The following is a 113,922-nucleotide window of genomic DNA, read 5'->3' as shown; positions in this document are numbered from 1 at the left end:
GCGATCCGCGTTGGTTTGCTGAAAATCAGAGATTCCCAAACCCCGCTGAACTCTTTGTAGTGCCGGACCATTATGCGTTTCGAATGCTCGTTAGCCGCGGCGTCACAATGGAAGATCTCAGCATTCCACGGAACGATGGCGCAGAGGGTATTGTCGACCCTAAAGAGGTTTGGCGAAGCCTTGCCAAAAACTTTCACCTGTTTCGCGGGACTCCGACCTCAATGTGGTTGGAACATTCATTTGAGCAGGTGTTTGGAATTGATGTTGCTTTGTCCGCAGAAACGGCTGATTTCTATTACGAAACTATTGACAAGAAACTCGCAAGTCCGGACTTCCTGCCGCGCGCTTTGTTTGAGCGATTCAATATTGAAGTTCTCTCAACAACTGAATCTGCGCTTGACGATTTGAAATGGCATAAGCAAATTTCTGCAAGTGGATGGGACGGTCGAATTGTTACGACTTATCGGCCCGATGCCGTTGTCGACCCAGAATTCGAAGGCTTTACGCAAAATGTCAGCGCGCTTGGCGACCTGACAGGTGAAGATGTTAGTAGCTGGATAGGCTATCTTCGTGCGCATCGTGTGCGTCGAGAGTTTTTTAAACAACATGGCGCAACCGCGAGCGATCACGGGCATCTAACGGCAAACACTGCCGACCTTTCAAAGGTCGATGCCGAGGAGCTTTATTCGAAAGTTGTTTCTGGGAAAGCGTCAGCAACTGAAGCGGACCTTTTCCGCGGTCAAATGCTTACAGAAATGGCACGGATGAGCCTTGATGATGGGCTAACATTACAAATTCACGCAGGATCACGCCGAAACCACCATGCGGGCGTTCTGAGTGTCTATGGGCGAGATAAGGGTTTCGATATTCCCGGGCGTACCGACTATGTGGAAGCCTTGCAGCCCTTATTGAACACTGTGGGTTTTGAACCTGGTCTCAAAATAATTCTGTTCACGCTTGATGAGACCACTTATAGCCGCGAATTGGCTCCGCTGGCTGGCGCTTATCCTTGTCTTTTACTTGGTCCACCTTGGTGGTTTTTCGACAGCTATGAAGGCATTAAGCGATTTAGAGAAACAACCACTGAAACCTGCGGTTTCTACAACACTGCAGGATTTAATGACGATACACGAGCGTTTTGCTCGATACCCGCTCGCCATGATGTAGCACGGCGCTCGGATTGTGCTTATCTCGCGAATTTGGTGGCTACTGGTCGCCTTCGTGAAGATGAGGCTTATCAGGTAGCCTACGACCTGACCTACAAATTGGCCAAAGACGCCTACAATCTTTGACCAGCTTTTCACAATATTTCTTTTGGGAGGAAAGAATGAAATACATCAAATCAACTGCGCTTGCAGTGCTCGCATCGGCTACTTTTGCGACTGCCGCTACAGCATGTGAAATTACACTACGTTCGTCTGACACGCACCCAGACGGCTACCCAACAGTGGAAGCCGTAAAACATATGGGCAGCTTGCTTGAAGAGCGCTCCGGCGGACGCATTTGCGTCGAAGTTTTCCATTCAGCACAGCTTGGCCAGGAAAAGGACACCATTGAGCAAACTCAGCTTGGTGTTATTGACCTAAACCGTGTGAGTTTGGGGCCGTTCAACAACATTATCGAAGAAACCAAAGTGTTCTCATTGCCATATATCTTCCGTGGCACGGACCATATGCATAATGTTGTCGATGGTGAAGTCGGTGAAGCAATATTGGCCGAGTTTTCCAACCATAACTTGGTTGGCTTGGCTTACTATGATGGCGGTTCACGCAGCTTTTATAACAGTCAAAAACCGATCAACTCAATTGCAGATATTGAGGGCTTGAAGTTCCGCGTTATGCAATCAGATGTGTTCGTCGACATGGTGGATGCCTTGGGCGGGAATGCCACGCCTTTGCCATATGGGGAAGTTTACTCTTCAATTCAGACTGGCGTGATTGATGGAGCGGAAAACAACTGGCCGTCATTTGAATCATCAGGTCACTTTGAAGTTGCTGGATACTATACACTCGATCAACACTTGATCGTTCCTGAAGTGCTTGTGATGAGCAAAGCGTCATGGGAAAAACTTTCAGCCGACGATCAGGCGTTAGTTCGTCAAGCAGCTAAAGACGCTGTTCCAGTTATGCGAGAGCTTTGGGCAGCGCGCGAAAAGGCATCTGAAGAAAAAGTGCGTGCCGCTGGGGTGCAAATTGTCGAGGACATCGATAAGGCGCCATTCATTGCAGCGATGGACCCCGTTTATGAAAAACACGTGAAATCTGACAAGTTGAAAATGCTTGTTGAGCAAATTCGCGCGGTTCAATAGTCAATCCTATGCAGGTCGCCCCTTGGCGACCTGCATCTTTTGTTGAGATAACCTCATGATAGATTTCGTGAAAAGACTGTCGAGCGTGCTCGCCATTGTGTCGCACTTTATCCTTTGGATTGCGGGCGCTGGCTTGGTTGCGATGACGGCGTTTATTGGGTTTCAGGTTTGGGGTCGATTTGTGATGAACGACACTCCAACTTGGACTGAAACCTCGTCTATCCTTTTGATGGGCTGGTTCATATTCTTAGGCGCTGCGGTCGGTATTCGTGAGGGCAATCATCTCAGTTTTGATGTTCTTTTGTATGTGTTGCCCCAACGTGTGGTGAAAATCTGTCACTCAATTTCCGATTTTATAGTGATCGCTTTTGGTGCCGGCATGATTGGCTATGGCGGGCAACTTGCGGCGACAACTTGGGCCACAACAATTCCAAACTTAGGCTTTTCGGGGGCGGTTAGCTTTTTCTCTCTGATCTTTGGTGGAGTTTTGATGATCCTGTTTTCAATCGAGAGGTTGCTCCGTCGAGCGGTTGGTTTGCATACAGCGCGGTTCGGCGACGAAGCCGAGGAAGAGTAAATAATGGAACTCCTAGTCCTTTTCGGCACATTTGCTGTCCTCTTGCTAATCGGCGCGCCCGTTGCGCTATGCCTTGGCATGGCAAGTTTTGCAACAATTGCCTTTATTGGTTTACCGCCGGTGGTTGTTTTTCAACGACTTAACTCTGGCATTTCCGTGTTTGCCCTATTGGCAATTCCATTCTTTATCTATGCAGGCGAATTGATGGTGCGTGGCGATATTGCGCGACGTCTTGTAGCGCTCGCTGGGGCCGCAGTTGGTCATCTTCGCGGTGGCCTTGGGCAGGTCAATATCACCGCATCTGTGCTCTTTGGCGGCATTTCCGGTTCTGCCGCTGCGGACGCGTCGGCAATTGGTGGGTTGATGATCCCGCAAATGGAGAAGCGGGGATATGGCCGCGACTACGCTGTCAATATCACCGTGACTTCGTCGATAATTGCACTGATGCTGCCACCTTCGCATAACCTTATCATTTATTCGATCTCAGCTGGCGGTCGCATTTCAATCGCCGACTTATTCACCGCAGGGATTGTTCCGGGACTTTTGTTGGCACTTGCATTGATGGTCGTTGCCTGGTTCGTCGCTAAAAAACGTGGCTACACGACAGAGCCCTTCCCAGGCGCTCGCGCAGTTGTTGGACTTTTGTTTAGCGCTTTGCCGGGGCTGATTCTGGTTGCAATCATATTTGGCGGCGTACGTTCGGGTGTTTTTACGGCATCAGAAAGCTCATGTATCGCAGTCATCTATGCGATTGCAGTGACAATTTTCGTCTATCGTTCGCTGCCGTGGAGTGAGTTTGTCGCCGCGACAAAGTCGGCTGTTCGTACCTCATCAATGGTCCTTTTGGTTATTGGGTCGGCGGCGGCATTTGGTTGGTTGTTGGCCTATTTGAAAGTGCCAGCTGAGCTTGTTCAATGGATGAAGGGCATCTCGCAAAATCCGCTGGTCATTTTACTGCTTCTCAATGTGCTGTTGCTTCTGCTTGGTACCTTTATGGACATGTCACCATTGATTGTCATCACCACGCCGATCTTCCTGCCCGTCGCTATGGCATATGGCATCGACCCTGTGCAGTTTGGCATCATCTTGATCCTGAATTTGGGCATTGGGCTATGCACGCCACCCGTAGGGGCGGTGCTGTTTGTCGGTTGTGCTGTCGGCAAGGTGAAGATTTCCGAGGTAATCAAGACCATTTGGCCTTTCTATCTCGCCGCGATCGCCGTGCTGTTGCTCGTCACCTATGTACCCGCACTTTCCCTATGGCTCCCTTCAGTTTTCAAGTGAGAACTCTAATGCAGAACAAATATCCAATTGTAGAAGCTAGTGATGGCGTAACGCGCCAGGTTCTCAGCGAAAACAAAGAACTGATGGTCGTTTCATTTTGCTTTGAAAAAGGCGGCGAAGGTGCGCTGCACAATCATCGACATACGCAATCGACTTTTGTTCGAAGTGGTCGGTTCAAATTCACTGTCGGATCAAATGAGTTCGAGGTTTCCGGAGGCGACAGCTTTGTCATTCCTTCGGGCGAAACGCATGGCTGTGTGTGTTTGGAAGAAGGTGAACTTATCGACGGTTTTACGCCACGTCGCGACGATTTTCTATAAGATAGAAGGGGCAAAAAATGCCAAATGCAGAAACAAGATATGCCGTCGACCCAGCAACGGCAAAGGGATTTGACACAGAAACCCTTCGTGCACATTTCCATGTCGGTGGGCTGTTCGCCGTGGGGGAGTTGAAGCTGGTTTACTCGCACTATGATCGACTGATTGTTGGGTCTGCAGTGCCTTCTTCGCAGGACTTGGTTTTAGACAACGTCCCGGAAACGGGCACAGAGTCTATTTTGGATCGCCGTGAAATGGGCATATTGAACATCGGAGAAGAAGGGGCGGTGACGGTTGGCGGCCAAACCTACCATGTTGGAAATGGTGAGGTGCTATATATTGGCAAGGGCGCGGGAAAGATTACTTTTTCAGCACCTGGCCGATATTATGTTTTGAGCGCGCCAGCCCATCAAACTTATCCGACAAAGCTCATCAAAATAGAAGATGCAAAACGGGTAGAACTTGGCTCACAAGAAGCAGCAAATGAACGCGTAATCATTCAGCTTCTTCATCCTGATGTGTGTGAAAGCTGTCAATTGTTGATGGGCTATACCCAATTTGCACCAGGTTCTGTTTGGAACACGATGCCTGCGCATGTGCATGATCGCCGCATGGAGGCATATCTTTACTTTGATATGTCCCAAGATCAGCGTGTTTTTCACTTCATGGGCAAACCTGACGAAACAAGACATATCGTTGTAGCAAACGAAGAGGCGGTAATCTCGCCACCTTGGTCAATCCACAGTGGGGCAGGTACTGGATCCTATACCTTCTGCTGGGCAATGGCTGGCGACAATGTTGATTTCACAGATATGGACATGGTGCCAATGGAGGCATTGCGATGAATGAAGCGTTTGACCTAACCGGCAAACGCGCCCTCGTGACGGGTGCAAATACTGGTATTGGACAAGCAATCGCAATCGGCCTCGCAGACGCAGGCGCAAATGTCGTTGCAGCGGGCAGGTCATCTTGCGATGAGACCGTTCAATTGATTGCTGCACGTGGAAAATCAGCGGAAACTGCGAGCTTGGACCTTTCTGACGGCAGTTTTGGCGTTGATGCGCTGGAAAAGTTGGGTGAGCTCGACATATTGGTGAACAATGCGGGCATCATTCGTCGGGCCGATTCAGTTGAATATAGTGAGCAGGACTGGGACGACGTCATAGACGTCAATCAAAAGGCAGTTTTCCTTTTGTCTCAGGCTTTCGCAAAATCTGTTTTTGAGCGGGATGGCACAGGGCGTATCGTCAATATTGCCTCGCTTTTGAGCTTTCAAGGCGGCATTCGCGTGCCTGCTTACACAGCCTCAAAACACGCTGTTGCGGGGCTGACTAAGATTTTGGCCAATGAGTGGGCGGCAAAAGGCATCAATGTAAATGCCGTTGCGCCAGGCTATATCGAGACAAACAACACCGCAGCCTTGCGGGCCGATGCTAAGCGGAATGGTGAAATCCTTTCGCGTATTCCGGCTCAGCGCTGGGGCGACCCGGCTGATATCGCTGGCGCTGTTACGTTTTTGTGCATGCCTGCTTCTGCGTATATCCACGGGGCGATCCTTAATGTCGATGGAGGATGGCTTGCACGGTAAAAACAGATTAAGCCGATCTGAAAGCCCTGCCAAAATTGGCATTGTTCATTTCGGACCAGGCGCATTTTTTCGAGCGTTTAGTGCAATTTATACCGATGATGTTCTGCAAGAACATGGCGGTGATTGGGGGATTGCGGCTGTCAGTTTGAAAAGCCCGACAACGCGTGATCAGCTTGCAGAACAAGATAATTTATATACAGCTGTTGAGCTGGCTGAAAGTGGCAAAAAAGAGCGTGTTGTCAGGTCGATCTCAAGCGTATTCGTTGCGCCAGAAGATCCTGGGGCAATTGTTGATCTGTTGAGCGTTGACAATGTGAAATTGGTGACGCTGACGATCACGGAGAAAGGCTATTGTCACAGTCCGGCAACGGGAGATTTGAATGGGGATCATGAAGACATCATTCATGATTTAAAAAACCTATCAGAACCCAAATCGGCTATTGGCTTCTTGGTTGCCGGACTTGCTCGGCGCTGGCGCGCTGGTCAAGCGCCATTCACAATTGTTTCTTGCGACAATCTACCTTCGAACGGGCAAGTGTTGCGTAAATTGGTTCTGCAATTTGCGAAACTGGTCGACAAAGAATTGGCCAAATGGATTGATCGAAACGCCAAGTTCCCGTCGACGATGGTTGATCGGATTACACCCGCCACCACTGCGCAGGATGTTGAGGAACTTGAAAACAGCACCGGATTTTATGATCCGGCATGTGTTGTGCATGAGCCATTTCGCCAATGGGTGATCGAGGACGATTTTGTCGCTGAGCGCCCCGCGTGGGAAATGGCCGGCGCACAGTTTGTCACCTCAGTCGATGCACATGAATTGATGAAGTTGCGCTGTTTGAATGGTACTCATTCTAGCCTTGCCTATCTTGGCTATTTAGCTGGGTATGTGACAATTGCCGAAGTTTCAAACAACTCTTCATTTGCTGCATTTTGCCTAGGCCTTTGGCGTGACGAAATTCTACCAACATTGCCGCAACCGGAAGGCGAAGATTTAAACGCCTATTGCAAGGGCTTGTTGGCGCGGTATCAGAATGCTGCAATTCGTCATAAGACATGGCAAATCGCAATGGATGGCAGTCAAAAATTGCCGCAGCGAATTCTTGGTACAATCTCTGATAATTTGGCAAATGGCATTGTTCCTAAAGGCCTTTGTCTCGCCGTAGCTGCATGGATCAGATATGTGGGCGGTATTGATGAGCAGGGCAAGGAGATCGATGTGCGCGATCCTTTAGCTTTCACGTTAAAACAACTTCTTGACGCTGCCGGATCGGCGCAAGAAAAAGTTCAATCTATCCTGGAAGTCAGTGAAATTTTCGACTCGCGACTCGCAAATAACCCTGTCTTTTTGCGTGAGCTGGTTGATGCTTATCAACGTATTGAAGCACTGGGCGTTGAGGCAACTATTGAGGCACATATCAATGCGTGAGACATGGCGATGGTTTGGACCACTGGACAAAATTTCACTTAATCAGGTGCGTCAAACAGGTGCTTCTGGCATCGTCACGGCCTTGCATGAGGTGCCTTATGGCGATGTGTGGCAAACAAAAGACATTGAAACCCGCAAAAGTGAAATTGAGTGCGCGGGGTTGACTTGGGATGTGGTTGAAAGCGTTCCAGTGCACGAAAGCATCAAACGTGGTGATGGCAATCTTGATGCTTTGTTCAGCAACTATCGACAGACGCTGAAGAACCTGGCTGAGGTTGGCATCACAACAATATGCTACAATTTTATGCCTGTGCTGGACTGGACTCGAACAACCCTAAACGCGCCGGTGGCAAATGGCGGCGCAGCGTTGCGGTTTGAGATGGCGGAATATGCCGCATTTGACATTTTTATGCTCGGGCGTGAAAGCGACGAACACACTGCAGAAATAATTGCTGCGGCGACAAAATGGTGGGAGAGCTCGACCGAGGCGCAACAGGAAAAGCTGACAATTTCAATTATGTCCGGACTGCCTGGTGAGTATAAGCGATATGACGCGTCCGGGCTTGCTGATGAGCTTAAAAAATGGTCCGATTTTACAGCGGATGATTTGCGCGCCTCGCTTTCGCGTTTTGTTGCTGAAATTATGCCAACAGCGGCTGAATTGGGCGTGAAAATGTGTGTCCATCCTGATGATCCGCCGCGCCATCTGTTCGGTCTGCCGCGGATTTTTTCAAGCCAGGAAGACTTCGACTACCTTGTTGGACTTGATCCGCATTTGTCGAACGGCATTACATTGTGCACCGGATCGCTCGGCGCGAACCCAAAGAACGATGTTCCCGCGTTTGCCGCAAGATTTGCAGATCGAATTCACTTTGCGCATCTGCGAAATGTTGCGGGTGAGTCAGATGGTTCGTTTCAAGAATCTGAGCATCTTGATGGCGATGTGGATTTGGTCGCCGTGGTGCGCCATTTGTTGGATGAGGAAGCGCGCCGTTGCGAAACAAGTCGTGATGATTTGATCATCCCGTTCCGACCGGATCACGGCCATGAGTTGCTTGATGATAGTGAGCTTGATGCTCATCCCGGATATCCCTTGATCGGGCGCCTTCGAGGATTAGCCGAAATTCGTGGAACGATTGCTGGATTGGGCTACGCTGGCGCACGCGCATGACCAATCTCATAAGGTTACATTCAAGTGATAATGTCTTGATTGCCACCGCAAGCTTTGCTCAAGGCGCAGATCCGCTTGCGATTGGTCGGTCGTTGGGTGTGGCAATTGGCGCTGGCCATAAGATTGCTTCAACTGATATCGCAAAAGGATCCGAGGTCATCAAGTTTGGGGCTTCAATTGGCTTCGCCAGCCAGCATATTGAAGCGGGTAGCCATGTGCATTCACATAATTGCGTGTTTGCTCTTCACTCAAACAATATGCCAATTGGATCAGCGCTAAACGAAGCATCGACGGCAATTCCTGAGATGAAACCGCGGCAATTTCAAGGCTTTGAACGGGCGGATGGCAGCGTTGGAACGCGGAACATGATCGCCCTTATCGCAACGGTCAACTGCTCGGCCACGGTAATTCGTCGTGCTGTATCGATTGTTGAAGCTTCGGGCCTGTTGGACCAATATCCAAATGTAGATGGTATTATGGCGTGCACGCATATGAGCGGTTGTGGCATGTCCACCAAAGGGGCGGGTTGGGATAATCTTCAACGGGTTTTGTGGGGCTACGCAACCCATCCTAATGTTGGCGCAGCGGTGTTTGTTGGCCTTGGTTGTGAAGTTATGCAGATCGCCCGGTTGCGCCAGATTTATGGTGGCGCTGAAACCGAGGAACGTTTTTTTGGACTGACTATTCAGGACATTGGCGGAACGGCCAAAACAATTGAGCGGTTGGTCGCGTACATCAAGGAGATATTGCCGCAAGTCAACAAACATGAACGATCAAGCTGTGACGTTTCGAAACTGAAAGTTGCGCTGCAATGTGGCGGCTCAGATGGCTATTCGGGTATAACAGCAAACCCTGCGCTGGGGCGCGCAAGCGATATGCTTGTTGGGTTCGGGGGCACGGTTGTGCTGTCGGAAACGCCAGAGATTTATGGCGCGGAACAACTGCTTCTGGCGCGAGCCAGCAGCAAGGCGGTTGGCGAGCGTTTGCTGGAAAAGCTTGCGTGGTGGCGGGGCTATGCAGAACAGAATAATGCGAGTTTGGACAACAACCCTTCCCCGGGCAACAAAGCGGGCGGGTTGACCACGATCCTTGAGAAATCGTTGGGTGCTGTGGCAAAGTCTGGGGCGACACCTCTGATGGCAGTTTTGGACTATGCTGAAAAGATTGATGGCCCGGGTTTGGTTTTCATGGATACGCCAGGGTTTGATCCTGTTTCAGCAACTGGTCAAATCGCAGGTGGCGCGCAACTGGTCGTATTCACCACAGGCCGGGGGTCCGCCTTTGGCTCTAAGCCTGCCCCCACGATTAAGCTTGCGACCAATGATCGTCTATGGCGACATATGCAAGACGATATGGACCTCAATTGTGGCGACATTGTTTCTCAGGGTGTAACCATTGAGGATAAAGGCGAAGAGCTTCTTGAACTGATAATCGAGGTGGCGAGCGGAGCGCGCACAAAAAGTGAGAGTTTGGGTTTTGGCGACTATGAATTTGTTCCTTGGCAGGTTGGTGCCGTCATGTGAATGTCCGCCTTCTTGGTGGTCTGCTTTGGCTGGGACGTTCAATAAAGGTGGACGGGCTCGCACCCAAATATCTTTTAAACAATCGGCTGAAGAAATATGGGTCTGTATATCCAAGCTCTGCAGCAACAGACTTCACAGTCATACCGGTGGCTAAACGATTTGCTGCAAACTCCATTCGCTTCAATTCTCTGAATTTTTGTGGGGTGTAACCAATTCTTTCTTTGAAGGCGCGTCGGAAATAGTCTGCGTTATAAGGCACATCGTCTAGCGCCTCTTGCGAACCGCTGCCCAAAGGATCCGCGGACAGCCGAGATGCAATCAACATGATTTGCATTGAAAGGTGATCCTGGCTTTCTGGTTGATTTTCTTCTGTCTTCCAGCCTTCAAATGCTGCATCAAAATATGCGAGCAAAAAGACCATAAATTGATGGTGTTGTGACAGCGTTGTGTGAACAGCAGGTGCTTGCTCGCGATATAGCTGAACCATTGGTTCCAAAGCGTCCCAATTTTTGAGCCAGACGGGGTCTTTTAGCTTCATTTGGCGGATGAGATCGCCGCGCTCGAAGAGATCGAGGGTGAAGTGCTGGGCGACGCCTGTCATGATTTCACCATCGCCTGCATACCGGCCCCTAAACCTCTTATAAGCAGGGATGAGCATAGCTTGTCCCGGTTCAAAGCTAACGGTTCCCGGACGCCCCTCAATTTCATATTCGCCACGTCCGGTCAGGCATATGACGAGGTCATGGGTCGGGTTTAGTTTTTCAACGCGCCATTTCGGGTCGTGGTTCATTTTGATCGTTGAGCGCACAAGCCAGAGTGAAAGTGACTTCATCGGGATTAGCCCGAGTGATTCATGTTCGATTTCATCCATCTTTTTGTCCATTTTTCACCATTTTGAAAATGCTTGCGCGGCACTAAAACTGACATATCAGAGGAATAACAGCAAGAAATCTGTGATTTTCTCTACATATGGGAGGGAGTGTGCCGTTAAGCCAATTGTATGGTTAATGGTTCATAATCAAGAAATGCGCCGTAACGATCAACATATACCCGTCAAAATCGCATATATAGGTGGAGGCTCAACAAATTGGGCCATTAAGCTTATGGCGGATTTAGCTGTCGATGATCGATTGGCGGCAGAGGTGCGGTTGTTTGACATCGATAAGTCAGCCGCTGATAGGAACGCGGCAATTGGCAATCGATTTGCTGATTGTTCAAACGGCGCGGCGGCGCGCTATAAATCTTATTCTTCGCTCGAGGAAGCGCTTAACGGTGCAGAAATTGTCGTTATCTCCATTTTGCCAGGTTCGCTTGATGATATGGCTGCGGATATCGAGATACCGGCACGCTATGGGGTTTCTCAATCCGTAGGTGATACTGTAGGCCCTGGCGGATTTATGCGCGCAATGCGTGCTATACCGATGATTGCGGACATAGGTTTAGCGATAAAGAGATGTTCTCCCGACGCCTATGTCTGCAATCTCACGAACCCAATGAGTGTCCTCACCGGCGCGCTTCATAAGGTGTTTCCAGGCATTCGCGCCTGGGGTGAGTGCCACGAGGTTACCAAGATACGAAAACTTGTGGCGGCACTTGCCAACAAGAATGCTGATAGTGCCTCTTTCACGCATCGCGACGTTGAGGTCAACGTCCTCGGAATCAATCATTTCACCTTTGTTGATAAGATTAGCGTGCGGGGCAAGGACATGTTGCCGCAATATCGCGAGTTTTCAAATGAGAACAGGCAAAGCGGATGGACGGATCCATCTGAGATAAGCTCCGATGCTGAGCATGATCGCTTCTTTGGTAGTCGTAACCTAGTTTCTTTTGATTTGTTGCAAAGGTTTGGCATGCCGGCCGCTGCTGGCGATCGCCATTTGGCCGAGTTCCTGCCCGGGCGGTATTATCTTGAAGATCCAGAAAGTTGGGGCTTTGCGCTAACGCCAATTGAATATCGCAAAAAGGATCGGGCAATTAAGATTGCCCGTCTTGAGCAAGCCGCACGCGGCGAGGCACCACTATTCGGCAAAAAATCGGATGAGGCTTTGACCGATCAAATCGTTGCGCTGATGAGCGGACAGCCCTTCATCAGCAACGTGAACTTGCCAAACGTTGGTCAGATTGCAGGTTTGGCTGATGGGACAATTGTTGAAACCAATGCGGTCTTTTCGGGGCGCGGTATTCAGCCAATATTCTCTGGTTCGTTGCCGCCAGCTTTGCTCGAAATCATAAAGGATCACGCCCAGCGACAGACAAATTTGCTGGATGCCGTTCTAACCAGCGATGTTGCACCGCTGGTTGAGCTTTTTGCGTCTGACCCGCTCGTTAGGCACCTGCCAAAGGCGCAAGCACGAGCACTGTACACGCAAATGGTTGCTGCGACTTCACACCTGTTGCCAAAAGAAATCGCGAGGGCTGCTTAGATGGGTGGTGATAGCAAGTTTTTGGGCCTCTGGTATGTTGCGCCTTATATTATTGGACTTTTGCTTTTCACAGCATTTCCATTTGCAGCCTCATTCCTACTTAGCTTCACTGACTATAACTTGTTGTCCGCACCTGAATGGGTGGGGCTTGAGAATTATGAGAAGCTGTTTACGCGCGACAGGACTTTCAAAAAATCGCTCACTGTTACGTTGACATATGTTTTCACCACTGTGCCGCTGAAGCTGATTTTTGCGCTGTTTATTGCCGTGGTGCTCAATTATCGATTGAAGGGCATCAACTTCTTCCGCACGGCTTATTATGTGCCATCAATTTTGGGTGGATCGATCGCTATTGCAGTTTTGTGGCGTTACATTTTTGCCGATACGGGCTTGATGAATATGATCATCGCGTTGTTTGGCGGCGAACCGGTCAATTGGTTTGGCGAGCCCGCTAATGCGCTGTTTACCATCACGCTTTTGCGGATCTGGCAATTTGGCTCTGCAATGGTGATTTTCCTCGCAGCGCTCCAGTCCGTTGATAAGTCACTTTACGAGGCGGCGGCTATTGATGGTGCAGGCCCTTGGCACACGTTCAAAAGCATCACATTGCCCCTTATCACGCCGGTAATTTTCTTCAATCTGATCATGCAAACCGTGCAGGCATTCCAAGAGTTTAATGGCCCCTACATTATCACTGAAGGCGGCCCGCTTAAGTCGACCTATTTGTTGTCTCTTTATATCTACGACGAAGCCTTCAAAAGTTTCGACATGGGCAACGCATCGGCCATAGCTTGGGTGTTATTTGTCATCATTATGTCGCTAACGCTCGTGGCGTTCTGGTCATCCAAAAAGTGGGTGTACTACGCCGGCGACAAGAGGAGTTAAGCCATGAGCATTTCCTCACAAAACACTCAAGACCTAACCGCAAACACTACAGAAGCGTCGTTGACTGAGCGTCGTCGACGTCGACGTGAGCGCATCAGCGTATCTTTGCGATACTGCTTGTTGATCATTTTTGGCTTGATCATGATCTATCCGCTCGTATGGCTAATTGGTGCTTCGTTCAAAAGCAACAACGAGATCTTCTCCAGTCCGTGGTTTTGGCCAAAAGAGCCAACAACGCAAGGGTATGTGGATGGTTGGAAAACCTCAACGCCATATACATTTGGGCACTTTTTCCTCAATTCAATGAAAATCGCGATTCCCAAGGTTATAGGCACAGCTATATCTTCGACATTGGTTGCCTATGGGTTTGCAAGGTTTGAATTCCCCGGCAAGAAGGTCCTTTTTGCCATTCTCATCGCCACGCTTTTGCTGCCTGATGTTGTAACGCGAATTCCACAATATTTGTTGTTCCGCGAACTGGGTTGGCTTGACACTTATCTGCCGCTTTTTGTTCCGCAATGGTTCGCGTGGGAAGCCTTCTTTGTGTTCATGTTGGTGCAGTTCTTGCGGGCCATTCCGCGAGAAATGGAAGAGGCTTCACGCGTTGACGGTGCGAATAGTCTGCAGACGTTGATCTTTATCGTGGTGCCGATATTAGCGCCTGCATTGGTGTCGGTTTGTCTGTTCCAATTCATGTGGACGATGAATGATTTTCTTGGGCCATTAATCTATATATCCACGGTCGAAAATTACCCGGTTAGTTTGGCCCTAAAGCTTAGCATCGATGCGACTGAAGCGTTCAATTGGAACCAAATCTTGGCCATGACTGTGTTGGCGCTAACACCTTCGTTGGTTGTGTTCTTCATGGCGCAGAAATCATTCATCGAAGGTATCTCTACTGGAGGCGTAAAAGGCTAATGGCACACCTTTCCTTAAAGTCGGTCGAAAAGGTCTACGGCAATAGCTTCAAAGCTGTTCACGGCATTGATTTGGAGGTCGCAGAAGGCGAGTTCATGGTTCTTGTTGGACCGTCTGGCTGCGCCAAATCGACGACCTTGCGGATGATTGCCGGGCTGGAGACCATTTCGGGTGGTGAGATTTGGATTGGAGACAGGTTGGTCAACGATCTGGTGCCTGGCAAGCGCGGGATCGCTATGGTTTTTCAAAACTATGCGTTGTACCCGCATATGAAAGTCCACAACAATCTGTCATTCGGGTTGAAGCTCAAGCGGGAACCAAAAGAAAAGATTAGAAACGCAACCGCAGAAGTCTCTGGCATTTTGGAGATTGGAGAACTTCTTGATCGGTTGCCAAAGCAATTATCTGGTGGTCAAGCGCAACGGGTTGCACTCGGTCGTGCCCTCATCAAGCAACCAGAAGTTTTTCTGTTTGACGAACCATTGTCGAATTTGGATGCCAAACTCCGCGCGTCGATGCGGGTGCGCATCACCGATTTGCACAAAAGACTAAGAGATGAGGGGCGTCCTGCCACCGTTGTTTATGTCACACATGACCAGGTGGAAGCCATGACAATGGGCGACCGGATTTGCGTGATGAAAGATGGACGCATCATGCAGGTCGCTGATCCTGCAACGCTTTATGAGCGACCTGCAAACGCATTCGTTGCTGGCTTTATTGGTATGCCAGAGATGAATTTGGTGCCTGTCGATTTGTCGTGGAGCGAAAGCGGCAAACCGTTGCTTGAGCTATCCGGCAAGGGGGTCGCGATAGATGAAGGGCTGGCACGGCGGATTAAGAAAAAAAGCGGAAAAGTACAGCTTGGCGTTCGACCTCAACATATCGAAGTAACAACGCCGAACGCTGATAATTGTTTTGTCGCGACCATCACAAATCTTGAATTCATGGGGCACGAAATCAATCTTCACGCAAGATCTGGAGATGCAGATTTCGTCGCTGTGATTTCGTCGGAGCGCTTTGACAAGTCGCTTCAACGAGGAAGCAAAGTCGGGCTTAAACCCGTCGGTTCCAAAGTTCATCTATTTGACGTTGATACTGGCGAAAATATCTCGCTGGCCAGCGTTGATGACTAATCCAACAGGGAGGAAAGTTGAAAATGAAACGACATATTTTAGGCACAGTGTTGGCTACAACGGCGCTTGTGAGCGTTGGCCAGGCCGCAGAATTGCGCATGAGCTGGTGGGGAGGAGATAGCCGCCACGTTGCAACTCAAGAGGCGCTGAAAGTTTGTGGCGTAAAGCACGGTCACACTATCAATCCAGAATATACTGGTTGGTCGGGCCACTACGAAAAGCTCACCACACAGATTGCTGGCGGCACAGAAGCTGACATTATGCAAGTGAACTGGCCATGGCTGTCGATCTATTCTGCTGACGGTAATGGTCTTGCCAATTTGGCGGAGCTTGCCGACATTATTGATCTGTCCAATTGGGATGGCGATCAGCTTCAGGCCGGCACAATGAACGGCAAGCTAAACGGTTTGCCCATTTCTACAACAGGTCGTTTGTTTGCATTCAACAAAACCACTTGGGAAAAAGCCGGTCTGGATTTGCCAAAAACTTGGGATGACTTGCTTGCTGCTGGTCCAGTCTTCAAGGAAAAGCTTGGCGACGACTATTTCCCGTTTGAAGCTTCACGCCTAGATGCCGCGCTAATCGTAACACTATACGGTACGCAAGCGACGGGCAAAGCCTTGATCAATCCAGAAACCAGCAAGTTTGACTGGTCAAAAGAAGATCTTGTTCGCGCTATCGAATTCTATCAAACATTGGTGGACAATCACGTTTTGATGCCTTGGAAAGATGTCGCAGCTGCAGGCAATATTGCTCTACATGAAAATCCAAATTGGGCGAGCGGCAAAATTGGCGGTACGTATCAGTGGGATTCAACGTATTTCAAGATTTCCGACCCAATGGAAGACGGTCAAGAATTGACCTATGTGGATCTTTTGAGCCAAGAAGGTCAAAAGACGCCAGGTATCTACCGCAAGGCGTCGATGGTGTTCTCTATTTCCAAGAACTCACCCAACAAAGAAGCAGCGGCGCAAATCGTCAATTGCTTGTTGAACGAAGAAGAGGGTGTTGCAGCCCTTGGCGCGACCCGTGGGTTGCCCGGGTCTACCGCAGCACGTAGCCAATTGCTAAGTGCTGGCGCGGTTGAACAGGTGCAAATCGCTGCTCAAGCCCGCGTAATAAATGCTGAGGGACCAGCCATTCACCCAATGATGGAGTTCCCAGATGTGCGTTCTGCGCTTCAAGACAATCTTGAGCTCTTTGCATATGGTGAAGTGGACGCTGCAACTGCAGCTGATGAGATGATCTACGCGATCGAAGAAGCTTTGGAAGATCTATAACTTTCATAATTCTTGGAGTGTCGGCCCTAGCCGGCACTCTTCAAATGTAAGAGAATTCAAATGATTAAGTTGGAACTCTTGGCGGCAACGGCAAGGACAGCCTCGCTATTGCTTGTTCAAGACAAAGCTAAATACTACTTGCACACCCCCCAAGCTTGGCAATTGTACAAGCAGGGCGAAGAAGTGCGGTCTGGTATGTCCGACAGAACTGGCTTGTTTCTTTCCGAACTTGAGCCAGAAACAACTTACATTTTTGAATGCTCAGACACCTCGTTACAATTTGGCACAAGTGCATGCGGTGGCTTTGTTGAGGCAAGCGATTTTGGCATTAGCGCTACAAAAGAGGATAATTGCGACGCTTTTAGTGCAGCAATCGCCGCTACACCGGCAAACGGCACTCTAAGCATTCCACCAGGAAACTTTCATACGCGTCCCTTATTCCTAAAAAGCGACATGACCGTTCACTTTGAAGAAGGCGCCCAACTAAGTGCTGTGAGCAGCCGCGAAGGCTGGCCTATATTGTCAGCCCATGGGGACGATGACGCTACAATTGGCAGTTGGGAGGGTTTGCCTTCGAACTGTTATGCTGCCGTCATCACCGCGATTAACTGTCATAATCTACATATAGCCGGCAACGGGATTATTGATGGCGGCGGCGATGTTGGTGACTGGTGGGAATGGCCCAAAGGCACCAGAGTTGGCGCGCGGCGAGCGAGAACACTTCATCTTATAGGCTGCACAAATTGCTCACTAACAGGTGTGCAAGTCCAGAACTCGCCTTCTTGGACCGTGCATCCCTATCGGTGCAAATCTGTGCACTTTTCCAACATTACGATTTTGAACCCGGCGGACAGCCCAAACACAGATGGCTTGAACCCCGAAAGCTGCGAGAACACTTCAATCGTTGCGTCGCGCTTTACGGTTGGCGACGATTGCATTGCGGTAAAAGCGGGCAAAAAAGCCGACGATGGCTATGCGCAACATTTGGCCCCAACAATGGGTTTGCACATTTCTCATTGTTTGATGGAAAAAGGCCACGGCGCAGTGGTGCTTGGGTCAGAAATGTCAGGCTCCATCACGAATGTGCGCGTTGAAAAATGTGAATTTGATGGTACCGATCGCGGCATTCGGATCAAAACCCGGCGCGGGCGCGGCGGCAAGGTTGAGAACGTATTTATCCAGGACGTGCTGATGCGGAATGTACCAGCGCCTATTACCGCCAATTCATTTTATTTCTGCGATCATGACGGCAAAAGCGAGTGGGTGCAAGATCGCACCCCGCACGCTGTCGATGGTTCAACGCCACATGTCCAAAACATCGAAATTCGCGACGTAGTTGCCACCGGCGTTGAGCAAGTTGGCATTGCGCTCCTTGGTCTACCAGAAGCACCGATCAAGGGTGTGTTGGTCGACAACTTTCAAATTCAGTTCAACCAAAACTCTACACCTGGTGTTCCGCTGATGGCGTTGCACGTGCCAGAGATGTGCAATGTCGATGCTTATTGTGAGTTCGCGCAATTGCAAGGACAGGTCGTACAACTTGATGGGACCCAGCAACAATGAAACACCTGTTGGATTATTGCGAACGTATCGCCAGCGAACACTTATACTATAAGGGTGGTGCTTGGTGCTATGAAGATGGTTTGATTTATCGCGGCCTTTGCGAGTTGCATAAGGCCACAGGCGATGAAAAATGGTTAAGTCACTTAATCCGGCTGATCGACAAGCAAATTGATCCAAATGGCTATTTGGCCGGGTATAATCCAAACGACTATAACATTGACAATATTCAGCCAGGACGCTCGCTGCTTTATTTGCATAAAACCGTGGGTGAAAACCGTTATTTGCGCGCCGCTGAGCACCTCATGGAACAATTGCGCACACATCCGCGCACAAAATCGGGCGTCTATTGGCACAAGCTGCGATATCCATGGCAGATCTGGCTAGATGGTCTATATATGGGGCATCCGTTCCAAATCGAATTCGGCAAAGTCACTAATGACCAAGAACTGGTTTTGGATGGAATCAATCAGGTCGCAACCGCGCTTGAAGAAACTTTTGTTGAGGAAACTGGCCTTTATGCCCATGCCTTTGACGAAGCGAAAAAACAACGTTGGGCAGATGCCGAAACTGGGCACCCAAAAGCCCATTGGGCGCGCGCTCTTGGTTGGGTTGCCATGTCTTTGGTGGACATCGCTGAATTGACGACAGACGAAGAGTTTGAGCCTCTTCACAGTCAAACGGTCGATCTTCTTGAAAAGATTTCTGGTTTCAGGACATCGAATGGACTTTGGTTGCAGGTAATCGATCAACCGCAGCTAGAAGGAAATTTCGAAGAAAGTTCAGCATCCGCTATGTTCGTTTATGCGCTTAATAAAGCAGAACGCCTAGGGGTTGGGGACGAGAAACCCATATCTGCGCAAGGACTTTTTAACTCTGTATTGTCTTGCGAGCAAAATGGAAGTCAAGCAATGACGGGGATCTGTCATGTTGCTGGTTTGGGGAAGTATCAAGACCGTTATCGAGATGGAACAGCTGAGTATTATGTTTCTGAAAAATGTGTAAATGACGATCCAAAAGGTGTCGGACCGCTTATGAATTTAGTTGCACTCGAACTTTTGCGATAAGCTGCACATCAATAAACAACTGAACCTTATCCTCCAGTAATTGCCCCTCTGCGCTTGCTGCATGCCTGTCAGCAGCTGAGTTTATTGGAATGCACGACCTCTGGTCCGCCTAAATCATTGCGGGTATCAGGTTGTTTGGTGATCCCGGCGCGATTCGAACGCGCGACCCCCAGATTAGGAATCTGGTGCTCTATCCTGCTGAGCTACGGGACCACTCGGAGCGCAACATAGCTTGTGCGCGGGATCGAGAAAAGTCGCAATTGGGGATGATTTTTGCCTTAATTTCATGCAACATCGCACTTAAGTTGCAGTTTGTGGTTTATTGGGGCGCGTTATTTCTTGGTTTCTATTTCATCTAAATTTTTGGCGGCGGTGCTCGTGAGCGTGACAACTTTTTTTGGCGGCGCTGTATATGCTTGCGAAACACTCAAGCCAGGTCCTAAGGGGCGTGTGGTTGAGGTGACCGATGGCGATACGGTGTTGCTAGATAATGGTGACAAAATCCGACTAATCGGAATGCAGGCCCCAAAACTACCATTAGGTCGCGTTGGTTTTGAAAAATGGCCGTTGGCTGATGAGGCGCAAGCGTTTCTTTATGACTTTGCGATGGGCGAAAATGTGCGCATCTATTATGGTGGCGCGCGCAAAGACCGACATGGTCGTGTGCTGGGGCATATGTTCATCGATGATGACAAAAGCAAATGGGCACAGCGTGCGGTGATTGAAGCGGGGTTAGCGCGGGTATATTCGTTTAGCGACAATCGGCATTGTTTGGATGAGTTGATGGTGGCTGAGCGCCAAGCACGTGCGGATCGACTTAATATTTGGCAGCATGAATATTATAAGCTGCGTGACGCGCACAAACCGCAGCAGTTGGAAAAGCGCCAAGGCCATTATGAGTTGGTCGAGGGTCGGATTTTTGGCGTAGGCGATACGGCCCACCGGGTTTATCTTAACTTCGGGCGTGATTGGAAGACCGACTTCACCGCTGTGATTGATCGGCGTGCGGTCAAGCATTTTGACGAAGCCGGAATCGATCTTAATAAACTTGATGATGCATTTGTGCGCATTAGGGGTTGGATTGATATCAATGATGGCCCACGTATTGATGTGACGCACCCAGAACAAATTGAAATATTGGCGTTTAAGTAAGATGAAATGGCATCGGATCATCATTGCTGGTTTGTTGAGCAGCTCAATTTTGGGCTGCACAACCATTTTTGATGGTGGTCCAAATGTTGGTGTAAGCCGGTTGGGCGATGGTGGTACGGCGGTACCTGCGGGAACAGATCCATCTGACCATATCATTGGTCAGCGCGAACACCCTAAGATAGTTGCATCCTACGGTGGCGCATATGATGATCGTTCGACCGAGATTATGCTGGCGCGCCTCGCCAGCAAGCTGTTGGTGGCAGCTGGCGAAGGCTCTAGTCAGTTGACCGTGACTATTCTGGATAGTGAAGAAGTAAACGCTTTTGCGCTTCCAGGCGGCTATATTTACGTTACGCGCGGCATTCTGGCATTGGCGAATGACGAATCTGAACTGGCAGCGGTAATTGCGCATGAGATAGCGCATTTGACCCTACGTCATGCGCGGGAGCGGTCTAATAGAGAGCGCACCAGCAAGATTGTCGACCGTGTGATTGGTGGCATATTGGGGTCGAACCCAGAAACAGATCAATCTGCTGCACGCTCTAAGCTTTCGTTGGCGGCATTCTCCCAATCCCAAGAGTTGTCGGCGGATAAAGAAGGCGTGAAAATTGCGGGGCAGGCGGGATATGATCCACATGCCGCGGCCCGGTTCTTGGGATTAATGGCGCAGTTTGCGGCTTATAAATCAAAATCCCAGTCTGGTGATGATTTCTTGTCGAGCCACCCGTCAACGCCGGACCGCATTGAGCTGGCGGTGAAAGCAGCGCGAGGTTTTGGCGCGCCGGGAATTGGGGCCACAGAACGTGAGCGCTATTTGAAAGCGATTGACGGTATTGCATTTGGGCCAAACCCAAACAATGGCGCAATTGCCGGACAGCGCTATATTCACCCCAATTTGGGTTTTGTTTTTGCGGTTCCGAACTCTTATGAGCTGACCAATGCAAACGCTTCAGTTGTGGCGGTCGCGAAAGATGGCACAGCAGCACGGTTTGACAGTGTGTTTGTGCCTGAAGATGTCTCGCTCGAAGACTATTTGAAATCAGGGTGGGTGGCTGGTCTCAACGATGCGACCATCAAATCAACCAGCCGCAATAATGTGCCGATGGTTACAGCGTCTGCGAAAACAAAAGATTGGGCATTTGAGATCGCCGTTGTGCGATTTGAGGGCCAAGTTTATCGCTTCATATTTGCTGCGAAAGAAGCGGGCAAACGGTTGCGGAGCGATTTTGACTTCACGCTTTCAAGTTTCCGCAAATTGCGCAGCGCGGACTTAAAGCAAATTCAGCGATTTGAATTGGCTGTGGTTGAAGCGCGCTCTGGACAATCCGCGCGTGACTTGGTGGCGCGCATGAGCGGCGTATCGGATGCAACCGCCTTGTTTAATGTGCTAAATGGCTTGTTGCCGGGCGATCAGCTTATCCCAGGGCAGAGCTACAAAATAGTGCGCAAAAAATAGGGCCAGTCAAATGACCAGCCCCATTTTGAATAAAGATGAAAACTTCAGCGTTATGCTGCTGCTTCCTCTGAATCATCAGCATCATCTGATTTGGCACCACGACGTGGGCTTTTCGCCAAATTCTTTTGAATAAGTTTGAGCGCTTCTGTGAGCGAGATTTTGTTCACAACGCTGATTTCGCGTGACATGCGGTCAATTGCAGCTTCAAACAATTGACGCTCTGAGTAAGATTGCTCAGGCTGTTCTTCTGAACGGAACAAATCCCGGACAACTTCAGCAATTGAAATAAGATCGCCGGAGTTGATCTTGGCTTCGTACTCTTGCGCGCGACGGCTCCACATCGTGCGCTTAACACGTGCACGGCCGGTTACTGTTTTGAGTGCCTTGTCGACAACTGTTTCTTCGGCAAGCTTGCGCATGCCAACGCTTTTAACCTTGGCAAGTGGTACGCGTAGGGTGAGTTTGTCCTGTTCGAAATTGATGACAAAAAGTTCAAGCGAAATGCCTGCTACTTCTTGCTCTTCAATACCGGTAATTTGGCCCACGCCATGTGCAGGATACACAACGAATTCGCCTGTTTTGAACCCTTGACGCTGTACTGACTTTTTAGTTGCCATTCGGTAAACTCCTAATTGACGCCCCGGCACTTCAAATGAAAAGTGCCCTTACTGATCTATCCTGATCATTGTCGCAAAAAATGCCGCTCACGTAGCTTGCGAAGGCCTTGTGACTGGTTACCAAATTCTTAATTTGATCGCTTGTGAGCAAAAAAAACGTGCCCTCCGGCACGGTTGGGTAAACGGCAAAACTACGACTGTTACATATGTGTAACATAAAAACGCGCAAGAATCAATTTCTGCGCGTTTCTAACAATTTAATCGTTAATTTGTTGTTCAGAATAGTGAGAAGGATCAATCGCCTTCGCCAGGTGCTTCAGAGAAATACTTCTCAAGCTTGCCTGTTTCGCCATCAAACTTAGCTGCATCTTCGGGTGGTTCACGTTTTTCCGTGATGTTTGGCCACACGTCAGCAAACTTTGTATTGAGTTCAAGCCATGCTTCTTGGCCCGGTTCTGTATCTGGCAGAATCGCTTCCGCTGGGCATTCAGGCTCACATACCCCACAGTCGATACATTCGTCAGGATGGATCACGAGCATGTTCTCACCCTCGTAGAAACAATCTACGGGGCACACTTCCACGCAGTCCATATATTTGCATTTGATACAATTGTCGGTGACGATGTAGGTCATACACTGGGTTCCGTTAGGTGTTCTTTTTCCAAAATATGCAGTTGGGGAAGGTGCAACTGGACTTACCCGGTCCCTTTTAGAAACTGACGGCCTATTGGCTAATGAATTTTTCCCAAAAGCGCAAGGGTGGTTTTGAGCAAGGGTTTTCAATCCTTAGGCGATCCGTGAAATCCCGTTTCAATCTGGCTTAATAAGCCTATCTGTTGCGCGTCTTTCGCGTTTGGTTGGCCGACCTGCGCCTTTTTCACGCACCGCTTGGGGCAATGGGCGGGGACCATCAGATTTGGGTGGCGGTGGTGGGCTAAGGTCTTCGTAAAGTCGTGCAGCTAATGTCGCTGATTGTCGTTTCTCGCCAAGATCTAAGACTTTGAGAATGCGAATGCCGCGCGGCAGACCGATTGTTAAGACATCGCCGATTTTGATTTTGAATGCCGCATTGACACACCGCTCAGTGTTAATGCGCACATGGCCGCCATTGACAAGTTTTTGCGCTAAGGTTCGGGTTTTAGCGCAACGAGCGAACCAAAGCCATTTATCAAGCCTGCGCTTCTGGTCCGGTTCGCTCATATTAGATGCAGCTTATTTTTTCAAAGCGGCAAGCGCTGCGAATGGCGAATCAGGATCGATTGGCTTTGGCTTGTGTGCAGGCTTGTTCGGGCGCTTTTGTTGGTTGTGCTTTTTGTTGCCCTTATTGCCGTCTTTTTTGCCCTTCGCAAATTGGTTGCGATTTTGGTCGCGTTTCTTGCCATGGTGGGCGTTGTTGTTGCGCCGGCCAGCTGGCTGCCAAACCTCGTCAAATTGTGGCTCTTCAGTCTCAGCAACTACTTTTGCCGCAACTTTTTCGCCCGATTCTGCGACCGCTTCAGTTTGAGGCTCATTATTGTTGGCGGCCTCTACGGTTTCAGTTTCGGTCGCCGCTTCTTCTGGCTTTGCTTCAATTGGGGTGCGGGTCACTTTGTATCCAAGAGATTTCAGCACGGTTGAAAACTCTTCGCCGGCACAGCCAAGCAAAGATGTCATTTCAACTGTGACACGGAAACCATTCCCGTCTGCTGCGCCTTCTGGCGGCGTGTCTTGATTGCGCTTTGGATCAAAGGCAATCAAGGGCCGGATCAGATCGGCCAACCGCTCAAGAATATCGACCCGTACAGCACGGTTTCCAGTGACCTTGAAACCAGCAATTTCGTAAAGCTCTTTAGCAATTTCAGGATCGACATCAATTGATGTGCGACCTGAAAGAATGATCTGTGGCAGTTCGCGCACGCCAGGCTGACGTACGCCGCCATTTTTCAATGCCCAGAGAATCAGCGCTATTTCACGCGGTGCTGGTTTAAGTGATAGAGGCAAATAGATATGATAGGCGCCAAATTTGACACCCATTTTGCGCATGATAGCGCGCACATCTTGATCAAGCACCTTAACTTCGTCCGCGATTTCAGCGCGTGGAATAACCCCAAGACTTTCCGAAAGGCGGAATGCAACGCCGCGTGCAGTACCTTCTAGTTCGGCAGGCTCTTTGAGCGCAATCAACTGTTCAAGCTGGGTGTTTATGGCGTGCCGCAACCATAGATCAAGTCGATCTTGCACAGCGCCCAGATCTGGGCCGGTTAGGCTTTCGTCTGCTAGAATAATCAACCGAGGGGCAAGAACCTCATCGCCAGGCGCCAGTTCCGCAATCACTTCACCGCGCCAGCGTATAAGGCCGTCAGCGGTCAAGACAAATTCGTCGTTGGGCGAATCCGAAACCTTCTCTGCGCGTTTTTTTATCTCCGGCGCTATGGCCACACTGGCCGCAGAGCGTAGATTTTTCGTTTCCCCGCCATCTTGCGATGAAAGGGTAAAGCGAAACCCTTCGATGGATCCGATGGTTTGTCCCTCAAGGGATACTTCGCCGCTCTGTGATATTTCTGGTGCCGTCATCTGTTTATCTCTTAAATGGCGCATTAAAACACTTGTGCGGCGATCAATAAATCGCTGCGTAAGACGCTTATGTAATGCGTCAGACAATGTGTTTTCAATCTCATTTGTTTTTTCACGCCAATAGGTAGGGTCTTTAAGCCAGTTTTTTCGGTTCGCTACATACGTCCAAGTGCGGATTTGTTTGATCCGATTGGACAAGGTGTCAATTTCACCTTGGTCATTGTCGCAAAACCTGACCTGTTCGGCAATCCAGTCTTCACTAATTGTTTCGTTTTGCTCAAGATTTAGGAAGATTGTGGCAATTATCTCACCATGTTGGGCTGGTGAGATGTTGCGATAGTCCGGAATCAGGGCACAATCCCATGCCAATTGGGTAATGGCTTTGCCGTTTTTGGGGCCAATATCTGGGTGACGCATCAAAAATTCGAGCGCTTGCTGGTCTTTTGCAACTGGCACATTCGTCAATTTGGGGTGGTCTGCGCGCACGTCAAGGGATTGCTGGAGCAATTGAAAACTTGCGAAATTCAAATTTGAGTTGCGCCATTGCAATATTTTTATCGGTTCAAATTCGTGGGTTTCAAGCTGCTGCGCTAGTTCATCCGAAAATGGCTCAACGCCGCCGGTGACGCCGAATGTGCCGTCTTTTGTGTGCCGTCCCGCGCGTCCAGCGATCTGCGCGAACTCTGCGGGAATGAGCGGTCGCATTTGCTTGCCGTCAAATTTCATATCGGCGGCAAAGGCCACGTGGTTGATATCAAGGTTCAACCCCATGCCTATAGCATCGGTTGCAACGAGAAAGTCGACTTCGCCGTTTTCGTAAAGCTCAACTTGGGCATTGCGGGTGCGCGGGCTTAGGGCGCCCATAACCACAGCTGCGCCGCCGCGTTGACGTCGGATCAGTTCGGCAATTGCATAAACTTCATTGGTCGAAAATGCCACAATCGCGGAACGCCGCGGTTGGCGGGTGATCTTTTTCGAGCCCACATAAGTAAGCTGCGAAAAGCGTGGGCGATGGATAATTTCAGCGTCGGGCAGTAGGGCTGCGATTATTGGGGCCATTGTAGCGGCGCCAAGCAATAAAGTTTCGTGAGTGCCGCGTGCATTGAGTATGCGGTCAGTGAAAACATGTCCGCGATCCAGATGGGTGGCTGTTTGAATTTCATCAATGGCCACACATTCAACGCTGAAGTTGGTGGGCATGGCTTCTACGGTGGCCACCCAATAACGCGCATTCTTTGGAGCGATTCGCTCTTCGCCTGTCACTAGTGCGACCGCACCAACGCCAACGCGTTCGACTAAGCGTTGATAAACCTCGCGGGCCAGCAGCCGCAAAGGCAAACCAATCATGCCGGTGCGATGCGCTAACAACCTTTCGACCGCATAATGGGTTTTGCCGGTATTGGTGGGGCCAAGAATGGCCTTTACGTTGCCCGCGGCGAAATGGGTGTCCATAAACTCTCCGGCGTCCTTTGGTGTTGTGGCTGGTCTGACTGTCTTTTTTTGAGACAGGACGGCGGGTCAAAACAGCAATTGGATTTACTATTGGTACAAAAAGAGAACGAACATAGACCGAATCGCGGTTTCTCGTCCATTCTTGCTTCGTTCCCTACATTATATGGTGGGTCGCGGACTAATGGGGCACAATTTTTCGACATTTTCCCCGTTTGTGGGGTTGAAAGGCGCAAATTGTATTCATCTTGATTGCGATTTGCTTAATTTGTCTCAAATCCTAATGATTGTTTCAATTGTTTGAATGTTTGGGCGCGTCATTTTTTTGACGGCATTAAGGTTTGGTGCCCAAAACCTTGAGCAGAAAAGTGCAATCTTTACGAAAAAGATTTTGACGTGCCGAATTGAGATGCCAATTCGGGGCGTTATGGTTAATGGCAAAGCGCTGGAAAGTGATGTGATTTTAGTTGTTTAGGCGCGTCAGCACCATAGAAAGATCGCCAAAGGCCGTACCTACGAGGATTCGGTAGGGAATCAAATAATCTGAGTTTTCCAGCGGGGCGTACCAAATCAGAAATCGTTGATTGGATTTCATGTAGTTGGTCGTGTCAGAGTTGGAAAAATGACCCGAAATTGGCTTATAGCGCATGGTGCACAACATAACTGGGCCCTGATAGCCGGTGGCCTTAGACGTTGCTGTCTGGTTTTTGGCGAACTTGAGGTGAATGTCATAGCGCTCAACGCCGGTGTAGATTTCTAAGGTGCGGTTGCAAACGGCTGGATCCAGACCATTGGATTTTAAAAAGAATGCGGCAATAGGATCGTTGATGTTGCGACGATGAGCAGCGGCGACGGGTACGCGGTTTTCATTTTGTGTGAGCGCTGGAATCACTTGGGTGCTTGTGACATTGCCTTTGTTCGCTTGAAACCGAACGCGAAACGACTGTTCATTGGCGATGGTTTCCAGCTCAAACTGATCGCTCTGCAAATCTCCTCCCTTTGACGATGTGCCATAGGATGCAAGTGTTGCAGTTCCCGCAGCAACCAAAGACGCAAGGCCAGCCACATCGCCAGAAATATTGACGCTATATTTGTCGCCATTGTCCTTGAAGGCCACGCCAACCGTTGCAATGTTCACCCCTCGTAGAGAAACAATATAATTTGCTTTGGCATTAACGTCTGCGGCGAAGGCTTGCGGCGCGAGCAAAATAGCGCCAAAAACAAACAAGAATACACGGTACAATTTGCGATAAAACGAAGCGGCCACGATAAGTGTCGATCCTTAGTTGGTAGGCGAGAATGCGTTTTTGACGAATCACTGAAATTTTACAGTGCCGTCATGGTTTGACGCTTTCAAGGCAATTCCATTTGATTTTCGCACAGAAGTGCTTGACTAATGGTGGCCCATTATCTATTTAAACGCGACTTTTTCATGTAATTGAGACCTGTCGGGCTCGGCGTTAAGCACGAGACAGACGAAGGTTTTGTGGATCGAACGGGAATTATAACATGGCACGGCGTTGTGAACTTTCTGGCAAAGGTGTGATGTCTGGTAACAATGTGAGCCACGCGCTCAACCGGACTCGTCGCAAGTTTTTGCCAAACTTGTGCAATGTGACTTTGATGTCTGAAACTTTGGGCCGCAATGTGAAACTTAAAGTTTCTGCAGCGGCGTTGCGTACTGTTGAGCACCGCGGTGGCTTGGACGCATATTTGCTTAAAGCAAAAGACACTGAATTGTCAGATCGCGCATTGAGCGTGAAAAAAGAAATCCGTCTGGCGCAAGCCTCTTAATCCGGTTTCTTTGTTAAGAAAAATGAGATGCCGCGAGACGATTGGTCGTTTCGCGGTTTCTTGCATTTGAACTAGTGGCGTCGGTCTATTGCCGGAGTTGCCGCGTAACTTAAGAGGTGCATTATCATGCTCGCTCGTTTTTTTGTGGCCGTTGCGGCCATGGCGATTGTTGTCGCCGCGTCTAACTATTTGGTTGCGATTCCCGTTGTTATTCAACTCGGACCGCTTGACCTACAAGAAATCCTCACTTGGGGTGCTTTCACATATCCATTCGCGTTTCTTGTTACCGATTTGACGAACCGTCATTTCGGGCCAAAATCTGCGCGCATTGTTGTGTTGGTCGGTTTTTCATTGGCGGTCTATCTCTCGCTTCAACTGGCAAACCCACGCATCGCCGTCGCATCAGGCTCGGCGTTCTTGATTGCACAATTGCTAGATATTTCCATATTTGACCGATTGCGCTCAGGTGGGGCTTGGTGGCGCGCGCCGTTGATATCATCAAGCATTGCATCGGCAATCGACACAGCCATTTTCTTTTCATTGGCCTTTGCACCCGCATTTGTGGGTATCGACAATTTCTTCGCGCAGGCCGATAGTTCGCTTGGGTTCGGTGTCCCGCTATTGAGCGTTGGAGCAGAAGTGCCGCTTTATGTGTCGCTCGGGCTCGGTGATCTGATTGTCAAAGGTCTAATGGTGTTTGCGCTTCTCGCGCCCTACAATTTCCTTCGGCAATTTGTTTCAGATCGCCAACTTGCACAAAAGGTTGCGGCCTGATAAGTCAGCGACTAAAGGAATTACCTATGCTTAGCTGAATTGAATGTGAGCGCAATTTAGCTGTGTAGCAGAACGCCCCGTTTTTCGGGGCGTTTTTTATTGGGTCATTTGTCGTTGAATTGCGTTGGTTTGCGGCAAAGACGAGCTTGACATGCCTCAATGACATTTGTGCTCAAGTTTCTAACCTTTCTTAGAAAAGGAGGAACAACAATGAGCTATATTTCTCTTATCCCTGAAATGCTTCAAACTGAGCATATCTGTTGTGCGATTTCCGATAAAAAATGCGCCAATGGATATATTGCGAAAAAGCGCTGGTTGGCTGATCAACACTCAAAGGGCTACCGGTTTACGCGCCTTGACGAGCGCGGCAAGGTTTTCATTGAATATGGACCTGGCGAACATGCGTGGATGCCGGTGATTGCGCCAAACTGGATGGTAATGGGGTGCTTTTGGGTTTCAGGGAAGTTCAAGGGCCACGGGCATGGCAAGGCTTTGTTGCAGTCCGCGCTGGATGATGCCAAAGCGCAAGGATTTGCAGGTCTAACCACAGTTGTGGGTAAGAAGAAGATGCACTTCCAGAGCGATGGCAAATGGCTGTTGCGACAAGGTTTTCAAAAAGTTGATGAGCTTGAAAACGGCTTCGTTCTGTTGGCTTTGTCGGTCAAACCCGATGCGAAAGTTGAGATGCCGCGATTTGCCGAAAGTGCGCGGGCTGGACTTGATGCGAACAGCAAAGGCGTGACCGCATATTACTCAAACCGTTGTCCATTCACAGAGTTTCATATTGAAAACTCCTTGAAAGAGAGTTGCGAGAAAAGGGACCTTCCGCTCAAAACCATCAAGCTTGATAGTCTTGAGGTCGCGCAAAGCGCGCCGACGCCGGCAACCATTTTTAGTCTGTTTTTGGATGGGAAATTCATCACCACAGATGTCAGCGTTTGTATGGATTCTCGGTTTGATAAGATTGTCGATAAAGCAATGAAGTAGAGTTTTGCTTCATCCGCAGGACAAATTTGATGAGTTCACTTGTAGGCAACCAGCTGACATAGCTTTGGTTCAAGCGTCTACTGGCGGATTTTTCCAGTTCGGTGCGCCAAAGGGTTTTTTGATTGCACGTTCAACCAATTCCAAGTGGTCTTGGCCATAAAACGGGTCGCCATTTACGATATATGTTGGCGAACCGAAAACATTCTGGTCTCGCGCCCATTTGATATTTTTATTGAGCTGGTCCTGCACGGAAGGTGAAGCCGCTTTTTCCAACAAGTTTTCAGCATCGTGCCCAAGTTGCTTTGCTACCGCTGTCAGGGCAGTTTGATCAGACAAGTCAACATCATTAACCCAATGGGCTTCTAAAAGCGCGTGGGCCATCGCATCAACGGATGCGCCATTGTCGCCAAGCGCTATGATCATACCAGACGCAAGCCTGTAATCGGCGTCATGGTGGGTTGGGCGGTAGTTGATTATCGGCACATCTCGATATTCTGCCCAACGTTCGATTTCTCGACCAAAAAAATAGTCCACGTGCGCTTGCGTACGTTGGCGAAAAGGCTCGCTGCGCTGCGCCTCCACAACTGGCGATAGCAAAATTGGGCGGTGCATAATCGTCGCGCCATTTGACTCGGCAATTTGGCTAAAGGTTTTCGAACCAATATAGGCGTAGGCGGAATGCGCGGAGTAAACATACTCAATTATGGTCATTTTGGTGTCCCGGAAAACAATTAAGCCGTGGTCAAAAATGAAGCCCGCTGCAGAGTGCAGCGGGCTTCATTTATTCTATACTTGCGTCACCAATTTAATGGGCTGCAAGGTATGCAGCCAAAATATCGCGGGCTGCTTTTAGATCTGTTTTGTCGATCATTTCGGTGACCGTGTGCACGTAGCGACAGCCAACCACAATGCCAACCGCTTTTGCCCCGGCTGCTGCTTGCTGTGCGGCGGCACCGTCTTGACCGCCGCGGGCCAAAATGGTGCGCTGATACGGAATGTCATTCTTTTTCGCTAGCGCTTCTACTTCACGTACCAAGTCGATATCGGCTATAAACGAGCTGTCTTTGACGTGTAGGCCAAAACCTTTGCCTTGAGTGGTGACAGATTGGTGCTCAGGCACGCCTGGGGTGTCACAGGCAAGGGTTACGTCGATGCCTAGGCCGATGTCTGGCTGGATCGCGTGTGCCGCTGTGCGGGCGCCGCGCAGGCCAACTTCTTCTTGAGTGGTGAAGGCGACATGGATTTCGCAGTCGTGAGTCGACTTGTCCTCAACCAATTTGCGAATAGATTCAATGCCGAGCCAGCATGCCACACGGTTATCAAGCGCCTTTGAAACCACCTTATCTTCGAGATCAAGCAGTGGCTCGTCCATCACCACATAGTCGCCAACTTGCACGACGTCTTTGGTTTTTTCACCCATACCGAGATCGATCACAAATTCAGAAACCGTTGGGATCTTTTTACCTTCTTCAGGTGTTTGGATGTGAATGGGTTTGCCGCCTGGGTTCATCACCGCTTTGTAGTCACCATTTTCAGTAACCACGAGCACTCGGCGTGAGAATAGGTTGCGTGTGTCAAAGCCGCCCACATTGTCCACATAGACATGGCCCTTTTCGTTGACATGCGACACAAGGAAACCGATCTCGTCCATGTGGCACAACAACATCACCTTTTTCGGCGTACCGTCTACTTTGCTTGTTGGGTTGCGCTTGCACAAAAGTGAACCCATTGGATCTGTGACTACCTCATCGAATAGGCCGTCAATTTCTTTTTCAATGAGTGCGCGGATGCGGTCTTCGCGGCCTGGCACGCCTGGAGTTTCGCACAAGCGTTTGAGTAGATCGATATTCATGAATAATCCCTTTTGTGGAGTTGTCCGTTATGGCCGGACTTTGATTTGAGGTGAGGTCATATTAGACAGGGTTTTTAGTGAAATCAAAATTTTTTTACTAGCTCGAATTGCAGCAACAAAGTGCGCTCCCAGCCCCGGAAATTGTCGTCGGATAGGATGGTAATTATGGTTTCGTTGTTGGTCCCAATATGGGTTGCTAGGCCCTCCATATTGTCGACATCGCCCCCGTTCGCCTCAAGCAGTTTTTCGCCAAACAGCACATTGTTCTTCTGGACGTCTGATGCTCTGACCATGCGCAGTTGCATCGAAAAACCAAAGATGCCCACATCACGGTAAAGAATTAAAAGATCACCGTTTTGGGTGAAGGCGCAGGCTGTCGGACGGAAGCCGTTTTCTGCCTTAACGCTTAAATCGCCACCATCGCGCTTGCCCGACAGCCAAGCGCGGTGATTACGTTTGTCGTCACGCACATCTTCGAGGATCATCAAGGTGGACCCGGCCACAGGAGAAGCTGGAGGCGCGATACAAAGCGATTCGAGCGAGCCATTGTTGCGCTGGCGCGTTATCCAATTTGGAATGGTGTATTCTATTGCCGCACCACCGGGCTTGCCATCAATAAGATTGAAATCGGCGACGCGTGTGAGATGTTCAAATCCGACGCGTACGGCAAACGCTTTGCCGTTGCGATATATCGTATCAAGAGACTCTGGATCGCGAGAGAAGATGGTTGGCAGGTTGACGCCTTTGGAGTTTTGCACCCGCTCAATTGTTGCGTTTTCGATAGCAATTGGCGCTGCATTTTCACCATATTGAAGGCGTCCTGACACAAATCGACCGGTGTCGGTCACCATGGTCACGTCACCCTGTGTTGAGGTGAAGGTTATGTCTGACAGGCCGCCAAATTGTTCGTTGTCGCTGGTTAGGTGCAAACCGCCGCGCCAAATCAATCCATTGCCCACCGGTTTACCGATCGCTTGACTTTTAAACCATTTGATTTGGTTGGCATTGATGGTCAGCTTTTCAGCCCACGCAATGCTGGGCGCAAAAAATGCGCCCGCCAGAATTGTTGCCAAAAAAAGAAAGCGAGCTATTTGCGGCCTCGGCGACGGGTTTCTTGCGGCAATTCTTCGTCAAACAATGCTGCAAGATTGTCGGTGAGCGCGCCCGCTAGCTCCTCGGCGTCCAAAAGGGTAACCGCACGTCGGTAATAGCGGGTCACATCGTGACCAATACCGATAGCGACCAGTTGAACAGGCGAGCGGGTTTCAATGTCCTCAATCACGTAGCGTAGGTGCTTTTCCAAATAATTGCCGGGGTTAACAGACTGCGTGCTGTCATCGACAGGCGCGCCATCTGAAATCACCATCAATATGCGGCGATTTTCGGGCCGACCCAAAATTCGCTTATGCGCCCATTGCAGTGCTTCACCGTCAATATTTTCTTTAAGCAGGCCTTCGCGCATCATCAATCCAAGATTTGACTTGGCATGTCGCCAAGGCTCGTCAGCGGATTTATAGATGATGTGGCGGATATCATTGATCCGACCCGGATTTGCAGGGCGCCCACCTTGCATCCACGCTTCGCGAGATTTGCCGCCTTTCCAGGCGCGGGTTGTAAAGCCCAAAATCTCAACTTTCACACCACAACGCTCAAGCGTTCGGGCGAGAATGTCACCGCAGATCGCCGCGATGGTGATCGGGCGACCGCGCATGGACCCGGAATTGTCGATCAACAAAGTGACAACCGTGTCGCGGAAGTCTGTGTCTTTTTCGATCTTAAACGAAAGTGGTTGCAGCGGATCGGTGACCACGCGCGTGATCCGTGCGGTATCGAGTAGACCTTCTTCTAGGTCAAATTCCCAAGAGCGGTTTTGTTGCGCCATTAGGCGGCGTTGAAGCTTATTCGCCAAGCGCGCAACGGCACCGGAAAGCCCATCAAGTTGCTTGTCCAAAAGGGCGCGCAATTGTTCAAGTTCCTCAGGCGGGCAAAGTTCGGCTGCACCAACTGTTTCGTCAAACTTGGTGGTGAAGATCTTATATTCCGGCATGTTCCGGAAGTGATCAGGAATGTCAGCGTCAGGTTGGGCATTGGGGCTGTCTTCGCCATGTTCGAGCGGGGCGTCCTGCTCTTCCATGTCCTGCATGTCAGCGTCTTCGCCCTCTACCTCACCTTCTTGCTCGGTGTCGCCGGGTGCTTGTTCGGCGTCAATTTGCTCTTCATCTTGCTCGGATGAGCCATCTTGCTTGTCGGCATTTTCGTCTGGTGCGTTTTGCGGATCAGCATCTTCACCCGCATCATCTTCGTCGCCATCCAGATCGGTTGGATCTGCGTCGACCATCAATTCCATATTGCGCAAGGCAGAGCGGCAGATTTTGGAAAACTCTGTTTGGTCGTCCACAAGGTTTGCCAACTCGTCCAGTTGGTCGCCTGCCTTTTGTTCAATCGTTTTGCGCCACAAGTCCACCAGTTTCTCACCGGAAGATGGAATGCCGATACCCAAAAGTTTTTCGCGCAGCACCAAGCCCATCGCTTCGGCAAGCGGCGCGTCCGCAATGTCAGAGATGGAGGCATAGTTTGCGCGGAACAATTTGTCCTCGAGCATGGCTGCCAAATTGCCCTTCATGCCGGGCAAACGTTCGGTCCCCAACGCTTCAACGCGGACCTGTTCTAGCGCGTCGAACACTGCGCGCGCTTCGGGGTCTTGTGGCGAAAACTTCTTGTGCAGTTTTTGGTCGTGCGCAGCAAGACGCATCGCCATCGCATCGCCCTGCCCACGGGCAATAGCGATGTCTTCTGGCTTTGGCATGCGCGGCAAGTTGGCCAGCCGCGCTTTGTCTTTGGTCAACAAAGGACGATCAGAGGTGAATGCCACCTCCAATTCTTTGTCTTCGGCAATGGCGCGCATGGTTACGCCAACCGCGTTTTTCAACGTGGCAGACGGATCAGGCTTGTTGGCGCGTTTTGAAATGCCAGACATAATTTGCCTTTATTCTGTTAGGCGCTCAAAGCGATGTTCGCGGCAGATTCTGGCAAGTCAGTGCCAAAGACGCGCTGATAGAATTCAGCGACAACCGCGCGTTCCAACTCGTCACATTTGTTGAGGAAGGTCAGGCGGAACGCCATACCCACATCACCAAAGATCTGTGCGTTTTCCGCCCATGTGATCACTGTTCGTGGGCTCATCACGGTTGAAAGATCGCCGTTGATGAAGGCCGAACGCGTAAGGTCTGCAAGGCGCACCATGTTGGAAATGGTTTGGCGACCTTCTTCAGTGTCAAAGCTTTTGGCTTTGGCCAAAACAATGCCAACTTCTTTTTCGTGCGGCAAATAGTTCAATGTGGTCACGATTGACCAACGGTCCATCTGACCTTGGTTGATCTGCTGAGTGCCGTGATAAAGACCTGATGTATCGCCCAAACCAATCGTGTTGGTTGTTGAGAATAAACGGAAGGCTGGGTGCGGCTCGATCACTTTGTTCTGGTCAAGCAAAGTAAGGCGGCCAGATACCTCCAACACGCGTTGGATTACGAACATAACGTCTGGGCGACCTGCATCATATTCGTCGAATACGATGGCGACATTGTTCTTCAACGCCCATGGCAAAATGCCGTCGCGGAACTCGGTGATTTGCTTGCCGTCTTTAATGACGATGGCATCTTTACCCACCAAATCGATCCGGCTGACATGGCTATCCAAGTTCACCCGCACAAGCGGCCAGTTCAGGCGTGCGGCGACTTGTTCAATGTGGGTCGATTTACCCGTGCCGTGATAGCCCTGAACCATGACACGTCGATTGTGCTCGAAGCCTGCTAGAATGGCCAATGTGGTGGCTTTGTCGAACAGATAGTCAGGATCAACAGGCGGCACATGCTCAGTGCGCTCTTTATATCCTTTGACCACCAAATCTGAATCAATGCCGAAAAGGTCACGAACTGAATATTCGGTATCGGGCAGGGGTGCTGTCACGGTCATTATGGCTAACCTTTTAGATAAAACGTATTCGTCAATTGGGGTTTTGGCACAGTTTGCGCGCAAAAGGTAGGGCGGGATGTGGTTGTGATGGAAAATTTATAGCAACAAAGTTTGGGCTCGACTAGTGCCGAGCCCGCATCATTTTGGCGCATGCAAAATCAAACAAATCCTTTGGATTTAAGATGATTGTAGGCTGTCACAATATTGCGCAATCGCTCTTCAGAGCTTTTGTCGCCACCATTGATGTCTGGGTGGTGCTTTTTCACCAAATCTTTATAGGCCTTTTTGATCTCATCAGGGCCCGATGTTGGTGCCACATCAAGCATTTCCAGCGCCTTCTTGTCGGCTTCTAGGATCTTGCGATCCGAAGAGCGGTTTGGACCTGCTGATTTGCCCTGCATGCGTTCATAACGACGGAAGACATTTGATGGGTCGTGATTCTTTTTCTTGCGACCCGCCGTGCTTGGCATTTCGGTCGCATCTTTTCCAACCTTGTTGACACCCATATCCCAAGTGGGGCGTCCACCGGTGCGATCAGTTACAACTTTTTGAATTTCCTCATCATTCATTTCTGAGAAGAAATTGTAGTTCTTGTTGTACTCGCGCACATGGGTCACACAAAACTGGTAATAGCCTGGCAGATCTGGACCTTTGGGCGCTTTGTGCGCACCAGGTTGGTCGCAGCCCTTCCAAGCACAGCGCGGCAAATCATCTTCTGGTTTGGCCGCTGAGCTAGCGCGACGCTTTACTTTTATTTTGTCGAAGAGCTTTGAATTCAATGTAGGGGCTCTTAAAGTTAGAGAAAAGGACACCTCTTTTACATCAAAAACCGGCGAGAGCAAAACCCCTTATGTCGATGAAACAGACAATCATTGAGAAATTAACGAAAGAATTTCAGCCAACTCATCTAAACGTGATTGATGAGAGTGAGTTGCATCGCGGTCACGCAGGATATCGCGAAGGCGGGAACTCACATTTTCGGGTACAAATTGCCGCCCGTTCATTGGACGGGAAACTGCGTGTCGCGCAACATCGAGCGATTATGGAGTGTCTGGCTGAAGAGTTGAAAGAAACCATCCACGCATTTGCGATTGAGGTCAGCCCAAGCAGCACCGAGTAATTGATTAAACGCTGTCTTTCTTGCGAACAGGTAACTGAATAACGTTGTCGGGTGTGGATTGTTGGGGAAGGATTTTCTGCATCCGGCGCGCATCAGCTGCACTAACTGGTTTTGAGAACAAGTAGCCTTGGAACTGATGTACGCGCTCACCCTGGCACAAAAACTCTGCTTTTGAGATGTCGTCAACGCCTTCTGCAACCAATGTGATATCCATTTGTTTGGCGATTAAGGAAACACCATTCAGAATATTGCGCGAGATTTCGACGGTTTCCGCATCGTCGATAATGGACTTGTCGATTTTGATTTTGTCGATCTCGATCTGGCGCAAGTAATGCAATCCGCAATAGCCGGCACCAAAGTCGTCGAGTGCAATTTGCACGCCAAGGGCGCGCACACGTTCTAGCGTTGTGCGGATGTGTTCAACATCGTTGATGAGAACGGATTCTGTGATTTCCAGCTCCAAGCGATAGGGCGGTAACCCGCTGTCGTTCAGCGCTTCTTGCACAGTTGTCAAAAAGTCAGAGCGGATAAGTTGTACGGGCGATACGTTGACTGAAACAAATAGATCTGGGTGCCAGTTTGCGCATTCAAAGCAAGCTTGTTGCAACATATAGGCGCCGATATCCAAAATCAAACCGGTGCTCTCAGCCACGGGAATGAACTGTTCGGGGTTTAACACCTCACCGTCGGGCAATTCGATGCGGCAAAGGGCTTCAAATCCAGCAATTTGTAAGGGGTTTTGCGCGTGCACAATAGAGTGATAGCGCGGCTTGAGTGTGCCATGTGCAATCGTGTCCCGTAAAATGCCTTCAATACGACGACGATTGGATGCCTCAGATGCGAAACGTGGTTCGAAAACACAAGAGGAGTGGCCGGTTTCTTTTGCCTTGTAGAGGGCAAGGTCGGCCGCTTTTAACAACTGGTCCTGACCCTCGCCATGCAAAGGCGAAAGTGCGGTGCCGATTGAGGTTGTGACATTTACTTCATGGTCAGACAAATTGTAGCGTTTGGCTAGGTGCACACGCAGCTCGCGCCCAAACTGCGTTGCCGCCATTTCATTGGATGTGTGGTATTGGATAACCACGAATTCGTCGCCGCCGAACCGGGCGACAAATCCCGCATCGCCTACCCATTCTTGAATGCGTTGACCGGTTGCTGCAATGAGCTCGTTTCCAACATCGTGACCAAGAGAATCGTTCACCTGCTTAAAGCGATCAATATCGAGGAAGTGGACGGCGAATGGTTGATGCCGGTCGCCTTGCGCCAATAGCTGCGCTAGTTCGCTAGACAGCGCCAACATGTTAGGCAAACCAGTAAGGTGATCTGTTGTCGCTTGCTCTGCAATTATTGCATTTGCCTTTTGCAAATTCGCGGAGGTTCGATATGTGGGATAAAGAAATATTGGCGCAACAAACGACGCGACTACCAAGGTTACGCCAAGCTGATACCAAACCCCAGCATAATGCACGCCAACTGTTTTAAAGGCGAGCACAGCAAGAAAAGATGCCAATACCGTTGCGCCTGCTGTTTGAAACAAAGTTAGGCATATGGGGCTGATCGAAGGATCACCCCTAAAAAACGCTGCCAATTTGCTCAAACAATTTCTCATCATCATGCCCAAAGAATAGGCGTCAGATATTAGGATATGTTCGGCAATTTAGATTGCATTTTACGCATCGCGAAAAACATTGACAATTCAACGCCGTAGTATGTATATGAAGCCGCCGAGTTGCAGGAAATGCTTACGGAATTATCTTTAGTTCTGTGATGCGATTTCGCTCTTTTTTCAGCACCCTGAAACGCTTGCCGTGAAACGTAAAAGTCTGATTGACGTTTGGAATCATTTTCGCTTCATCCAGCACTAGGCCGGCAATCGTTGTGGCATTCTCGTCGGGGAGTTGCCAATCAAGAGCACGGTTTAGATCGCGAATCGGCAGTGAGCCGTCAACGATATAGGAGCCGTCGGGTTGCTTCTTTGCGCCTTCCATTACTTCATCATGCTCGTCAGCGATTTCGCCAACGATTTCCTCAAGTATGTCTTCAAGCGTGATGAGGCCCTCGACCTCGCCATATTCATCTACCACAAGCGCAAAGTGGGCATTTTCACGTAAGAACGCGTTGAGTTGGGCCTGCACCGGCGTTGTGTCCGGCACAAACCACGGTTTTGATACGATGGCCTCAATGTCCAATTGTTCGACATTGCCACCGGCTTTAAACAGGGCGCGCAACAAGTCTTTTGCATGCACGACGCCAACGATGTTCTCCTGGTCGTCTTTCCACAAAGGGATACGCGTGTAGGGGCTTTCAAGGATTTCTTGAACCAGTTGTTCTTTGGGCAATTCGGCGTCAAGCGCGAGCATTTTTGTGCGGTGCACCATCACATCGGACACTTCAAGCGCGCTTAAGTCCAGAATGCCGCCAAGCATGTCGCGGTCATTTTTGACCACTTCACCTTCTTTGTGCAGCAGGTCCACGGTGCCGCGCAGCTCTTCGTGGCCAGTCATGCCGCTTTCGTCGCCTTCTCGGCGTGCACCAATAAGACGTAGCAGGGCATTGACGAGTTTTTGGATGGCAAAGGTGATCGGCGCAAAAAGGGCAACGATTGGGCGGACAAACGGAGCAGTACCAAGGGCAAATTCATCAGGCTTAGATATGGCCCAAGTTTTGGGCAAGACCTCTGAAAAGATCACCACCATCGCGGTCATTGCGATCGTGGCGTAAATCACACCTGTGTCACCAAACAAGGCGATCAACACGCTGGTGGCCAAGGATGAAGCAAGGATGTTGACCAAATTGTTGCCTAACAACAGCGCCCCGATCAGGCGTTCCTTGTCGGCAATGAGTTTCTCAACGATTTTGGCGCGGTTGTTGCCGGCCTTCACCCAATTGTGGATGCGCGCGCGCGAAGCAGCGGTCAGTGCGGTTTCAGAACCAGAGAAAAAGCCAGACAGGGCCAAAAGCACCAGAATGGCCGCCACGGAAATCCAAAAGGAAGGGGGCATCGATGCAAAAAATTCAGCCATTAGTTTCTTTGCTCCTCAAGAAAAGCAGAAATTGAAGTTGGGTCCACGTTCTTTTCGATGAAAGCTTCACCAACGCCATTTGTTAGAATGAAAGTCAGCGCGCCGCGCGAAACTTTCTTGTCTTGGGCAATATGGTGCATCAATTCTTCAGTTGAAGCTAGCTCGCCCGGAATATCGCTCAATTCTGTCGGTAGGCCAACCGATTTGAAGTGATTGGTGACACGAACAGCGTCTTGCCCGTTGGCGATGCCGATTTTGGTTGAATAGCGATGTGCTAGAACCATGCCTATGGCAATCGCCTCTCCGTGCAACAAACGATCAGAGTAGCCGGTAACTGCCTCAAATGCGTGGCCAAAAGTATGACCGAGATTGAGCAAAGCGCGCGCGCCATGCTCTTTTTCGTCAGCTGCCACAAATCGCGCTTTTGCACGACAAGAATGTGCAATGGCCTCGGCGCGTGCAGGTCCGCCTTCAAAGACTTCGCGCCAGTTTTCCTCCAGCCAGTAGAAAAACTTAGCGTCATCAATCAAGCCATATTTGGCCATTTCAGCATAGCCTGCACGGAACTGGCGCTCTGAAAGCGTGCCAAGCGCTGCAAGGTCCGCCGCGACATATCGTGGTTGATGGAATGCACCGATTAGATTTTTGCCGTGCGGTGAATTGATGCCGGTTTTTCCGCCAACCGAACTGTCTACCTGCGCCAGAAGTGATGTTGGCACTTGCACAAAATCCATCCCGCGCCGGATGATTGAAGCGGCAAACCCAGCCAGATCGCCGACGACGCCACCACCGAATGCGATGATGATGTCTGTTCGCTCCAAGCGTTCCGCCAATAAAGCTTCAACGACTTGGTTCAACATGGCGTTGCACTTTGAGCTTTCGCCAGCCGGAATTGTGACGACCGCGTAGTTTAACCCTTCCGCTTCAAGCGCTTTTTTGAGGCGGGGTAATTGTTCGCGCTGAACATTTTCATCGGTGACGATGCCGTACCGTGCGCCGGGAAACATTGTTTTTAGTTTCGCGCCCAAAGTGTCAATGGCGTCGTGCGCCACATTGATGTCATAGGCGCGGTCACCCAGGTCAATATGAACGATATTGCTGTTTGTCATGTTTAATCAGACTTTTTGTTCGGGTCCAAATGCTCGGCGAGAGCTTCAATGATCTCAGAAGCAATTTGTTCGTGGGTTGCTTCATGGGACATCACAGTTAGATCGGCTTCAGCGTAGGTTGGATAGCGCTGATCGACCAGCGCTTTTAGTGTGCCAAACGGATCCGGCGTGTGTAATAGCGGTCGGGTGTTGCGGCGCGATACGCGCTCAAACAACAGTTCCACGTCGGCTTTGAGCCACACGCAAATTCCATGCTGGGCGATGTTTTTCCGAGTTGTGGCGTCCATAAAGGCCCCACCGCCGGTGGAAATGATGGCATCACGACGCGTTCTTAAAAGGCGGGCAATCACGCGTGTTTCACCTGCGCGAAATTCTTCTTCGCCATGGGTTTCAAAAATGTCGGGAATTGGCATGCCGGCTGCGAGTTCGATCTCGTCATCGCTATCAACAAAATCAAGGTTCAAAAAATGCGCAACGCGTTTGCCTACAGTGGATTTTCCGGCGCCCATCATGCCGATTATGACAATCGGCTTACCCGCGCGATGTGTGTTGACGCGTTCAGCATTGCGTTGCACCACGGTGCTGTCCAATTCGACGGGCACTAATATCTCCAGCTTGACCTTGAATGTGAGGTTGAAGCGATGTGGAGGCAAATTGTCAAGCCACAACCGTCAATCAAATGCTTGATCGAAAGCGCAAAATGGCCCAAAAGTAGGGTAACTGGAGGAACCAACACCCAATGCCTACGCTATTCCGTTTTGTATTCTTTATTGGCTTTCTTGCTGCGTTAGGGGTTGGTGGTATGTATGCGCTCACCATATTTGTTGAGCCTGAGCCCCGTGAGATAAGCCAACGCATTCCAACGCGTGATTTGTTTGGCAACAATTAGGCGATCGCGATGAACGATCATTTATTGATCGAAAACTTCCTCGAAATGATGAGCGCAGAGCGGGGCGCCGCGGCGAACACACTTGAAGCTTATCGGCGCGATCTAATTGACTATGCGCAATTTGCAGCTTCGAAAAAGGCACCCGTTGGGAATGCTGATCGGCATTTGGTGCAGCACTATTTGATTTCGCTGGACGAACGTGGCTTTGCCGCTTCAAGTGCGGCACGACGCCTAAGCTCCATCAAGCAATTTTATCAGTTTCTGGTATCCGATGGCGCACGCAAGGATGATCCTACGCGGGTGATCCCAGCACCAAGAGCGGGCACGAAGCTACCCAAAACAATGTCGATTGAAGAAGTGGATCAGCTTTTTGGGCAAGCAGAGTTGGAAGCTGCAGACCCAGAGCTTGCGCCCAAAGCAAAGTTGCGCGCGCAAAAACTTTATGTGCTTTTAGAGCTCTTGTATGGTACCGGGATGCGCGTATCTGAACTTGTGGGGTTGTTGCGATCCAGCGTGACGCGCGAAGGTTCAATGCTGAATATCATCGGTAAGGGCAACAAAGAGCGCGTGGTGCCGCTAAATGATAGAGCAAAAGATGCTTTGTTGGCCTATTTGGGGCAATTGCCACCGGGGCGGTTTGTGTTCCCTGCGAACACTGAAACGGGTTTTATGGCCCGGCAAGTATTTGCGCGTGAGTTAAAAGCGTTGGCCGGGCGCGCTGGGTTAGACACCAAAAAAATCTCGCCACATATTTTGCGCCATGCTTTTGCCTCACATTTGTTGGAAAGGGGTGCCGATCTTCGTGTAGTACAGCTATTGTTGGGGCATTCTGATATTTCAACAACGCAGATCTACACCCATATTTTGGATGAGCGCTTGACGGCGCTGGTGCAAGAACATCATCCTTTGGCCAAGGATTAAGCGTTGATCACGAGGAAAGATCGCGATCAGGGTCAAGAATTTGCCCAGCATTTGGTGCATCAAAGCTTGACATTAACCGGGGGAATGGCCACTTTCCGACGCAATTATGTGGGGTTCCAATTGTCCTTGGGCAGGAACGACAAAAAAGACGGATAAAAATGCAGTCCTATCTCGAATTTGAAAAGCCAGTCGCTGATTTGCAAGGCAAAGTTCAAGAATTGAAATCACTCGCCCAAAGCGGCGAAGCGGTGGAAATTGAAGACGAAGTGAAGCGTTTGCAGGATAAAGCAGATGAAGCTTTGCACGAGATTTATGGTCGGCTTACGCCTTGGCAAAAAACGCAAATTGCGCGCCATCCTTTGCGTCCGCATTTCGTCGATTACATCAAAAACCTAATTACTGACTTTGTTCCGCTCGCTGGAGACCGTAAGTTTTCTGAAGATGCTGCGGTCCAAACTGGATTTGGCCGATTTGACGGGCAACCCGTTGCGATCATTGGTCAGGAAAAAGGTTCCAATACAGAATCGCGCCTCAAGCACAATTTTGGTTCGGCTCGTCCTGAAGGCTACCGTAAAGCGGTACGTGTGATGGATATGGCGGACCGGTTCGATATTCCGGTATTGTTCTTTGTAGATACTGCAGGTGCATATCCTGGCGTTGGTGCAGAAGAGCGCGGGCAAGCGGAAGCAATTGCGCGTTCAACCGAAATGTGCCTTGAGATTGGCGTGCCATCATTGGCAATTGTGATTGGTGAAGGTGGATCTGGTGGCGCCATTGCGATCGCGACAGCAAACAAAGTTGTGATGCTTGAGCACTCAATCTACACGGTGGCTTCGCCTGAAGCTGCAGCTTCAATTTTGTGGCGCGATGCTGCAAAAGCACAGGAAGCGGCGAACAATATGAAGATCACCGCGCAAGACTTGAAAGAATTTGGCATTATTGACCAAATCATCCCAGAACCTGCCGGTGGCGCCCATCGCCATGCGCCTGAAATCATGCAATCAACCCACAAGGTGATTGAAGACTTCTTGGCAGAATTTGAAGGCAAGGGCCGATTGGAAGTGCGTGAACACCGTCGCGAGAAGTTCCTCGCTATGGGTTCAAATCTCACCTAATTGTGATCCGGGCCTTGGCGAATAGCATTAGGCACCCCAAATGATTAACTGTAATTTATTGGCGGTGCCTTTATGCTTTTTGGCACGGAAGTTGTGCAATTGGAGAATTTTGTGATCAGCGCTTTGCGACAGTTTGCAAAATCAGTTTTTGTTTTGTTGGGGCTTGGGCTTTTAGCCGCCTGTACCACAGGTTTTGAAAGCAATCGCCATAATGTTCCATTGTCATCGTTGACCAAAGCGCGGCTGAGCCAAATGGGTTCGAGCGAAGGCGCTCCAATGCTTGTGCGGATTTTTAAACGCGAAAGCGAGTTGGAAGTTTGGAAAGAGGTCAAAAAGACCGGGAAATTTGAGCATTTCCGCACCTATAAGATTTGTGCTTGGTCAGGCGACCTGGGGCCAAAATTCAGAGAAGGTGATCGCCAGTCTCCCGAAGGGTTCTATGATGTAACGCCCGGGTTGATGAATCCCCGCTCAAACTATTTCTTGGCATTCAACCTTGGTTTCCCAAACAAGTTTGACCGCGCACATGGCCGCACAGGGTCAAACATTATGGTGCATGGCGATTGTTCGTCCCGCGGCTGCTATGCGATGACAGATGAAAAAATCGCAGAGATATATGCGCTGGCTCGTGAAACGTTTAAAGGCGGCAGCAAGAGCTTTCAGGTTCAAGTTTTCCCATTCCGGATGACGGGCGAAAATTTGGCAGCGTTTAGCGAAAGCAAACACCTGTCATTTTGGCGCGACATCAAGGTGGGATATGACCATTTTGAACTCACAAAAGAACGCCCAAAATGGGATGTGTGCAATGGTCGATATGGCATAAACCGCTCCGGCGGCTGTGGCCCCTCATTGCTCAGTAAGGAAATGCAGGCAGCATATAGTCAGAAGCAAACAGCGGATGCTGCTGCATTTAAACTGGCTATGGCAAACAAGGCGCAAGCGGAACTTGACGCCGAAGCTGAAGCACAGCGCAAGTTGGAGGCTGCTCGGGCAGCTGAGGAGCGCAAAGTTGCAATCAATCAAACTACACAAAAGGTAACCGGCTGGTTCGGCAGCCTGTTTGGTGGCGGTGGCAGCGACGATCAAGGTGTTGAAGACCCGAACGCGCCCGTGCCGCCGCCGCGTCCATAATTGAGCACATAAAGCGACGCTTGTAAGGTGAAATATGGGGCGTAATAACCAGTTCATGTCCCCATCATCTTGGCCATCCTTAGTCCCCGACTTGGATGTTGAAAACCACTTGTTTGGTGCGTCTTCCACCCTTTTGTCAAACTGGCTGAAACGTCAGTTTCAGCTAATTGACGATCCTAATTTTGCACGCCTCTTTAGCGATAATATCGACTGTTTTGACGTTGAACCCTCGGCTTATAATCATCGGATGATTGAGACGAAAAACGGCGCGCTGTTGGGTGGTATTCGATTCTACGGGCTTGATATTATGCGACCATTTGTTGAAGTGGTTGCTCATAACTTTTCTCAGATGGATGGATTGCGTGGGGTTGTGCGCGATGAGTGGGCAGTGTTTAGCCCGCAGTTTTTGCGCTTGACGCTTGCAGCGAATGCCATGCCGACACCTGAAGCGTTTCTGGACGTATCCATTCACGCAGCGCGATATAGTGAAATGAAGCGGCGAAATCTTGAGATCAATCTTACCCAAGATGTGAAAATGCGAGAGGTTGAGGCGCTGATTGTCGAGCGCTATGGCGAAGTACGACGCACTCAGCCTGACTTAGCGAAAAACGTCAGCGCTATGGATATGGAAACGCTAAAAACATGCCACGAACAAGGCAATCTATTTGGTGCCCATGTCGATGCAAGCAAACATCTTGTTGGAGTAATTGCGGTAAAAGAAGATGCGATTGGGTGGTTGCCTGGCGAGGTTGTGCAAGAAGAGGTCGTTGCGGCTGTTCATGCCGGGCATGGATATGCGATGCAAATGCAATGCGCATTTGCAAACCAACGCGCGGCAGCCACGCCAGATCGCTTGATGCTTGGCACTATTGACCGCCACAATCACGCCTCACGCAAGTCCGCAGTTCGGGCGGGACGGCCTGAAATATTGCGCCGCGTATTTGTTCCTCTTTAGAGCTTTTTGGTCCAGTAGCCGACGGTTTTGTCCTCGCTCAGATCCGCCGTATCGATCATTTCAAAACCCAGTTTTTCATGGAATGCGACAGATCCTGGATTTGGCGGGGAATGATTGATCTCACAGCAAACCATATCGATGCCATCCTCTTTAGCTTTGTCCATCAGGGCAAGATAAAGCGATTTCGCATGGCCCTTCCCACGTGCATGTCCGGCTGTGACGATGCGGTCAATATAGGCAAAACTGTCAAATCGTTCTTTGAACCAAGAAAAATTGATCCCATCATGAGGCGACGAATGGCTCATGGTGATCAGAAAAGCGTCCAGTTCGCCAATGGTCTTGGTGAGGTAGGAACGGCTGATCAACCGCTCTAGGTCTGCCGTTTCAAGATATGAGGTTTCTTTGGCGTGGATATTGTTGAGCGTCAAAACGCGCTCGAATTGTTCGTTCGATAGCATATTTTAAACCTTTAGAGCGGCCAGAAGACAAGAATTGCTGGCACTGAGACCGCGACGATTATGATTTCGAGCGGCAATCCCATGCGCCAATAGTCCGAGAATGAATAGCCACCGGGACCAAGAATAAGCATGTTATTTTTGTGCCCGATTGGGGTAAGGAACGCACAACTGGCAGCAATGGCGACAGCCATTAAAAACGGGTCAGGGTTCACCCCCATTTGGTTGGCCAAACCGATGGCCACCGGCGCTGCAACAATGGCTGTCGCTGTATTGTTCAACACATCTGACAAGGTCATGGTAACTGCCATCAATAATGTGAGGGCTACCCAGGCGGGCATGCCGTTGGTGGCGGCCGCAAGTCCGTTGACAATCAGCTCCGTGCCGCCTGACGTTTCAAGCGCGGCGCCAAGAGGGATCATCGAGCCCAGCAGGACAACCACTGGCCATTCAATTGTGTCGTAGAGTTCGCGCAATGGCACGATATCGGTGAATACAAAGGCGATGGCGACCACCGCAAGGGCAACGGGCAAATATATCCAGCCAAGGCTTGCAGCGATTAGTGCTGCGGCAAAAACCCCAATCGCAAGCCAAGCGCGATCATATTGTGTGACCGGCAATTGCCGATCCGCTAGGGGCAAGAAACCCATGCGTCCAATTACGTCCTCGACGCTTTCCGGCGTGCCCAACAATAACAGGATGTCGCCGGGTTCAAGTTCGGTCTTGCGCACTTGTGTGCGGATGGCCTTGCCCTGGCGCGAGATCCCCAAGAGTGAAACGCCATACCGCGCAAGCAATTTGGATTGCATCGCGGTGCGGCCAGCCAACCTGCTTTCACGTGTCACAACGGCCTCAGATAAAATGACATCGCCAGAGAGTGCTTTCTTTGAAGCGGTTTGACTTTGAAATTTTAAACCAAGTGCGCCCACCAGCGCATTGATTGCTTCTGGCGAGGCTTCAATAATCAGATGGTCGCCAGCTTTGATTTCTTCATTGCGCGCGCGTCCGGGTAGGCGGTTGCCGCGTCGTGCGAGCCCTAAAACATAACAGTCGTTTTCTTCTGCGATGGTATCAAGGTCTTTGACTTTTTGGCCGATGGCTTTGCTGTCGTCAGCAACGACGAGATCAGCAATATAGCCTTCAAGTTCGGCCAATTCAGATGTGGCGTTTTTCTTTCGCGATTGCTCAGGGATAAGCCGCCAGCCGATGGTGGCCACATAGGTGATGCCCACAATTGCGGCGATGATGCCAACGGGCGCGAAATCGAACATCTTGAAAGGTTCACCCAATGTGGTCTCGCGGATTGAAGCAATAATGATATTGGGGGGTGTGCCAATAAGGGTAACAAGACCGCCCAAAATGGTGGCAAAGGAAAGTGGCATCAAGGTTTGCCCAGGTGTGCGTCCGGACTTTTGAGCAGCCTGAATGTCGACCGGCATCAACATGGCCAGTGCCGCCACATTATTCATGAAGGCCGACAAAATGCCGCCGATGCCGCCCAGAATAGTGATGTGCATACCGATGGAGCGTGATTGGTCGATCACAGAGCGGGTGATCAAGTCAACCGCCCCAGAATTGGTAAGCCCACGCGATACGACGAGCACCAGGGCAACGATGATTGTGGCGGGATGCCCAAATCCAGAGAAGGCCATATCCGTTGGCACTACCTGCAGCAATAATGCGATGATGAGGGCGGTGAAGGCGACTAAGTCATAGCGCCATCGTCCCCAAAGCAGGCCCACAAAGACAAGAAAGAATAATGTAAACAGGATAATCTGATCGAGTGTCATATAGAGGCAGGCCCAATTGCTTTTAGCGCATGTTTGTTGCGCGATATTCGCAAACTAATCTTGATAGGGCTAGGGGGCAAAAAGGATTTGTTTTGTCTTGTTGACTTGCCAATCGGGTTGGAATTTCCCAACCTTGGCTGAGAGGTGAAAATTTAATTATGGCGCTTGAAAGCTTGCTGGCAGAAATATCGCAGTGCACAATCTGTGCGCCGCATCTACCGCATGGGCCAAGGCCGGTTTTGCAAGTCAGTTCAACAGCTAAAGTTCTAATCGCAGGCCAAGCGCCGGGTCGTATTGTGCATCAAACCGGCAAGCCGTTTGACGATAAAAGCGGGGAGCGATTGCGCGACTGGCTGGGTGTGACACCAGATCAGTTTTACAACCCAGATCTATTTGCAATTGTTCCAATGGGTTTTTGTTTTCCCGGAACGGGAAAGTCGGGAGATCTGCCGCCGCGCTCTGAATGTCGCGCCACCTGGCATGATCAGCTGTTCAAGCAAATGCCACAACTTGAGTTGAGGCTGATTATCGGTGCTTATGCGCTTGACTATCATTTGGGTGCTCGGCAGTCCAAAACCCTTACCGAAACTGTGAAGAGATGGCGCGAATTTATGCCAACCCATCTGCCTTTGCCGCATCCAAGTCCGCGCAATAATATCTGGCTCAAGCGCAATGCTTGGTTTGAAAACGAGGTCGTGCCAAAGTTGCAGCGAAGAGTAAGGGAGTTGATCGGTTGATTCAAAAATGGCCTAGATGGAAGTCAGCGTTGGTCTATTTGACGCGCCATAACCATTCCTTTTGCAATGTGGTTCAGCGAGCACTGCTGTTTAAAACGGGTGAAAGTCCTTACTTTGATGATCAGACGTCGACGAATTGGTTTTTGGAGCGTTTGGCGAATGCAAAAAGCTATCTGGAATTTGGCAGTGGCGGCACAACATATGCGGCCGCGAAAATGGGGGTGCCATTTGTCAGTAAAGAAAGCGATTTGTTGTTTGCGTTGAGCGTGCAAAAAACGATCCGCGATGCGGGCTACGCGACGCCCAATCAACATTATGTACACGCCGATATTGGTGTGACAGGCACATGGGGTTATCCGATCAAGTTCAAAAATGTCGGTGATGACCAATTGGCGCGCTTTGCAGCCTACTCTGATATGCCACCTACGCTTCGACCCGACCTAATATTGATTGATGGTCGATTTCGTGTGGCATGTGCGTTGAAATGTATAAAGGCACTTGGTGACGATACAGGTTGGGTCATTGTTGTCGACGACTATGTTGATCGCACAGGTTACCACGTGATTGAAGAGTTTGCGCAGCTTCAAAAGATGGTTGGCAGGATGGCTGTTTTTGGCGCGAAATCCGATTTGGATCTATTGGCTTTGGATGAAAATATTAGCTCGCATTTGTACGACTGTCGGTAGATTAAAGTCGAAAATTCGAGATCGACGGGCGTTGATGTCTGAGATTATTTGGCCTCATATCACCTTTTCTATGATTGTCGGGCACTTGGATCGAATTGAAAACGCAAAGGGTGCAGAAAATGAGACAACCAAAACCAACGCCATGTTTGTGGTTGAATAATGATGCTGCGGCTGCCGCACAATTCTATTGCACCATTTTTGACGACGCGAGAATTATCTCTCCTGCAGATTTGTCACAACAAAGTTTTATGGTTGTTTGGGAGATGAATGGGCAGCGGGTTATGGGGTTGAATGGTGGCCCAAAATTCCCACAGAGCGCGGCTTTTTCGTTTTTTGTCGAGGTCGAGGACCAAAAAGAGTTGGACCATTATTGGAATGCATTGCTGGCCAATAATGGCAAAGAAAGTATGTGCGGCTGGCTAGAAGATCAGTTTGGTGTGTCTTGGCAGATCATTCCGAAACAGCTTGCAGGATTGGTTGGAAATTCTGATCCCGTCATTGCCCAAGCATGCACTGAGGCGATGTTGAAAATGCGCAAGATTGTAATTGTTGATTTGCAAGCTGCTGCGGCAAGTGCCGACAATTGATTGTTTGCTTTAACTCTGGCTAATCATCTGACTAGTAGTCTAGGCTTGAATACTCGTGGTCCTTATTTGCGCGGTGTTCGTCCCCGATGAAGACCGCCCAATGTTTGCCGGGCCGCCAAATGCTGTCCAAGATCGCGGCACTTTTGATTCTGTCCGCCGGTATATATTCACAAATGTAGCGGTGCCAGTAGGCAGTCACGCGGGCGTTGAAAATACAATGGATGTGCATGCGATCTTTGGGATCAGCTTGAATAGCACTAACGAATAAATTGTAGGTCTCGTCGCTCGGTTGAGTAAACGGGACCGGAATGTTTGTGTAGTTGAAACCTAGTTCATCGAGAAGTTTTCGCTCATTTGGCAATGCGTCTTGGTGATCTTCCGGCGCAAGATTGATGATTGTTTTCACGCCTGCTGACTTTAGGTGAGAGAACTGGGCCGCACTGGGCTGCCCCGAAGATGTGATGTGCGTGTCGAGTTCGCGCCAATTAAAAATTTCAGAGACTTCACCCATTATTTCTGCCTTAGCCTATCAATTATTTGCTCAGTTTGAAAAAGATGAAGCGCGGTTGCGTTGTGAGTTTTTCATATGCAATAGGGAATTGGTCTGCGGTTTCTGCCAACGGCATGGGCTCGTCAATCTGCTCGATCTGAAAACCTGCATCTTTGAATTCGCGGATCATTTGTGAGAGTGAGCGGCGCCAATAGCGAACATGCATGGTTTCGCCATTTTTCTCCCAGCTGTCTTCAATAAGCATGTGAGCGAAGTAGTTTTCGCTGCCTGCAAGTTCATGATCCATAAATGGATGGTGAGTTGAAATCACCACCGATCCACCTGGCTTGAGCAAGCGATGAAATTCGCTCAATGGCTGCCGCCAATCTTTCAAATAGTGCATAGCCAAAGAGCAAAGAATGGCATCAAAACTGCCTGTCTTATAGGGGAGTTTTTCATCAAGACTAGCAACCTTGAGCTCTACGTTGTTGCCCAATAGTTGTCGCGCGTGGTCAAGCATATTTGCGCTAAGGTCGAAGCCTTGCACATTTGCGCCTTTGGCCATCAAGTCAGCCGAATGTTTGCCACCTCCGCAACCGGCATCCAGCACTTTTTTGCCTGCGACCTCGCCCATCATTTCAACTGCCGCTGGACGCTCATATAGATCGTTCCAAGGGTTGATTTTGGCGCTGGTATAGATGGTTGCAAGTTTGTCAAAGTCGGTGCTGGTCATGATAATGCTCCCAAAAAGAAGGTCGCCTGACATAATCAGGCGACCCGAATTCATTCATCAATCGACAATGTTGATGCTAAGCGATTGCGCCATGGCAATGTTTGTATTTTTTACCGGATCCACATGGGCACGCTTCGTTGCGGCGAACTTTGCCCCAAGTTGAAGGGTCGTCTTTGTTAATGCCTGAAGTGGCTGGCACCGCATCGTTCTCACCAGTTAGTGGGTCGATGTGCTGCTCTTGCATTGGCGGTAGTTCGGGCTGTGGTGGAGCCACTTGAACTTGAACATGGCTGAGCTGCGCAATAACCAGTTCACGCAAGCTGTCCAGCAAGTTTTGGAACAGCTCATAGCCTTCTTGCTTGTATTCGTTTAGCGGATCGCGCTGGGCCAATCCGCGCCAACCAACAACTTTGGACAAATGATCAAGAGTAACCAAATGCTCACGCCAAAGGCCATCAATTGATTGTAGCAAAATCTGTTTTTCGATCTGGCGCATGATTTCAGGCGAATATTCAGCAGCCTTTTTGGCCGCTGTTTCATCAGCCATTTTCACAAGGCGCTCGGTCACCTGCTCTGCGTCAATGCCTTCTTCTTCCGACCATTCTTTGATCGGCGCATCGACGTTTAGATATGTTTTTGCGGCTTCTTGAAGCTGCTCATGTTCCCATTGTTCAGGATAAGAGCGCTCAGGAATGGCTTTTTCAATGATGTCGTGCACCACGTCTTCGCGCATTTCCTTAATCGCTTCAGCCACATTGGCGTCTTCCATCAGTTCAAGGCGTTGTTCAAAGATCACCTTGCGCTGGTCATTCATTACATCATCATATTTGAGGATGTTTTTACGAATGTCGAAGTTGCGTGCTTCCACTTTTTGTTGGCTGCGCTCAAGTGCTTTGGTCACCCAAGGGTGGGCAATGGCTTCACCTTCTTCAAGGCCAAGTTTAACCAACATGCCTTCCATGCGTTCTGGTGCGAAAATACGCATCAAATCGTCTTGCAAAGACAAGTAGAATTTCGAACGACCCGGATCACCTTGACGACCAGAACGACCGCGTAGCTGGTTGTCGATACGGCGAGATTCATGGCGCTCGGTACCGATCACATATAGACCGCCCGCTGCAAGAGCTTCTTTTTTGCGGGTCTCAATCTCGGCTTCGATTTGCTTGATTTTGGCGTCGCGGACTTCGCCTTCAAGATCACCGCACTCATTTTCGATACGCATTTCTAGGTTGCCGCCCAGCTGAATATCTGTGCCGCGACCCGCCATGTTTGTGGCGATCGTAACCGCACCGGGCATGCCGGCATCGGCGATGATTTGCGCTTCTTGTTCGTGATGGCGTGCGTTTAGAACCTTGATGTGCTTTACGCCTTTTTTCTCTAACAGATCGGCCAAGAACTCAGACTTTTCAATCGACGTCGTACCAACCAATACAGGTTGTTTGCGCGCGCGAGCGTCTTTGACTTCTTCAGCAATCGCTTCAAATTTTTCCTGAACCGTGCGGTAGACTTCGTCTTCTTCGTCGACACGGGAAACTTCTTTGTTGGTCGGGATCGACACAACATCAAGTTTATAAATGTCAGCAAATTCTTCCGCTTCGGTTGCAGCTGTACCGGTCATGCCGGCCAGTTTGTCATAAAGACGGAAATAGTTTTGGAATGTGATCGAAGCCAGCGTTTGGTTTTCGGGCTGAATTTTAGCGCCTTCTTTGGCTTCTAGCGCCTGGTGCAAACCTTCTGAGAAACGGCGGCCCGGCATCATACGGCCGGTAAACTCGTCAATAATCACCACTTCATCATTGCGTACGATATAGTCTTTGTCGCGGGTGAAGAGTTTGTGCGCACGAAGCGCTGAGTTGAGGTGGTGCACCACGGAGACGTTTTCAACGTCAAACAGGCTTTCGCCTTTAATAAGGTCTGCTTCTTTGAGGATGGTTTCAAATTTCTCGATACCATCATCTGTGAACGAAGCTGAACGTTGTTTTTCGTCCAGTTCAAAATCTTCGTCAGCAACATTGGCATTAACAAGTTCATTGATCTGAGTGTAAAGCTCCGACCGGTCTTCAGACGGGCCAGAAATGATCAATGGTGTACGCGCTTCATCGATCAGAATGCTGTCCACCTCGTCGACGATGGCGAAGTGGTGGCCGCGCTGCACCATTTGTTCTTTGGAGAACTTCATGTTGTCGCGCAAATAGTCGAAGCCAAACTCGTTGTTGGTGCCGTAAGTGACGTCCGCTGCGTATGCTGCGCGTCGTTGATCATCAGAGAGGCCATGGACAATGACGCCGGTGGTTAAGCCCAAAAAGCTATAAACTTGGCTCATCCATTGCGCATCACGGCTCGCCAAATAGTCGTTAACGGTGACAACGTGCACGCCTTTGCCTGTAAGCGCATTTAGGTAAACGGCAAGCGTTGCAACCAGCGTTTTACCTTCACCAGTGCGCATTTCAGCAATAGCGTTGTCGTTCAAAACCATGCCGCCGATCAACTGAACGTCGAAGTGGCGCATGCCCATCGAACGTTTCGCCGCTTCGCGTACTGTGGCGAATGCTGGTATCAGCAAATCTTTGATTTTGGTGCCGCTTTGATATTGGGCCTTTAGCTCGTCGGTCCGGGCTCGCAATTGCTCGTCGCTCAATGCTTCCATTTCCGGCTCCAACGCGTTGATTTTCTCAACGATCGGGCGGTATTTTTTGACTTGGCGATCATTTGAAGAGCCAAAGAGTTTACGTGCTAGCGCGGCGAGTGCCATATCAGCGGTCCCATTTTGTTGCTATTGCGCCTTATTTTGGGCGCATCAGCGGAAAATTCTTTGCATGAACTTGGCAAAATAGCGGCAATGGCGCTTAATTTTTGCCTTTTCGAGCGTTGGGAGATGTAAGTGCGGACAAGTGTCTTGTCAACGCCTCGGAAATCACGCAAACGTCAATTAAATATGTTCGCCTTGCACATGCTTAATATTCTAGCTGTGTGAGCTCTCAAGAAAAAGAAAGAAACAGCATGCTGAAATTTGAACTGAAACGCCAATCAACACTACGTTCCATTTTGCTCGGCGGGGCAGTTGCCTTTGGCATGTTTGGCACTTCAATGGCGGTTGCTCAGACAGCTGTAGCACCAGACGAGGTGATTGCTGTTGTGGGTGGTGAAACCATCACCCAAGCTGAGCTGACCTATGCGCTTGAAGATATGGGCGATGAAATTCAACAGATTGCGCCAAATGAGCGTCGCGAATTTTTGGTGCAGATGTTGGTGGATATGAAAGTGATGGCGCAAGCCGCCCGTAGAGCTGGCATGGCGGATACGGACACATTTGCCCGTCGCAAGACATATCTAGAAGATCGCGCGCTACGTCGTGCTTACTTGCAGGATATAATGGCGGCCGAACTCACACAAGAAGAGTTGCAGGCTGAGTATGATGATGTCTTTAAGGATTTCAAACCGACCGAACAGCTCCGCGCACGTCATGTCCTCGTGGCCAGCGAAGAAGATGCCAAATTGGTCATCGCGGAATTGGATAAGGGACGTGATTTTGCAGAAGTTGCAAAGGAAAAATCAACTGGCCCAACTGGTCCAAATGGTGGCGATCTTGGCTATTTCAGCGAAGGTGACATGGTTCCAGAATTTTACGATGCCTCACGAGCCTTGGAAGTTGGCGCCTATTCTGCGCCTGTTCAATCCCAATTTGGTTGGCACGTGATTAAGCTTGAAGATCGTCGCCCATCTACACCGCCAGCGATGGAGCAGGTGTTCCCGCAAATTCGTCAGCGCGTAATGGTGAAGAAGTTTGAGAAGCTGGTTGAGGACCTCAAAGCCAACGCCGAGATCAACATTGTAAATCAAGGCAACTAAAATGGCACAAGTGTCTGCGGTTTCTCCTTTGGCACCGGATCAATTTCCTCAGCTTGAGAAAGTTGATGGCGTAGAGCTTTTTGTGGCGCCAATTGGCGCTGGATATCATGGCCGCAAAAATTTGCTGGTTGCCCGCATGATTGAGGGCACCAGCGTTGCGGGTGTGTTGACCAAATCGAAATGCCCATCTGCACCAATTGATTGGTGTAAGCAAAATTTGCCGCAAGGCTTGGCGCGTGGGCTGGTGGTGAACGCTGGCAATGCCAATGCGTTTGTTGGCAAAGTTGGCGCTGAGACCGTTCGTGCAACCGCGGACGCTGCTGCAACGATTTTGCAGTGTGATGCGAGTGAGATTTTTATCTCATCAACTGGCGTAATTGGTGAGCCGCTTAACGCTGGGCCTCTTGTGGATGCGATGTCTGCTGCGCTTGGCGCTTCTGCGACTTTTGAAGATGCTGCGAACGCCATTCGGACAACTGACACGTTTGCCAAAGGGGCGGGCGCATCGTTTGATCTAGATGGGGTTGAAGTGGTCATCTCCGGCATTGCAAAAGGCTCTGGCATGATTGCGCCAAATATGGCGACGATGCTGTCATATTTGTTCACCGACGTGCCAGTATCAGCAGATGTGCTGAAATCCATTTTGGTCGACGGCAATGCGAAAAGCTTCAATGCGATCACAGTCGATAGCGATACTTCAACGTCAGACACCTGTTTGGTTTTTGCAACTGGCGCGGCGAAAAGCCGTGGCGTTGAGCCGATCACCGATTTGGATGATCCGCGTTGTGCGGATTTTGCTCAAGCCTTGCATGCGGTTTTGAAAGACCTTGCTTTGCAAATTATTCGAGATGGTGAAGGTGCGACCAAATTGATGGTGGTGAAGGTTGAGGGAGCCGTATCAGACCAAAGCGCTGATGTTATTGCGCGCTCGATTGCAAACTCGCCATTGGTGAAAACTGCGCTTGCCGGAGAAGATGCCAATTGGGGACGCGTAGTTGCGGCTGTTGGTAAAGCTGGGGAGCCTGCTGATCGCGATCAATTGCAAATCCGGTTTGGCGATCTGGTTGTCGCCAAAGATGGTTATCGCTCGCCTGATTATTCTGAAGACGATGCCAGCCAATATATGAAAAATCAGCAAATCGAAATTGGTGTATCGCTTGGCCTAGGTGATGGCGAAGCAACAATTTATGGGTGCGATTTGACCCATGGATATGTCTCGATCAATGGAGACTATCGCAGCTAATGGCAGAGAATTACCCAACCTTGTTGGTGGTAGCGTGCGCGCTTGTTGATGCTGATCGCCGCGTGTTGATTGCGCAGCGACCCGAAAACAAAAATATGGGCGGCTTGTGGGAATTCCCTGGCGGTAAAGTCGAGCAAGCGGAAAGTCCCGAAACCGCGTTGATCCGCGAACTGAAAGAAGAATTGGACATTGAAACGCGTGAGGCATGCCTTGCGCCGTTGACGTTTGCTTCGTTTTCTTATGAAAAATTTCACCTTCTGATGCCACTTTATGTTTGTCGGAAATGGCAAGGTACGCCGCAAGCGCTCGAACATACGGCCCTAAAATGGGTTCGCCCACAGCGTCTCCGCGACTATCCAATGCCCCCGGCGGATGAGCCGCTAGTCGCGCATTTATGCGACTTGCTTTGAACATTAGGGCGATTACATTCTGGGATGCAGGGCATGAAGCAGTTATTCAAAAGATTTATTGAAGACGAATCTGGCAGTCCTGCTGTTGAATATAGTATGATAGCCACAGTAATTGCGGTGGCACTGATGGCCGCATTTATGGGCCTTGGCGATGGCATTGCTTCACTGTTTAGCGGGAATGAAGGCAGTATCGGCAGCGCAATTGACGGCGCTTTGGCTTCCTAATCCGTATCTTTTTTCTCCAGAACATCTTTTAGAGACACTTTGGCGCTGCCAGGTGCAAGTGGTTTTTGCTGGCTTTCGTGTGGCGCCCAAGCGGAGAGCCAAATAAATTCCAAAGTCGCCGGCACGCGGCCATCTTCTTCTTGAAACTCATCGATATAGTTGGCAATCGCTTGCCCGAGTAATTTGCGAGAAGTCGCGGTGTGCGGGACTTCGATCATTGGGTTTGTTGCGCCGAACTTGCGCAACTCACTCATGAGGGCAATCGGGTGCTCGTAGCGTACTTTGTGATGTTCGAGATCGGCAACCGGCAAGGCAAAGCCTGCACGTTGGAGTAAAGCACCTGCGTCTCGAATGTCGATAAAGGGCGCAACGCGCAAATGGGCACCGCCGGAGATTTTGTCATCCGCATTTAGCCAAGCGGCGCGCAGTTCCTTTAGTGTTTCGCCACCCAACGCAGCGGCCATGAACAGGCCATCAGGGTTGAGGCTGTGACGAATTCGCGTCAAAAAGCCGGGCACATCGTTGGTCGTCTGCAAATCCATGAGCGACACAATCAGGTCGTATTGCGCATCAGCTGGTGTGAATTCTTCCACATTGAGCAGTGGGATGTCATTTGCAGGCACAAGTGTGGTGGCTTGATCAAAGGCAATTGGATCAGTGGCAGAGTGTGCCGACTCCAGTAAATAGTCGGCACATGGTGCCAAAATTAGAGCGCGTTCAAATTTGCGGGTGATGGTGGCCAGGCGGCTAAGCAGTTCTTCATGCACGAGTTTGGCGATGAAGCGATCATTGTTATTGGCATAGCGTTCCAATCGCATTTGAATTCGGCTACGATTGAAAAGCATTGGCGGCTGCATCGTGTGGCTCCAAATATTTTTTGAGCATTTTATGACGGCGACGCCAAACAAAATTGTCGCACAGACCAAATCTGTTTTGTTGCAGGCACAGGGGCGTGCCGCACATTGGCGTACTCAGCTTCTGGATATGCTGTTTCCCCCGTGCTGTCTAGCGTGCGATATGCCAATTATTGACGCAGATGGATTGTGCCCAAATTGCTGGGGCAAGTTGCGATTTATTTCAAAACCCTATTGCCCTGTTCTTGGCGTTCCGTTCGCCGCTGATATCGGCGCGTCGGTTCTAAGTGCACAGGCGATTGCCAATCCGCCGCCTTTTGCGCGCTCGCGCTCTGCGGTGATCTACGATGATTTGGCGCGCCAACTTGTGTCACAATTTAAATATGGCGATCGGCTTGAACTGGCTAAGATTTGCGCCAGGCTGATGGTCGGCGCAGGTCAGGACTATTGGGGGGAGAAATGTGTTTTCGTACCCGTTCCTTTGCATTGGCGGCGGCGCTTGGCACGGCGCTATAATCAAAGCCAGTTGTTGGCTGATCAATTGGGCGTTCAAACTGGCTTTCCGGTTTATCGTGATTGGGTGCAGCGCAAACGACCAACGCGCCAGCAAGTTGGATTGAGTTCAAAAGATCGCGAGCAGAATGTGCGTGGTGCATTTGTGGTTACCGAGCGTTTTTTGGAACAATATGAAGGGCAACATATTGTAATTGTTGATGATGTTGTCACCACAGGGGCGACGGTTGACGCAATTGCGCGCTGTTTTAAGAAGCGATATCGCGACAAGGTGAACGTCTTGAGCTTTGCACGGGTTGTCATGGACCCTATTGGTGCAATATAGACACTGGTCCCCTTGATCATAAGTTGAGAGCTTATATGCCCACGATCGACATCTACACTACACCAACTTGCCCTTATTGCTTGGCTGCAAAAGCCCTTTTGGACAATAAAGGCGTTGCCTACAATGAATTGACCGTTATCGGCGATCCTGCAAAGCGCCAAGAAATGCTGGAGCGTGCCAATGGTCGTCACACCGTGCCGCAAATCTTTATTGATGGGCAGCATATTGGCGGTTTTGACGATATGAACGCGCTGGACCGTCAGGGCAAACTTGATCCGCTGCTTAAGCGCGCGGCGAGCTAGATTACATGTTGCTGGGCGCCCTGCAGATGCGGTCGTCCATGGATGCGCAGGAAAACTTGCGCACCATCGAACAAGCTTGTGCCGACGCCGCCCAAAAAGGCGTTGGCTATTTGCAAGTGCCGGAAATGGCAGTGATGTTTGCCGAAGACCATAATGGTCTGAGAGCTTTTGTTCGCGAGCAGGCAGATGAAGCCATTAAGTTGCTGGCAACAATGGCTGAGAACCATCAGCTTTATTTGCATGTTGGATCTATGGCTGTCGCCAGTCCAACCGGTAAATTCTTGAACCGCGCGTTCTTGTTTGGCCCGGATGGTCGCGAAGTCGCGTCTTACGACAAAATCCATTTGTTTGATGCAGATGTTGATGGCGATGCGCCTTATCGCGAAAGCAAGAATTTTGACGCGGGCACCCGTGCAGTTGTTGCTGACGTAAATGGCATCGGGCTTGGCATGGCGATTTGCTACGATCTTCGGTTCCCCCAATTGTTTGCGACATTGCGCCAAGCAGGTGCACAGATTTTGACGGTGCCTGCAGCATTCACAGTGCCAACCGGCAAAGCGCATTGGGAAAGCCTATTGCGTGCTCGCGCCATTGAAACCGGTTGTTATGTGGTGGCAGCAGCCCAAGGTGGGCATCACGCAAATGGGCGCAACACGTACGGCCATTCGATGATTATTGACCCATGGGGGCGGGTGATCGCCTCTTGCACCGAGGGTAATCATGGTTTAATTGTCGCGCCGTTTGACGCTGACAAGGTAAAAGATGCAAGATCTCGCATACCAACTCTTGCCAATGCGCGTGATTTTTCGCTAAGCGTTAACCATAATGCGGCACAATAACAATGATTGAACATGAAGGTATGTTTCAGTGATCCAGTATTCGCTTAGCTGCAATAACGAACACAAGTTCGAAGCATGGTTTAAAAATGCCGATGCGTTTGACGTCCAAGCCAGCCAAGGCGTGTTGGAGTGTCCAGTCTGCGGTTCTGCAGATGTGAATAAGGCGCTGATGGCGCCTGCCGTTGGCAAAAAGTCAAACCAGAAAGTGGCATTGTCTGCCGGGCATCCGGAACAAAAGGCTTTGCGCGATGCGATGAACAAGCTGCGCAACAAGGTTATGAGTGAAGCCGAATATGTTGGCGATCGCTTTGCAGAAGAAGCGCGCAAAATTCACGCTGAAGAGTCTGAAAGTCGCGGCATCTATGGTGAAGCCACTTCTGAAGAAGTGACATCTTTGGTGGAAGAGGGTGTGGATTTTTTGCCGTTGCCCGCTGCGCCGGAAGACCATAACTAGCGATATTTTCAACTGTTAGATTGACGAAGCCGCCAATGCAGACGCTTGGCGGTTTTTTGTGACCTATTAGACCTGCATCGCTGATGCAAGCCTGGCCCGATTTAAATTCTAGGGGCGAGACCCCGCATCAAGTTCGGTGCGGTGCAAGACCGCAGGGATGGTCGGTTATGAACTGTTTGCATTGAAATTTCCCGCTGCAAGTAACCGATATTAGCTTCGCCAAGCCGGTTTGATCGAGCACCTGAATCAGAATGTACGTCGCGAACTCCACCCCCGAACCACCCCGCGCTTGATGCGGGGTCAAGCCTGCTTTGTATTGGGAGCAATCGGTTGATCACAGTAGGAAAGCCGGTACCCCAAAGCCGATTTCGGAAGCTCACGCGAAGCGTTGCAAACCTTCCCCTCTGACTAAGGTCTGAGAGAAAGGTTCCAAACTGCTGTTGACATCTATGTAAGTTTTGACTTACGGTAAGTTATGGCTTACCAAGATATCTTTGCAGCATTGGCAGACCCCACGAGGCGGCAGATTTTTGAAAATCTGCGTGATCATCCAAAAACTGTTGGGGAGCTGGCAAAAGGGCAAACAGTTTCGCGCCCTGCTGTTTCTCAACATTTGCGTGTTTTGCAAGATGCTCATTTGGTCAGTGTGGAGCCACAAGGCAATCGTCGTCTGTATTCGATCAAGCGCGAAGGCCTAAAAGAATTGCGAGATTATCTGGACTGTTTTTGGTCCGATGCGTTTTCTGCCTATCGCGCGGAAATTGCTAAAGTTATGGAGAATAAGGGAGAAGAATAATGTTAGAACCACTTGTAAAAACGATTGATGTGCCGTGCGATCAAGCTACCGCTTTTGATGTATTTATCAACAAAATGGATAGTTGGTGGCCATTGGGCAAATTCACTTTGTCAGCCATGAAGGGTGAACCGGCTACAGGTATTCGCGTTGATGCGCGGCCTGACGGGCAAATCGTTGAAATTGGCGCTGGTGGCGTTGAAACCCTTTGGGGCACCATCAAAGAGTATGATCCAAGCGACTATCTATCGATGGATTTCCATATTCCCGCCCCGGGCCACGAAGAGGTTGGCGAGCGCACATTGGTCGAGGTGCGTTTTACGTCCCTTGGCGATAATTCAACACGGTTGGAGCTTACGCAAAGCAATTGGGAAGCCTTGGGTGACATGGCTGAAATGGTTCATGGCGGATACGGACATGGCTGGACAATGATTTTGGAAGGCGGCTATTTGGCGCATTTTGCTAAGTAGAAACGCGATTAAGCCTTTGCAGAATTCTGAGGGCGGCATGTGCCGCCCTTTTTTGATTTCGCAATCTACTGAATAACGCCAGCCATCGCATCCGCAATCCTGTTAGGTGTGATTTCAAGGATTTCTGCATCTACAACACTGTGCTTTACGAATGGGTCTTGGTTAATGCGCGCTTCGATGTCAGCTCTATTCGAGCCGACAGAAATTATAGCGCCGCCTAGGTTGGGTTGCAGGCTACCGACCACCAAAAATGTACCGTCTTTGATGCCTTGATCGATCCAATCATTATGGCCTTGCATATGTTCTTTGGCTTTTGATTTATCGGCAAACTTTAATAGAATAACGAACATGTTCGATCCTTTTTTGGGGTAGTTTGTATTTAGGAAATTCGGTGCAATGTGCTGCGCAGGATCTTTGCCTCTTGGGCTTCGAACAGGCCCGCGAGATCGCTTTCAATATCTGAGCAGATTTGGTCGCCAGCCAATTGCAGTTCAGCCCCTTTGCTGGTGAGCTTGGCTCTTACGCTGCGTCGATCAAGTGGGTCTGCTTCGCGTTCAATCAACCCGTCAGCGGCCAAACGATCCATCAACTGGGTAATATTGGAGCGCACGCAGGTCATTCGCCGCGCGCATACGCTGAGCGGTAAAGGCTCCGCTGAAGCCGCGAGAACGCAAAGGGCACCATATTTGGCCATTGAAAGACCAATGCGGCCAAGCGCTTCGCTCAAATCCTGTTCGAGCGATTTACCTGCGTTGATTACAGAGAACAGTGTTGAGTTTGCGTATTGGTCCATATTTAGTTCATTTAATAATAATTATTATATGAACTAAATACATAAAGGAATGCAGGTCAAGTCGCCACAATATGAGATTTCTTGCTAGCTCTTCGGCTTCTCCGCCAATAGCATATAGTTCACGCTCATGTCTTTGGATCGCTTCCACTTGTCCTCAAGTGGTGAGTAGGACACGCCGACGCGTTCTTTAATGGGCATGTCGCAACGCTTAAGGATCGAGGTGATTTCCTCAGGCGTTACGAACTTATCGTATGTGTGTGTGCCTTTTGGTAGCCAGCGCAGTACATGCTCCGCGCCAACGATGGCCAACGCATAGGCTTTAAAGGTGCGGTTGATGGTGGCCACAAACATGATGCCGCCGGGTTTGACCAGCGCCGCGCAGCTTTCAAGGTAGAGTTGGATGTCGTTGACGTGCTCAATAACTTCCATATTCAGCACCACATCAAATTGCTCACCTTGTTCGGCCAAGCTTTCCGATGTTGTGGCGCGATAATCGATGTCCAGCCCCACCCGCTCGGCGTGGTTTTTGGCTATTTGTATGTTTTTCTCGCCCGCGTCAGCCCCAACCACATCTGCGCCCAATCGCTTCATCGGCTCGCACAGCAATCCGCCGCCGCAACCAATGTCTAAAAGGCGCAGGCCTTTAAACGGTTCGCGAGCAGTTTCATCCAGACTAAAATGTCCAATAACGGCGTTGCGAATATAAGCAAGGCGCACGGGGTTGAATTTGTGCAGCGGTTTAAACTTGCCCTTTGGGTCCCACCATTCGTCCGCCATGGCGGTGAAGCGATCGACTTCTGCGGCTTCAATTGTGGTTGCTGACATTGTTATTCCTCAATACTTGCGGCTTGGACCATATGGGTCAAACTCGACTTGCACTATACGCTAAATTCACCCTAACAGATCAGGTGAGATATTGTCTCAGTCAAGTCAAATGTAGTGTTTTTGTTGATTGCAAGGCTGGTTTATGGCAAAGGTCCGCCCGCAACAACTTTAAAAGTGCACCAGAATAACCCGTGACAGAAAAACGTCAGACGGGGCGAAAAATCAGGAAACCTTTTTATGGCAACCATCGTGATGAAGTTTGGCGGCACCTCAGTCGCTGATATCGACCGGATCAGGCATGCGGCCCGGCATGTCAAACGTGAAGTTGAGCTGGGCAACAAGGTTTCCGTTGTTGTTTCTGCAATGTCAGGCAAGACCAATGAGCTTGTGGGGTGGGCGCGCGAAGCCGCGACCTTGCACGATGCGCGCGAGTATGACGCGGTTGTGGCATCTGGCGAACAGGTAACCGCTGGCCTTATGGCAATTGTGTTACAGGATTTGGGCGTGCCAGCGCGCTCCTTTGCTGGATGGCAGGTGCCGATTGAAACCAATGATGCGCACGGGGCGGCGCGGATCACCAATATTGAGCCAGATTTGCTCAATGAACGCATGGATGATGGCGTTGTGTGCGTGGTCACCGGCTTCCAAGGGATTTCGCCGCAAAATCGGATTACCACGCTTGGGCGCGGTGGCTCGGACACAAGCGCTGTTGCGGTAGCTGCTGCGGTCAATGCGGATCGGTGTGATATATATACAGATGTGGATGGTGTTTACACCACTGACCCGCGCATTGTGCCAAAGGCGCAACGACTTGATCGGGTAAGTTTTGAAGAGATGCTTGAAATGGCATCGTTGGGTGCGAAAGTTTTGCAAACGCGCTCGGTTGAATTGGCCATGGCACAAAAAGTGCGCCTGGTTGTGCGTTCTAGTTTTGATGATCCAGATACAGTGCCTGCGTTGAATGACGATGGGTCGTGGAATGGTCCTGGAACGTTGGTTTGTGATGAGGATGAAATTATGGAAAAGCAAATCGTATCTGGTGTGACGTGCGCACGTTCAGAAGCCAAAATTACCTTGCGCGGCGTGAAGGACAATCCTGGCGTGGCTGCAGATGTATTTGGCCCATTGGCGGATGCGCAGATCGTTGTTGATATGATCGTTCAAAACATCTCAGATGACGGCAAATCCACCGACATTACATTTACGGTGCCCGATAGCGAATATGAGAAGAGCATGAATGTGCTCACCGAAGCGGGCAAATCGACGCTTGAATATGATTCGATTTCTGGCTCAAAAGGCTCAGCAAAGATTTCTGTTGTGGGTGTTGGCATGCGTTCGCATGCTGGTGTGGCCGCATCTATGTTTAAGGCGCTGTCTGATAAAGGCATTAATATTCAACTGATTACGACTTCTGAGATTAAAACATCTGTGTTGATTGATGAAGAATATGCTGAACTTGCCGTTCGGGCATTGCATACTTACTACGGACTTGATGTAGAAGAAGCCTAAGCTGACGCTGATCCGATCCGGATAAAGGCAGCCACGTTTGTGGTTGAGAAAAAAATGAGTGTTATGACCGCTGGTCCAAGAGAGCTGTTGCGTCGTTTGCGGGCGACCATGGCTGAGCCTTTGGGCATCCAGGACCGGCTAAACAAAATCGTTGAGCTGATTTCGGACAGTATGCACGCCGACGTGTGCTCTTTTTATGTCCTGCGCGACGATGGTCAGTTGGAACTTTTTGCCACGCAAGGTTTGAAGCGCGAAGCTGTACACAAAACCACTTTGCGCCTTGGCGAAGGTCTGGTGGGGTTGATTGCAGCGGAAGCTGAGCCCTTAAACCTTGCTGATGCACCGCAGCACCCGGCCTTTGCTTATCGACCAGAAACTGGGGAAGATCCCTACCACTCTTTTCTTGGTGTGCCGGTTTTGCGTTCTGGCCAAACACTTGGTGTTTTGGACGTACAGAGCACCGAGGGGCGCGAGTTTTCGATTGCTGAAACCGAAGCTCTCCTGACGACGGCCACACTGCTTGCTGAAATGGTCTCAACGACTGAATTTGGCGCACTGGTAGGCTCAGGGTCAGAGATTGAATTGCGCCGCCCGCGTACGCTAGAGGCGGCGAGTTTTTCGGACGGTATTGCGCTTGGCAAAGTCTTTATTCACGACCCGCGGGTGGTGGTGACCAACTTCGTTGCTGAAGATGTAGAAGCGGAAACCGAGCGGCTTGAACGCGCCGTGCGCACCATGCGCATGTCGATCGACGATATGTTTAATCAACGCGACATGCAGGCGCGGTCCGAACATCGTGAGATTTTGGAAAGCTACCGCATGTTTGCCCATGATCGAGGGTGGTTGCGGCGGTTGCGCGAAGCGGTGGCCAGCGGTCTAACGGCGGAAGCCGCTGTTGAGCGTGTACAGAACGACACACGTGCGCGCATGTTGCGCCAAACTGACCCTTACATTCGGGATCGTTTGCACGATCTGGATGACTTGGCGAACAGGTTGCTGCGCGTTTTAACTGGCGACACAAAAGTGTTTGGTCGCCATGAATTGCCAGAAAATGCGATTTTGGTGGCGCGGAATATGGGCCCAGCGGAGTTGCTGGAATATGACCGGACCAAGCTAAAGGGTGTGGCGCTGGAAGAGGGCGGCATGACCGCGCACGTAGCGATTGTTGCCCGCTCACTTGGCATTACGGTGATGGGCCAAGCGGACAATATCACTTCGATCTGTGAAACCGGCGACAATATCATTTTGGATGCGCAAACAGGCACGGTCCATTTGCGCCCAACTGAGGATGTGGCGGCCACCTACGCTGATAAGGTGCGGCTTAGTGCCAAACGGCAGGAGCGTTTTGCCGCGCTCAAAGACAAGCCAAGTGTCACCCTTGATGGTGTTGAGATTACGCTTTTGCACAATTCAGGGCTGTTGGCTGATTTGTCTGCAATTGAAGAAACCGGTGCTGCGGGCATTGGGCTGTTCCGCACCGAGTTGCAGTTTATGATTGCGTCAAAATTGCCGCGCTTACCCGAACAGGTAGAGCTTTATGGCCAAGCAATGGATTTGGCCGGGGATCGACCTATAGTTTTCCGTTTGCTTGATATTGGCGGCGACAAAGTCGTGCCCTATTTGCGCTCTGCAAGCGAAGAAAACCCGGCAATGGGCTGGCGGTCTCTGCGCTTGGGGCTAGATCGCCCTGCTTTGTTGCGCACGCAAATTCGTGCGCTGTTGCAGGCAGCAAATGGTCGACCTTTAGACATTTTGGTCCCCATGGTTACAGATTGCCGCGAATTCATTGAAGCGCGACAAATGGTCAATGTGGAAATGCAGCGTTTGCGCAACACCAAATATGCAGCGCCATCTTCTTTGCGCGTTGGCGCCATGATTGAAGTGCCGTCATTGCTGTTTGAATTGGATCAATTGCTGCCGCTCACTGATTATGTGTCTATTGGCTCGAATGATTTGGTGCAATTTTTGACCGCTGCTGACCGAGCAAACTCGCGGGTGGCGCGTCGTTACGATGCAATTTCACCACCGCGTCTGCGGGCGTTCAAGCACATTGCAGATGCCGCACGGCGACACAATAAACCGCTAACGATGTGTGGTGAATTGGCAGGTCGTCCTATTGAAGCGCTGGCTTTGATGGCTGTAGGCATTGAAAGATTATCCATGGCTGCATCGTCGGTTGGACAAATCAAAGAATTGGTTCTAAGCCTTGATTTGATGCAGTTGCGATCACAATTGTCTGAAGCGTTGGACAATGATTTGGGCAATCTGGATACACGCGAATTTCTTTATGCGCTTGCGGATCGGCAAGGTCTGCCGCTTTAGCGCAATACCAAACGAAGAAGGTGCCGCTTTATGGCAAAACTACCGACGGACAAGTTGGATGCAATGGACAAACGCTATCAAGCGATTGAGGATCAAATGGCGCAAGCCCCTGATCCTGAAACCATTGTAAGATTGTCAAAAGAACATTCAGATCTACAGCCGGTCGTTGAAAAAATCCGCGAATATAAGGCCGCCGTGTCAGGTCTTGCCGATGCGGAAGAGATGATTGCATCGGGCGACAAAGAATTGATCGAGTTGGCGGAGCTCGAGCGGGACGAGCTGAAAGAAAAGATCGAAGAGTACACGCAAGAAATCCGTTTGTTGTTGCTGCCCAAAGATGATGCAGACGACAAAAGTGCGATTTTGGAAGTTCGTGCGGGAACTGGCGGCGATGAAGCTGCGCTTTTTGCTGGCGATTTGTTCCGCATGTATCAGCGCCACGCTGAATTGGCTGGATGGAAAATGACCATCATGGAACAGGCCGATGGCGATATGGGCGGCTACAAAGAAATTGTTGCTTCGATTAAGGGCAATGGCGTTTACGCGCGGATGAAATATGAGTCCGGTGTGCACCGCGTGCAACGGGTGCCAGATACAGAATCTAGTGGTCGTATTCACACATCAGCTGCGACAGTTGCGGTGCTGCCGGAAGTTGAGGATATCGACATTGAAGTGCGCAATGAAGACATCCGGATCGATACAATGCGCGCCTCTGGCGCAGGTGGCCAGCACGTTAACACCACGGATAGTGCTGTGCGCATTACCCATATTCCAACGGGAATTGTGGTGATTTCGTCTGAAAAATCGCAGCACCAAAACCGCGCCAACGCGATGAAGGTTCTGCGTGCGCGGCTTTATGAAGAGCAGCGCCAAAAGCGTGATAGTGAACGGGCAGATGCGCGACGTGATCAAGTGGGATCGGGAGATCGCTCTGAGCGTATTCGCACCTACAATTTCCCACAAGGTCGGATGACGGATCACCGCATTAACCTCACACTCTACAAGCTGGATAAGCTGATTGCTGGTGAAGGCTTGGATGAGGTTTTTGATGCGCTAATCACTGAAAATCAAGCGGCGCAATTGGCTGCTTTGGATGAGGACGTTTAAGAAGACGTGCCAACATATCAAGAGCGGCTAGTTTTCTGGCGTAAGAAATTTGAAGCAGCTGAACTGGTTACAGCGGGACTTGATGCGCGCTATTTGTTGCTGGCGGCGGCAAAAATGGACGCGGCGCAGTTAATCAGTGCCGATAAGGACCAGATCCCTGAAAGTGTTTCGACAGCGTTCGATGCGATGGGCGAGCGTCGCCTAAAAGGCGAGCCGGTCGCGCGCATTCTGGGCGAGAAGGAATTTTACGGGCACAATTTTGTACTGAACAAAGAAACGTTGGTGCCACGTCCTGAAACTGAGTTGATTGTTGATGTGGCGCTTGAGCGCTTTTCGCGTGATGGCCGGGTTCTTGATTTGGGAACAGGTACAGGGGCAATTGCGATTACCTTGCTGCTTGAATATCCAGATGCCAGCGGCGTGGCCGTGGACTTGTCCAAAGGTGCATTGGAATGCGCGCAACAAAATGCAGAGCGGCACGGTGTGCAAGATCGGTTGACCCTGTTGCATGGTAGTTGGTTTGATCCGGTCCCAGCGCAAAAGTTTGATCTAATCATTTCCAACCCGCCCTATATCGGCGTTGATGAGCGCGATGAGATGAACGCCGAGGCGTTGGGGTTTGATCCACAGATGGCCTTGTTTGCAGAAGAAGGTGGATTGGCTGCCTACAAAGCAATCATTGAGAGGGCAAATGAGTTTTTGGCGGGCGATGGGTGGTTGATATTTGAGATCGGCTACACCCAAGCCGAAGCGGTTTCTCAGCTTTTGCATGACAATGGATTCGGCGAAATTGCCAAACTATCCGACCTATCCGGGCATGACCGTGCGGTCCTTGCACAGCGCTAAAATCAGTTAATTTTCAAGCGTTAAGAGAACTAAAATTTTTTTCTTGGAAAATAGGGGCGAACCATATAGGTTCACTTTGCGTGTTAAATTATCAGGTGCGAGTCATCTGATCGCGAATTTACGATTGAGAAGCTTCTTTGATTGGTAGATCGTGCGCACGCCGGACAGCAGGCATATTGCAGCATCCATTTCAGCACTGACAGCAGGCGGACTTCTTAAAGGGAAGCGCTTGGCCGGAATTTGGACTGCGACACATTTTGATTTGATGTGGGCGATTTCACGCTGCCAATAAGAGTTAAGAACAATTTGTAGTCATCACATGAGACTTCTATGAGACCTGGACAAAAAAATAATCGCTCACGTGGCCGTGGTAACGGCGGCGGCGGTCGCAAGAATGTCAATCCATTGTCACGCAGTTACGAAAGTAACGGCCCTGACGTTAAGGTGCGCGGCAACCCAGCGACAATTGCGGAAAAATATGTGCAGTTGGCACGGGATGCGCAGGCTTCTGGTGACAGCGTGATGGCTGAGAACTATTTCCAGCACGCGGAGCATTATTTCCGAATTATCTCGGCAGCGCAGGCGCAAAGCCAAGCGCGTCAAGAAGAACGGGAACGCGCGCAAGCTGAACGCCAAGAGCAAAATCCGGGCGAGAATCAGCAAGCAGATGCGGATTCAGCGAAGGCCGATGATGCTAGCGATGCAGCAGAAGCTGAATCACCTGAAGCGATGGCTGAAAAAGCTGAAGCAAAGTCTGGTGAGGAAGAAACACCTCGTCCACGTCGTGCGCCTCGGGCACGCCGTCCGCGTCGCAAGCCTACTGAAAATGCAGAGCTGGCCGAAGCACCGCAGCCATCCATGAATTTGGGTGATGCGGAATTGCCAAAGGTTGAGGCAAAAAATGATGATGAGCCTGCTGGCAGCAAAGATGACGACAATTCAGCAAAAGAAGCTGCTGAATAGCGGCAATGTTTTTGCGCTAACATGTTTCAAAGGGTCGGCATTTGCCGGCCTTTTTTTATGCAACTTTTCCCGCGTTAAACTGGCGACGATAATCGCTGGGGGACACTTTTAGCTTCTTGCGAAAATGATGACGCAAAGTCTCCGGTGTATTAAACCCTGTATGCTGCGCGATCAGGTCAATGCTCAATTGATTTTGCTCCAATAATTCGCGCGCGAGATAGATGCGTTCGGAGGTGAGCCATTGCCCGGGGCTTTGCCCTACGGATTCTTGGAACCGTCTGATCAGCGTTCGCTCTGACATGGCTGATTTTGCGGCCAGTTGTTTTACTGTCCAGTCTTGATCAAGCTTGCTGCGCACATGGTCGAGCAAGTTCGACAATGGTCCTTTGGTGTTTTGTTGCACGGGGCGGGGCACAAATTGCTTTTGTCCCCCTTCGCGGTGGGCGGGCAGGACCAAACGTTGTGCAACGATATTGGCGGCCTTTGTGCCCAGGTCTTGCCGGATGACATGCAGCGCCAAATCAATGCCGGCAGCGGATCCGGCAGAACTTAGGATGTCGCCGTCCGTGCAATAAAGCACGTTTTCCTCCACATTTGCGTTTGGAGCGCGTTCTTTCAGCTTGTCGATATAGCGCCAATGGGTGGTGATGGTTTTGCCTTCCAACAAATCCAAGGCGGCGAGTAGAAAAATGCCAGAACAGATCGCCATGAATTGTGCGCCATTTTGATGGGCTATTCGCAATTGGGACAGCAATTTTGCACTTGGCGGTTTCTCCGTTGGCCATCCGGGAATGACAATTAGGTCGGCTTTGCGCAAATCGGTAAGTTGCGAATCGCAGTGAACAAGTAAACCTCCGGCTGCGCGCAAGGGGCCGGGTTCTGCGGCTATGGTTTTGCACTTGTACCAGTTTTCAATTTCGGGACGTTCGGTGGCAAAAATCTCAACGCTTAATCCAAATTCGAACGTGCAAAGCTGATCATAGGCGAGAATCGCGACCTGTTTCGCTTTTCTTTGCCTTACAGTCTTTGGATCTGTCATTGTTTCGCGTCCGATATCCATGGTCATCATGATTGGCATATATTTAACGCACCATATAGAAATTGCCAAACATTGTTATCTCTCTCCTTTTGGTGTTAAATTGGTCTTCAGCAAGAAGAGGCAACTGAAAATGCTAGAATCAATAAATGCTGCGTTGGAAACGCATGCCTTTTCCATTTTCATGCTTGGTTGGATCGTGACGTTGGCTGGGGGCGCGGCGCACATGATTGGCGGCGGCTTTCGCGATGGGGCTTCAAAAGTGCCGGTATTGGGCAATTGGGAACAGCTCCAACCAGGCGATAAAGGATTTTTGCAGCAGCTAATTGCAGCATGGGTCATGCGCATGGGCTTGATTATGGCAGCGCTTGGCGGCTTCATCCATTTCTTTTGAATTTTTTCGTTTTCCCCCTTTTCGTCCGCAAAAAACTCCCCATATCAGTTGGCGAAGGATGTGCCTGAACAGGGCATCCAACAATGAGTATGCTTTTGGGTTTTGATTCCGCGCAATGCGGACCAACTCCAAAAGTGATAACAACGCTTCGAGACGTTTCATGTCTGTGCCAGAATTGGGCAGATGAAAACGGGCCGAAAATGGAGAGTTGAAACGTGAATATTGAAAAATATACCGAACGTGCGCGCGGTTTCATCCAGTCCGCACAAAGCGGCGCCCTATCAGCTGGGCACCAGCAGTTTGCCCCCATTCATCTTCTAAAAGTCCTTTTGGATGACGACCAAGGCATGGCCTCTGGTCTTGTTGACCGCGCCGGCGGCAATTCAAAAGCCTTGCGCGCCAGTGTCGAGGCGGGACTAAAGAAAATCGCAAGTGTTTCTGGCGGCAATGGGCAGCTCTATTTGGGCCGCGAAATGGCACGTGTTTTTGAAACAGCTGAAAAAGCTGCAGACAAGGCCGGCGATTCGTATGTGACCGTTGAGCGCTTGCTGCTTGCACTTGTCATTGAAAAAGACAGCGATGCGGGCAAATTGCTTGCTGCGGCTGGCGTTACCGCCAATGGTTTGAACGATGCAATCAACGAGTTGCGCAAAGGCCGTACCGCCGATTCGCAAAGCGCCGAAGAAAGCTATGATGCTTTGAAAAAATATGCCCGCGACCTCACCGAAGTTGCCCGCGAAGGCAAGTTGGACCCAGTGATTGGCCGTGATGAAGAAATTCGCCGCGCCATTCAGGTTTTGTCGCGTCGCACAAAAAACAACCCCGTGCTTATTGGTGAGCCAGGTGTTGGTAAAACAGCGATTGCCGAGGGCTTGGCTCTGCGAATCGTCAATGGCGACGTACCCGAATCGATCAAAGGCAAATCATTGCTGGCGCTGGATATGGGCGCGCTGATTGCGGGTGCAAAATATCGCGGTGAGTTTGAAGAACGTTTGAAAGCGGTTTTGAACGAAGTCACCGCTGCTGAAGGCAATATCATCCTGTTCATTGATGAGATGCACACGCTGGTTGGCGCGGGCAAATCTGATGGGGCAATGGATGCTTCAAACCTTCTAAAGCCGGCTCTGGCGCGCGGTGAGTTGCACTGTGTGGGCGCAACAACGCTTGATGAGTATCAAAAGCATGTTGAAAAAGATGCGGCCTTGGCCCGTCGTTTCCAACCGGTATTTGTTTCTGAACCAACAGTTGAAGACACGGTTTCGATTTTGCGTGGGCTAAAGGAAAAATACGAGCTTCACCACGGGGTTCGGATTTCTGATAGCGCATTGGTATCCGCTGCGACATTGTCGAACCGCTACATCACGGATCGGTTCTTGCCAGATAAGGCCATCGATTTGATGGATGAGGCCTCTGCGCGGTTGCGGATGCAGGTGGATAGTAAGCCGGAAGAATTGGACGAATTGGATCGTCGCATAATTCAGCTCAAGATTGAGCGTGAAGCGCTTAAAAAAGAGACCGATGATGCATCAAAGTCCCGGCTTGAAAAGTTAGAAGCAGAGCTTTCAGATTTGGAAGAACAAGCCGATGCGTTGAATCAGCGTTGGGTTGCCGAAAAAGATCGTTTGGGTGCCGAGCAGAAGCTTAAAGAGCACCTGGATCAGGCGCGAACCGATCTTGAAAATGCGCAACGGCAAGGCGACTTGGCCAAAGCTGGCGAGTTGGCTTATGGGTTGATCCCTGAGCTTGAGCGCAAAATTCAGGCCGCTGAAGGCAAAGACGACGCTGCTGAGACCGCCAGCATGGTGGAAGAAGTGGTGTCCCCATCGCACATTGCGCAAGTGGTGTCGCGCTGGACGGGCGTACCTGTCGACAAAATGCTAGAAGGCGAGCGCGACAAGCTGTTGCGCATGGAAGATGAGTTGGCCAAACGTGTTGTTGGACAAGCCGAGGCAGTCGAAGCGGTTTCTAAAGCGGTACGGCGCTCGCGCGCTGGATTGCAAGATCCGAACAGGCCGATGGGCTCTTTCATTTTCCTTGGGCCAACTGGCGTGGGCAAAACAGAACTGACCAAAGCGTTGGCGCAATTCTTGTTCGACGATGACACCGCGATGGTGCGCATGGACATGTCAGAATTCATGGAAAAGCACTCGGTTGCTCGTCTGATTGGCGCGCCTCCAGGCTATGTTGGCTATGATGAAGGTGGCGTTTTGACTGAAGCGGTTCGCCGCCGGCCCTATCAAGTTGTGTTATTCGATGAGATCGAAAAAGCGCACCCGGACGTTTTCAACGTGCTGTTGCAAGTGCTTGATGATGGTCGCCTAACTGACGGGCAAGGCCGCACGGTCGATTTCCGCAATACGCTGATCATTATGACGTCAAACCTTGGTGCTGAATATTTGGTTGAGCAAAAAGAAGGCGAATCGGTTGAATTGGTTCGCGGCAAAGTGCTCGACACTGTGCGGGCGAATTTCAGACCTGAGTTCTTGAACCGTGTGGATGAGATCTTGTTGTTCCACCGTTTGGCGCGGTCCGATATGGGTGCGATTGTCGATATTCAGCTGGGCTATTTGCGCAAATTGTTAGTGGATCGCGACATCACGCTTGAGCTTGATGATGTGGCCCGCGAATGGTTGGCAAATGAGGGCTATGACCCTGCTTATGGCGCAAGGCCGCTAAAGCGTGTGATCCAACGTGCGTTGCAAGATGAGTTGGCCGAGAAAGTGCTGGCCGGCGAAATTGTTGACGGGCAGTCTGTGCATGTCAGCGCAACGAATGAGGGTTTGGTGATTGACCCGAACGCTTCGGTAAAAGAAGCGGCTCAATAATCATCCTTTAACTTCAACGATCAGCATGTGCTCAATTCCTTTTTCGGGAGTTGGGCACATGTTGGTTATGAAGAAGTGTTCGTTACTTTGCTCGTTTCGCAACTTCAACTTCGATAAATCCAGGTAAATAATTGGGCGTACAGCCGCGCACCATCGGCTCGTCGGCATAAAGGCCAACTTCTTCACCTAGATCAATAAGCTCCTTGCGATATTGTGGATCATGAACGCCAATCCAACCGGCGGTGAAATTCATCGCCCACTGTACTTCGGGGTCTTCGGACGCCAAGTTGGTTTTTATCTCAGATACGAGTATTTCGGTGTTTTCGGGGGATTTTTGGCCCGTCCAGCGCAATCGAGCTTGGTGATACCAGAATAGCCGTCGCAATGTGGGTGACTTGTGATTGGCCCAAGTTTCAATGAGCGCGGCTGTTTTTTTGGACTTCATCAGCTGGTTGGCCATGAACCATTCCGACAAGCGATTGCGGTTGGCTTCTTCGTGCGAGGCCATATCTGCGACAAAGGCTTCGATTGTTGTTTGGTCCAATGTGGACTTGTCCATGATCAAAACTGCCAGCAAGCGCGGCGTGAATTCACCGGTGTGCCAAAGCTCCAATGCCAGCTCATGATCTTTTTTGATTTTGGCCGCGAGCTTTTTGATGTCGCCCATTTTTGGGTTGTCCATGTCGAGCACATCAAGAATTTCTTTTGCCTTTGCCGACAGCGCCATCTTCATCTCCCGTTTCTGTCCCTTAGGAGAAATTATTGCGCGGGAAAAAGGTGGATGCAAGCTGCGCGAATTTTGTGCGCCTTAGACAGCGCGATATTTCACCACGATAAAGGCAAATAGGAAAATCGCCACAAGGGTGATTACACCACCTAATGCCGCCACGCTTTCTGTAATGCCCAGTTCAAACATTGCGATGCCAGGGACCAAAAGCCACAAGCCAAATGAAGCGACAACGAAATGGGTGATCGCTAGGGGTGAGTTTGCAACCAATGGTTCTACTCGGTAGTAAAGCCCAAACAGCGCGAAGCTGACCCAGCCCACCAGATTAAGGTGGCCATGCACCGGCGCTAGAACAAAGTCCTTTGACCCAGCCATGTAGCCGCCAAGGGCAATGCCGACAATCAAATAGCAAATGGCCGAAAAGAAAAACCAAAAAGACACGCCTCTCATCGTGACCTATTCTCCTGCCGCGCTGGACATTGGTTGTGCAAACTCAACTGGATCTGCGGTTTGTGAAGGGGACGTAGTGGGTGCAAGAAAATGCGCTCCAATATCCTGCACCCAAGCCTTTATGGGTTTCGATTTTTTTATTCGGTTCGCAACCGGTGTTTGCATCGGCCAATGGGCCATCAGACCAGCTTGGCCATAAACGCCAACCTCGGCAATTGACGGTTTGTCGTCAGTCCGCGCAAAGCCTCCTTCGATTAAAAAAGTCTCCAGTGCCAAGACCAATTCTTCGCCAAGTTCGAATATTTTGGCATTGTCATGCCTTGAAATGCCTCGCGCATAAAGTTGCTTTTGGAAGTTGCGCACGACGACTTTGTAGATCAAGGCGTCAAGAATTGGCGGGCTGGTGTCTTTGATCGCTTGGCGTATAAAGCGCAACCCTTCATTCGTGCAAAAAAGCTCCCACTCAAGAATTTGATGCATGCGTTCTTCAAACGCCACTTGCAGGGCATAGGCATTCGCAACTTGCGGTCGGCCCATGTCGCGGGACAAATCGATGTGATGGGTTTTTGCCAAGTGCGCGATAATAACGTTGCTATCTGCTATGATTTTGTCGCCAATCTTTACCCATGGGCTTTTGCCTTTTGGACCCTTACCCGAGTTCATTTCAGTATGAAATTCGTACCGAATATTGTGGGCTTGCATCCAGGTGAGCAATTTCAGCGCAAATGGGCCAGTGGTGGGCAAGCCCCAATCGGGCGCAAAGCCGAACACTTTTATAATGTCTGCCATTGCAATTTTCTCCCACATCATTATTTTACCGTTGGTAAGATAAAAACTTACCATTGGTAAAAAGTCAATAGGCAATAGCAATCTGGCGTGGCGATAGGTGACGGGAGCTTTGATGAGGAAACCGAATAAGCGAGACAAGATCGTTGAAGTTGCTTCTAACATTGTGAAGCAACAAGGGGTGGCCGCGCTTACTTTTGAAGCGGTTGCTAAAGATATGGGCGTCACCAAACAGGCCATAATCTACTATTTTTCGAGCAAGCCGAAATTGCTTGAAGCTATGTTTTTGCCGCATATTGAAGCTGAGGCTGCGGCTGCAATTCAGTGTCTGCAAAGCCTGTCATCTGGAGAAAATGCGGCAGCTGCCTTTTCGCGCGCGATCATCAACTTCCATTTGAGTGATTTGGACCGATTTCGTTCAATGTATTTGGCGCCTCAGCTCGAAGCGCAAAAGGGCATAAAGAGCAAATTGTTGGACGAGGGTTTTGCAGGCCGAGTGCATGAAGTCACGTCCGGGATCTATGATGTGCTTTCAAGTTTCCTGCAAACCGAGATGGGTTTGACATTGGAAGCGGCGCGACGACGCGCTTTTGTGTTGCACACCAATGCTTTGGGGCTGGTGCTTATGCAGTCGCTGGCAGATGCAATCGATGATCCATTAGCGCACGATGTCGAGGAACTTACGGCTTCGCTTGCAGAAATGGTCGCGAGCAAGGTGTGATTGGGTGGACTTGGCAGTTTGCCGCCAAGTCCGAGATTGATTGCAAATCTTACACGCCGTAGTCGCGTGGGGCCGTGAGGTAACGATAGTTTTCCGCTGCGCGCTCCACATAACCCAAGGCTGGGAAATCAAGATGCATGCCGGCAACCATTGTGCGCTCGGCGCTCAGTTGATCGAGCAATTTAGCGCGGGTTTGTTTGGCTTGCTCCATATCGGCATCAAATACGATGCCCCAATCAGGCTCGGCGAATTGGTAGGCTGGTGCGTGCACCAAATCGCCCCAAATCATCAAAGACTGATTGCCGCTGGTGATCCGCAAGCCCATATGACCGGGCGTATGTCCGGGCATCGGCACGGCGGTGACGCCCGGCGCAATTTCGGTTTCTTTGCTCATCGATATCATGTCGCGACCATTGGCGTAGGGCGATAATTGTGCCCGCGCATAGTGAAACATCGGCTGAAAGTCTTCAGGCATCTGAGCCAAAAAACTATCATTGTGGGCGAATGCCCATTCAGCTTCGGACAAAACCAACCCAGCATTGGGGAATAGTCGCTCTCCATTTTGCCCTGTCATGGCTGCAACATGATCTGCATGTGCGTGGGTGAGGAACAGTGTGTCGATTTCGTTCGAATCGATGCCAGCAATCGCTAAGCTATTGTGCCATGCGCCGACCGTTGGGGCGAGGAAGCCCGGCGCGCCAGCGTCCACGGCAATGGTGCGGTCGGCTGTGCGGATGATGAAGCCGTTGATCGCGGTGTTCATGACTTGCGGGTTATGGGTTTTGTAGTTTTGCGTCGCGATTTTGTCGGCCTTGGCTTGATCAAGCTCGGGCATAAAATTAAGTGGCAAAGTTGCATAGCCGTCGGCCAGGGCGATCACTTCAATGTCACCAATAGTGCGGCGGGAGAATTCCGCCATGGGGTGCATTTCAGGCGTTGCAGTTTGAGCGCTTGCGGCGCTGACCAAACTGGTTGCGCCTAATGCTGCGACCGGTGCGGCAGCAAGGCCACCAAGCAGCATACGGCGAGAAAGGCGAGGGCCGTTGTGGGTGTCAGTCATTTTTGGAACCATCCTTGTTGGGTTGTCTTTGGATGGGATGTTAAGTAAAACTTCTAGCTGAGCAATTGAACTGCCCGAAACCTTATAGTTGACATAAGGATATCTTATGAATGTTTTGAATGGTATGCGCTGCCTATTGGCGGCTGCGGATCGCGGATCGTTATCTGGAGCTGCGGCACAGATTGGCGTTAGCCAGCCTGCCATGAGCCAGACCATTTCGGGACTGGAAGCGCATTTTGGCGCCACCCTGATCGTGCGGGGGCATCGCGGCATCTCGCTAACTAATGCGGGGGAGGTGGTTCTTGAACATGGGCGGCGAATGCTTGGCGAACTCGAAAGTGCGCGGGCCCAATTGGATGGGCTGCAAAATGTGATCTCGGGCAAGGTGCGCGTCACCACGGTGCAGGCGCTCGCGCAATCCTATGTTGGAAATGCAATGCTTGAATTGCAAAAGATGCATCCCAAATTGCGTGCCGAACTTATCTCCACCGATGAGGTGGTGGATATTGAAGCTGAAAATATCGATTTTGCGATCCGCGTCGGCTCGCCCGGACATGGCGGCGGCATTGTGCGGCGGATCGGCGAAGTGGAAAGCGTGTTTGTTGCTTCGCCCGGATATCTCGCTGAGGCAGGCTATCCCAACCACCCTGACGACCTGAGCCGCCTCAATTATGTGCAATATCGTGAAGATCGAAAGGTTGGCGACATTTTGTGTAAAGGGCCAGGTGGGGATTTGACCATTCATATTGAACCCGGGTTTTTGGCGCAGCAGCCAAGCTTGCCCATGCGATTGAGATGGGGTTAGGTTTTACCATTTCGCCGCTGTTCTTTGTGGCGAACCAAATTGCTGAGGGCAAATTGGTGGAAGTTTTGCCCGGCATCAGGCCGCATATTGCGCCATTGTTTTTGGTGACCAATGAGCAGGTGCGCGACAGCTTGAAAGCACAAGCCGTGCAAAATGTTCTGTTTGCGCATCTTAGCACCGTGCCCGGCATTCACCTCAGCCCTGATGTTGAGCAAAAAAGAAAGCAGGTGGCGTGATGGTTGAATATTTGGGTCTGATCGCTGTGATAATTATGGTTGGTGCCTATGCACTTGAAGAGCGGCACCCGCTGTTCATTTTGCTATTTGCTGGCGGGTGCGCGCTTGCGGCCTTTTATGCGTTTCTGATTTGGTCGGTGCCGTTTCTAATTGCCGAAGGGATTTGGGCGATTATTGCGCTGGTGCGTTGGCGGCGGCGCGCTGCGGCGCTTGCGAAGTCTTGATGGCGAGATAAAGCGGCAACGCCACTGAAAGCCCAAGGCATGCCCCGGCCAGCAAAGCGGCCCACCAATGGGGCACATTGTTTTGGCGCGCATCGAAATAGCTCCAAATCCAAAACACCAACGTTGCCCACAACACATCAAGCGCGAAGCCTGTGGCGGGGCCATTGGCAAAGACTTGGCTTATAAATAGCGGCAAGTTTACCCCGTGAGTTTGGACGAATGGCATATATTGCGCCCAAGGCAGAACAAGCCCCAACAGCGCAAGCAGAATGTAAAATCTAGAGATGTTCATCGCATTTCCTTTCGTTGCGCTTGTTTTATGTGCGCCATTGAATGGCATCAATTCCGCTGCAAGGAATGAGACTTGTCGCCATCAGCTATCCCGCTTTATATGGGGTTGAGGGATATTGATTTGGGGGCGATCAGAATGGCGAACATAATCGTTGTTGGCGCAGGTATTATTGGTGCGTCCGCCGCCTATCAATTGCAGAAAGGCGGCGCGCATGTGACCATCATTGATGCAGGCGGGGCAAATGCAACTGCTGCTTCATTTGGTTGGATCAATGCCAGCTTTTTCGCCAATAAGAACCATTTTGAGTTGCGGCTTGAAGGCATCAAGGCGTTTAAGCGCTTGCAAAAAGAGCTGCGCATTCCGGTTGATTGGTCGGGCTGCCTTTGTTGGGAAAATGTAGGCGACGCATTTGAAGCGCAGATGAGTGAGCTCAAAGATTTGGGCTATGATGTGCAAGAAATTGATCGGCAAGACTTCAAGCGTCGTGAGCCCCAAGTGGCGAACCCACCAAAGCGTTGCTTGTATTTTGCTGGTGAAGCCGCCGCCGAAAGTCCGCAACTTGCGCAAACCTTGTTAAACGCCGCCATTGAAAACGGGGCAAAGCTGATCAGCGGTGTTCAGGTGCAAGGCTTTGAAACAAAGGGCGAGCGTGTGGTTGGGGTGCAAACGCCGGTTGGCCGCCTCATGGCAGACGAAGTTGTGCTGTGTGCTGGCACGGCAACGCAGCAATTGGCCACCACGTTGAACATTGATATTCCAATGCTGCAGCGTCCCGCCTTGGTGATCAAGACAAGGTCCGTTGCTCCCGCCATCAAACATGTGCTGGTGTCAGAAATTGGCGAAGTGCGCCAATTGCCCAACGGGTCAATTTTGATGCCCGCCGCCGTTGGCCATCAAGGCGATAGTTCAACTGAAATATCGGATGCGCCCGACAAATTGGCCGAAGATGCAATGGACCGACTGCGCGCGCTTTTGCCTTCACTTGAATTGGAATTGGCGCAAACCACTCTGGCCCATCGGCCAGTGCCGGGGGATGGCTTGCCCGCCGTTGGCGCTGTTAGGCCCGGGCTTTATGTGGCGACGCTTCATTCCGGCATCACCCTAGGCGCTTTGATGGGTGAGCTAATTGCCAGTGAAGTGATCAATGGCAGCTCGGCGCAAACCGACAAATGGTTGGGGTCCTATCGGCCCCATCGGTTTTGGTGAGGGGATGTGCTGGTTCAAAGTCAGTTTTGAGCCCTACTACGACACTCGATTTTAGAAGACTATCAACACTTCCGTCCTATAGCGGACATCCGAGTCTAGCAACTAATGAAGGTCAACCATGCGGACAAGGCTAACCTAGCAGACAAACCAGATTCTACTTTCTCGCAAGTTACGTGAGTGCCATTTTCAAGGCGGCCTCACAATGGATTAGAGTTGTGTCAAACACTGGAACATCCACGTTCCCCTGATTGAGAAGCATTCCAACTTCGGTACACCCCAATATCAGGCAATCGGCACCTGTTTCCAACAATCGCCCGGCAATGCTGATATAGGTCGCTTCGCTTTCGTTGGTTGTAATATCTTTGCAAAGCTCTTCGTAAATGATCCGGTGCGTTTCGGCGCGGTCGTCGTCTTGCGGAACGACGGGTTTCAACCCCGCCGCGATCAGTCTGTCGGTATAGAAAGATTGCTCCATCGTGAAAGCGGTGGCCATGAGACCCGGCGCTTTTAACCCCGCCGAATTGATCGCATCAGCGGTCGCGTCGGCGATATGAAGCAAAGGAACATCAACGTCTTGCATCATTTGGTCCGTGAGTTTGTGCATGGTGTTGGTTGCCAGGAGAATAAAGCTGGCTCCGCCATTTTGCAGGGCTTTGGCCTCGGAATTCAGGATGGCACCTGCTGCATCCCAATCGCCGTCCATTTGCAAAGCTTCAATTTGGGCGAAATCAAGAGAGCGGATCAGGAGTTCTGGTGAATGCAACCCACCAAGCTGGTTGCGTGTCAAGTTACAAAGTTCGCGGTAATAGGTCTGTGTAGAGGCTGCTGACATGCCTCCGAGTATTCCGATTGTCTTCACAAGACTATCCAATGTTTCGATTTTTGAAGTAAAAAATGCACCTAACTTGTAAGTTTCAAGTCTCAACGCATCCAAGCAAATAAGAAGTTGTCTGAATAGCCAAGCACTTGGTTCAAGATGCCGCCCTCTCTAGAGAAACCACAAAGTCATTGAGACTATCCTCGTTGAGTTTTGGAGAGAGCAAAACAGTCCGCAACAGTTTTTCATCTCGCCACTGCGATACACTCGCCCAAAGGCTACCATCGTCTTTCAGCCTTTGTTGAATTTCAATCGTGTCTCGTTTGGTCGTGTTCGGCCGTATAACCTGCAAGTTGAGGCCCGGAACATGAGTTGGCGACAAAATAGAACTGTTGCTCAAAATTTCATAAAATGAGCGTGTTAACTTAATCGACCGATCAATTTGTTCCCCAACAGCTTTCGTTCCTATGGCGTGTAAAAGTGCCCATAAAACCATCGCATCGGCAGGACGGCTGCCTTGCACACCCCAGACACCTCGATGAACTTCTCCGGATATGGAATAAGGCATTACCACGCCTAGATTTTCGTCAAAGCGTTTTCGCCCAGATACCAGCACAGCGGCGGATACTCTTGGCACATACATCCACTTCTGCGGGCCGATAACAATTGAATCGGCTGAGGAGAGACCAGCTAAAAAATGGTCATGTGTTTTGCTAAACATCAATGCGCCACCATAAATGGCATCCACGTGGTGCCAAGCACCATATTTGCTGCAGATTTTCGCAATTTCTTCTATACGGTCAATGGACCCATGAATGGTTGTCCCTAACACACTTGTTACGACATTGTGTGCTTGCCGGGGAGCCTTTTTTAAAGCAGCAGATAACTCGTCAACGTCAATCCGACCAGCATCATCACACTTGACAAAATGAACTTGACCGACGGGGACACCAAGAATTAGTGCCGCCTTTTTTAAGGACGCGTGACCAGACTCTGGGAAAAACATATGGACATTACCCCTGTCAATCGTTCCACGGTAACCTCCGATAGCGCAAAACAGTGCCGTTAGGTTGGCAATTGATCCACCACTCGCCCACGTCCCATCCCAATCTGGTCCCAGTTTTAAATGTGTTTTAAACAAATCAATTAAGTCCTCTTCGACCAAACTGGCCAAAGGTGACAACTCGCGAAACAACATGTTTTGATTGAGGGCAGACACCAATGTCTGAGTCATAACTGCGAATGGATGTGGGGCCGTATCCATGTGCCCTGACATTTGCGGAGAATCTAGCCGCGTAGAATTTCGCAATATCTGGCGCCAAAGGACTGAAAGTCCCTTGGCGCCAATCCCATCCAAAGGCACTGGGGGAAAGTCTTCAATCCGGACAGGCATGGGGGTGGTCGGAATGAACAAACTACCGAGAATTGAACTTAGATCGTCCATTAAGACGCCCAATTCATTTTCAGAAGGAAGAAAACCTGTTTCTTTAGTCATGTAAGCTATTACCTTTTCTTCTACTTCGGGGGTCAAGGCTAATCATATATTTCTCAGTCATTAACTGACGCCAAGGTCCACAGACTGGTGGAAGAATAATTGCGGGTGTTGGGGCAAGAATTAGAGCGCTCCAAGTCGCCCCATCACCGGCCACACTACACTTTTTCGGCTCTCTTCGTCGGGCCAACATCGTCTGGCCTCTCTAATAAACTCATCAATTATCCTTCCGTTTCCGGCATCGCGCGCACGACGCATGGCAGACCACGTGTAAATATAAGCAATGAGCTGATTTAGCGACCATTGTCGTGAAATCGACAATTCAGGCATTTCTCTTTCAACGAATGGAAATGCAAGATTTTTGTACCCATTTTCAACATGTTGACGTCCATCGGGCCAGAATGAATGGATATCTTGCCAGTAGAATTTTTCGAAAAGTCGCCCAATATCTCCTTTCATTGTTGGAACACCATAAGTCACCAACGCAATAACAGCATTAGGTCGCGCGATCCGACGCACTTCATTGTAAAACAAATCAAGGTCGAACCAATGCGCGGCTTGTGCGGCCGAGATCAAATCCACAGAATTGTTGGGTAGACTTATTTGTTCAGCAGGCTCCATTTTGTAGGTTACGGTGGCGTGAGAAACAGCAGAATCCAACTGAGTTTGACTAGGATCAGTGGCAGTCACTTTTTGAAATCTATCTCCCAATAAGACAGATAGCTGACCGCTACCACAACCAACGTCTAAAGCGTGGCCCCGCTCAACACAACTTGCCATCAACACGTCCGCAAGCGCCTCGGGATAGGTAGGTCGACTGGTTGAATACAACGCCCCACCTTTAAGGAAGTGGTTTTTGTCTTGCCCCACTTTTTCAACCATCATTCGTCTCCACGATATTTTTGAGACAACCGATCTGCAAAACCTCGATCTTCCAGTGCCTCAATTGCATCTTCCAAGATAGTTCGAAGTGGTGCTTGGATCTCTTGTTCGAGTTCCCAAATTGCATCAGTACGTCGACGCCATTGTTCGATCAACTTCGAACGGAGATTCTTGCCCTTGTTTGTTAATACGACGCTGCGAGAGCGGCTGTCTGTTGTCGGCACTCGTGCTACGAGACCATCCTGCTCCATTAGCTTGACGGCTTGACTTACCGCACCTTGAGTAATGTGCAACTGAGCGCATAGATCGGAAACGGACATGGGCTCCTCATTAAGGACGCGCATAATAGGAGTATACCGAGGCCTAAAATCTAAGCCCTCATTATTGTAGGCGTCCAAAGAACCCCGATCGAGCAAATCGGTAAGATGGCGCAAGAGCTCGCCAAGTCCTGTGTTGTTTGACTGGGTCATAATCTCGATATACATTAGCGCTAATATAAATTCAAGACGAAAGCCATCTCATGAACAATTTCCGACTGAATAGCGCTGTTGCTGAATATGCAACAACTCAATGGCGTAACGATCGCCATCACACGAGCGCTGCAAGTGTATGATAGAACTTACGCTAATATGCGTCGTGTTTTTGGGTGCCGGTTTTATTAAAGGTATAACCGGCATTGGGCTCCCCACCATCTCTGTTGCTATATTGACTTCCTGGGTCGGTCTGGATCAAGCAATTGCCATATCATTGCTACCCTCATTGGCTTCCAACTTGTGGCAAGCAATTGATGGCCGCTCGTTGCTTAAATTAGGCCAACGGCTATGGCCATTTTACTTAGCCTCTATATCTACAGTGTGGCTTGGAACAATAGTGCTTTCCAGCGTCAACCTCAGCATACTTTCAGGAATCTTAGGTTTTGCTCTGGCCATTTACTCTGTATCCAGTCTCACGGGCTCTAAAACTTCTGTTCGGTCCGACACAGAACGGTGGATGGGACCATGTATGGGATTAGCAAACGGCGTACTGACTGGGATGACCGGATCATATGTTGTCCCCGGCGTGATGTACCTGCAATCAATTGATCTTAGCCGCGAAGAACTGGTACAAGCGATGGGCATTCTTTTCACATTGTCGACATTGACGCTCGTAATTGCTTTAGGCGGAACAGGCTTAATCTCACCCTCGAACGCGACAACATCTTTCTTCGCCCTTATCCCTGTAATATTGGGCATGATCACCGGACAAAAAATGCGTGCCTACCTGAAAGAAAGTAGCTTCCGCAATGCGACCATGTTGCTGCTATTGTCAATTGGGATTTACCTAATTGCTGGGGCCTTCAACTAGCATCAGATGCCACACTATCGTGGGCATCTTCCTTCGAGGAGGTTTTTTTTGGATTGCATGCCCTTTGCAATGAAATCGGTGAATTGCAGAACTCGAGCGGTTTGACGCAAGTCTTCGTGAGTTAAGATCCAAATTTCACGACTTGGTGTAACAGAAGCTTGCGGCACGCGTTGCAACGCTGGTTCCGTGTCACCCAAAAAACACGGAAGCATGGTCAATCCTAAACCCAATTTGGCGGCCTCCATTTGGCTCAAAGGGTGAAAAATTTTGTGCCGAACGGGCACGGCAGGAAAATCACTTTCGCGCACCCATTGTGGGTCAGGCGTTTGATCATCCCAACCAATCCAGCTTGCAGCTTCAGGATTGTTCTTCAGGTCATGTGTAGCGAGATATTCTGCCGAAGCGTAAGTCGAAGTTGCATATTTTACGAGACGCCTTCCCACCAAACTATCTGGTGGATCATTGGAAATTCGTATTGCGACATCTGCCTCCCTCCTCGTCAAATTCGCCATTGAGTGTGAAACGATCAACTCCAACTCAATCGCTGGAAACGCTTGAGTGAAGGCAACAAATTCGGGCATCAGAAGTTTTTGTACAAGTGAATCAAAGACTGTTACGCGCAACAGGCCATGAAGCTTTGTATCTCGTCCAGCAACACGACGGTTAACCGCATCAACCTCAGATTCAATCCTTTCTGCAGACCTAATCATCTCCTCGCCAGTAGCGGTCAAGAAGTACCCCGAAGGCATTCGCTCAAAAATGCGCGAACCTAACTTTTTCTCGAATGCATCAATCCGGCGGGAAACCGTTGAGTGGTTCACACTCAATAACCCCGCGGCTCCACGAATTGACCCTTTTTTGGCAACTGCCAAGAAAAATCTTAAATCGTCCCAATCAGTCATGGTGCATTTTAGCACCACCGAAACGCAAGAATCAAGAGTTCCATTCGAAACATGCACCGGACATATTCGTGAAAGAGAAGCACACAGGCCTGAATGTGAAGCTTGAATTAAGGAAACGCATGATGACAAAAGTTTCAATGGGGCGGACCGGCGGAAACGGAAAACTTCTTACAGGTGAGTCAGCCTCACCGCACAATTTTCAAGCTCCAGCATTAGCCAATTATCAATCAACATGTCGCGGAAATCGCGCCTTCTAATAACCCCTATCAACGATCCCAGGTAAACGGAGAAATTATGTTCACGAAGAAAAATCAACTACCTTCCCGGGGCATGACCCGCCGAGCATTGCTTGGTTCATCGGTTACGCTTCCATTGTTGGCAGTGTCTACGGGCATGTTCGCACAAGCGGCACATGCAGGTGAAACTTCGCCCTACGGCGTAAAAATATCCGGCGACTTTCCATTCGAAAAGAAGAGCATTTCTGTCGAAGGCTCGCGGATGTCCTATGTGGATGAAGGCGAAGGCCAACCTGTGTTGTTTCTTCACGGCAATCCGACATCATCCTATCTGTGGCGCAACATTATTCCATATGTCACAGATAGTTACCGCGCCATTGCTCCTGACCTAATCGGTATGGGCGACAGTGACAAGCCAGATATCCCTTACACTTTTGCTGACCACGCCAAATACCTTGACGCCTTTATTGCGGCGCTCGGCCTAAAGGACGTGATCTTAGTTATCCATGACTGGGGATCGGCTTTGGGCATGCGTTATGCGCGCTTAAATCCGGGCAACGTTACAGCCATGGCGTATATGGAGGCTATTGTGCCGCCGGGACTTCCTGCTCCCAACTATGAAGCTCTGGGCGCTGAAAATGGCGAGTTTTTCAGAACACTACGCACCCCAGGTGTTGGCGAACAGATGATTCTGGAAAACAATCTATTCGTCGAGAATGTTCTCCCCGAGTTGGGCGTAATGCGCACAATGAGCGAAGAAGAAATGGCAGCCTATCGCGCGCCTTATCCAACACCAAAAAGTCGCTTGCCAACCCTACAATGGCCGCGTGAAATCCCAATTGGCGGTGTACCCGAGCATACGACCAACGAGATTACGCTGAATGGTGAATGGTTATATTCAAACGAAATCCCAAAACTGTTGTTCTACGCAGACCCAGGCGCGCTAGTCATAGGTCCGGTGGTTGACTATATGAAGGCAAACGTTAAGCAACTTGAAACTCGTTTTGTTGGTGCTGGCATGCACTTCATCCAAGAAGACCATCCACATGTGATAGGTCAAGGACTGGCTGACTGGCTTCGGCGTATATAGCCTTGTGCACGTTTAGAACCCATCCTATGTCTCTTTGGTGGCAATATCGTCACCAAAGAGACAGCAGATCAACAATCGTATGCTGGTGCCGGAAGGGCAATACATGAACCGCTTATTTCCAAACTTGATGGTACAAGATATGGAGCAAACGCTCACGTTTTATCAGAATTTGGGATTTTCCGTCCTGAGCAAAATGCCCGAAGAGAGCCCTGTCTGGGCGTTGGTGGAACTAGATGGGATCAAGATTATGTTTCAATCCAAACCCTCTTTAACAGCCGAATTTCCTCAATTGGCGGATCAACAATCTGGTGGCGCCTTAACGTTGTGGATTAATACCCCAAACGTCAAAAAGTACTTTGAACGTGCATCCATCCAATGCAAGCTTCTAAAGCCATTGGGCGTTACCGACTACAATGGGGCTACCGAGTTTGTGCTCAGAGACCCTGACGGATTTATTCTACATTTCTCGGATTTGGAAATGTAAAGCAATAAGCCTGAGAGGTAAGTGCAGAACTATTTCACATAATGGCTCACGCTGTGTTCGCTCAAAAACTGATCCAAAGGCCTATATTAACTAACTAGCCTTTGGATCAACGTGACAGATCTAAAAGAATGAACTATTTATGGAGATCACCGAGCCCAACAACTGCCTTCACAAATCCTTCGAACTGCTTATCGTCGGCGAATGGTGTCGGATTTGCAATTCCTTTTTGTGTTGCAGGACGAGCCGCAACACGATGCCACCAGTTCTTTAGATTGGTATTCGCATCTAACGGCAAGTTTTTGCAGGCCGGGTGGATTTCACACAACCGAATCCATGGAGCAACCGCCATGTCCGCAATTGTAAATTCGTCGCCGGCCAAGTAATTTTGACCTTCGAGGCGCGTGTTCAAAACACCCATAATGCGGCTGACTTCGGTGTAGTAACGGCCAGTTACGTCCGGAAACTTGTTTCCCCAAGCTGCAGCGAAAACAATATATTGGCCGAACATCGGACCAAGTGAACCCATTTGGAACATCAGCGCTTCAATAGTGGCAACCCGTTTTGCAGGATCGAGTGGCAAGAACTTGCCGGTTTTTTCTGCCAAATAGAGCAAAATGGCCCCCGACTCAGTGACCACCAAGTCGTCGTCGACAAGAACCGGTATTTTCTGGTTAGGATTGAGCGCAGTAAATTCAGCTGTCTGCTGCTCCCCGCCCAGAAACACTTGGTGTGTTTTATAGTCCAACCCCATCTCTTCTAGAGCGATGGATATTTTCAAGCCGTTTGGCGTGGCATCTGTGTAGAGTTCTAGCATTGAATGTTCCTTATCGTGGTGCACAAACATAAGGTCAGTGCGACTGGCTAGAACTTAGGCCCATGTTTGAACGCCTTCTATTCATGAAACTTCAGCAACGGTGGTGCAAATAACGACCAATGGAAAACTGGGACAACATTAGATTCTTCTTGGCGGTTGCCCGCTCTGGCTCCGTTCGCGGCGCTGCACTGGCCCTCCGTGTAACTCACTCAACAGTACTACGTCGAATATCCCAATTGGAGGCGCAACTTGGCGCGCGGCTGTTTGAAAAACTTCCGTCCGGATACGCTCTTACTGGCGCCGGTGAAGAAATCTTCGAACTTTCTGGAACTATGGAAAGCATCTCTTCTCAACTTCAGTCGCGCGTTTTTGCGCGCGATCAAAGTTTGTCAGGATCATTGCGCATTGCATTGCCGCCATCGCTGGCGACAGATCTTTTGATGCCTGATCTAGCAGATTTCACAAAACTACATCCTGCTATAGAAATGCAGGTGAACACTTCCTATCGAGCAGTGAATTTGACGACTCGGCAGGCCGATGTCGCCATAAGGCTGGTCTACGACCAAATGAGCTTGCCACAACACCTCATTGGGTCACGGTTGGAAGACGTCTACCGGGGCGTATATGTCGCCAAATCACTATTGATTTGTGAATATGATGATGTTCGTTGGATCAAAAAGAAAGAAGACGGCGAGTTGCCCAGTTGGGCCGCAGCCATTCAATTAGGCAAGAACAAGCCACCAGTGTTGGTGGACGAACTCTCGTCGCAGGTAGCGGCTGCAAGAGCGGGGCTTGGAGTGACGATCTTACCCTGCTTTGTCGGCGACAGCGATCCCCAACTCGAAAGGTTGTGGGGGAGCTCAGTGGAGTACTATGGAACCATTTGGCTATTAACACTTGACGAAACGCGCAAAACCAAACGCATTAAGGAGTTTATTGAGTTCATAAAGCTACGTATCAAATCCCACAGGGCAGAACTGTCGGGCAACATCTAGCGAATTCTTGGCAAAAGTGGAACATTTGGTCCGTGCGAAACACGATACCGAACTGAAATCCAAATTTGCGTCACGCAGAACGAAACCAATCTTTTCAAAGGCGTTTTTCATCTGAATCTCAGGGTCGCTGGAAAGACTGCCGTCAGCACTTGCTCCGGTAAAGCCTGAGAAAAAAACATGCTGCCCGGAAACCATACCCGGCGACATTTTCCAGTCAACGTAATAAGATTTAAGTTCTTGGGGTACTACTACTTGGCGTTTCATGTTGTTTTCCTATGCAGGCTCTACAGACAGTAAGGCACGAAAATTTGTTAAAGCTCAACGATCAAATGGTCCGTGCGTTTTACATAGTAGTCTGTATTTGGAGGGCTCTTTCAGAACCACGCCGCAGAAGATCATTATCTGGAGGCGATGGCCAAAACAACCACGTTAATTGGCTGGTAAAAGTATAATTTTGCCCACAGTTGATTCCTAATTGCACGCCGACATGCGAACCTGGGCCCATTAACAACAAAGTTGTACGTAACGATTAAAACCAACAAACCTCGCGATCTCGAACGTTTCACATACGGCCATTTCAGAGATCAATTCACTTATGTTGTAAGGTCTCGTCCTTGTCTTTGATGGTTTTAGTCCATCTAGATCCACATAATACTAGTTGAGCGGCAGTGAGAAACCCTATCCATTATAGTCGCACCAAATATTCGCCGGTCGCGAATAGTGCGATTGCATCTATTGCCATACCAAAACATAGAGCACCTATCCCGACATAAAGGGCACCGATCACGGGACGCTTCACACTCTCCCAAATCGGTCGCACAAAGTCTTTTAGTGGTTCGTGTGCATCAAGAAGGTACGCCGCAATAAATGCGAACAAAAGGATTTGACTTACCAACACCCAAATTGAGTGCATAATGATCATCTTTGGGAGACTGGAAGTCTGGCTTGCAATTACCGCAGTCGCGAGGAATGCCGGATCTGGCACAGCTGATAGACTGAACGCGAAACCCGATACAGCCATGCCAAAAACTGAACTGGGGCGCCCAGATTCGCGGCCTTCGGTATTGTCGTGCGTCCGACTCCGCGCTGTGATGTGCGTGAACAACCAATAACCAATCAGCAGGGCGACGGCAATTTCCGCCATAGCCCAACTCGGGTCGTTGGCTTGAGGGACGAGTGGCCTAATCCAGTCGGTGATTTGTCCTCCAAACAGGGAAAACAACACACCAAGCAAGATGGTTCCAAAAAAAGTTGCCAACCCGAACGCTGCGACCTGCCGCTTTTTCACCCCAGACGCTATTCCTGCAAGCAGTAGAGTTAGGCCCATTGGATCTATGCCTGCAATACCAAAAGTGAACACAAGGAGAAAAGACTTCATACAAATAGCCCTTTTTTCAACAAATCGAATTCCATCTTCGCCTATTGGCAGGCTTTTGAACTTGAACTGGAATTTGCAATGCGAACTATGATTTCGCTTCAGGAATAGTTCGCATAATACCGTACAAATACATCAGCATAATCGCTGCCACTCTTGCCTGTTGATGTAAGCGAATCTAAAGTCAATATCAATACTGAACTTTTGGTCACTTTATAGAGGAGCTCCGCGTTGTCACCAAAAAGGAAAATCAAGGGCTCATCGCACGCTAGTCCAGAGCGACGCACAAAAGACTTGCTTGAATCGTCTCGCATCTGCTTTGCAAAAGAAGGATATGCAGGCGCTACCATCGAAAAGATCGCATCCCGAGCCGGTTTGTCAAAAGGATCGATCTACAGGTTCTTCAAGTCAAAAGACGAAATATTGCTTGCGCTTCTTGACGCACATGAGGCTGAGTTTGCGGCCCGTTGGGAGCACCTACAACCCGAGTGCACCTCAATAATTGACGCTATACGAAGTAGGGTCAGGCTATTGCTTGTGATGTCTATTGAGCAAGGGAATATGGAACGTGTTTGGATTGAGTTCTTACAACAAGAGGCATCCAAAGAAAAGTTTGCGGAAATTATCGCTCTAAGTCGCAAAGAACTAGTCCTACTGATCACAAAAGGCATCCAGGCTGGAGAGTTAAAGAACAACGCCGTCGACGTTTTGGCCGACTTTCTTCTGGCTACACTGGAAGGACTGATCGTTTTGGCTCAAGTCGATCCTGAGTTTGATCCACTACAGCGTTTTGATCGAATCTGGCCATTGTTAGAAACGACAATTTCGCCGGACCGCAAATTGCATTAACCCGCGATACGAGCTTTGGCGTTCGACGTGGCGTTCATCTTCTAAGCTGCCATCGCAGAAAAACTGATATCGCTGTCAATATCATGGAGCCATTTTTTCTCACGATTGGGTTCACGTTGCAGGTCGAAGCCTACACACCCAATACGTCAATATAAGTTGGCGATGTTCTTGCATTACAAGGGCACTCCTAACCCTACCTTTTTCCGACCCATGACCACGGAGGTTCGAAAGCGCCGCACATTCGTATCTTCAAAGAACAAGCGCTGGGTCATCTCTTCAAATTCGTCCATGTCTTTCGCCGTACAAATGAGGCAAAAGTCTGCGTCACCAGTTACATAGTAACACTGTTGAACAAGCGGCTCATTCACTGCTCGGCGCACAAATATGTCAATTTGATCTCGCCGTTCTCTTTCCAATTCGACAAGAATAACGAAGCTCATGCTTTGACCAACCTTTATAGGGTCGACTACGGCTATTTCGCGAACAATGACGCCTGTGTCCCGAAGCGCTTTTACTCGCCTTTGAACAGTGGCTGACGACAGACCCGTTATATGAGCCAATTGTTCCAAGCTTGTTCGAGCATTCTCTTGAAGAGTATTGATAATAACAACGTCGGCTTGATCAAGTTTCATCCACATTTTCCATCAAGAAATGAAATACTTTCTCATTCTATGTCATTATTTGATCAATTCCAATCAACAAGTTGCGCTATGCTATGAATATGAAAAAAATATCATTTGAGCTATCGCACGAACTTCCAGTACGCTTACTTAAACGGTGCCCCGTGTATGCGCCGTCGCCACTCGTACATAAGACCCTAGGGCATCGCCGCATTCTCGTGAAGGATGAAACACATCGTATGGGTCTTGGCGCATTCAAAGCGCTAGGTGGTGTCTATGCGGTTGCACAACTCATGTTGACGAAGAACGGCACACTTACGACATCCTCTGACAAGTTGCGCGAAGAAACAGAAAAAATGACATTCGTTTGCGCGAGTGCCGGAAACCATGGTATGGCCGTGGCGGCTGGCGCGCGTATTTTTGGCGCACACGCTCGCATTCACCTTGCTAAGACAGTGCCTCAGGCCTTTGTATCAAGGTTGGAAGCACAGCAGGCACAAGTTATTCGATCAGGCGACACCTACGAGGAAAGCGTTCAGATTGCCATCAAAGATGCTGCCGAAAACAACTATATCCACTTAGCTGACGGCTCGTGGCAGGGATATACAGAACCACCACGGCTAGTGATGGAAGGGTACACCGTCATTGCAGAAGAAATGAGAGCTGCGTTCGCAATGAACGGCGAATGGCCAACACATGTGTTCTTGCAAGCAGGGGTGGGAGGGCTAGCGGCCGCCATCGCCTATATGATCCGGAAGAACTGGTCTAAACAACCGGAGATCATAGTCGTTGAACCCGATGAAGCGCCATGCCTAAAGACCAGTGTTGAAACGGGCGAGCTTACTACGGTCGATGGTGCTGTCTCGAATATGGGTCGTCTGGATTGCAAAACGCCGTCGATGCTTGCTTTTGAGGTGTTGAAAGCTATGGCAGACCGTTTTGTCGTCATCTCTGATGCTAAAGCCGCTGAAGCTCAAAACTTACTCAACGAACTCGGCTTGCCAACTACGCCATCAGGCGCCGCAGGACTAGCGGGGCTCAATGCCGCCGCTTTGCCAGTGGATGCCAAACCATTGATTATAGTAACTGAGGGACAAGTATGATGATTTCTCTGGAATATATTTATAGGTATCCTATCAAAGGTTTCCCCGGCGAACGCCTAGAAGATGCAAGGCTCAACTTGGCGGAAGGTATAGTTGGTGACAGAAAAATTGGCGTCGGGAGTGGTGCCATGGCAGTCAACCAAAGCGGCGAATGGACGCCCTGCCAAGCATTTCAACGCATGACCATCCGGCCCGACCTAACCACGTTTCAGGTCGATCGGCACGATCACATTTTGACGTTGACGGCCCCAAGCGGACGCTCGGAAACCATCGACGCAGACACAAAACAAGTTGAAGCTGGAAATCCAACAGTTGGCGACCAATTGCCCGTCTACCGAGCGAATGGCAACAAAGGATACTGGGATCATCCAGATGCCGCCCTGTCGATCATAAACCTCTCAACAGTTGATGCCATCTCACAGGTGATCGGACAAACTATTGATCCACTGAGGTTTCGTGCAAACATTTATATCCGCGCAAAACCGTGGTCAGAATTTCAATGGCTCGGATCACAGCTTAGTCTTGGCGAGGCAGAACTGGACGTAATCCGACCGATTGATCGATGCAAAACGACATCTGTTAACGTCAAAACAGGAGTAGCTGACCTAAACATGCCCGCACTTCTCGTGCGCCATTTTGGGCACCTGTATTGCGGGGTATACGCGTCCGTCAAAAAGTCTGGCACTATCGTTCCTGGTGCAAGTGTTAAGATCACTGGCAAGTCAGAGGACCGCATAATTGAGGCGGCCGCCAATGCCATCACCGCGCCAGCTTTGCCCGACTGGCCGCGTCCTATGCGGGTATCAAGAACGGTTGAGGAAGCAACAGACATTCGCTCGATCTGGCTAGAGGATCCACTTGCAAAAACTGGATCCCTGTCCAATTTTAAAGCGGGACAATACATTCGTATCCATAACCTTGCCCAAACACATACTTGGCGGAGCTACACAGTTTCTGCTGTTGATGGAAGCAGGCTTCGCATCACTGTAAAACGCGATGCGGGTGTTGGCTCACAAGCGATGCATAGCTTCAATGTTGGTGACAATTTGACAGTCAGTGGGCCATTTGGCGAGGCAACGCTGAGCGGGAAGAGCAAAGCACATCATTTCTTAACAGCTGGGATTGGCATTACCCCAACTGTCGCAAAACTACGCTATCTCTACGCACAAGGTTTTGTTGGCAAAGTTCGCGTCACACATGTCGCACGAACAGCTTCTGAGCTAGCTCTTTGGGATGACGTCGTGGACGCCGCGAAAAGACTCTCTGGCTCTTCGCTTGAGCTCCATTTAACCAAAAATGTAGGGGACACGGTTGGCGCTAAACTTGGTCGTCCTGATCCCAGCAAGCTTGCTGAATACGCCAAAAGCGACAAGGCGGATGTGCATATTTGCGGCCCAACTACATTTGTGAATTCAGTTATGGCGGCACTGGGATCCATCGACTTTGATGAAGAAAAGATATTTTTAGACACGTTTAGCTCGCCTAGTGTCGAGACAGAAATGCGTCCTATACCCGCCTCGGAGCCAATTAGGGTAACACTTCAAAAGTCAGACATCACAGAGAACTGGACCCCAGCTGACGGTACGCTCTTGGACTTTGCCGAGGCGCGTGGCGTGGTAATCTCATCAAATTGTCGCGCAGGTCTTTGCAAATCGTGTTCTTGCAAAATCTTGTCTGGTTCAGCAACACGCTTGGTTGGCGAAGAAGGAAACGATCGACGTCAAACTCTTGTTTGTTCCAGCATACCCTCGGAATCAATAATCTTGGAAGTATAGTTTCGAATGCATTATGTGTCGAACGTCGCAGCATGCTGGCCAATGGTCACATTTTAGACCAAAGTGTCGTTTGTCCTCTTAGAGAAACACGCCCATGTTGGGGCGATCATTCAAACACCATCGATCGGTCAATGTTCTTCTCGGTAACCGCTTTAGCGGCTGTGGAACGTGACACGTTTTTGACTCAGGTAGTCAGCAAAACCAAGGCAAATGGCCGGAGCTCACTTTACAATTCTGACCCAAACGTCAAGCATTTCTGACCGAAATTGAAAAACAGCGCGTATTTCCAAAAGACTGCTCCGAGCCCAACCCAGTCATTCGATTTGGAATAGTTCGGACGAAGTTTTCCCAAATGCGGACATTCATCAAACGTCAATTGTAACCAGGGGTTCAACCTCCAAACCACCATTTTGCGGTTCGCAGATTTCTAAGACGTTTTCACTTAAGTTCTTAGCATGCAATATCATGAAACAAATTCCTCGCACTTGAAAAATACAAGGCAAGGCACAAGATAGTGTTTATAGGTTGCAAGCCTTTGCGGAGGGCTATTGATGGAAGGTGTCTGGGAATATTTTGGAAACTACTTTTTTGAAGTTGCATCCTTGTCAATCGCTTTTGGCGCCCTCGTTTATGCGGTGCTCGCATTCCATGTTGCTAAAACGGCAACTAAGGCAGCGGAAGCATCAGATTTAGTATCGTTCAATCTGAAGGCAGGTGAAGTAATGGCAAGGGCAGAACAGAGTTTTTTGTCACTGCAAAAAGCCTGCCACGATTTGCGGCTTCAGTGGGAAAACCACCACCGTCACCACACACCAAATTTGGGAGCTTATGAATCCCGCCAAGAAGACACGCGCCACATCATTGAAGTCGAAGTTGAAGGGCGAAAATTACTCATGATGCTCAAACACGAAATGGACAGTTTGAGCGTAGATACTCTCAAGGATTTCATTCAAAATGCAAACCAAACGACTACAAAAATCGAGCGGCTTGCTCTCCAGCTAACTCCTCCAAAACAGCTTTTCGCATGATACAGACGAGGGCTGATCGTTTCGACAGGTCGCAAACCTTTTAGTACATTTCTAGACCACTGGTATGAAGATTGCTAATGGCTCAGCGCCAAAGTGGTTAACTACGAGATCATGTTCAAAAGTGCTCGTTCAAGTGGCGCATTTTTGCCTTGGAAGCTTGCAATCATTGCCTGCATGAAAATGTCAGGAACAATTTGGTCTTCGTTCATGGTGAAGCCTGAATTGTTTAGAAGAATATCAAGCAGCGTAAGCTGGCAGCGCCCATTACCCTCTCTGAAGGGGTGAATAGCGTTGATTTCAGCGATGTAGAATGCCGCGCGCTCGGCAAAGTGTTTTGAGTTAGTAAGCCCAACTAAATGGTCTTCATTGGCGAGCTGTCTAAAAATATTAGTCATTTCGCCATCAATATGCTCGGGAAAGCAAAACCAGTTTCCACCTTTCCCGGTCCTGATTTCGCGGGATTGGCCAGCCCAGTCATACACATCTTGGAAAAAATGATGATGAATGCGCTTCTAATGCACGTAGTCGAGGTTGCCAGCGGGTAGCGGTTCTTCCGCCCGCGTCAAATACATTAGTTGCTCAAATTGATCGAGCTCATCCTGATCGCGAAGGCCGACCTTGTTTTTAAGAACTTGTGTACCCGGATAGCAAAGAGGATCGTCGGTTGCGTTATAGCGACTCATTAACCCTGCTTGGTGGCAAACGAACTAATGATTTCTTTGCGCAAGGCATCACCATGGAACCCGCGGCGTTCCAGCTTATTAATCAACTTTCTGGACTTCGAATTCAAAGACATACCTTCGACCAATGCGAATTTCGAAGCTTTCGCCTTGCCAAGACTCGTTTGAACGAACTGGCTTGTAGTTGCTTTGTTCTGTGGGTTTATGATTTTGCTCATATAAAAATATTACCACGAATTTCCCGTCAAAAGCAAAGGGATTAGCTTCATCCTGCACCCAATTTGCTAATTTGCGAGCTTGGTGAGACAATGAAATGCTGAAAGTTTGAGTGCTGCGGTAGGAGGGTATGGTGAAAAGGGCTTGTCATGTCTATTTCATCAAATCTACCAATGGTCATTCCTTCCAACAGAGCTTGGAACCGTGGTCGAATAATCGGCCAAAAGAGACCACTTCAACCAAAGCATGTTTGGGCAATTCGCGTTCGACTTGAAATTGCAAAGTCATTTCGAGATTTGGCGCTGTTTAACACGGCAATCGATAGCAAGCTGCGTGGATGTGATCTCGTCAGCATGAGGGTATCTGATGTATACGCCGCTGGTTCTATAAAAGAGCGCGCATCGGTCCTGCAACAAAAAACAAACACTCCAGTTCGGTTTGAATTAACTGCAGGCACTAGAGCATCTCTAAAGGCGTGGGTTGATCATCCCAAAATGAGCGGACACAGCTTTCTTTGGCCTGGACGATTTCATGATCGACCCCATATTTCAACCCGACAATATGCCCGGTTGCTCAAAGGCTGGGTTCAATCAATTGGTTTGGAACCAAGTGCCTATGGGACGCACTCAATGAGGCGAACTAAGGTCGCGCAAATCTATAAGAAGACCGGCAACCTAAGAGCTGTGCAGTTGCTTCTGGGCCATACAAAGATGGACAGCACTGTGCGTTATCTTGGCGTTGATCTGGAAGACGCTCTGTCGATTTCTGAGAGTGTCGAAATTTAGCTCGTTGACAAGGTCGATCGTGGGGATCGACCTACTCGGCTGTTTAGCTTTTACTCAATTTCGGGTATGGCAAATGCAGACCTCCAAAGTTAATATTGCTCGGAACTCTATTAAACTTGCCATTGCAGACAATGCAGTTATTGCGTCGGTCTCTGTTACCTACCTTATCTGAATTGACTTAGCGTATCTGGCGAGCTTGAACTTGTGCAAACATTATTTGCCGCCCCCTTGGTCAAAGAGCTTCATCCGGTAGAAAGAGGGCAGCAGGCGACTTATCTCCGAAGAGATGATCCTTGCGCTTCTTTTGCCATTTTTCGATGCGGCGTCCGATCTCACGAAGAACTGTCGGAAAGAATGCGCGACAGATATCGCTCTCTGCTCCCATTGTCTCCGTCCAGATATCAAAACGCAGATCGACGATCTTGGTTAGCAGCACTGAAGCTTGCCAGAACTCCAAGGGTGTTTTGGCCGCCCTCATTTGCTCATACCACGACCGTGCCCAGAGATTGCGCTGATAGGAATCGCTCGCAGCCTTTTGTGCGATGCCGATGTAGCCCTGCGCGCCATCGAAGCGCGCAAGGACGCTAATTGCGTGAGGGCTCTCATCGCAAAAGCCCGCCAGGGTCAGTGCCATGCATGTATCGGCAGGTTGCCCGCTTGCTAGCAATTCATCGATCGTTTCGTCAACAATTTTGGCCCTGCCAGATAGGTAGGCAGCAAACACTTCGAGCGCGATCGTCCTATCATCCCGCCGTGTAACTAGGCGACGCTTGCAGATATCTCTGAGTGGTGGCTCGTCAGCGTTGGCCCATAGAGAAAGGCACTCTGCAGGCACTTTCGCGACGCCTTGGACGCGGTTGATCGTGGGCTCAACGCCCATTAACCGGGTCAGCAGTTTCTCCGCGTCGGCTTCCTTAGCGAGTGTGACTGCAAGTTGGACTGCCACATGATGGAGATGGCGCAACTGGGCATCTGATGCCGCGTTAAACATCCCAATCCAACGCCTACCCGCAGTTTCGTCAGCGTCAACGAGCGCTTTCACACCGCCTAGGGTCAAATCAGTGAGAACGAGATTGGCCTCCGCCGTTGTGAGCTCCCTTGTGAAGCAATCGTAGGAACGTGCCATGCGATCTTGGCGCGCATCGAACTGCTCACTACTTTCACCCAGACGGTCGAGCCGATCTCTTATGTCCTGACTGGGGGGCGGATCGTTTAGTGAGATGATTGGTGGGCTCGCGCTTGCCGCATTCGGCGTTGACGTCGCCATCTCAGGCAGATTGGAAGTCTGCGTGTAGCCAAGCGCCTTGACGATGGCTTCGTCGACGCGCTTTGCAATTACCTTCGAGGCCGCCGAGCCGAGCGCCTGTGCGGCAAAGCCATAATAATCGAGGTCTATGCGATCAAGAGCCTCTTCAAGCGCAACTAGACCGCACTTTGCTGCTTCAAGAAGCGCAGAGGAGCCGTACCACCGTTCAAAGGTCTGCTTACCGGCGCGCAATGGCCTTGCATCCCACCCACTCTCGACGACCGTCTTCAGCAGCTCCTGATCGCCGCTGGCAGCAGCAGCCCCGAGGGCTTGAGTCCGCACTCCTGCATCACCTGACTTGAGTAACTCCCCGATGATGGAGCGTGACCGCAATGATAGGATGGGCCTCGAATACCGAATGGCTGCAAGAACGGAGCTTTGCTTGTCTGTATCCGTTGATTGGAGAACACGCTCAAGCACGCGCTCGGCGGCCGACTCTGATGCAGGAAGTAGCGCATCTAGGATATCGAGGAGAACCGTGTTTCCTTCGATGCTAGCGATTGCTTCAAGTTGCTCTTCTGCAGGAAGGTGGGCGATCGCAGTGAAGACAGAGTACTGAGCGGTGAGCCACTCGTCGCGTTCATCTCGCTGACTATCAAATGTCGCCGTGCTGGCTTGACCCGCTTTGAGAATGTCCCGTGCCTGTTGACCCGTTAGTGCTGCACTGTGCTCGAGCAGGGTAAGAGCGCCCTGTCGGCGAGCAATACCCGCTCTCGTTAGGATGTCATCAGCCAAAGCTCGATGCGCAATGACAGCGTCATCGAGATGAAAGCGTGTTACCCCCGTCCTTGCCATGTCAAAGAAGTGGTCTACCGAGCTGTGCCCCATATGGTTTGCAAGTTTGGATGGATCAATGGCGCGATACTGCTGCGCTGTTGCGTCCACGTTGTCTGGCTTCGTTGTGCTGGGATCGCAGGGATCGACCGCGCAGTAATCTGTAATGCGCGACCATCCAGGGAACTTCTCTCGATCTCGCGTGAGCCATTCGGCGAGTTCTTCCGCTCGTTTCGCGTCTGCTAAGTCACCTGTTGCGCGCAGAATTTCAACAGTCGCCCACTTCCCAACGGTTGATGAGTTATCGCCCGCAAAAGTCGATATCCCCTTGAGAAGGGCTGCCCTCGTCTCTTTCCAATCTGCGCGATTAAACCGAATGAGTTGTCTAAACTCCCTATCGGGCGCGTGAATGGCAGGGCCTAGTGCGCCGGAGAAGCTCCACCTTACTAGATCATCTGCAAAGCCTTCTAGGGTCTTGCCCGCGAGCAGAAAAAAGGCCAGTCGATGTAGCGTGTCGAAATGCCATCGGTCCGAATGATGTAGGTTTTCGTCCCGATACTTTTTCTCGATATAAGTTAGGCCGTTGACCTTCTTGTCGATCTCCGCCTGACGCTTGTTCCGTTCCTCGGTGACTTCCTTCTCAGCGTCGCGGCCTGGTGACTTGAACATCATCCGCTCGGGGGCGAGCGAGTAGTAGGCAAGCCAACGTCGCACGGCGTCTGAGATCGCGTCCCATACCGTTGGGTTATCGCGATGATTATGAAGTGCGTAGAGTAGCCAATCGGCGTTTTGCACGTGAGATTTGCTCATGTGGACGTTCTGAGCTGCGGTGAGAAACGACGGGGCTGCAGTCCGGACCAGGACTGCAAATGCCTCAGAGTCGTCGTTAGGTAAATTCTGCAACGAGACGAATTGTTCGATAAGCGCTGACCTTACCTCGAGGCTCGCCTCTTCATCGAGGCAAGCGATCTGTGTAGCGAGAAAGACGATGCTTGCTGCTTCATCAAGCGCAGTGATCGGCTCAAGGATGATCGCAAGCCGATCTCGTGGGTCACGTTTGTTGCGAAGCTCCTTCTCAAGGGCGTCAATAAGAGAAAGCGCTAGCCCGAGGTTGAGGCCATCTTGTTTGATCTCATATTGCAGACTGCCTTTGACGGGCACGAAAAAGCGAGACGACGCCACATCTTGAAGTCCGTGGTGGTTCTTCGAGTTAAAGACACGAAGGTCATCGGTTTCCTGCCTCTGCGCTCGTGCCAGCGTTTCATTTGCGAGCGATTTTAGGAGCTCGGCGTACTCTGGACCGGATATAGGCTCGGCACCTGTCTTCTGAGTCTTGCGGAGGTGCTCAAACAGGAGACGGCCAACACTTAGTTGATCGATTGTTTCGACATCGTTTTCGCTAAGAAGGTCGATTGCGATTCCCAATATTCTGGGGTTGCGAAGCGATTGAAGAACGTCTTGTTTCACCTTCTTGGCATCGATCCCTCGGCCCTGAAGGATGTCTTTCACCTCGGCCACGGTCCATTGATTGACCGGCACTTCAACAACCTTGCAGGCAAGGCTGCTTTTTAGGTGCGCCCAGTGTGTGAGCCTTGTGGAAATGACGAGGCATCCGCCGATCTTCGCAAGCTCAGAAGCAGCGTGATCCAAACGTCTAGACCAGTCAGCCTTCAAGGGCTGATTAAGTCCATCGAAGACCATCGTAACGCGAACGTTCTTAGGTGGCAGATTAGCACGCCATCCTCTAATCCGTCGACACCATCTTTGTGTTGCGCGGTCGGAGCGTTGCCCTCCCGTTTCTTGAATCAGCTTATTGATGAGGAAGGACTCAAAATCCCCGGTCGCCTTTGGCGAAAGCAGTTCTTCTGCGGGGCAGATAATGAGAATGGAAGATGGGTCGCGAGAGAGCCACGCAGACGCTGTGAGCCAAGACTTACCAACACCTTCATCGCCAATAACGGCGTAAATCTCTGCTGTAGGCTGCCCCGTGAAGGCGTTCGCTAGCTGCGCTTCTAAGGGGCGCGAAATTCCTGCGAGTGCCGACGTATCGCGAGGTGCAAGTGGCTGACCAAACGCGGCACGCGCGGACACTCGACTTGAAAGTGTGGTTATCAAACGCTCTCGATTGCGACCCCGTGCCTGACCTAGCCCTGCTTCTTCAGCTGACAGGGCGTCACGTAGGGTTTCAAGTCGTGCTGGCAAGTCAGGATGTTTCGCGAAATGATCGATCGCGTGGAGCGCGTCCTTTATTAGGTGTGCTTTTGGTTTTCCCTTCAAATTATCGCGGATGAAGTCCTTTGCCTTCTGATTAGCGTGGGCGATCGCGACAAGGAGCGCACCAAGATCATTGTGGTTCCAATCGAGGAGAACTGCACCTATCCCTAGCCGCTCGCACACCACGCGCATTTCGGTTGCGGTCTGCGCTGCGACCTCACACGTGGCACCAAGTACCCAAAGGTCCAATTGGCCCGCATCATCCTTGATAAGATCAAATAGTTTAGCGGTGATCTCAGAAGTCTTTGGGCTCTTACGGTAGCGCTTGCCTTCGAAGTAGGTAGCCCCACCGTCAAACGCACTGTCTCCGTCGCGCCCACGTTGGGATCCAGATTTGGCAAGGCGAAATGACTGGCCCGTAACAGAAGATAGCACGATGCCGAGCAGCCCCTCAAAACCATTGGGTCCCGAGTGATAAAGCGCCAAGAGCGCACTACGTAAATTGTCAGAATGTTTGTTATCTACACTGTTCATAATTAAAGAATAAATATTTCTATGTGTTATATCCTATATTGTTTTAGTATTTTGCAATCAAACTACCTAATTTTGTATTTGACTGCTGGCTGTGTCGTCTTTGTCCTGCAGACAGGCCGCGTCAGAGAATAGCGGAGATTAACCGCCACGCAGCGTTCAAAACCGATGAGTGTAAAACACCGTGCTACTATTCAAATGTGTTTGCTCTGGGTTCTTATTGCTGCGTTTAGAACAAAATCCCAACAGTGCACATTAAGTAGTTTGGTTTTTGACGCGTATCAAGAAGTCCGTATCTACTGTTACTCCGGCGTTCAAGAGGACTTCGCAGACAGCATTCCAAGCAGGATAGTTGGATAGCTGTGCAGCTTTTCTCCCGATCGAAAGCACGCGCCGCCCAATGCCGAGTTCGTTCCAAAAGCGATTATTCGCTTCCTTGGCCCATCGCTCTGCAGCGGCCGCGAGCGGAACTTCTGCGGTGATTGGCTCCAGGCATTCGAGAATATTTAAAAACAAGTATGCGATCGTAGGGCATGATGGCGCTTCCCCAGTGATCTCAAGCAACAGCGGGATGAAGGGCGTCAATTCGGGATCAGCCAAACCCTTCGTGTAAGCTTGGCCCTCACCAAACCCATAGCTCACCCGCATGAAAAAGGCGCTGATGAGCTCCTTGAGATGGATTTCCATGCCGTCGCTTGTCGACCACAAATGACTGCGCCAGTGACGTGTTTGCTTGAGACGCGGCCAAAGAGCCTCGCGTACCGACAACAGATAGGCTCGATCTTCCGCATCACCTTCGATCAGACGAAGATCGCTTTGCACGATGAGTGCCGCGGCAGCGTCGATGAACGCTTCATCGGAGAAAGCTGTTACAATGTCGAATACCAACGCTTGGCGTGTATCGTCTTCCCAGTCGCGGGCATGCGCCGCTGCATAGTCCATCAGGCCTCGCGTCCAAACGCGCTCGATATCGCTATCGTCTTCGCCATCCTCGCCTGGCCCGTTCGTCTCTATGAGCCAGTCCCGATTGGCGCGCATAAGCGCTTGCGACATCGTTCCAGCATTTGGGCCGAGATGTTCGAGCGTGCGAAGCCACGCCGTTCCGGCTTTTTCGTCGAAGTAGTAGTCAGGCCATTGCGGTTCGCGTGGAGCAGGCTTCTTGGCACTGCTCCTACCGCCGATCGTCAAAGTCCTTTTTGCACGCCTCGGTCGTCGCGACGGCGGGGTAGGCCAGTCAGGCTCTGCACCACCCCCCCGCCATAGCCGCTCTGCCTCGATCGCGGAGGAAAGACGCAACTTCAGATCTGCGCGTCGCGTCTCATATGCGGACTCGTCCTCCTCATAGTTTGCGCGACGGGGAACCCAGCAGGCTAAGAGGGCTAAACGACAAATCGAGATCCGGGCTTTCTCTTCAATCTTACCGACAGCAGATTGGTGTCTCAGGAAGACAGGCGCTGCGCTCGCAACGAACTCACCAACGGACTGCAAGAGGCGATCTGTATCTGCCTCATCACCGGTAGCGGCTGCGAGATAGAGACACCCAGCGATCGCCAGCGACCTCTCATCGTACATGATATCGTCTCGCGGCCATGCTCTCGATGGATCCTCGGTGTGCAGAGCCTGGTCGAAGGTCGATGCAAGTTCACGTCGCCGTCGCGCAACGTCTTCGGGCGCGCCAAAGCGGGCGACGAATGCTGCTGCCGCAATGCGCGCAAGCCAAGGGTCGTCTGGGTCATGCGAAGCGTCGCGGTTCTCGCCCGGCACGGTTGTAATCGTCTCTTCCAGGATCGTTTCCGCGTCAGCAACGCTGACGCTGACGGACTTCGTCTCGTCATCCATCGCCATGCGAACCGCCAGAGAACGGGTGAACGCTGACTGCTCCGCACTCGCTTTCGCTGCCCCTTGTTCCAGCCACTTCTTCTGTCCAGGGGGCCATTCGTAGACCCATCCTTCGCGTTCCTCGCCCGCCGCGTCCCTCTCCTTGACCCGCTTGTAACTGCCCCGTGACAAGAGGCGGAGCGCATGGGACGCCATGAATTCAGGCGAACTCCATTCGACAGCGTCCTGCATCCACGGTCCAAGCCGCCTCACGGCCACATCGAGCCGCTCCTGCAGCACGGCAAGCTCTTGCTCAGAATTTCTGAAGACGAGCTGAGGAATGACGTCGTGCAGCGCAAGGCTTCTTGACACACGGTTCGCCAGATCTTCTTCGACAGATCGGTCGGATGCTGGGGCCGACCGCCAGGCGCTGCCGAGCAGCCCCCCTCCCATAGAATCAACCCGGTCGATGTTGGCTCGGCCAGCGTCCAACGCTAATGTTTCCGGCGACGCGAGAAGATCTCGCAGGATTTTTCCGTCTAGCGATGAATGAGACAAGACGAGGTCGACAACAACGAGCCATAGCGCACCGAGGATCGGTCCCTCACCGATCACTTCGCCAATCACCAGTTCAAGCGTCTCGCCGTCGTCAAGTCTGCGATGCGCCCAATGTTCTAGCGCCAAGAATGCCTTGGACAGCATTGCTGATGGTGTGCGTCCACGCGACCAGCCATAGCTGAAAGACGCCGCAATCCTACGTGTCTTGCCCATAAACTCTAAAGAGAAATGGGGATCATCATCCTCAGGAGCGCACGCGCGCACTGTCAGCTCTCTAATGAAGGACGTACCTGTGGCGGGCGCCGCCTGAAAAATTTCTGTGAATACGCTCATGCCGCATCGGCCGAGTACAAACGGACTGTCGACGCGCGACAATGCAAAAGAGCGGCGACGCCTTGGCCTCCAATGATGTTCGTCTTCATCTTCGTCGTCTTCGGTTGCGCGCAGGAGGGCATCCGCAAATTCGGCAGGTGCTGCACCCGCCAACCGCCCGGGAAATTCGAGAATCTGGCTCATCGCTGCTTCCGGGCGCTTCGAATTTTTGACAGCGTTCAAATAGCGAACTGCGGCGTCTGGCGAGAACGGCGCCCAGAGCGCAAGTTGTAGTCGAGCTGTTTCAAGAGCGTCGCCAGTGACCGCATAGCTTATCTCCGGGAGGGGATCTCCATACCGAGGCAGCGGGCGGTCTCTGTGCTCGATGTCCGCGACCAGAATGTCAGCAAGGCGATCCAGCAAGACTGGCGTCACGGTCTTTTCGCCAAACGCTGCAAGAACCAGCCAGTTTTGGAAAAGGTCAACGACTGCGGACAAAGCATCTGGCTTCAAACGGTCGAAGCGCCGCAGACACCACAAGATGAGAGGCATCCACTCCGGTCCCTTTGGAATCGTGATGCCTTCCGGAAATTCAGCTCCGTCTGGCAAGACTTCACGAAAAAGGGGCGCTGCGTACTGGGTATGCGATGCGATGAAACGCCTGACGAGTTGAGCCGCCCGGCGCCCCTTATCCGCCAGAAGATGCGCATCGTGTCGATCGAACAGAGTGTCTGCGCGCTCCGATCGGATTAGCGCCAACAATGCAAGGCTCGCCCATCCCAGGGCGACGCCTTCCCCCTCCAGTCGCGCGAGCAGTTGTGGCCAAGCCTCGTCTGAACCGCTTTCAGCAAGCATCCGGCACGCGAGTTCAAACCCACGGGTCATCCAGAAAGGTGGCGGCGCGTCAAAGGGCAGACCGTCCATCACGTCGGGATCATCCGATAGGACGCAGGCGACCGCCCAGTCCGTAAACAGATCATGCCTGAAGCGAACCCGGTCCGACTGGATTTCGACAAGCACTCCGTCCGCAATCAATCCCGCAACAGCCTGCGCGTCCTGTCCCGCGACATCGACTAGACCGGCGCCTTCGATAAGGCCCTTTCCCACTGCGTAAATCACCCGCTTGCGTGAACGAGTCTCGCCGCTCGTACGCGCACTCGCCTCCGCACCAGAGGCCAGCCAGTCGTTTGCGAGTTCCGCCTCACTGATTGCTTCGGCAGTATTGAGTCGCGTTCTGACCAGTAGCCGCAACTTCAACAGGTTTCGGGCGAGCGCTTTCGCTGGATGGTCCGGCTTTAGCAGATGGGCGAGCTGCGGAGATGCAGTCGCGAGCGCTTCGGCCTCATCGTCATCGAGCCCGTCCAACGTCAGTCGTCCGCGAAGAGACAACTGCCCGAAAGTCTCTTCGCCGATCCATGTAGCGGCTTCTTCCTCCCATCCAGGCCGTGCAGTGAACAGCACCGTCAGTCCCTGACACCGCAATCCTGCACGTAAGAGGTCGAGGACAGTCTTTCGTTGCGAGCTGTCAAGAAACCGATCAAGACCATCAATACAGAGGTAACCACCGCCATCGCAGGCAAGATCGCTCAAAAAATCGTCTGCCGTCGCTTGTATATTGAACTGAGAGCGCATCGCGGGCCAGCCACCAGGCAAGGTCCGGTCCGGAGCTAGCACCAATATGCGAGAAACTGCTCCGCGACCCTCGATTACAGTTCTGAGCAGACCGGATTTGCCAACGCCGCTAGGCCCGGAAACCTCAACCACGCCGTCGTGCGTCTCTGCAGCTTGAAGCATCGCCTCTAACTCCCGCCGAGGCTTTTCCCGCGCGAGCCGGCATTCATTCACCGTGAGTCCGATATCATCCAGCGCATGGCGACTGAGTTCCTCGATATGGCGGCGCGCCGCCGCTAGCGCCGGCGCCGAGCCGATGCTGATACCCACAGCGTTCAGCTTGCTGACCAGCTCGCTTCGGTTCAGTTCGCCTCCCATGGCGTCGGCCCGAACGACAAGCCCGAACAGACCGTCATAGGGATCGGGGCCACCGTCGGCAGATGTCAGCTGCCTTGCACGAAAGCGATCATGCTGCTCGGCTATCGAGTTCGGGCGGGCATAATCGAACGTCAGGACTGAGAATGATCGAAGGATTTCGTAGAGAGTATCGTCCCCGGTCTCACCGCTCTTTTCGAGGTGAACTCTGAACGCAGCAACGAACGCGCGCATGTCCTTATTGCCGCGCCCTGGCGCCTCAAGGAGCTTCAAGAACGAAGCGGCATCGATCGTCTGCTGCGCAAGTTCTAAAGCTTCCTGCACGCCATTGTCAATCGCTCTCGTGGTGCGCTCAATGGCAACCGCAAAGCGGCGATTCTGCTCGATCTTTCGTGCTCTGACAATTGCGTCTACGACCGACGCGAAGTTGTCGTCGCCCTTGGTGAACGCCATTGATCGTTTGACCTGAACTTCAAGACAGCGGTCTTCGCCATGAGACGTCTTGCAGTGCACAATCACGTCGTCGAGCGGATGGTCCTGACCGCCACGTTGAAACTCAATTCGATCAACAATTGCACCCGGCAGCCCAAACGGCTCTGTTTTGGCAAGCAACGCTAACGCGTAATGAGTACCAACTTTTGCTTCAAATTGTGGGCCTGCTGGTCCGGTAGCTCGTGGACTCGAATCAGAAATACTACGACTCTCCAAGATTTCGCCATCACGTTAGATATACAATGTTTATGATTACGTTTCCAGCTGAGTTGCCATCGCAACAGCCACTTTCAATCAACAACCCAAGCTGTTGTGAATGTCCACTTTCCGCTCATTTTGCCAAAGGTACCATTTTTGCGAATGTCTCAAAAGTCCACATAGCTGCCATTCGCTGAAAAAATTCCACATACTTATCCCCGCTCTCAAAAGCTGTGCCTATACTCATTGCATCTTCTTTGAAGTCTTGTGGATTGCCGACGGGCAGTTGAGGCAGTGGATGAGTTTTTGGGCGAACGCTTTTGCGTGAAGCGCCAACACGCATCTACCAAAAGAAGAGGCTGGGATATGGGTTGGCCGCAATTCATATCGCTGTCATTTGCCGTCCAGTCCGACACCGAGGGCAGGCGTAAAATCATCGGGCAGCAAGTTGAAGCTGTTCTGGAAGTCTTTTTGACTCACGGCGCGTAACGGATTTGGAATGACGCCCTAAAACCGGGCTATTCCATTTCCTGCACCTCCGGCGGGGCGGCCATAACTTCTCGCGCCGAAAGGCTGGCAGTTGGCCGGGGTCCTTGGCAACGAGTTGCCTCGTCCACCTTTTCCCTCGCTTGCTCGCCATTTGTGTCGGGCAGCAATTGGCGGGGGTGCTGGGCCAGCCTGCGTGGCGCGAACGCCAAAAAGTGCTGTCGCAAGACCGCGACGGCGGCTCAAAAAGATATTCCAATGTTCGATCAACGGATCATGATGTGGCTAAGGGGATAAATGGGTGAGCACCCCGGGGTGGCCGATGTTTAGCGTCAAAAACTCAGTTGTGCGAGGCGTTTATTGTCTCATCTTTTTTTAAATATCAGTCGAGCCAATATGCGCCTCGCACCCACATCCTTTTTGTCCCGCAATCGGCATGATCCGAGTTGCGGATAGAGCTGTTTCTTGATTGACGACTCGGAAAATTGGATTTAGAACAAAATAGGAACAAAAGTGGAGGGGAGCATGCACACAACGAATTACCAAAACAGCTTTATTGCGATTTCCCCGGACAGTGGTGCACTGGTTGGAGCGGTGCCAGAGCGTTCAGGCACTGTGGCGGCAATGCAATATGGACGGGTGGCGGCTTCCCCCTACACCATCACGAGCGATGAGTTGTTGTTTGGCATATTTGCGGATCGGCGGGAACTGTTTGGGCAAGCGCGTGACGAAGCCATGCTGGCCTTTTTCTCAAAAGGGCAGCCCTGCATGCGCGCTTCGCCTTTGGTGAAAACCTTTGGATGGGGCGTGCATTATGACGCGATGGGGCGCATGGCGCTTATCGCTGTTGAAACGGATCAATATGCAGATTTACTGGCCGACAAATCCCTAGAGCAAATTGTGGGAATGCGGTCGAAACGAAAAGGGTAGTTGAGCAAAATGATATTGAAGATTGATTATGTGGAATTGCCGGGAAAAGACCTGGCGCGCAGCAAGCATTTTTTTGCCAAGGCGCTGGGGTGGACTTTTACAGATTATGGGCCGCAATATTTCTCGTTCGACAATGCTGGGCTTGATGGCGGCATGGACGGAACCCCCGAGGCTTTGCCTCATGCTTTGGTGGTGCTCAAGGCAGATGATTTGGAAGCAGCGCAGACACAAATCGAATCGGGTGGTGGGGAGATTGTTAAGCCGATTTTTTCGTTTCCCGGCGGGCGACGCTTTCACTTCAAAGAACCCAGCGGCAATGAAATGGCGGTGTGGAGCGATAAGTAAAATTGCGCATCGTTCGCCAAAAGTCGGTGAAATGAAGTGCTAATCGCGCTTGCTCAGAAATTGTTATTGGCGCACACTCGGATTGTCGAAAGGAGAAATGCAAATGAAAGTTAGCGATATTCTTCACGAGAAGGGCAGCAATGTTCTCACGGTCGTTCGCTCCGATTCGGTTTCCAAAGCAGTAGATATCTTAGGCGAGCACAATGTTGGTGTTGTGGTTGTTCTTGGCGATGTTGGGGAAGTGTGCGGCATTCTATCTGAACGTGACATTGTGCGTCGTTTGCGCGAATCGGGTTCATCAGCACTTGAGGGATCAATTGGCAAATGCATGACGCCAGATCCGTTTACATCGGATTTGGATGCAACCGTTGATGAGTTGATGGGCGTGATGAGCCAAAAGCGCATTCGCCATATGCCGGTTGTTGATGGTGGAAAGCTTGTTGGTCTGGTTTCAATCGGTGATTTGGTCAAACGCAAGATTGAGCAAGCCGAACGCGAAGCCGCCGCTATGCGCGACTATATCGCCTCGTAAAGAACCAAGTATGTGGCGGTAGGTTTGCTACCGCTGCGCAACATTAATCGGCTTGGCCTCGCGGTCCATAAGTTCCTGGATTTGCGCGATGGTTTGGTCGAACTTGCGGCGATACTTATTTGGCAGCGCCTTGTCGCGCGGCAGACGTACTTTAAGCGGATCAACGGTTCTCCCATTGATCTTGATTTCATAGTGCAGGTGTGGCCCGGTTGAATATCCGGTGGAGCCCACATAGCCAATAATTTGTCCTTGGCGTACGCGAGTGCCGGGCTGCATACCCGATGCAATGCGGGTCATGTGTGCATATGCGGTGCGGTAGCCGTTGGCGTGCGTTAGTTCAACATAGCGGCCGTAACCTGAAACCCACTGCGCGCGTTTTACAACGCCATCGCCCGCTGCATAAATTGGGGTGCCTGTTGGGGCTGACAAGTCGACTCCGGTGTGTAGCTTATAGGTCTTAAAGATTGGATGGCGGCGATAACCATAGTTTGAGCGCAACTTGCCCCCACCTTTCAGCGGGCGGCGCATCAAGAACTTCTTACCCGTTTGGCCGTTCTCGTCGTAATAGTCGACGACGCCATCATCGGACTGGTGGCGATACATATGCCGTTCGGCCGTGGCCAGCTTTAGGCCAACATAGAGCAGTTCTTTGTGGCCTTGCGCGTCAGGCTCCGCAAATAGAAGCTCAATCGAATCGCCTGCATTGATCTTCTTGGTGAGATCTAGGTCATAGGCGAACATGGCGATGATGCGTTCAATAGTGGTATCGGGCAGGTCGTGTTTGCGTCCGGTTTCAAAGATCGAGCGATATAGAGAGGGCAAGTTTGCCACATCAATCTCTTCGCTGTCCTCTTCAGGAAACTCAATTTCGGGTGGTGCCAAACCAAGAACGTACTGCCCTTTGTCGGTGCGGGCCACAGTAACAATATGCTGCGCTTTGCTCGTATATACGCTCATGCGATAGGGCAGTTGCGTGTTTGCACCGACTTCGCTACCGAACAAAATCCGTAGTTTGATCCCCGCATTTAGCGTGGTGGAAGGGAACACATTCTTGATAGCGCCTTCAATACTGGTCACCATGGCTTGCGTAAAACCGTTCTTGAGCAAAACATCGGCAAGTGGTGCGGTTTCACGTACCGTCAATATCCGCTCGGTGCGCGAAATACTGGAACCATCTAAATTGGTGCGCGGCACGATGGATATGTTTTCAGCGACAGACGTGAAGCCGTCACGTACAATAGAAAGTGGATTGATATTCTGCACATCGGTTGGCGCATAGGCCAAAGCCGCGCCATCAAATCCGGTATATGCGCCTTCTACCGTTGCCCGCACATATTCTGCGGCGCGCAGATCAGAGATCGTTGGTTGCGGCGGTGTGTTTAAAGGCAATGCCGCTTGGACAACGGTTACTTCACCGTCAACCTCTGCGCCATAAATGTCTGTGTTGATGGTGCGGGTGTCGCTTGGCAAGCTGACCGGTTGATTCCGGCTTAGCAATGAGACCGGGTCGTAAGTTGGTATGTCTTGCGACAATGAAGTCGCTGATGTGGCAAGCGTTGCGCGGATACGTTCAAATGGCTGCCTGCGAATTTTAGCGACCCCATCCACGGTTTCGCGAATGGAAGCTTCTATTGTCTCTTTGTCCGATCTTGTCGCAGCGGTAGGGCGAACGCGATCTGTTTTTGTTGAGACCTGGACAGCAGCCGTTGCGGCGGGCGCCTCAATACTGAGAGCCTCATATGGAGTAGAGAAAGTGCGTTTGCCGTCAAACGATACATATAAGACTGCGGCCATAAGCAAACCGCCGGTCACACCAGTTAAGACAATCCCGCTTAGCCATTTGAGTGAAACTTCCTTGCTTTCGGGTGCATTGGCGCGCAGAGCATTTATGCTAAGCGCAGCCGCGTCCCGAAAACCCGCCGACTTTAATAGTGCTCGATCTTGTTTGCGTTTTACTGCGTTCAAAACTCAATACGACCTTATGAATTGCTAGATGCCAACACCATTTTCGGCGGCCCAACATTGGACCATGTGAGCAGCACCGACGTTATGGCACGACTTGCACCACGAGTTCAATGCGCCCAATTGTAATGCGTTTAGCGTCCGCGGGGACAATTAATGCCATTGCGCTTGCTTGTTTGCGTTTAAATTGGGGCGAAACTTGGTCAGACACCGCACAAAGCTTTACCAAAATCCTGAGTTGGATAGTGCCGGACCGCCCGGCGTACCTATGCCCGTAAGGAGGGATGTGCATCGCAGTGAATGCGGATGTCAAAAAACTGACATTTTTCTGAAAACGGCTGTTGACTCTGAAATGGCCCAGCCCTATAACCCCCCAGCGCTGAGGGAAACGGGGTCGCAAGACAACGACAACAAGGCGCTAACCGATTGAAAGATAAATGAAAATTTAACTTTCGGTTTAGGTGAGATTTAGAGCCAAAATGGCTTTTGATGCTCATCTGACCTAATTGCGGACAATTTGGGAAACCAAAGAATCCTTAATAAGGTAACCAGTTGAAGAATATGAATTATTTTTCAATTGGGCATTGAAAAACTGATCTAGTTGGTTTATCAATGTTGATGCTTGAAAAAATGGATGCTTTTAGCGTTGGTTTTTCTCAAGATTTTCTAGTTGAAGTTTGTTGATTTTAATTAGAATTTGGGTGTTGACAGGTTGTTTAGGTAGCCTTATAACCCGCAACACTGAGCGAATGATTTGGTTTGTTTGTTTGGTGTTTC

At 50.4% G+C, this 113,922-nt stretch carries 111 protein-coding genes and 1 tRNA gene (1 of these 112 only partly in view); 66 read left to right on the top strand and 46 right to left on the bottom strand.

Going from position 1 to position 113,922, the window contains the following annotated elements:
- The 10 genes in view from uxaC to QQL65_RS03910 are tightly spaced (at most 55 nt apart) and all read left to right on the top strand, a layout consistent with a single transcriptional unit that may run on beyond the window.
- A protein-coding gene (gene uxaC / locus QQL65_RS03955) for a glucuronate isomerase (protein WP_284362198.1) crosses the window boundary here: on the top strand, window positions 1-1,292 show its 3' portion. 115 nt of this gene lie to the left of the window's left edge; the window shows 1,292 of its 1,407 coding nt (coding positions 116-1,407); the start codon falls outside the window, past its left edge; the stop codon is at window positions 1,290-1,292.
- A 35-nt stretch (window positions 1,293-1,327) separates the two neighbouring features.
- The gene (locus QQL65_RS03950; protein WP_284362196.1) at window positions 1,328-2,308 is read left to right on the top strand and encodes a TRAP transporter substrate-binding protein; all 981 of its coding nucleotides are present in this window, start codon (window positions 1,328-1,330) and stop codon (window positions 2,306-2,308) included.
- Between the two features lie 55 nt (window positions 2,309-2,363).
- A complete protein-coding gene (locus tag QQL65_RS03945; RefSeq protein ID WP_284362194.1) occupies window positions 2,364-2,885 on the top strand; it encodes a TRAP transporter small permease in 522 nt (173 codons plus the stop codon).
- A 3-nt stretch (window positions 2,886-2,888) separates the two neighbouring features.
- Window positions 2,889-4,169 (top strand): TRAP transporter large permease, encoded by a 1,281-nt coding sequence (locus QQL65_RS03940; protein ID WP_284362192.1) that lies wholly within the window; start codon window positions 2,889-2,891, stop codon window positions 4,167-4,169.
- 8 nt (window positions 4,170-4,177) lie between these two features.
- A complete protein-coding gene (locus QQL65_RS03935) occupies window positions 4,178-4,489 on the top strand; it encodes a cupin domain-containing protein (RefSeq protein WP_284362191.1) in 312 nt (103 codons plus the stop codon).
- Window positions 4,490-4,506: 17 nt separating this feature from the next.
- The gene (kduI, locus tag QQL65_RS03930; RefSeq protein WP_284362190.1) at window positions 4,507-5,331 is read left to right on the top strand and encodes a 5-dehydro-4-deoxy-D-glucuronate isomerase; all 825 of its coding nucleotides are present in this window, start codon (window positions 4,507-4,509) and stop codon (window positions 5,329-5,331) included.
- On the top strand, window positions 5,328-6,074 hold the full coding sequence (kduD, locus tag QQL65_RS03925) for a 2-dehydro-3-deoxy-D-gluconate 5-dehydrogenase KduD (RefSeq protein ID WP_284362189.1): 747 nt from the start codon (window positions 5,328-5,330) through the stop codon (window positions 6,072-6,074). Before kduI ends, kduD begins: the two co-directional genes overlap by 4 nt.
- Complete coding sequence (locus tag QQL65_RS03920) at window positions 6,046-7,503, top strand: mannitol dehydrogenase family protein (protein WP_284362188.1); 1,458 nt, start codon at window positions 6,046-6,048, stop codon at window positions 7,501-7,503. Before kduD ends, QQL65_RS03920 begins: the two co-directional genes overlap by 29 nt.
- The gene (uxuA, locus tag QQL65_RS03915) at window positions 7,496-8,674 is read left to right on the top strand and encodes a mannonate dehydratase (RefSeq protein ID WP_284362187.1); all 1,179 of its coding nucleotides are present in this window, start codon (window positions 7,496-7,498) and stop codon (window positions 8,672-8,674) included. The genes QQL65_RS03920 and uxuA overlap by 8 nt, the downstream gene beginning before the upstream one ends.
- Window positions 8,671-10,197 carry a UxaA family hydrolase gene (locus QQL65_RS03910; protein WP_284362185.1) on the top strand — a complete coding sequence of 509 codons (1,527 nt, stop codon included), beginning with the start codon at window positions 8,671-8,673 and terminating at the stop codon, window positions 10,195-10,197. Before uxuA ends, QQL65_RS03910 begins: the two co-directional genes overlap by 4 nt.
- Here QQL65_RS03910 and QQL65_RS03905 read toward each other — a convergent pair.
- Window positions 10,190-11,068, bottom strand: a complete 879-nt coding sequence (locus QQL65_RS03905) for an AraC family transcriptional regulator (RefSeq protein ID WP_284362184.1) — start codon at window positions 11,066-11,068, stop codon at window positions 10,190-10,192. The genes QQL65_RS03910 and QQL65_RS03905 overlap by 8 nt on opposite strands.
- Before the next feature lie 136 nt (window positions 11,069-11,204).
- Here QQL65_RS03905 and QQL65_RS03900 point away from each other — a divergent pair, with 136 nt between their 5' ends.
- The 7 genes from QQL65_RS03900 to QQL65_RS03870 are packed head-to-tail and all read left to right on the top strand — an operon-like array spanning window position 11,205 to window position 19,463.
- The gene (locus QQL65_RS03900) at window positions 11,205-12,620 is read left to right on the top strand and encodes a family 4 glycosyl hydrolase (protein ID WP_348529125.1); all 1,416 of its coding nucleotides are present in this window, start codon (window positions 11,205-11,207) and stop codon (window positions 12,618-12,620) included.
- On the top strand, window positions 12,621-13,505 hold the full coding sequence (locus tag QQL65_RS03895) for a carbohydrate ABC transporter permease (protein WP_284362183.1): 885 nt from the start codon (window positions 12,621-12,623) through the stop codon (window positions 13,503-13,505).
- A 3-nt stretch (window positions 13,506-13,508) separates the two neighbouring features.
- Window positions 13,509-14,423, top strand: a complete 915-nt coding sequence (locus QQL65_RS03890) for a carbohydrate ABC transporter permease (RefSeq protein ID WP_284362182.1) — start codon at window positions 13,509-13,511, stop codon at window positions 14,421-14,423.
- Window positions 14,423-15,556, top strand: coding sequence for an ABC transporter ATP-binding protein (locus QQL65_RS03885; protein WP_284362181.1), 1,134 nt, complete (start codon window positions 14,423-14,425; stop codon window positions 15,554-15,556). Before QQL65_RS03890 ends, QQL65_RS03885 begins: the two co-directional genes overlap by 1 nt.
- A 23-nt stretch (window positions 15,557-15,579) precedes the next feature.
- Window positions 15,580-16,836: an ABC transporter substrate-binding protein gene (locus QQL65_RS03880; RefSeq protein WP_284362180.1), complete on the top strand. Its 1,257-nt coding sequence runs from the start codon at window positions 15,580-15,582 to the stop codon at window positions 16,834-16,836.
- Between the two features lie 60 nt (window positions 16,837-16,896).
- A complete protein-coding gene (pglA, locus tag QQL65_RS03875; RefSeq protein WP_284362179.1) occupies window positions 16,897-18,399 on the top strand; it encodes a polygalacturonase PglA in 1,503 nt (500 codons plus the stop codon).
- Entirely contained in the window at window positions 18,396-19,463 is a 1,068-nt protein-coding gene (locus tag QQL65_RS03870) for a glycoside hydrolase family 88/105 protein (RefSeq protein ID WP_284362178.1), read from the top strand. Before pglA ends, QQL65_RS03870 begins: the two co-directional genes overlap by 4 nt.
- A 136-nt stretch (window positions 19,464-19,599) precedes the next feature.
- On the opposite strand, the gene QQL65_RS03865 is transcribed toward QQL65_RS03870, so the two are convergent.
- Window positions 19,600-19,676: transfer RNA gene (locus QQL65_RS03865), tRNA-Arg, on the bottom strand.
- A 165-nt stretch (window positions 19,677-19,841) separates the two neighbouring features.
- Between QQL65_RS03865 and QQL65_RS03860 the strand changes: the two genes are divergently transcribed.
- The gene (locus QQL65_RS03860) at window positions 19,842-20,615 is read left to right on the top strand and encodes a thermonuclease family protein (protein WP_284362177.1); all 774 of its coding nucleotides are present in this window, start codon (window positions 19,842-19,844) and stop codon (window positions 20,613-20,615) included.
- Between the two features lies 1 nt (window position 20,616).
- Window positions 20,617-22,071 carry a M48 family metalloprotease gene (locus tag QQL65_RS03855; RefSeq protein WP_284362176.1) on the top strand — a complete coding sequence of 485 codons (1,455 nt, stop codon included), beginning with the start codon at window positions 20,617-20,619 and terminating at the stop codon, window positions 22,069-22,071.
- 50 nt (window positions 22,072-22,121) lie between these two features.
- Here QQL65_RS03855 and QQL65_RS03850 read toward each other — a convergent pair whose 3' ends face one another.
- From QQL65_RS03850 to QQL65_RS03830, 5 genes are all read right to left on the bottom strand, one after another.
- Entirely contained in the window at window positions 22,122-22,688 is a 567-nt protein-coding gene (locus tag QQL65_RS03850) for a CarD family transcriptional regulator (RefSeq protein ID WP_284362175.1), read from the bottom strand.
- 294 nt (window positions 22,689-22,982) lie between these two features.
- A complete protein-coding gene (fdxA, locus tag QQL65_RS03845) occupies window positions 22,983-23,321 on the bottom strand; it encodes a ferredoxin FdxA (RefSeq protein ID WP_284362174.1) in 339 nt (112 codons plus the stop codon).
- 177 nt (window positions 23,322-23,498) lie between these two features.
- Entirely contained in the window at window positions 23,499-23,888 is a 390-nt protein-coding gene (locus tag QQL65_RS03840) for an RNA-binding S4 domain-containing protein (protein ID WP_284362173.1), read from the bottom strand.
- A 12-nt stretch (window positions 23,889-23,900) separates the two neighbouring features.
- Window positions 23,901-26,693 carry a helicase-related protein gene (locus QQL65_RS03835; protein ID WP_284362172.1) on the bottom strand — a complete coding sequence of 931 codons (2,793 nt, stop codon included), beginning with the start codon at window positions 26,691-26,693 and terminating at the stop codon, window positions 23,901-23,903.
- A 460-nt stretch (window positions 26,694-27,153) separates the two neighbouring features.
- Window positions 27,154-27,957, bottom strand: a complete 804-nt coding sequence (locus QQL65_RS03830) for a DUF3108 domain-containing protein (protein WP_284362171.1) — start codon at window positions 27,955-27,957, stop codon at window positions 27,154-27,156.
- A 242-nt stretch (window positions 27,958-28,199) separates the two neighbouring features.
- On the opposite strand from QQL65_RS03830, the gene rpmB reads away from it, so the two are divergent.
- From rpmB to QQL65_RS03815, 3 genes are all read left to right on the top strand, one after another.
- On the top strand, window positions 28,200-28,484 hold the full coding sequence (rpmB, locus tag QQL65_RS03825) for a 50S ribosomal protein L28 (protein WP_284362170.1): 285 nt from the start codon (window positions 28,200-28,202) through the stop codon (window positions 28,482-28,484).
- A 126-nt stretch (window positions 28,485-28,610) separates the two neighbouring features.
- Window positions 28,611-29,258 carry a VUT family protein gene (locus tag QQL65_RS03820; RefSeq protein WP_284362169.1) on the top strand — a complete coding sequence of 216 codons (648 nt, stop codon included), beginning with the start codon at window positions 28,611-28,613 and terminating at the stop codon, window positions 29,256-29,258.
- 210 nt (window positions 29,259-29,468) lie between these two features.
- Window positions 29,469-30,245 carry an N-acetyltransferase gene (locus QQL65_RS03815; protein ID WP_284362168.1) on the top strand — a complete coding sequence of 259 codons (777 nt, stop codon included), beginning with the start codon at window positions 29,469-29,471 and terminating at the stop codon, window positions 30,243-30,245.
- A gap of 69 nt (window positions 30,246-30,314) precedes the next feature.
- Here the strand turns inward: QQL65_RS03815 and QQL65_RS03810 are convergent, their stop codons facing one another.
- The 6 genes from QQL65_RS03810 to QQL65_RS03785 form a co-directional block, all read right to left on the bottom strand.
- A complete protein-coding gene (locus QQL65_RS03810; protein WP_284362167.1) occupies window positions 30,315-30,956 on the bottom strand; it encodes a 2-hydroxychromene-2-carboxylate isomerase in 642 nt (213 codons plus the stop codon).
- A 94-nt stretch (window positions 30,957-31,050) separates the two neighbouring features.
- Entirely contained in the window at window positions 31,051-32,097 is a 1,047-nt protein-coding gene (locus tag QQL65_RS03805; RefSeq protein ID WP_284362166.1) for a M42 family metallopeptidase, read from the bottom strand.
- An 83-nt stretch (window positions 32,098-32,180) separates the two neighbouring features.
- Window positions 32,181-33,170 (bottom strand): esterase-like activity of phytase family protein, encoded by a 990-nt coding sequence (locus QQL65_RS03800; RefSeq protein WP_284362165.1) that lies wholly within the window; start codon window positions 33,168-33,170, stop codon window positions 32,181-32,183.
- Between the two features lie 14 nt (window positions 33,171-33,184).
- Complete coding sequence (cobT, locus tag QQL65_RS03795; protein ID WP_284362164.1) at window positions 33,185-35,074, bottom strand: cobaltochelatase subunit CobT; 1,890 nt, start codon at window positions 35,072-35,074, stop codon at window positions 33,185-33,187.
- A 17-nt stretch (window positions 35,075-35,091) separates the two neighbouring features.
- The gene (gene cobS / locus QQL65_RS03790; RefSeq protein WP_284362162.1) at window positions 35,092-36,069 is read right to left on the bottom strand and encodes a cobaltochelatase subunit CobS; all 978 of its coding nucleotides are present in this window, start codon (window positions 36,067-36,069) and stop codon (window positions 35,092-35,094) included.
- Between the two features lie 158 nt (window positions 36,070-36,227).
- Window positions 36,228-36,848, bottom strand: a complete 621-nt coding sequence (locus QQL65_RS03785) for a J domain-containing protein (protein ID WP_284362161.1) — start codon at window positions 36,846-36,848, stop codon at window positions 36,228-36,230.
- A gap of 71 nt (window positions 36,849-36,919) precedes the next feature.
- Between QQL65_RS03785 and QQL65_RS03780 the strand changes: the two genes are divergently transcribed.
- Complete coding sequence (locus tag QQL65_RS03780; RefSeq protein ID WP_284362160.1) at window positions 36,920-37,189, top strand: BolA family protein; 270 nt, start codon at window positions 36,920-36,922, stop codon at window positions 37,187-37,189.
- Window positions 37,190-37,193: 4 nt separating this feature from the next.
- Here QQL65_RS03780 and QQL65_RS03775 read toward each other — a convergent pair whose 3' ends face one another.
- From QQL65_RS03775 to QQL65_RS03760, 4 genes are all read right to left on the bottom strand, one after another.
- Window positions 37,194-38,786, bottom strand: a complete 1,593-nt coding sequence (locus QQL65_RS03775; protein WP_284362159.1) for a putative bifunctional diguanylate cyclase/phosphodiesterase — start codon at window positions 38,784-38,786, stop codon at window positions 37,194-37,196.
- A gap of 145 nt (window positions 38,787-38,931) precedes the next feature.
- Window positions 38,932-40,212 (bottom strand): HlyC/CorC family transporter, encoded by a 1,281-nt coding sequence (locus tag QQL65_RS03770; RefSeq protein ID WP_284362158.1) that lies wholly within the window; start codon window positions 40,210-40,212, stop codon window positions 38,932-38,934.
- Window positions 40,212-41,321, bottom strand: a complete 1,110-nt coding sequence (gene aroB / locus QQL65_RS03765; RefSeq protein ID WP_284362157.1) for a 3-dehydroquinate synthase — start codon at window positions 41,319-41,321, stop codon at window positions 40,212-40,214. The genes QQL65_RS03770 and aroB overlap by 1 nt, the downstream gene beginning before the upstream one ends.
- Window positions 41,322-41,323: 2 nt before the next feature.
- Window positions 41,324-41,923 (bottom strand): shikimate kinase, encoded by a 600-nt coding sequence (locus QQL65_RS03760; protein ID WP_284362156.1) that lies wholly within the window; start codon window positions 41,921-41,923, stop codon window positions 41,324-41,326.
- A 137-nt stretch (window positions 41,924-42,060) separates the two neighbouring features.
- Between QQL65_RS03760 and QQL65_RS03755 the strand changes: the two genes are divergently transcribed.
- From QQL65_RS03755 to QQL65_RS03735, 5 genes are all read left to right on the top strand, one after another.
- Complete coding sequence (locus QQL65_RS03755) at window positions 42,061-42,210, top strand: histidine kinase (protein WP_284362155.1); 150 nt, start codon at window positions 42,061-42,063, stop codon at window positions 42,208-42,210.
- Between the two features lie 9 nt (window positions 42,211-42,219).
- A complete protein-coding gene (locus tag QQL65_RS03750; protein ID WP_284362154.1) occupies window positions 42,220-43,131 on the top strand; it encodes a site-specific tyrosine recombinase XerD in 912 nt (303 codons plus the stop codon).
- Between the two features lie 158 nt (window positions 43,132-43,289).
- Entirely contained in the window at window positions 43,290-44,246 is a 957-nt protein-coding gene (locus tag QQL65_RS03745) for an acetyl-CoA carboxylase carboxyltransferase subunit alpha (protein ID WP_284362153.1), read from the top strand.
- Between the two features lie 72 nt (window positions 44,247-44,318).
- On the top strand, window positions 44,319-45,377 hold the full coding sequence (locus QQL65_RS03740; protein ID WP_284362152.1) for a L,D-transpeptidase family protein: 1,059 nt from the start codon (window positions 44,319-44,321) through the stop codon (window positions 45,375-45,377).
- 34 nt (window positions 45,378-45,411) lie between these two features.
- On the top strand, window positions 45,412-46,332 hold the full coding sequence (locus tag QQL65_RS03735; protein ID WP_284362151.1) for a hypothetical protein: 921 nt from the start codon (window positions 45,412-45,414) through the stop codon (window positions 46,330-46,332).
- Here the strand turns inward: QQL65_RS03735 and QQL65_RS03730 are convergent.
- Complete coding sequence (locus QQL65_RS03730) at window positions 46,329-46,790, bottom strand: GNAT family N-acetyltransferase (RefSeq protein ID WP_284362150.1); 462 nt, start codon at window positions 46,788-46,790, stop codon at window positions 46,329-46,331. The genes QQL65_RS03735 and QQL65_RS03730 overlap by 4 nt on opposite strands.
- An 11-nt stretch (window positions 46,791-46,801) precedes the next feature.
- Window positions 46,802-48,577: an SLC13 family permease gene (locus QQL65_RS03725; protein WP_284362148.1), complete on the bottom strand. Its 1,776-nt coding sequence runs from the start codon at window positions 48,575-48,577 to the stop codon at window positions 46,802-46,804.
- Between the two features lie 158 nt (window positions 48,578-48,735).
- Here QQL65_RS03725 and QQL65_RS03720 point away from each other — a divergent pair, with 158 nt between their 5' ends.
- The 3 genes from QQL65_RS03720 to QQL65_RS03710 all read left to right on the top strand — a co-directional run bounded on the left by QQL65_RS03720 (window position 48,736) and on the right by QQL65_RS03710 (window position 50,587).
- Window positions 48,736-49,314, top strand: a complete 579-nt coding sequence (locus QQL65_RS03720) for a uracil-DNA glycosylase family protein (RefSeq protein WP_284362147.1) — start codon at window positions 48,736-48,738, stop codon at window positions 49,312-49,314.
- Window positions 49,311-50,000 carry a hypothetical protein gene (locus QQL65_RS03715; RefSeq protein ID WP_284362145.1) on the top strand — a complete coding sequence of 230 codons (690 nt, stop codon included), beginning with the start codon at window positions 49,311-49,313 and terminating at the stop codon, window positions 49,998-50,000. The genes QQL65_RS03720 and QQL65_RS03715 overlap by 4 nt, the downstream gene beginning before the upstream one ends.
- Window positions 50,001-50,119: 119 nt before the next feature.
- The gene (locus QQL65_RS03710) at window positions 50,120-50,587 is read left to right on the top strand and encodes a VOC family protein (protein WP_284362144.1); all 468 of its coding nucleotides are present in this window, start codon (window positions 50,120-50,122) and stop codon (window positions 50,585-50,587) included.
- 31 nt (window positions 50,588-50,618) lie between these two features.
- Here the strand turns inward: QQL65_RS03710 and QQL65_RS03705 are convergent, their stop codons facing one another.
- The 3 genes from QQL65_RS03705 to secA all read right to left on the bottom strand — a co-directional run bounded on the left by QQL65_RS03705 (window position 50,619) and on the right by secA (window position 54,562).
- Entirely contained in the window at window positions 50,619-51,098 is a 480-nt protein-coding gene (locus QQL65_RS03705) for a protein tyrosine phosphatase family protein (RefSeq protein ID WP_284362143.1), read from the bottom strand.
- A gap of 22 nt (window positions 51,099-51,120) precedes the next feature.
- Entirely contained in the window at window positions 51,121-51,810 is a 690-nt protein-coding gene (locus tag QQL65_RS03700; protein ID WP_284362142.1) for a class I SAM-dependent methyltransferase, read from the bottom strand.
- A gap of 76 nt (window positions 51,811-51,886) precedes the next feature.
- Window positions 51,887-54,562 (bottom strand): preprotein translocase subunit SecA, encoded by a 2,676-nt coding sequence (gene secA / locus QQL65_RS03695; protein WP_284362141.1) that lies wholly within the window; start codon window positions 54,560-54,562, stop codon window positions 51,887-51,889.
- Between the two features lie 248 nt (window positions 54,563-54,810).
- Between secA and QQL65_RS03690 the strand changes: the two genes are divergently transcribed.
- Genes QQL65_RS03690 through QQL65_RS03675 form a run of 4 tightly spaced genes read left to right on the top strand, consistent with a single transcriptional unit; the run spans window position 54,811 to window position 57,537 of the window.
- Complete coding sequence (locus tag QQL65_RS03690; protein WP_284362140.1) at window positions 54,811-55,659, top strand: peptidylprolyl isomerase; 849 nt, start codon at window positions 54,811-54,813, stop codon at window positions 55,657-55,659.
- Between the two features lies 1 nt (window position 55,660).
- Window positions 55,661-56,902, top strand: a complete 1,242-nt coding sequence (gene argJ / locus QQL65_RS03685; protein WP_284362139.1) for a bifunctional glutamate N-acetyltransferase/amino-acid acetyltransferase ArgJ — start codon at window positions 55,661-55,663, stop codon at window positions 56,900-56,902.
- The gene (locus QQL65_RS03680) at window positions 56,902-57,312 is read left to right on the top strand and encodes a (deoxy)nucleoside triphosphate pyrophosphohydrolase (RefSeq protein WP_284362138.1); all 411 of its coding nucleotides are present in this window, start codon (window positions 56,902-56,904) and stop codon (window positions 57,310-57,312) included. The genes argJ and QQL65_RS03680 overlap by 1 nt, the downstream gene beginning before the upstream one ends.
- Window positions 57,313-57,345: 33 nt before the next feature.
- Window positions 57,346-57,537, top strand: a complete 192-nt coding sequence (locus tag QQL65_RS03675) for a Flp family type IVb pilin (protein WP_284362137.1) — start codon at window positions 57,346-57,348, stop codon at window positions 57,535-57,537.
- Here QQL65_RS03675 and QQL65_RS03670 read toward each other — a convergent pair.
- On the bottom strand, window positions 57,534-58,394 hold the full coding sequence (locus tag QQL65_RS03670; RefSeq protein ID WP_284362136.1) for a class I SAM-dependent methyltransferase: 861 nt from the start codon (window positions 58,392-58,394) through the stop codon (window positions 57,534-57,536). The genes QQL65_RS03675 and QQL65_RS03670 overlap by 4 nt on opposite strands.
- A 31-nt stretch (window positions 58,395-58,425) precedes the next feature.
- On the opposite strand from QQL65_RS03670, the gene QQL65_RS03665 reads away from it, so the two are divergent.
- The 6 genes from QQL65_RS03665 (at window position 58,426) to QQL65_RS03640 (ending at window position 62,087) form a co-directional block, all read left to right on the top strand.
- Entirely contained in the window at window positions 58,426-59,229 is an 804-nt protein-coding gene (locus tag QQL65_RS03665; protein WP_284362135.1) for a ComF family protein, read from the top strand.
- 35 nt (window positions 59,230-59,264) lie between these two features.
- Entirely contained in the window at window positions 59,265-59,531 is a 267-nt protein-coding gene (grxC, locus tag QQL65_RS03660) for a glutaredoxin 3 (RefSeq protein WP_284362133.1), read from the top strand.
- 5 nt (window positions 59,532-59,536) lie between these two features.
- On the top strand, window positions 59,537-60,370 hold the full coding sequence (locus QQL65_RS03655) for a carbon-nitrogen hydrolase family protein (RefSeq protein WP_284362131.1): 834 nt from the start codon (window positions 59,537-59,539) through the stop codon (window positions 60,368-60,370).
- 28 nt (window positions 60,371-60,398) lie between these two features.
- Window positions 60,399-60,824 carry a DUF1178 family protein gene (locus QQL65_RS03650; RefSeq protein ID WP_284362130.1) on the top strand — a complete coding sequence of 142 codons (426 nt, stop codon included), beginning with the start codon at window positions 60,399-60,401 and terminating at the stop codon, window positions 60,822-60,824.
- Window positions 60,825-61,299: 475 nt separating this feature from the next.
- Window positions 61,300-61,620, top strand: a complete 321-nt coding sequence (locus QQL65_RS03645; RefSeq protein WP_284362129.1) for an ArsR/SmtB family transcription factor — start codon at window positions 61,300-61,302, stop codon at window positions 61,618-61,620.
- On the top strand, window positions 61,620-62,087 hold the full coding sequence (locus QQL65_RS03640) for an SRPBCC domain-containing protein (protein ID WP_284362128.1): 468 nt from the start codon (window positions 61,620-61,622) through the stop codon (window positions 62,085-62,087). The genes QQL65_RS03645 and QQL65_RS03640 overlap by 1 nt, the downstream gene beginning before the upstream one ends.
- Window positions 62,088-62,152: 65 nt before the next feature.
- Here QQL65_RS03640 and QQL65_RS03635 read toward each other — a convergent pair whose 3' ends face one another.
- The 3 genes from QQL65_RS03635 to ubiG all read right to left on the bottom strand — a co-directional run bounded on the left by QQL65_RS03635 (window position 62,153) and on the right by ubiG (window position 63,711).
- On the bottom strand, window positions 62,153-62,437 hold the full coding sequence (locus QQL65_RS03635) for a YciI family protein (RefSeq protein ID WP_284362127.1): 285 nt from the start codon (window positions 62,435-62,437) through the stop codon (window positions 62,153-62,155).
- Window positions 62,438-62,466: 29 nt separating this feature from the next.
- Complete coding sequence (locus tag QQL65_RS03630; protein WP_284362126.1) at window positions 62,467-62,880, bottom strand: MarR family winged helix-turn-helix transcriptional regulator; 414 nt, start codon at window positions 62,878-62,880, stop codon at window positions 62,467-62,469.
- 84 nt (window positions 62,881-62,964) lie between these two features.
- Window positions 62,965-63,711: a bifunctional 2-polyprenyl-6-hydroxyphenol methylase/3-demethylubiquinol 3-O-methyltransferase UbiG gene (gene ubiG, locus QQL65_RS03625; RefSeq protein WP_284366205.1), complete on the bottom strand. Its 747-nt coding sequence runs from the start codon at window positions 63,709-63,711 to the stop codon at window positions 62,965-62,967.
- A gap of 231 nt (window positions 63,712-63,942) precedes the next feature.
- Between ubiG and QQL65_RS03620 the strand changes: the two genes are divergently transcribed.
- The 5 genes from QQL65_RS03620 (at window position 63,943) to QQL65_RS03600 (ending at window position 70,452) form a co-directional block, all read left to right on the top strand.
- A complete protein-coding gene (locus QQL65_RS03620) occupies window positions 63,943-65,214 on the top strand; it encodes an aspartate kinase (protein ID WP_284362125.1) in 1,272 nt (423 codons plus the stop codon).
- Between the two features lie 54 nt (window positions 65,215-65,268).
- Window positions 65,269-67,536 (top strand): phosphoenolpyruvate--protein phosphotransferase, encoded by a 2,268-nt coding sequence (gene ptsP, locus QQL65_RS03615; RefSeq protein ID WP_284362124.1) that lies wholly within the window; start codon window positions 65,269-65,271, stop codon window positions 67,534-67,536.
- A gap of 30 nt (window positions 67,537-67,566) precedes the next feature.
- Entirely contained in the window at window positions 67,567-68,643 is a 1,077-nt protein-coding gene (gene prfA / locus QQL65_RS03610) for a peptide chain release factor 1 (protein ID WP_284362122.1), read from the top strand.
- A gap of 6 nt (window positions 68,644-68,649) precedes the next feature.
- Window positions 68,650-69,489 (top strand): peptide chain release factor N(5)-glutamine methyltransferase, encoded by an 840-nt coding sequence (prmC, locus tag QQL65_RS03605; protein WP_284362120.1) that lies wholly within the window; start codon window positions 68,650-68,652, stop codon window positions 69,487-69,489.
- 330 nt (window positions 69,490-69,819) lie between these two features.
- Window positions 69,820-70,452: a DUF4167 domain-containing protein gene (locus QQL65_RS03600; RefSeq protein ID WP_284362119.1), complete on the top strand. Its 633-nt coding sequence runs from the start codon at window positions 69,820-69,822 to the stop codon at window positions 70,450-70,452.
- Between the two features lie 55 nt (window positions 70,453-70,507).
- Here QQL65_RS03600 and ftrA read toward each other — a convergent pair whose 3' ends face one another.
- The gene (gene ftrA, locus QQL65_RS03595; protein WP_284362118.1) at window positions 70,508-71,530 is read right to left on the bottom strand and encodes a transcriptional regulator FtrA; all 1,023 of its coding nucleotides are present in this window, start codon (window positions 71,528-71,530) and stop codon (window positions 70,508-70,510) included.
- Between the two features lie 91 nt (window positions 71,531-71,621).
- Here ftrA and QQL65_RS03590 point away from each other — a divergent pair, with 91 nt between their 5' ends.
- Together QQL65_RS03590 and clpB are read left to right on the top strand one after the other, a co-directional pair.
- Complete coding sequence (locus tag QQL65_RS03590; protein ID WP_284362117.1) at window positions 71,622-71,882, top strand: hypothetical protein; 261 nt, start codon at window positions 71,622-71,624, stop codon at window positions 71,880-71,882.
- A 215-nt stretch (window positions 71,883-72,097) separates the two neighbouring features.
- Entirely contained in the window at window positions 72,098-74,707 is a 2,610-nt protein-coding gene (gene clpB / locus QQL65_RS03585; RefSeq protein ID WP_284362116.1) for an ATP-dependent chaperone ClpB, read from the top strand.
- An 82-nt stretch (window positions 74,708-74,789) separates the two neighbouring features.
- On the opposite strand, the gene QQL65_RS03580 is transcribed toward clpB, so the two are convergent.
- The 3 genes from QQL65_RS03580 to QQL65_RS03570 form a co-directional block, all read right to left on the bottom strand.
- A complete protein-coding gene (locus tag QQL65_RS03580) occupies window positions 74,790-75,434 on the bottom strand; it encodes a DNA alkylation repair protein (protein WP_284362115.1) in 645 nt (214 codons plus the stop codon).
- Window positions 75,435-75,515: 81 nt separating this feature from the next.
- Entirely contained in the window at window positions 75,516-75,884 is a 369-nt protein-coding gene (locus QQL65_RS03575) for a hypothetical protein (RefSeq protein WP_284362113.1), read from the bottom strand.
- Between the two features lie 6 nt (window positions 75,885-75,890).
- Window positions 75,891-76,673 (bottom strand): Tom37 metaxin N-terminal-like domain-containing protein, encoded by a 783-nt coding sequence (locus tag QQL65_RS03570; RefSeq protein WP_284362112.1) that lies wholly within the window; start codon window positions 76,671-76,673, stop codon window positions 75,891-75,893.
- A 112-nt stretch (window positions 76,674-76,785) separates the two neighbouring features.
- Here QQL65_RS03570 and QQL65_RS03565 point away from each other — a divergent pair, with 112 nt between their 5' ends.
- Window positions 76,786-77,391 carry a TetR/AcrR family transcriptional regulator gene (locus QQL65_RS03565; RefSeq protein ID WP_284362110.1) on the top strand — a complete coding sequence of 202 codons (606 nt, stop codon included), beginning with the start codon at window positions 76,786-76,788 and terminating at the stop codon, window positions 77,389-77,391.
- Between the two features lie 49 nt (window positions 77,392-77,440).
- Here the strand turns inward: QQL65_RS03565 and QQL65_RS03560 are convergent, their stop codons facing one another.
- The gene (locus QQL65_RS03560; protein WP_284362109.1) at window positions 77,441-78,451 is read right to left on the bottom strand and encodes an MBL fold metallo-hydrolase; all 1,011 of its coding nucleotides are present in this window, start codon (window positions 78,449-78,451) and stop codon (window positions 77,441-77,443) included.
- A 106-nt stretch (window positions 78,452-78,557) separates the two neighbouring features.
- Here QQL65_RS03560 and QQL65_RS03555 point away from each other — a divergent pair, with 106 nt between their 5' ends.
- Genes QQL65_RS03555 through QQL65_RS03545 form a run of 3 tightly spaced genes read left to right on the top strand, consistent with a single transcriptional unit; the run spans window position 78,558 to window position 79,716 of the window.
- Window positions 78,558-79,256: a LysR family transcriptional regulator gene (locus QQL65_RS03555; protein ID WP_284362108.1), complete on the top strand. Its 699-nt coding sequence runs from the start codon at window positions 78,558-78,560 to the stop codon at window positions 79,254-79,256.
- The gene (locus QQL65_RS03550) at window positions 79,247-79,492 is read left to right on the top strand and encodes a hypothetical protein (RefSeq protein ID WP_284362106.1); all 246 of its coding nucleotides are present in this window, start codon (window positions 79,247-79,249) and stop codon (window positions 79,490-79,492) included. Before QQL65_RS03555 ends, QQL65_RS03550 begins: the two co-directional genes overlap by 10 nt.
- Window positions 79,492-79,716 carry a hypothetical protein gene (locus tag QQL65_RS03545; RefSeq protein WP_284362105.1) on the top strand — a complete coding sequence of 75 codons (225 nt, stop codon included), beginning with the start codon at window positions 79,492-79,494 and terminating at the stop codon, window positions 79,714-79,716. The genes QQL65_RS03550 and QQL65_RS03545 overlap by 1 nt, the downstream gene beginning before the upstream one ends.
- Here QQL65_RS03545 and QQL65_RS03540 read toward each other — a convergent pair.
- On the bottom strand, window positions 79,664-80,008 hold the full coding sequence (locus QQL65_RS03540; protein ID WP_284362104.1) for a DUF2834 domain-containing protein: 345 nt from the start codon (window positions 80,006-80,008) through the stop codon (window positions 79,664-79,666). The genes QQL65_RS03545 and QQL65_RS03540 overlap by 53 nt on opposite strands.
- 135 nt (window positions 80,009-80,143) lie before the next feature.
- Here QQL65_RS03540 and QQL65_RS03535 point away from each other — a divergent pair, with 135 nt between their 5' ends.
- The gene (locus tag QQL65_RS03535) at window positions 80,144-81,214 is read left to right on the top strand and encodes an NAD(P)/FAD-dependent oxidoreductase (RefSeq protein WP_284362102.1); all 1,071 of its coding nucleotides are present in this window, start codon (window positions 80,144-80,146) and stop codon (window positions 81,212-81,214) included.
- Window positions 81,215-81,383: 169 nt separating this feature from the next.
- Here the strand turns inward: QQL65_RS03535 and QQL65_RS03530 are convergent, their stop codons facing one another.
- The 4 genes from QQL65_RS03530 to QQL65_RS03515 all read right to left on the bottom strand — a co-directional run bounded on the left by QQL65_RS03530 (window position 81,384) and on the right by QQL65_RS03515 (window position 84,875).
- A complete protein-coding gene (locus QQL65_RS03530) occupies window positions 81,384-82,073 on the bottom strand; it encodes an aspartate/glutamate racemase family protein (protein ID WP_284362101.1) in 690 nt (229 codons plus the stop codon).
- 112 nt (window positions 82,074-82,185) lie between these two features.
- Complete coding sequence (locus tag QQL65_RS03525) at window positions 82,186-83,526, bottom strand: pyridoxal phosphate-dependent decarboxylase family protein (protein WP_284362100.1); 1,341 nt, start codon at window positions 83,524-83,526, stop codon at window positions 82,186-82,188.
- A gap of 120 nt (window positions 83,527-83,646) precedes the next feature.
- Window positions 83,647-84,408, bottom strand: a complete 762-nt coding sequence (locus QQL65_RS03520) for a class I SAM-dependent methyltransferase (RefSeq protein ID WP_284362098.1) — start codon at window positions 84,406-84,408, stop codon at window positions 83,647-83,649.
- A complete protein-coding gene (locus tag QQL65_RS03515) occupies window positions 84,405-84,875 on the bottom strand; it encodes a MarR family winged helix-turn-helix transcriptional regulator (RefSeq protein WP_284366204.1) in 471 nt (156 codons plus the stop codon). Before QQL65_RS03515 ends, QQL65_RS03520 begins: the two co-directional genes overlap by 4 nt.
- Window positions 84,876-85,014: 139 nt before the next feature.
- Between QQL65_RS03515 and QQL65_RS03510 the strand changes: the two genes are divergently transcribed.
- Window positions 85,015-85,749 carry a sulfite exporter TauE/SafE family protein gene (locus tag QQL65_RS03510; protein ID WP_284362097.1) on the top strand — a complete coding sequence of 245 codons (735 nt, stop codon included), beginning with the start codon at window positions 85,015-85,017 and terminating at the stop codon, window positions 85,747-85,749.
- 14 nt (window positions 85,750-85,763) lie between these two features.
- Here the strand turns inward: QQL65_RS03510 and QQL65_RS03505 are convergent, their stop codons facing one another.
- Window positions 85,764-86,651 carry a LysR family transcriptional regulator gene (locus tag QQL65_RS03505; RefSeq protein WP_284362096.1) on the bottom strand — a complete coding sequence of 296 codons (888 nt, stop codon included), beginning with the start codon at window positions 86,649-86,651 and terminating at the stop codon, window positions 85,764-85,766.
- A gap of 294 nt (window positions 86,652-86,945) precedes the next feature.
- Here QQL65_RS03505 and QQL65_RS03500 point away from each other — a divergent pair, with 294 nt between their 5' ends.
- Window positions 86,946-87,977, top strand: a complete 1,032-nt coding sequence (locus QQL65_RS03500) for a haloalkane dehalogenase (RefSeq protein WP_284362095.1) — start codon at window positions 86,946-86,948, stop codon at window positions 87,975-87,977.
- A gap of 103 nt (window positions 87,978-88,080) precedes the next feature.
- Window positions 88,081-88,461 carry a VOC family protein gene (locus QQL65_RS03495; RefSeq protein ID WP_284362094.1) on the top strand — a complete coding sequence of 127 codons (381 nt, stop codon included), beginning with the start codon at window positions 88,081-88,083 and terminating at the stop codon, window positions 88,459-88,461.
- A 133-nt stretch (window positions 88,462-88,594) separates the two neighbouring features.
- Here the strand turns inward: QQL65_RS03495 and QQL65_RS03490 are convergent, their stop codons facing one another.
- Window positions 88,595-89,275 (bottom strand): glutathione S-transferase family protein, encoded by a 681-nt coding sequence (locus QQL65_RS03490; RefSeq protein ID WP_284362093.1) that lies wholly within the window; start codon window positions 89,273-89,275, stop codon window positions 88,595-88,597.
- A 119-nt stretch (window positions 89,276-89,394) separates the two neighbouring features.
- On the opposite strand from QQL65_RS03490, the gene QQL65_RS03485 reads away from it, so the two are divergent.
- A complete protein-coding gene (locus QQL65_RS03485) occupies window positions 89,395-90,270 on the top strand; it encodes a LysR family transcriptional regulator (RefSeq protein ID WP_284362091.1) in 876 nt (291 codons plus the stop codon).
- Here QQL65_RS03485 and QQL65_RS03480 read toward each other — a convergent pair.
- On the bottom strand, window positions 90,226-90,534 hold the full coding sequence (locus QQL65_RS03480) for a RidA family protein (RefSeq protein ID WP_284362089.1): 309 nt from the start codon (window positions 90,532-90,534) through the stop codon (window positions 90,226-90,228). The genes QQL65_RS03485 and QQL65_RS03480 overlap by 45 nt on opposite strands.
- Before the next feature lie 421 nt (window positions 90,535-90,955).
- The gene (locus tag QQL65_RS03475) at window positions 90,956-91,648 is read right to left on the bottom strand and encodes a hypothetical protein (RefSeq protein ID WP_284362088.1); all 693 of its coding nucleotides are present in this window, start codon (window positions 91,646-91,648) and stop codon (window positions 90,956-90,958) included.
- 228 nt (window positions 91,649-91,876) lie between these two features.
- Between QQL65_RS03475 and QQL65_RS03470 the strand changes: the two genes are divergently transcribed.
- Window positions 91,877-92,494, top strand: coding sequence for a TetR/AcrR family transcriptional regulator (locus tag QQL65_RS03470; protein WP_284362087.1), 618 nt, complete (start codon window positions 91,877-91,879; stop codon window positions 92,492-92,494).
- 173 nt (window positions 92,495-92,667) lie between these two features.
- On the opposite strand, the gene QQL65_RS03465 is transcribed toward QQL65_RS03470, so the two are convergent.
- The gene (locus QQL65_RS03465; RefSeq protein ID WP_284362085.1) at window positions 92,668-93,126 is read right to left on the bottom strand and encodes an Lrp/AsnC family transcriptional regulator; all 459 of its coding nucleotides are present in this window, start codon (window positions 93,124-93,126) and stop codon (window positions 92,668-92,670) included.
- An 83-nt stretch (window positions 93,127-93,209) separates the two neighbouring features.
- Between QQL65_RS03465 and QQL65_RS03460 the strand changes: the two genes are divergently transcribed.
- The 3 genes from QQL65_RS03460 (at window position 93,210) to QQL65_RS03450 (ending at window position 97,020) form a co-directional block, all read left to right on the top strand.
- Window positions 93,210-94,217 (top strand): pyridoxal-phosphate dependent enzyme, encoded by a 1,008-nt coding sequence (locus tag QQL65_RS03460; protein ID WP_284362083.1) that lies wholly within the window; start codon window positions 93,210-93,212, stop codon window positions 94,215-94,217.
- 128 nt (window positions 94,218-94,345) lie between these two features.
- The gene (locus QQL65_RS03455) at window positions 94,346-95,992 is read left to right on the top strand and encodes an MOSC domain-containing protein (RefSeq protein WP_348529123.1); all 1,647 of its coding nucleotides are present in this window, start codon (window positions 94,346-94,348) and stop codon (window positions 95,990-95,992) included.
- A 551-nt stretch (window positions 95,993-96,543) separates the two neighbouring features.
- Window positions 96,544-97,020 carry a hypothetical protein gene (locus QQL65_RS03450; RefSeq protein ID WP_284362081.1) on the top strand — a complete coding sequence of 159 codons (477 nt, stop codon included), beginning with the start codon at window positions 96,544-96,546 and terminating at the stop codon, window positions 97,018-97,020.
- Window positions 97,021-97,121: 101 nt separating this feature from the next.
- On the opposite strand, the gene QQL65_RS03445 is transcribed toward QQL65_RS03450, so the two are convergent.
- Window positions 97,122-97,526 (bottom strand): Fic/DOC family protein, encoded by a 405-nt coding sequence (locus QQL65_RS03445; RefSeq protein WP_284366202.1) that lies wholly within the window; start codon window positions 97,524-97,526, stop codon window positions 97,122-97,124.
- Between the two features lie 6 nt (window positions 97,527-97,532).
- Entirely contained in the window at window positions 97,533-97,703 is a 171-nt protein-coding gene (locus tag QQL65_RS03440) for a hypothetical protein (RefSeq protein ID WP_284362080.1), read from the bottom strand.
- A gap of 386 nt (window positions 97,704-98,089) precedes the next feature.
- On the opposite strand from QQL65_RS03440, the gene QQL65_RS03435 reads away from it, so the two are divergent.
- Window positions 98,090-98,701 carry a tyrosine-type recombinase/integrase gene (locus tag QQL65_RS03435; RefSeq protein WP_284366201.1) on the top strand — a complete coding sequence of 204 codons (612 nt, stop codon included), beginning with the start codon at window positions 98,090-98,092 and terminating at the stop codon, window positions 98,699-98,701.
- Between the two features lie 232 nt (window positions 98,702-98,933).
- Here QQL65_RS03435 and QQL65_RS03430 read toward each other — a convergent pair whose 3' ends face one another.
- Both QQL65_RS03430 and QQL65_RS03425 read right to left on the bottom strand, forming a co-directional pair.
- Entirely contained in the window at window positions 98,934-103,529 is a 4,596-nt protein-coding gene (locus QQL65_RS03430) for a hypothetical protein (protein ID WP_284362079.1), read from the bottom strand.
- A 252-nt stretch (window positions 103,530-103,781) separates the two neighbouring features.
- Window positions 103,782-108,812 carry an NACHT domain-containing protein gene (locus QQL65_RS03425; protein WP_284362078.1) on the bottom strand — a complete coding sequence of 1,677 codons (5,031 nt, stop codon included), beginning with the start codon at window positions 108,810-108,812 and terminating at the stop codon, window positions 103,782-103,784.
- Window positions 108,813-109,184: 372 nt separating this feature from the next.
- Here QQL65_RS03425 and QQL65_RS03420 point away from each other — a divergent pair, with 372 nt between their 5' ends.
- From QQL65_RS03420 to QQL65_RS03405, 4 genes are all read left to right on the top strand, one after another.
- Complete coding sequence (locus QQL65_RS03420) at window positions 109,185-109,379, top strand: hypothetical protein (protein WP_284362077.1); 195 nt, start codon at window positions 109,185-109,187, stop codon at window positions 109,377-109,379.
- 522 nt (window positions 109,380-109,901) lie between these two features.
- On the top strand, window positions 109,902-110,306 hold the full coding sequence (locus QQL65_RS03415) for a DUF6157 family protein (protein WP_284362076.1): 405 nt from the start codon (window positions 109,902-109,904) through the stop codon (window positions 110,304-110,306).
- 9 nt (window positions 110,307-110,315) lie between these two features.
- A complete protein-coding gene (locus QQL65_RS03410) occupies window positions 110,316-110,651 on the top strand; it encodes a VOC family protein (protein ID WP_284362074.1) in 336 nt (111 codons plus the stop codon).
- A 103-nt stretch (window positions 110,652-110,754) separates the two neighbouring features.
- Window positions 110,755-111,183: a CBS domain-containing protein gene (locus QQL65_RS03405; protein ID WP_284362073.1), complete on the top strand. Its 429-nt coding sequence runs from the start codon at window positions 110,755-110,757 to the stop codon at window positions 111,181-111,183.
- Window positions 111,184-111,210: 27 nt separating this feature from the next.
- Here the strand turns inward: QQL65_RS03405 and QQL65_RS03400 are convergent, their stop codons facing one another.
- Entirely contained in the window at window positions 111,211-113,148 is a 1,938-nt protein-coding gene (locus QQL65_RS03400; RefSeq protein ID WP_284362072.1) for a M23 family metallopeptidase, read from the bottom strand.
- Window positions 113,149-113,922: the final 774 nt, after the last annotated feature.

It is taken from the genome of Maritalea porphyrae (genome assembly GCF_030159895.1).
Taxonomy (GTDB): Bacteria; Pseudomonadota; Alphaproteobacteria; order Rhizobiales; family Devosiaceae; genus Maritalea; species Maritalea porphyrae.
The sequence above is the reverse complement of the archived record's forward strand: the minus strand, read 5'-3'. Positions and strand labels throughout refer to the sequence as shown.

Excerpts from the sequence above, each read along its gene's own strand:
- QQL65_RS03740 (WP_284362152.1), top strand. The coding sequence starts at position 44,319 with ATGCTTTTTGGCACGGAAGTTGTGCAATTGGAGAATTTTGTGATCAGC.
- QQL65_RS03635 (WP_284362127.1), bottom strand. The coding sequence starts at position 62,437 with ATGTTCGTTATTCTATTAAAGTTTGCCGATAAATCAAAAGCCAAAGAA.
- QQL65_RS03750 (WP_284362154.1), top strand. The coding sequence starts at position 42,220 with ATGAACGATCATTTATTGATCGAAAACTTCCTCGAAATGATGAGCGCA.
- QQL65_RS03430 (WP_284362079.1), bottom strand. The coding sequence starts at position 103,529 with ATGAACAGTGTAGATAACAAACATTCTGACAATTTACGTAGTGCGCTC.
- QQL65_RS03645 (WP_284362129.1), top strand. The coding sequence starts at position 61,300 with ATGGCTTACCAAGATATCTTTGCAGCATTGGCAGACCCCACGAGGCGG.
- QQL65_RS03885 (WP_284362181.1), top strand. The coding sequence starts at position 14,423 with ATGGCACACCTTTCCTTAAAGTCGGTCGAAAAGGTCTACGGCAATAGC.
- QQL65_RS03920 (WP_284362188.1), top strand. The coding sequence starts at position 6,046 with ATGTCGATGGAGGATGGCTTGCACGGTAAAAACAGATTAAGCCGATCT.
- QQL65_RS03805 (WP_284362166.1), bottom strand. The coding sequence starts at position 32,097 with ATGAATATCGATCTACTCAAACGCTTGTGCGAAACTCCAGGCGTGCCA.
- QQL65_RS03880 (WP_284362180.1), top strand. The coding sequence starts at position 15,580 with ATGAAACGACATATTTTAGGCACAGTGTTGGCTACAACGGCGCTTGTG.
- QQL65_RS03415 (WP_284362076.1), top strand. The coding sequence starts at position 109,902 with ATGCACACAACGAATTACCAAAACAGCTTTATTGCGATTTCCCCGGAC.
- QQL65_RS03410 (WP_284362074.1), top strand. The coding sequence starts at position 110,316 with ATGATATTGAAGATTGATTATGTGGAATTGCCGGGAAAAGACCTGGCG.
- QQL65_RS03630 (WP_284362126.1), bottom strand. The coding sequence starts at position 62,880 with ATGGACCAATACGCAAACTCAACACTGTTCTCTGTAATCAACGCAGGT.
- QQL65_RS03550 (WP_284362106.1), top strand. The coding sequence starts at position 79,247 with ATGGGGTTAGGTTTTACCATTTCGCCGCTGTTCTTTGTGGCGAACCAA.
- pglA (WP_284362179.1), top strand. The coding sequence starts at position 16,897 with ATGATTAAGTTGGAACTCTTGGCGGCAACGGCAAGGACAGCCTCGCTA.
- QQL65_RS03950 (WP_284362196.1), top strand. The coding sequence starts at position 1,328 with ATGAAATACATCAAATCAACTGCGCTTGCAGTGCTCGCATCGGCTACT.
- QQL65_RS03640 (WP_284362128.1), top strand. The coding sequence starts at position 61,620 with ATGTTAGAACCACTTGTAAAAACGATTGATGTGCCGTGCGATCAAGCT.
- QQL65_RS03710 (WP_284362144.1), top strand. The coding sequence starts at position 50,120 with ATGAGACAACCAAAACCAACGCCATGTTTGTGGTTGAATAATGATGCT.
- cobT (WP_284362164.1), bottom strand. The coding sequence starts at position 35,074 with ATGTCTGGCATTTCAAAACGCGCCAACAAGCCTGATCCGTCTGCCACG.
- QQL65_RS03590 (WP_284362117.1), top strand. The coding sequence starts at position 71,622 with ATGCTAGAATCAATAAATGCTGCGTTGGAAACGCATGCCTTTTCCATT.
- QQL65_RS03500 (WP_284362095.1), top strand. The coding sequence starts at position 86,946 with ATGTTCACGAAGAAAAATCAACTACCTTCCCGGGGCATGACCCGCCGA.
- QQL65_RS03665 (WP_284362135.1), top strand. The coding sequence starts at position 58,426 with ATGACGGCGACGCCAAACAAAATTGTCGCACAGACCAAATCTGTTTTG.
- QQL65_RS03820 (WP_284362169.1), top strand. The coding sequence starts at position 28,611 with ATGCTCGCTCGTTTTTTTGTGGCCGTTGCGGCCATGGCGATTGTTGTC.
- cobS (WP_284362162.1), bottom strand. The coding sequence starts at position 36,069 with ATGACCGTGACAGCACCCCTGCCCGATACCGAATATTCAGTTCGTGAC.
- QQL65_RS03910 (WP_284362185.1), top strand. The coding sequence starts at position 8,671 with ATGACCAATCTCATAAGGTTACATTCAAGTGATAATGTCTTGATTGCC.
- QQL65_RS03895 (WP_284362183.1), top strand. The coding sequence starts at position 12,621 with ATGGGTGGTGATAGCAAGTTTTTGGGCCTCTGGTATGTTGCGCCTTAT.
- QQL65_RS03725 (WP_284362148.1), bottom strand. The coding sequence starts at position 48,577 with ATGACACTCGATCAGATTATCCTGTTTACATTATTCTTTCTTGTCTTT.
- kduI (WP_284362190.1), top strand. The coding sequence starts at position 4,507 with ATGCCAAATGCAGAAACAAGATATGCCGTCGACCCAGCAACGGCAAAG.
- QQL65_RS03405 (WP_284362073.1), top strand. The coding sequence starts at position 110,755 with ATGAAAGTTAGCGATATTCTTCACGAGAAGGGCAGCAATGTTCTCACG.
- QQL65_RS03555 (WP_284362108.1), top strand. The coding sequence starts at position 78,558 with ATGAATGTTTTGAATGGTATGCGCTGCCTATTGGCGGCTGCGGATCGC.
- ptsP (WP_284362124.1), top strand. The coding sequence starts at position 65,269 with ATGAGTGTTATGACCGCTGGTCCAAGAGAGCTGTTGCGTCGTTTGCGG.
- QQL65_RS03450 (WP_284362081.1), top strand. The coding sequence starts at position 96,544 with ATGGAAGGTGTCTGGGAATATTTTGGAAACTACTTTTTTGAAGTTGCA.
- QQL65_RS03525 (WP_284362100.1), bottom strand. The coding sequence starts at position 83,526 with ATGACTAAAGAAACAGGTTTTCTTCCTTCTGAAAATGAATTGGGCGTC.
- QQL65_RS03720 (WP_284362147.1), top strand. The coding sequence starts at position 48,736 with ATGGCGCTTGAAAGCTTGCTGGCAGAAATATCGCAGTGCACAATCTGT.
- QQL65_RS03600 (WP_284362119.1), top strand. The coding sequence starts at position 69,820 with ATGAGACCTGGACAAAAAAATAATCGCTCACGTGGCCGTGGTAACGGC.
- QQL65_RS03535 (WP_284362102.1), top strand. The coding sequence starts at position 80,144 with ATGGCGAACATAATCGTTGTTGGCGCAGGTATTATTGGTGCGTCCGCC.
- secA (WP_284362141.1), bottom strand. The coding sequence starts at position 54,562 with ATGGCACTCGCCGCGCTAGCACGTAAACTCTTTGGCTCTTCAAATGAT.
- QQL65_RS03730 (WP_284362150.1), bottom strand. The coding sequence starts at position 46,790 with ATGCTATCGAACGAACAATTCGAGCGCGTTTTGACGCTCAACAATATC.
- QQL65_RS03475 (WP_284362088.1), bottom strand. The coding sequence starts at position 91,648 with ATGAAGTCTTTTCTCCTTGTGTTCACTTTTGGTATTGCAGGCATAGAT.
- ftrA (WP_284362118.1), bottom strand. The coding sequence starts at position 71,530 with ATGCCAATCATGATGACCATGGATATCGGACGCGAAACAATGACAGAT.
- rpmB (WP_284362170.1), top strand. The coding sequence starts at position 28,200 with ATGGCACGGCGTTGTGAACTTTCTGGCAAAGGTGTGATGTCTGGTAAC.
- QQL65_RS03455 (WP_348529123.1), top strand. The coding sequence starts at position 94,346 with ATGGCAGTCAACCAAAGCGGCGAATGGACGCCCTGCCAAGCATTTCAA.
- QQL65_RS03770 (WP_284362158.1), bottom strand. The coding sequence starts at position 40,212 with ATGGCTGAATTTTTTGCATCGATGCCCCCTTCCTTTTGGATTTCCGTG.
- uxuA (WP_284362187.1), top strand. The coding sequence starts at position 7,496 with ATGCGTGAGACATGGCGATGGTTTGGACCACTGGACAAAATTTCACTT.
- QQL65_RS03510 (WP_284362097.1), top strand. The coding sequence starts at position 85,015 with ATGATAGAACTTACGCTAATATGCGTCGTGTTTTTGGGTGCCGGTTTT.
- QQL65_RS03545 (WP_284362105.1), top strand. The coding sequence starts at position 79,492 with ATGGTTGAATATTTGGGTCTGATCGCTGTGATAATTATGGTTGGTGCC.
- QQL65_RS03700 (WP_284362142.1), bottom strand. The coding sequence starts at position 51,810 with ATGACCAGCACCGACTTTGACAAACTTGCAACCATCTATACCAGCGCC.
- QQL65_RS03810 (WP_284362167.1), bottom strand. The coding sequence starts at position 30,956 with ATGACCATAATTGAGTATGTTTACTCCGCGCATTCCGCCTACGCCTAT.
- QQL65_RS03935 (WP_284362191.1), top strand. The coding sequence starts at position 4,178 with ATGCAGAACAAATATCCAATTGTAGAAGCTAGTGATGGCGTAACGCGC.
- QQL65_RS03580 (WP_284362115.1), bottom strand. The coding sequence starts at position 75,434 with ATGGCGCTGTCGGCAAAGGCAAAAGAAATTCTTGATGTGCTCGACATG.
- prfA (WP_284362122.1), top strand. The coding sequence starts at position 67,567 with ATGGCAAAACTACCGACGGACAAGTTGGATGCAATGGACAAACGCTAT.
- aroB (WP_284362157.1), bottom strand. The coding sequence starts at position 41,321 with ATGACAAACAGCAATATCGTTCATATTGACCTGGGTGACCGCGCCTAT.
- QQL65_RS03655 (WP_284362131.1), top strand. The coding sequence starts at position 59,537 with ATGTTGCTGGGCGCCCTGCAGATGCGGTCGTCCATGGATGCGCAGGAA.
- QQL65_RS03620 (WP_284362125.1), top strand. The coding sequence starts at position 63,943 with ATGGCAACCATCGTGATGAAGTTTGGCGGCACCTCAGTCGCTGATATC.
- QQL65_RS03575 (WP_284362113.1), bottom strand. The coding sequence starts at position 75,884 with ATGAGAGGCGTGTCTTTTTGGTTTTTCTTTTCGGCCATTTGCTATTTG.
- QQL65_RS03570 (WP_284362112.1), bottom strand. The coding sequence starts at position 76,673 with ATGGCAGACATTATAAAAGTGTTCGGCTTTGCGCCCGATTGGGGCTTG.
- QQL65_RS03940 (WP_284362192.1), top strand. The coding sequence starts at position 2,889 with ATGGAACTCCTAGTCCTTTTCGGCACATTTGCTGTCCTCTTGCTAATC.
- QQL65_RS03560 (WP_284362109.1), bottom strand. The coding sequence starts at position 78,451 with ATGACTGACACCCACAACGGCCCTCGCCTTTCTCGCCGTATGCTGCTT.
- QQL65_RS03780 (WP_284362160.1), top strand. The coding sequence starts at position 36,920 with ATGTCGATGAAACAGACAATCATTGAGAAATTAACGAAAGAATTTCAG.
- QQL65_RS03540 (WP_284362104.1), bottom strand. The coding sequence starts at position 80,008 with ATGAACATCTCTAGATTTTACATTCTGCTTGCGCTGTTGGGGCTTGTT.
- QQL65_RS03680 (WP_284362138.1), top strand. The coding sequence starts at position 56,902 with ATGGCAGAGAATTACCCAACCTTGTTGGTGGTAGCGTGCGCGCTTGTT.
- grxC (WP_284362133.1), top strand. The coding sequence starts at position 59,265 with ATGCCCACGATCGACATCTACACTACACCAACTTGCCCTTATTGCTTG.
- QQL65_RS03840 (WP_284362173.1), bottom strand. The coding sequence starts at position 23,888 with ATGAGCGAACCGGACCAGAAGCGCAGGCTTGATAAATGGCTTTGGTTC.
- QQL65_RS03735 (WP_284362151.1), top strand. The coding sequence starts at position 45,412 with ATGGGGCGTAATAACCAGTTCATGTCCCCATCATCTTGGCCATCCTTA.
- QQL65_RS03670 (WP_284362136.1), bottom strand. The coding sequence starts at position 58,394 with ATGCAGCCGCCAATGCTTTTCAATCGTAGCCGAATTCAAATGCGATTG.
- QQL65_RS03900 (WP_348529125.1), top strand. The coding sequence starts at position 11,205 with ATGGTTCATAATCAAGAAATGCGCCGTAACGATCAACATATACCCGTC.
- argJ (WP_284362139.1), top strand. The coding sequence starts at position 55,661 with ATGGCACAAGTGTCTGCGGTTTCTCCTTTGGCACCGGATCAATTTCCT.
- QQL65_RS03690 (WP_284362140.1), top strand. The coding sequence starts at position 54,811 with ATGCTGAAATTTGAACTGAAACGCCAATCAACACTACGTTCCATTTTG.
- QQL65_RS03485 (WP_284362091.1), top strand. The coding sequence starts at position 89,395 with ATGGAAAACTGGGACAACATTAGATTCTTCTTGGCGGTTGCCCGCTCT.
- QQL65_RS03890 (WP_284362182.1), top strand. The coding sequence starts at position 13,509 with ATGAGCATTTCCTCACAAAACACTCAAGACCTAACCGCAAACACTACA.
- QQL65_RS03435 (WP_284366201.1), top strand. The coding sequence starts at position 98,090 with ATGGTCATTCCTTCCAACAGAGCTTGGAACCGTGGTCGAATAATCGGC.
- QQL65_RS03520 (WP_284362098.1), bottom strand. The coding sequence starts at position 84,408 with ATGATGGTTGAAAAAGTGGGGCAAGACAAAAACCACTTCCTTAAAGGT.
- QQL65_RS03465 (WP_284362085.1), bottom strand. The coding sequence starts at position 93,126 with ATGAAACTTGATCAAGCCGACGTTGTTATTATCAATACTCTTCAAGAG.
- fdxA (WP_284362174.1), bottom strand. The coding sequence starts at position 23,321 with ATGACCTACATCGTCACCGACAATTGTATCAAATGCAAATATATGGAC.
- QQL65_RS03870 (WP_284362178.1), top strand. The coding sequence starts at position 18,396 with ATGAAACACCTGTTGGATTATTGCGAACGTATCGCCAGCGAACACTTA.
- QQL65_RS03945 (WP_284362194.1), top strand. The coding sequence starts at position 2,364 with ATGATAGATTTCGTGAAAAGACTGTCGAGCGTGCTCGCCATTGTGTCG.
- QQL65_RS03835 (WP_284362172.1), bottom strand. The coding sequence starts at position 26,693 with ATGGACACCCATTTCGCCGCGGGCAACGTAAAGGCCATTCTTGGCCCC.
- QQL65_RS03745 (WP_284362153.1), top strand. The coding sequence starts at position 43,290 with ATGCAGTCCTATCTCGAATTTGAAAAGCCAGTCGCTGATTTGCAAGGC.
- QQL65_RS03565 (WP_284362110.1), top strand. The coding sequence starts at position 76,786 with ATGAGGAAACCGAATAAGCGAGACAAGATCGTTGAAGTTGCTTCTAAC.
- QQL65_RS03515 (WP_284366204.1), bottom strand. The coding sequence starts at position 84,875 with ATGACCCAGTCAAACAACACAGGACTTGGCGAGCTCTTGCGCCATCTT.
- QQL65_RS03905 (WP_284362184.1), bottom strand. The coding sequence starts at position 11,068 with ATGGATGAAATCGAACATGAATCACTCGGGCTAATCCCGATGAAGTCA.
- QQL65_RS03505 (WP_284362096.1), bottom strand. The coding sequence starts at position 86,651 with ATGACTGATTGGGACGATTTAAGATTTTTCTTGGCAGTTGCCAAAAAA.
- QQL65_RS03705 (WP_284362143.1), bottom strand. The coding sequence starts at position 51,098 with ATGGGTGAAGTCTCTGAAATTTTTAATTGGCGCGAACTCGACACGCAC.
- QQL65_RS03440 (WP_284362080.1), bottom strand. The coding sequence starts at position 97,703 with ATGAGTCGCTATAACGCAACCGACGATCCTCTTTGCTATCCGGGTACA.
- QQL65_RS03675 (WP_284362137.1), top strand. The coding sequence starts at position 57,346 with ATGAAGCAGTTATTCAAAAGATTTATTGAAGACGAATCTGGCAGTCCT.
- QQL65_RS03755 (WP_284362155.1), top strand. The coding sequence starts at position 42,061 with ATGCCTACGCTATTCCGTTTTGTATTCTTTATTGGCTTTCTTGCTGCG.
- QQL65_RS03855 (WP_284362176.1), top strand. The coding sequence starts at position 20,617 with ATGAAATGGCATCGGATCATCATTGCTGGTTTGTTGAGCAGCTCAATT.
- QQL65_RS03490 (WP_284362093.1), bottom strand. The coding sequence starts at position 89,275 with ATGCTAGAACTCTACACAGATGCCACGCCAAACGGCTTGAAAATATCC.
- QQL65_RS03850 (WP_284362175.1), bottom strand. The coding sequence starts at position 22,688 with ATGGCAACTAAAAAGTCAGTACAGCGTCAAGGGTTCAAAACAGGCGAA.
- QQL65_RS03495 (WP_284362094.1), top strand. The coding sequence starts at position 88,081 with ATGAACCGCTTATTTCCAAACTTGATGGTACAAGATATGGAGCAAACG.
- QQL65_RS03815 (WP_284362168.1), top strand. The coding sequence starts at position 29,469 with ATGAGCTATATTTCTCTTATCCCTGAAATGCTTCAAACTGAGCATATC.
- QQL65_RS03480 (WP_284362089.1), bottom strand. The coding sequence starts at position 90,534 with ATGAAACGCCAAGTAGTAGTACCCCAAGAACTTAAATCTTATTACGTT.
- QQL65_RS03460 (WP_284362083.1), top strand. The coding sequence starts at position 93,210 with ATGAATATGAAAAAAATATCATTTGAGCTATCGCACGAACTTCCAGTA.
- kduD (WP_284362189.1), top strand. The coding sequence starts at position 5,328 with ATGAATGAAGCGTTTGACCTAACCGGCAAACGCGCCCTCGTGACGGGT.